Source organism: Streptococcus sp. FSL K6-1323, from assembly GCF_038630745.1.
Classification (GTDB): domain Bacteria; phylum Bacillota; class Bacilli; order Lactobacillales; family Streptococcaceae; genus Streptococcus; species Streptococcus salivarius_D.
The window spans coordinates 358,357-473,699 of record NZ_CP152039.1; the positions used below are offsets into that span (position 1 = coordinate 358,357).

Consider the following 115,343-nt stretch of genomic DNA (forward strand, 5'->3'; position numbering starts at 1 on the left):
TTATTTTCCTTCAAAAACATCAGAAATTGAATTTCCTGTTTTGAAGTGGTTAGGAGAACTGACTCCCTATCAAGCTGAGGTCTCAGAGAAGCTTTTAGAAACATATCAAAAACAGAAAGACAGCCTCGTACATGCTGTGACTGGTGCTGGGAAGACCGAGATGATTTATAAAATCGTTGCCTATGTTCTTGGAAATAAAGGTCGTGTAGCTATCGCAAGTCCTCGCGTTGATGTTTGTCGAGAGTTATTTCTACGTATGCAGAGGGATTTTACTTGTAGTATTTCTCTGCTTCATGCTGAGAGTGAACCATATGATGGTAGTCCGCTTGTAATAGCTACCACCCATCAATTACTAAAGTTTTACCAGAACTTTGACCTAGTAATCGTTGATGAGGTTGATGCATTCCCTTTTGTAGGAAATGTCATGTTAAATCATGCTGTGGAGCAGGCAAAGAAGGAAACCGGTCGCTATATTTACTTAACAGCGACTTCTACAATATCTTTGGAAGAGCAAGTTCGACTTGGAACTTTAGAAAAGCATCACCTTGCCAGACGTTTCCATGGAAATCCTTTAGTACTTCCTAAATTCTGTTGGCAGGGAAGATTACAAAAATCTCTAATGAGAGGCAAGCTTCCAAGACCCCTTCTTTATCAGATAAAAAAGCAACGTAAATCCAAATTCCCTTTACTAATCTTTTTTCCAAATATAGCGATAGGTGAAAAGTTTACCAATATTCTACAAAAATATCTTCCAGATGAAAAAATGGCCTTTGTTTCTTCAAAAAGCGAGGAGCGTTCAACTATTGTAGAGAAGTTCCGAGAAAAAGAACTATCCATCTTAGTGACAACAACTATCCTCGAACGTGGTGTGACCTTTCCACAAGTAGATGTTTTTGTTTGCATGGCAAATCATCACTTATACACTAGTTCGAGTCTTATTCAGATTGGGGGTCGAGTTGGAAGATCCCCAGATAGACCGACAGGAAAGCTTTATTTCTTTCATGAAGGGCTATCCAAATCAATGCTTCGTTGTCGAGAAGAAATAAAGGTTATGAATAAAAAAGGAGGATTTAACAATGAAGTGTCTACTATGTAATGACTGGATTGAATCAGTGCCAAAATTAAGAGACCTGATTACGTTTAACCAGAGAGAAGAGTACTCCTGCGTATCTTGTAAAAATCAGTTTAAAAAACTTTCAAAAGAAAGATGTCAAAATTGTAATAAGGAGTTACATAGAGATACCTGTATTGATTGTAAACTTTGGATGAAAAAAGGCTATATTCCTAAGCACCTTGCCATTTATCGCTATGAAGAAAACATGAAAGATTATTTTAGCCGCTATAAATTTATGGGAGACTATTGTCTTAGAAAAACATTTCAAAAAGATATAAAAAATAATTTAAAACCATTTTTTAAAAAAGGTTATACCATAGTGCCGGTCCCATTGTCGGAAGAACGCTTGGTAGAAAGAGGATTCAACCAAGTTGAGGGATTAATAGAGGGAATTCCCTATCAGGATATCTTTGAGAAAAGAGATATTGAGAAGCAATCATCGAAAACACGCGAGGAGCGTCTAAGTCAAGATAATGCCTTCTGTCTCAAGAAAGGTATAGATGTACCAGATAAGATTATTATAGTGGATGATATCTATACAACAGGATCCACTTTATATCAGATGGTCCAACTATTAGAAGGTATAGGTATTAAAGAAGTTTTGACCTTTTCACTAGCTAGATAATAAAAATCCTTGCAAATTTTCATGAAAAGGATATAATAAAGATAAAGAAAACGCTAACAAGCGAGAAAGAGGTCTTTTATGATTAAATATAGTATCCGTGGCGAAAACATCGAAGTAACTGAAGCACTTCGTGACTATGTTGAAAGTAAACTTAGCAAAGTTGAAAAATACTTCAACGAAGACCAAGAATTGAATGCACGTGTAAATCTTAAGGTTTATCGCGAAAAGACAGCTAAAGTAGAGGTTACTATTCCAACAGGTTCTGTAACACTAAGAGCAGAAGATGTTTCGCAAGATATGTATGGTTCTATTGACCTAGTGGTTGATAAGATTGAAAGACAAATCCGTAAAAACAAAACAAAAATTGCACGTAAGCATCGTGAAAAAGTTCCAACAGGAGAAGTATTCTCAGCTGATTTTAATAACGAACAAGTTGAAGAAGCACCAGCTGTTGAAGTTGTAAGAACTAAAAACATTGAGTTGAAACCAATGGATGTTGAAGAAGCCATCCTTCAAATGGAGTTGTTGGGTCATGACTTCTTTATCTATACAGATAGTGAAGATCATACAACTAATGTTCTCTATAAACGAGAAGACGGAAACTACGGTTTGATTGAAGCTAAATAATTAAAAAATAAAGGAAGTAGGTTGAGAGACGTGCTTCCTTTATTTTTTTCAAAAACCCTATTGACAAGAATTTGTTTGGGTGATAAGATATAAAAGTTGTCTTAATTGCCTTGCCACAAACTTGAAAAGGTTCCAAAACTTTAAAAAAGTTATTGACAAGACAAGCTAGAGATGATATTATAAATAAGCTGTTTCGCGAGAGACAGCGGACACGAGAAGTGAAAAAACTTCAAAAAAAGTGTTGACAAGACATTCTAGATTTGCTAGAATACAGAAGTTGTCTTAAGAGAGACAAAGACCTTTGAGAACTGAATAAGAAACCAAGTGCAGGGTTATAGAAGAAATTATAACCTGTCAATTTACAAGAATAAATCGTCAGACGACGGTAATGAGTTAACGCTCGAACAATTATTAAATTTTTTAATGAGAGTTTGATCCTGGCTCAGGACGAACGCTGGCGGCGTGCCTAATACATGCAAGTAGAACGCTGAAGAGAGGAGCTTGCTCTTCTTGGATGAGTTGCGAACGGGTGAGTAACGCGTAGGTAACCTGCCTTGTAGCGGGGGATAACTATTGGAAACGATAGCTAATACCGCATAACAATGGATGACCCATGTCATTTATTTGAAAGGGGCAAATGCTCCACTACAAGATGGACCTGCGTTGTATTAGCTAGTAGGTGAGGTAACGGCTCACCTAGGCGACGATACATAGCCGACCTGAGAGGGTGATCGGCCACACTGGGACTGAGACACGGCCCAGACTCCTACGGGAGGCAGCAGTAGGGAATCTTCGGCAATGGGGGCAACCCTGACCGAGCAACGCCGCGTGAGTGAAGAAGGTTTTCGGATCGTAAAGCTCTGTTGTAAGTCAAGAACGAGTGTGAGAGTGGAAAGTTCACACTGTGACGGTAGCTTACCAGAAAGGGACGGCTAACTACGTGCCAGCAGCCGCGGTAATACGTAGGTCCCGAGCGTTGTCCGGATTTATTGGGCGTAAAGCGAGCGCAGGCGGTTTGATAAGTCTGAAGTTAAAGGCTGTGGCTCAACCATAGTTCGCTTTGGAAACTGTCAAACTTGAGTGCAGAAGGGGAGAGTGGAATTCCATGTGTAGCGGTGAAATGCGTAGATATATGGAGGAACACCGGTGGCGAAAGCGGCTCTCTGGTCTGTAACTGACGCTGAGGCTCGAAAGCGTGGGGAGCGAACAGGATTAGATACCCTGGTAGTCCACGCCGTAAACGATGAGTGCTAGGTGTTGGATCCTTTCCGGGATTCAGTGCCGCAGCTAACGCATTAAGCACTCCGCCTGGGGAGTACGACCGCAAGGTTGAAACTCAAAGGAATTGACGGGGGCCCGCACAAGCGGTGGAGCATGTGGTTTAATTCGAAGCAACGCGAAGAACCTTACCAGGTCTTGACATCCCGATGCTATTTCTAGAGATAGAAAGTTACTTCGGTACATCGGTGACAGGTGGTGCATGGTTGTCGTCAGCTCGTGTCGTGAGATGTTGGGTTAAGTCCCGCAACGAGCGCAACCCCTATTGTTAGTTGCCATCATTCAGTTGGGCACTCTAGCGAGACTGCCGGTAATAAACCGGAGGAAGGTGGGGATGACGTCAAATCATCATGCCCCTTATGACCTGGGCTACACACGTGCTACAATGGTTGGTACAACGAGTTGCGAGTCGGTGACGGCAAGCTAATCTCTTAAAGCCAATCTCAGTTCGGATTGTAGGCTGCAACTCGCCTACATGAAGTCGGAATCGCTAGTAATCGCGGATCAGCACGCCGCGGTGAATACGTTCCCGGGCCTTGTACACACCGCCCGTCACACCACGAGAGTTTGTAACACCCGAAGTCGGTGAGGTAACCTTTTGGAGCCAGCCGCCTAAGGTGGGATAGATGATTGGGGTGAAGTCGTAACAAGGTAGCCGTATCGGAAGGTGCGGCTGGATCACCTCCTTTCTAAGGAAAAACGGAATGTACTTGAGTTTCTTATTTAGTTTTGAGAGGTCTTGTGGGGCCTTAGCTCAGCTGGGAGAGCGCCTGCTTTGCACGCAGGAGGTCAGCGGTTCGATCCCGCTAGGCTCCATTGAATCGCAAGATTCAAGTATTGTCCATTGAAAATTGAATATCTATATCAAATTCCATATGTAATTAATTACATATAGATAGTAACAAGAAAATAAACCGAAACGCTGTGAATATTTAATGAGTTAGGTCGAAAGACCAAAATAAGGTTAAGTTAATAAGGGCGCACGGTGGATGCCTTGGCACTAGAAGCCGATGAAGGACGTGACTAACGACGAAATGCTTTGGGGAGCTGTAAGTGAGCAATGATCCAGAGATGTCCGAATGGGGGAACCCGGCAGGTTATGCCTGTCACTCATTACTGTTAAGGTAATGTAGAGGAAGACGCAGTGAACTGAAACATCTAAGTAGCTGCAGGAAGAGAAAGCAAAAGCGATTGCCTTAGTAGCGGCGAGCGAAACGGCAAGAGGGCAAACCGAAGAGTTTACTCTTCGGGGTTGTAGGACTGCAACGTGGACTTAAAGATTATAGAAGAACTACCTGGGAAGGTAGGCCAAAGAGAGTAATAGCCTCGTATTCGAAATAGTCTTTATACCTAGCAGTATCCTGAGTACGGCGAGACACGAGAAATCTCGTCGGAATCTGGGAGGACCATCTCCCAACCCTAAATACTCTCTAGTGACCGATAGTGAACCAGTACCGTGAGGGAAAGGTGAAAAGCACCCCGGGAGGGGAGTGAAATAGAACCTGAAACCGTGTGCCTACAACAAGTTCGAGCCCGTTAATGGGTGAGAGCGTGCCTTTTGTAGAATGAACCGGCGAGTTACGATATGATGCGAGGTTAAGTTGAAGAGACGGAGCCGTAGGGAAACCGAGTCTTAATAGGGCGTATTAGTATCATGTCGTAGACCCGAAACCATGTGACCTACCCATGAGCAGGTTGAAGGTGAGGTAAAACTCACTGGAGGACCGAACCAGGGCACGTTGAAAAGTGCTTGGATGACTTGTGGGTAGCGGAGAAATTCCAAACGAACTTGGAGATAGCTGGTTCTCTCCGAAATAGCTTTAGGGCTAGCGTCGATGTTAAGTCTCTTGGAGGTAGAGCACTGTTTGGGTGAGGGGTCCATCCCGGATTACCAATCTCAGATAAACTCCGAATGCCAACGAGATATAATCGGCAGTCAGACTGCGAGTGCTAAGATCCGTAGTCGAAAGGGAAACAGCCCAGACCACCAGCTAAGGTCCCAAAATATATGTTAAGTGGAAAAGGATGTGGGGTTGCACAGACAACTAGGATGTTAGCTTAGAAGCAGCTATTCATTCAAAGAGTGCGTAATAGCTCACTAGTCGAGTGACCCTGCGCCGAAAATGTACCGGGGCTAAAACATATTACCGAAGCTGTGGATACCTTTATAGGTATGGTAGGAGAGCGTTCTATGTGCGAAGAAGGTGTACCGTGAGGAGTGCTGGAGCGCATAGAAGTGAGAATGCCGGTATGAGTAGCGAAAGACAGGTGAGAATCCTGTCCACCGTAAGACTAAGGTTTCCAGGGGAAGGCTCGTCCGCCCTGGGTTAGTCGGGACCTAAGGAGAGACCGAAAGGTGTATCCGATGGACAACAGGTTGATATTCCTGTACTAGAGTATATAGTGATGGAGGGACGCAGTAGGCTAACTAAACCAGACGATTGGAAGTGTCTGGCCAAGCAGTGAGGTGTGATATGAGTCAAATGCTTATATCTATAACATTGAGCTGTGATGGGGAGCGAAGTTTAGTAGCGAAGTTAGTGATGTCACACTGCCGAGAAAAGCTTCTAGCGTTAATTATACTCTACCCGTACCGCAAACCGACACAGGTAGTCGAGGCGAGTAGCCTCAGGTGAGCGAGAGAACTCTCGTTAAGGAACTCGGCAAAATGGCCCCGTAACTTCGGGAGAAGGGGCGCTGACTTATGGTCAGCCGCAGTGAATAGGCCCAAGCAACTGTTTATCAAAAACACAGCTCTCTGCTAAATCGTAAGATGATGTATAGGGGGTGACGCCTGCCCGGTGCTGGAAGGTTAAGAGGAGTGCTTAGCAATAGCGAAGGTATGAATTGAAGCCCCAGTAAACGGCGGCCGTAACTATAACGGTCCTAAGGTAGCGAAATTCCTTGTCGGGTAAGTTCCGACCCGCACGAAAGGCGTAATGATTTGGGCACTGTCTCAACGAGAGACTCGGTGAAATTTTAGTACCTGTGAAGATGCAGGTTACCCGCGACAGGACGGAAAGACCCCATGGAGCTTTACTGCAGTTTGATATTGAGTATCTGTACCACATGTACAGGATAGGTAGGAGCCTATGACCTCGGGACGCCAGTTTCGAGTGAGGCGTTGTTGGGATACTACCCTTGTGTTATGGCTACTCTAACCCAGATAGGTTATCCCTATCGGAGACAGTGTCTGACGGGCAGTTTGACTGGGGCGGTCGCCTCCTAAAAGGTAACGGAGGCGCCCAAAGGTTCCCTCAGAATGGTTGGAAATCATTCGCAGAGTGTAAAGGTATAAGGGAGCTTGACTGCGAGAGTTACAACTCGAGCAGGGACGAAAGTCGGGCTTAGTGATCCGGTGGTTCCGCATGGAAGGGCCATCGCTCAACGGATAAAAGCTACCCTGGGGATAACAGGCTTATCTCCCCCAAGAGTTCACATCGACGGGGAGGTTTGGCACCTCGATGTCGGCTCGTCGCATCCTGGGGCTGTAGTCGGTCCCAAGGGTTGGGCTGTTCGCCCATTAAAGCGGCACGCGAGCTGGGTTCAGAACGTCGTGAGACAGTTCGGTCCCTATCCGTCGCGGGCGTAGGAAATTTGAGAGGATCTGCTCCTAGTACGAGAGGACCAGAGTGGACTTACCGCTGGTGTACCAGTTGTTCTGCCAAGAGCATCGCTGGGTAGCTATGTAGGGAAGGGATAAACGCTGAAAGCATCTAAGTGTGAAGCCCACCTCAAGATGAGATTTCCCATGATTTTATATCAGTAAGAGCCCTGAGAGATGATCAGGTTGATAGGTTAGAAGTGGAAGTGTGGTGACACATGTAGCGGACTAATACTAATAGCTCGAGGACTTATCCAAAGAAAGTAACTGAGACATATTGACAACGATTTGGTTTCTTGATACAGTATAGATATTCAATTTTGAGTTGAGAATACTCAGAGTTAAGTGACGATAGCCTAGGAGATACACCTGTTCCCATGCCGAACACAGAAGTTAAGCCCTAGTACGCCTGATGTAGTTGGGGGTTGCCCCCTGTTAGATACGGTAGTCGCTTAGCGCAAAGGGAGTTTAGCTCAGCTGGGAGAGCATCTGCCTTACAAGCAGAGGGTCAGCGGTTCGATCCCGTTAACTCCCATAGGTCCCGTGGTGTAGCGGTTATCACGTCGCCCTGTCACGGCGAAGATCGCGGGTTCGATTCCCGTCGGGACCGTTCAAATAGAAATATTTGAGACTCGTTAGCTCAGTTGGTAGAGCAATTGACTTTTAATCAATGGGTCACTGGTTCGAGCCCAGTACGGGTCATATATGCGGGTGTGGCGGAATTGGCAGACGCACCAGATTTAGGATCTGGCGCTTAACGGCGTGGGGGTTCAAGTCCCTTCACCCGCATTAGAAAAGTTAGCCGGCTTAGCTCAGTTGGTAGAGCATCTGATTTGTAATCAGAGGGTCGCGTGTTCAAGTCATGTAGCCGGCATAAAATGCGAACGTAGTTCAGTGGTAGAACACCACCTTGCCAAGGTGGGGGTCGCGGGTTCGAATCCCGTACGGACTATATTTTGAGTAACTTAGGTTACTCTTTTTATTTTGTTTCTTTTTTTTATATGTTATAATAATTTATAATACTATTTTGAGGTGAATTTATGTCTAAAGTTTTTGTTTTTGGTCATCAAAACCCTGATTCTGATGCAATCGGGTCTTCTTATGGATACGCTTATTTGAAACGTCAACTTGGTGTTGATGCTGAAGCTGTTGCTTTGGGTACTCCTAACGAGGAAACTGCTTTTGTTCTTGATTATTTTGGTGTTGAAGCACCACGAGTGGTTGAATCAGCTCAGTCTGAGGGTGTTAATCAAGTTATTCTTACAGACCATAATGAGTTTCAACAATCTATTTCAGATATTAAGGACGTTGAAGTTATTGAGGTAGTCGACCATCACCGTGTAGCTAACTTTGAAACTGCTAATCCATTAATGATGCGATTAGAACCTGTTGGATCTGCATCTTCAATTGTTTATCGTATGTTTAAAGAAAACAATGTTGAGGTTCCTAAGGAAGTAGCTGGTTTGCTTCTTTCAGGTTTGATTTCAGATACTCTTCTTCTTAAATCTCCAACTACACATGCTTCAGATCCTGCAGTTGCAGCTGAACTTGCAGAAATTGCTGGTGTTAATCTTGAAGAATATGGTCTTGCTATGCTTAAAGCTGGTACTAATCTTTCTTCAAAATCTGCTGAAGAACTCATTGACATTGATGCAAAGACATTTGAATTGAATGGTAATCAAGTTCGTGTTGCACAAGTTAATACAGTTGATATTTCTGATGTTCTTTCTCGTCAAGCGGAAATTGAAGAAGCTATTAATAACTCAATTAAAAACAATGGTTACTCTGACTTTGTCTTAATGATTACTGATATTCTTAATTCTAATTCAGAAATTCTTGCACTTGGTTCAAATACTGATAAGGTTGAAGCTGCTTTCAATTTTGTTTTAGATAATAATCATGCTTTCCTTGAAGGAGCTGTTTCTCGTAAGAAACAGGTAGTTCCTCAGTTGACTGAAAGCTTTAATGCGTAAAATTAGGCCAGTAGGCCTTTTTTTAGTACTCTGATTAATGGTATAATAGTTTTTATGATAATACAATTTAACCCAACTAAACTATGTAAGCAACCTTTTTTTATGAAAATAGTGAATTATCTATATCTTAATCAGCCTGTGACCCTGAGAGCAATAAAAAGGCAGTTTCCTTTTCAAAAGAATATCGATAAATTAATTGAGGAGTTTGTAAAAGCAGGCTATATTGAACGATTCGAGAAACGTTATCGTTTATTAATTAGTCTTGTGTCAGATTCTTCTAAAATTGATTTAGAACAGCATTTTTTTATTGATGATGATTCTACTTGTTATTTTGAACTATTAAATCGTAGATTTGTTACTGAGATAAGTAATTCTACTAATGAAGTTGTTATTGTTGAACAAACGAGTATAACGAGAGACGATCTTACGATTTCAAATTATTTCTATAAATTAAGTGAAAATCTACCATTATCGGAAGAGCAGAATAGATTATATGACATATTAGGGGATGTTAATCCTGAATATTTTTTGAAACATGTTACGACTTTTCTTTTAAAATACGTTAGGAAGGAATATGCACTTCAAAAAAGGAGGAATATTTTTGTTGATGCTTTAGAATTATTAGGGTACCTTGTTCAAGTAGAAGAAGGGCGTTATCTTTTGAATATGGATTTAGATTCCGAAGCATTAGTTTTTAGTGCAAAAAAAGACTAGTTTTATTACTAGTCTTTTTTATGACAACTTTAACGATTCCTTAGTTCAAGATAACGTTTGTACCAGATGTTAACATAAGATTGTGAAAATGGCCCCTTACCATTGTTAATCCAATCTACCAAGATTTTAACATGTTCCTTTAAGATATAGTCAATATCAGGAGAGTAATGCATTTCTTTTTTATGTGTTTCATACTCATCTACATCTAGCAATTTTTTTTCACCATCAGCGAAGACTTTGACATCTAGGTCATAGTCTATATATTTTAGTGCTTCTTGGTCCAAAATATATGGACTAGCTAAATTGCAGTAGTAGGAAATGCCGTTATCCCTAATCATGGCTATAATATTAAACCAGTATTTTTTGTGGAAATAAACAATAGCAGGTTCACGTGTTACCCATCGTCTTCCGTCTGCTTCAGTAACGAGGGTGTGGTCGTTAACGCCAATAACAGCATTCTCAGTTGTCTTTAGTACCATAGTATCGCGCCAAGTACGGTGCAAACTACCATCATGCTTATAACTTTGAATTGTGATAAAGTCGCCTTCTTTTGGTAATTTCATGGCGTCCTCTTTCTACAATAAGGGTTATCCCCTTTATTGTATCATAATTTTTTGAAAAGAGGGGGAATACCTATAAATATTCTCTTAGAGCGGATGCTATCGCATCAAAGTCATAACCTTTTCGGGCTAAAGATTGTGTCAAGCGTTGTTTAAGCTCATAACCATCGTATTTTTTACTAAATTTTTGATATTGCTTATCAATTTCTTTATAAAGGAGGGCTTGTTCATTTTCTTCATCTGCTTCAAGTTCTAGATAATCGATTGCTAGTTTACTTTCTTGGAATGAAAAACCTTTATTGATAAGGCTTTGAGTTAATTTGTCTTTTAGGGTTTTAGATGGTAGTTTTCCCTGATATTTTCGTAACAGTTTTGAAGCTACTCTAATGGCTATTTCTGAGAAATCAAATTGGCTTAAAACATCGTCAATGATTTGTTTGTTACAACCTTTTTGAAGCCATTTTTGCTTCAGCACATAGGCCCCTTTATCACCTGAATTCAGATTTTGTTGAGCTAGACTCTCTAGGAGTTTGTAATCATCAATCCAATGATCTTTTTTTAGATTATCAATAATTTTGGGAATTATATGAGGGTTTATTTCATGTTTAAAAAGGTAATCTTTTACTTCTTTCTCACTACGTTGTTTAAATGAAATAAAATAGAGAGCTAAGTTTTTACCATGCGAGAACTGAGCAAAGGATTTAATATCCTCTAGTTGATCTTTGTCCAGTATCATTTCTTTAGTCAACATGTATTTAACGATGGTATCTTCTGTAACGTAGAGACTCTCTTTTTTGTCTATCTCAAGGAGATAAAGTCTCTTTTTCTTTTCGATTTTTGTGATTTTCATAGTTATTATTATATCAAAATGTTAGAATGGTAGTATGAATTTACAAGTGAAACAGCGTATCCCGCTTAAGATAAAACGCATGGGAATCAATGGCGAAGGCATTGGTTTTTATAAGAAAACTCTAGTTTTTGTACCAGGGGCTTTGAAGGGTGAAGAGGTGTTCTGTCAGATTGTTTCTGTTAAGAGAAACTTTGTTCAGGCGAAATTATTAAAGATCAATAAACCTTCTAAGTTTCGTGTCGAACCTGCATGTAGTATTTATGAAGATTGTGGTGGTTGCCAGTTAATGCATCTTCGTTATGATAAGCAATTAGAGTTTAAAACTGACTTGTTAGGACAAGCCTTGAAGAAGTTTAAACCGGCTAATTTTGAGTCATATGACATTCGTCCAACAATAGGGATGGAGCAACCACAACATTACCGAGCTAAACTACAATTTCAAACCCGTTCTTTTGGTGGCTCAGTTAAATCTGGCTTATTTGCGGAAGGGAGTCATCGCCTCATTAATATTGATGATTGCCTAGTTCAGGATGAGCTAACTCAAGCCATTATGAATAAGGTGACAAATTTGTTAGATAAATACAAGTTACCAATTTATAATGAGCGCAAAATTGCTGGAATTCGGACAGTTATGATACGACGTGCTTTGGGTTCAAATCAGGTTCAGTTGATTTTTGTAACCTCTAAATCAGTTTCTTTCACAAAATTAGTTAAGGAATTGACGGAAAATTTTCCAGAAATCGTAACAATTGCTGTCAATTATAATTATTCGAAATCCAGTGAGATTTATGGTCAAGAGACGGAAATTCTTTGGGGACAAGACACTATTCAAGAAGAGGTATTGGACTATAACTTCGCGCTCTCTCCTCGTGCATTTTACCAGTTGAATCCTCAACAAACAGAGGTACTCTATGGTCAGGCCGTTGAAGCTTTAGATGTGGATAAGGCTGAACATCTTATTGATGCTTACTGTGGGGTTGGTACTATTGGACTTGCTTTTGCAAATAAGGTAAAGAGTATTCGAGGTATGGATATTATTCCTGAGGCTATTGAGGATGCTAGGAAGAATGCCAAATCACTTGGACTGGAAAATGCTCACTATGAGGTGGGTAAAGCAGAAGATATCATTCCACGTTGGTACAAGGAAGGTTATCGAGCAGATGCTCTTATTGTGGATCCACCTAGAACTGGTTTAGATGATAAGCTACTTAAAACGATACTGGACTACACTCCTGAAAAAATGGTATATGTTTCATGTAATGTATCTACTTTGGCTAGAGACCTAGTTTCTTTGGCTAAAGTTTATGATGTTAATTATATCCAGTCAGTAGATATGTTTCCTCATACGGCTCGAACAGAAGCAGTTGTGAAGCTAACTAAGAAAATGTGATAAAACCTAACATAAAAAACAAGAAATTTTCAAAATTGTTGGAAAATTTCTTTATTTTTCTGAAAAATAGGAGTATAATAGGCTTATCGATTTTTTAAAGGAGGAGCGTATGAAAAAGAGCTTCATTCATCAACAAGAGGAAATTTCTTTTGTGAAGAATACTTTTACACAGTATTTGATTGATAAACTTGACGTCGTTGAAGTGCAAGGGCCTATTTTGAGTAAGGTCGGGGATGGTATGCAGGATAATTTGAGCGGTATTGAGAATCCTGTAACTGTTAATGTGCTTCAGATTCCTGACGCAACATACGAAGTTGTTCACTCATTAGCAAAATGGAAACGCCATACTTTGGCTCGTTTTGGTTTCAATGAAGGTGAAGGGCTCGTGGTTAATATGAAGGCTCTTCGTCCAGATGAAGATTCATTGGATGCAACGCACTCTGTTTACGTTGACCAATGGGACTGGGAAAAAGTTATTCCTGACGGACATCGTAATATCGCTTATTTGAAAGAAACTGTTGAAACCATTTATAAGGTTATTCGTTTGACTGAGCTAGCAGTTGAAGCACGTTACGATATTGAAGCAATTTTACCTAAGAAAATTACCTTCATCCATTCAGAAGAGCTTGTTGAGAAGTACCCTGATTTGACACCAAAAGAGCGTGAAGATGCTATTACCAAGGAATATGGTGCTGTATTCTTGATTGGTATCGGTGGTGTTCTTCCTGATGGAAAACCACATGATGGCCGTGCACCTGACTATGATGACTGGACAACTGAGTCTGAGAATGGTTACCATGGTTTGAATGGAGATATCTTGGTTTGGAACGAACAATTAGGACATGCTTTTGAATTGTCATCAATGGGTATTCGTGTTGATGAAGATGCCCTTAAACGTCAGGTTGAAATTACTGGCGACCAAGATCGTTTGAAATTGGATTGGCACCAAGCCTTGTTACATGGCCTTTTCCCACTAACAATTGGTGGAGGTATTGGTCAATCACGTATGGCTATGTTCTTGCTTCGTAAGAAACATATTGGTGAGGTTCAAACTTCAGTTTGGCCAGATGCCGTTCGTGAAACTTACGAAAACATCTTGTAAAAAAAAGCACTAACGAAAGTTAGTGTTTTTTGATTTGCAATAGCTATGCATAATTGATCTATGAATTGGCTATTGGAGTAGATATCATAAGAGCTGGCTTAGTTTTTCTCATAAAGAAAAAACCTATCCCTTGAAAGGGAGAGGTTTTTAGATTAGTCGCCACTACGGAAAAAGGCATCGTAAAGAGCTCTGACGGCTGCTTTTTCTTGCTCAGTTTCAATTACAAACATAACAGAAACCTCACTAGAACCTTGAGAAATCATTTCTAGGTTAATATGTTTTTCAGAGAGAGCTTTAGCTGCTGTCGCTGTAACACCGATGTGGTCTTTCATATTTTCACCAACAATCATGAGAATTGAAAGGCCATGTTCAATTTCGACTTCATCAACACCGAGTTCACGAGTCAAGTAAGAAAGGATTTCTTGTTCTTTGATTGGGGTAAGTTCACGTTCTCGAATAATGATTGAAAGATCATCGATTCCAGAAGGCATGTGTTCCCAACGGATGTTTAAATCTTCCAAGATTTGGAGAACCTTACGTCCGAAACCAACTTCACGGTTCATAAGGTATTTGGTCATATTGATACTGACGAATTTATCATCGCTCGCGATACCAACGACAGGAACAGTTGCACCCTTATGTTCAAGAATAATACGTGTGCCTGGATGGTCTGGATTATTAGTGTTTTTAATAACCAACGGAATTTTACCACGATAGGCAGGCAGTAGAGCCTCATCATGAAGAACCGAGAATCCAGCATAAGCCAATTCACGCATTTCTTTATAAGTTAACTCAGGAATAGAATGTGGTTCATGAACGACACCAGGATGGGCTGCGAAAATACCATCTACATCTGTGAAGTTTTCATATAAGTCTGCCTTAACTCCAGCTGCAACGATAGAACCTGTGATATCAGAGCCTCCACGTGAGAAAGTACAAATTTGATTATCAGGGGTAACACCAAAGAAACCAGGGATAACAAGAACCTCATCTGATTCACGAAGCTCTTCCAATTTGTCATAAGCTCCTGGAAGGATACGAGCATTTCCAGGTTCGCTTGAGACAAAAATACCAGCTTGGCGAGGGTGAACGTAACGTGCTTCAATACCATTATTACGGAAATATTCAGCGATTAATTTTGCGTTATTATCTTCCCCTGCAGCTAGGAAAGTATCATAAAGGAAATCATTATCTTCAATCGGAAGAGTGGCAAGATCGTTGATAGATTTAGCAATCTTTGCCATTTCTGTTGATTTGAAGCCTAGCTCATCTACCATAGCTTGGTAGCGGTTAATAATCCATTCTTGGTCAGCTTTGACATCAGCACCTTTTGTGTAGTGTTTATAGTATTTAATCAAGGCGTCTGTGACTTTGGTATCTTCATCGTTACGTTTACCTGGGGCAGAGACAACGACAAAGCGACGTTCAGGGTCAGATTTTACAATGTTTAAGACTTTTTCTAACTGTGTGGCTGAAGCAAGTGAGCTTCCACCGAATTTGATGACTTTCATAGTTACTCCAAAAATTTTAAATTACTCTACAATTATAGCAAAATTCTGACAATTTGTCACATTGTTTTTAAAAGCGAGTAAGATTTAGTCTGATTATGGTACAATAAGGAAAGAAAAGGAGGATATCCCGTGGTAGAGGCAATTATTTTTGATATGGATGGTGTCCTTTTTGACACTGAAAAATATTATTATGATCGACGTGCAAGTTTCTTAGCTCAAAAGGGAATTTCAATCGACCATTTACCCCCGTCTTTCTTTATAGGTGGAAATACCAAGCAAGTTTGGGAAAATATTCTCAGAGATGACTATGATAACTGGGATGTGCCAACTTTACAAGAAGAGTATAATGCCTATAAACAAGACAACCCCTTACCCTACAAAGAATTAATCTTTCCTGATGTTTTGAAAGTCTTGAATGAAGTGAAATCTCGAGGGCTGAAAATAGGTTTGGCTTCTAGCTCAGTGAAGGCAGATATCCTTAGAGCTTTGGAGGAAAATCATTTGGATGGTTTCTTTGATGTGGTTCTTTCAGGAGAAGAATTTAAAGAGAGTAAACCCAATCCAGAGATTTATCTGACAGCATTGAAGCATTTGAATGTGGAAGCAAATCAGGCTTTGATTATCGAAGATAGCGAAAAGGGGATTGCTGCTGGAGTCGCTGCAGGTGTTGAGGTTTGGGCCATTAAAGATAATCGTTTTGGCATGGATCAAGGTGCAGCCAAAGGCTTGTTGGATAACCTTGTAGGTGTTTTAGATTTATTAAAATAGAAGTGACACCGAGTTGTAGAACTCGGTGTTTTGATGTATCAAATTAAAAAACTCTAAGTTTCTGTTGACCTTTAGATGGACTATGGTATACTAGAAAATAACGATGAATGATTTGATAATCAAATTATCTATTCATCAAATAAAATTGTGATAAAAATATAAAGAACATACGGTTTTCATATAGGAACTAGTTATCGGAGGAATGCAAAAAATGGCTTACGAAACAATTCTTTATAGTGTTGAAGATGGAGTAGCAACTTTAACACTTAATCGTCCAGAAGTGCAAAATGGGTTTAATATTCCAGTTTGTGATGAGATTATGGCTGCAATTGAGGAAGCTAAACAAGATGCGTCAGTAAAATTCTTGGTAATCAATGCTAATGGGAAAGTCTTTTCTGTTGGTGGTGACCTTGATCAAATGCAAAAAGCGGTTGCTGTAGATGATGTACAGTCTTTGGTTCGTATTGCTGAGCAGGTAAATGAAATTTCTTTTGCTCTTAAAAAATTGCCTAAGCCAGTCATCATGGTAGTTGATGGCCCATGTGCAGGTGCTGCGGCTAACTTAGCTGTTGCAGCTGACTTTACGATTGCATCTGATAAAGCTAAATTCATCCAAGCTTTTGTAGGTGTTGGTTTGGCACCTGACGCTGGAGGTCTCTACCTTTTGACACGTTCAATCGGTATTAACCGTGCGACTCAAATTACCATGACAGGAGAACCAGTATCAGCTGAAAAAGCCTTGGCCTGGGGAATTGCCTACAAAGTTGTTGAGTCAGAAAAACTTGAAAAAACTGTGAGTCAATTGATTAAAAAATTGAACCGTTCTTCAGTGAATTCCTTTAAAGCCATTAAAGAAATGGTTTGGGAATCTGAATTTGCAGGATGGGAAAATTACGCTAAGTTGGAACTTGATTTGCAAAAATCTCTTGCCTTCACTGAGGACTTCAAAGAAGGGGTACGTGCTTATAGTGAGCGTCGTCGACCTAAATTCCAAGGGAAATAACCACATTTTCTAAAAGAAAAACTAAAGTTTTTTAATCGGGCTTGCGAATTTAGTTTGAGTCTGATATAATTTGAAAGTCAAAGTTTTATTGAAAGGAGTCTGGTGTGAATTACGACAAAATTGATGGCTATCTTGTTGATATTTTTAATAACGTAGTTATTATCGAAGAAGCAAGTTTAAAGAATTCAAAATTTAACGATGTTTCCCTCAAGGAAATGCATACCATTGATGTGATCGGTACACATCCAGATACGACACCAAGTGCAGTAGCTAAAGAACTCATGTTAACTCTTGGTACTGTAACAACTTCTCTCAATAAACTTGAAAAGAAAGGTTATATTGTCCGTACGCGTTCATCAGTTGACCGTCGTGTGGTCCATCTATCGCTTTCTAAAAAGGGTCGTTTGGTATATCGTCTTCACCGTCGTTTTCATAAATCAATGGTGATGAGGATTACAGAAGGCTTTAACGACGAGGAATTGAAGGTTATGAGCAAGGGATTGGAAAATCTCCACGCCTTTCTTGAGGAGTTGAAATAATGGCATTTGCAAAAATTAGTCAGGTTGCCCATTATGCACCTGCTCAGGTCGTGACTAATGATGACCTATCAAAAATCATGGATACTAGCGACGAGTGGATTCGCTCACGCACAGGTATTCAGGAACGTCGCATCTCATTGAATGAGAACACGAGTGATTTAGCTACCAATGTTGCCCATCAGCTATTAGAAAAATCAGGATTATCGCCTGAGGAGCTAGACTTTGTTTTAGTTGCAACGATTTCTCCGGATAGCTCTATGCCGTCAGTAGCGGCTCGAGTTCAAGGAGCGATCGGTGCAGTCAATGCTTTTGCTTTTGATATTACTGCAGCATGTAGTGGTTTCGTCTTTGCCTTGGCAACAGCAGAAAAATTGATTAAGTCAGGTGTCTACAAAAAAGGTCTAGTTATTGGTGCTGAAGTCCTTTCTAAAACTTTAGACTGGTCTGACCGTACAACAGCTGTCCTCTTTGGAGATGGTGCTGGTGGAGTTCTCTTGGAAGAAACTGAAGAAGAACATTTCTTCGGAGAATCTTTGAATACCGATGGTAGCAAGGGTGGTCTTGAGTCAGGAGCCTCTGCAGTTATCTCGCCTTATTCAGATGAGTCTGATCAGCCTAATCCCTATATGCAAATGGATGGGAAAGCGATCTTTGATTTTGCCGTTAAGACAGTTTCAAAGAGCATTAAGGCCTTGGTTGAAGAAAAAGGTGAACCTGATTACTTCCTTCTTCACCAAGCTAATATTCGTATTTTGGATATTATGGCTAAGAAAATCGATGTCAGTCGTGATAAATTCTTGGCAAACATGATGTCTTATGGTAATACCAGTGCGGCAAGTATCCCAATTTTGCTTTCTGAAAACGTGGCAAATGGGACCTTAAAATTAGACAGCGGTCAAACAATTCTTTTATCAGGTTTTGGTGGGGGTTTGACATGGGGCAGTCTTATTGTTAAAATCTAGTTATATAAATTATGCACCAGCATAGATTATAAGAAATATATTTATCTTAAAGGAGAAATTAAAATGGCAGTATTTGAAAAAGTACAAGAAATCATCGTTGAAGAACTTGGGAAAGATGCAGAAGAAGTAAAAGTAGAAACTACTTTTGACGAACTTGACGCTGACTCACTTGACGTGTTCCAAGTTATCTCAGAAATCGAAGATGAATTCGATATCCAAATCGAAACTGAAGAAGGTCTTAACACTGTTGGTGACCTTGTTGCTTACGTAGAAGAAAAAACTAAATAAGCAGGGCATAGAGAATATTCTTATTGGGGATATTCTCCTTTGTTTATACAATTACTTTGATTATTAAACTATTTATTTGATTAGAAAATCGAAAAAAAGGTGAAAAATGAAATCTCGTATTACAGAACTGTTAGGAATTAAATATCCAATCTTCCAAGGTGGTATGGCCTGGGTTGCTGATGGAGACTTGGCTGGAGCCGTTTCAAATGCTGGTGGACTCGGAATTATTGGTGGTGGTAATGCCCCTAAAGAAGTGGTAAAAGCTAATATTGATAGAGTAAAACAAATCACTGACAAACCATTCGGTGTTAATATCATGCTTTTGTCACCATTTGCAGATGACATCGTCGACCTCGTTATTGAAGAGGGCGTTAAGGTTGTTACAACAGGTGCCGGAAATCCAGGTAAATATATGGAGCGTTTCCACGAAGCTGGAATTACAGTAATCCCAGTTATTCCATCGGTAGCACTTGCTAAACGTATGGAAAAACTTGGAGCAGATGCTGTTGTCGCAGAAGGTATGGAAGCTGGTGGTCACATCGGTAAATTGACAACTATGGCTCTTGTTCGCCAGGTTGCGGATGCGGTATCTATCCCAGTTATTGGTGCTGGTGGTGTTGCTGATGGACGTGGTATGGCTGCTGTTCTTATGCTTGGAGCAGAAGCTGTTCAGGTTGGTACGCGTTTCGCTGTTGCTAAGGAATCTAATGCACACCAAAACTTCAAAGATAAGATTTTGAAGGCTAAAGATATTGATACTGTTATTTCAGCCTCAGTTGTTGGACACCCAGTTCGTGCGATTAAGAATAAATTGGCTACAGAATATAACCAAGCTGAAAAAGATTTCTTGGCTGGTAAAAAGACTCAAGAGGAAATTGAAGAGCTTGGTGCGGGTGCCCTTCGTAACGCTGTTGTTGATGGAGATGTGGAATATGGTTCAGTTATGGCTGGACAAATTGCAGGTCTTGTTCGTAAAGAAGAAACATGTGCAGAAATCTTGGAAGACCTTTACACTGGTGCTGCCAAGGTGATTAAAGAAGAAGCTGCTCGTTGGGCAGATGTAAACGTCTAAAAACGTCGAAAGGATTAGGATAGTGACAAAACGTGCGTTCTTATTTGCTGGTCAAGGGGCTCAGAAATTGGGCATGGCGAGCGATTTGTATGCGACTTATCCCGTTGTCAAAGAGACATTTGATACGGCTAGTCGTATTCTAGGTTATGATTTGCGTGAATTGATTGATTCTAACGAAGAAAAACTTAATCAGACACGCTATACTCAACCAGCTATTTTGACAACGTCAGTAGCCATTTATCGCCTTTTGGCAGAAAATGGTATCACTCCTGATATTGTTGCCGGTCTCTCTTTGGGTGAATATTCTGCCCTAGTTGCGGCTGGAGCACTCTCATTTGAGGATGTGGTAGCCTTGGTTGCTAAACGTGGAGAATTCATGGAAACAGCGGCTCCTGCTGGAAGTGGGAAAATGGTTGCAGTCATGAATACAGATCCAAGTTTGATTGAAGAAATCTGTCAAAAAGCATCTGAAAAGGGTGTAGTAACGCCTGCTAACTATAATACTCCTGCACAAATTGTTATTGGTGGTGAAGTTGAGGCTGTTGATTATGCTGTGGAATTGCTAAAAGAAGCTGGTGCTAAACGTCTGATTCCTCTTAATGTTTCAGGGCCGTTCCATACAGCTTTACTTGAATCAGCTAGTCAAAAATTGGCAGCAGAACTTGAGAAAGTGTCATTCAATGACTTTACGCTTCCTTTAGTAGGTAATACTGAGGCTCAAATCATGAAGTCAGAAGACGTCAAGGCACTTTTGGCTCGTCAGGTGATGGAACCTGTACGTTTTTATGATTCGATTGCCACTATCCAAGAATTTGGTGTAGATGAAGTGATTGAGATTGGTCCAGGAAAAGTCTTGTCAGGTTTCTTGAAGAAAATTGATAAAACCCTACCAACTCAAAATGTTGAAGATCAAGCTAGTCTTGATGCCCTTCTTAATGCTTAAAACGAGGTAAACATGGAACTTAAGAATAAAAATGTTTTTGTAACAGGTTCAACACGTGGAATTGGATTAGCTGTGGCACACAAATTTGCTAGTCTTGGTGCCAACGTTGTCCTAAATGGACGTTCTGAGATTTCTGAGGACTTGCTTGCACAGTTTGCAGATTATGGTGTAACTGTTGTTGGTATCTCAGGTGATATTTCTAATGGCGAAGATGCTAAACGTATGGTTGCTGAAGCTATTGAAAAGCTTGGTAGTGTTGACGTGCTAGTTAATAATGCTGGTATCACTAACGATAAGTTGATGTTGAAGATGACTGAAGAAGATTTTGAACGTGTCTTGAAAATCAACTTGACTGGTGCCTTCAATATGACACAAGCTGTCTTGAAACCAATGTCTAAGGCGCGTCAAGGTGCCATCATCAATATGTCATCTGTTGTAGGTCTCATGGGGAATATTGGTCAAGCTAACTATGCGGCTTCAAAAGCTGGTTTGATTGGCTTCACTAAATCAGTAGCGCGTGAAGTTGCAGCCCGTGGTGTCCGTGTCAATGCTATCGCTCCTGGTTTCATTGAATCAGATATGACTGACGCTATTCCAGAGAAAATGAAAGATGCTATGATTGCTCAAGTACCAATGAAACGTATTGGTCAAGCAGAAGAAGTGGCTGAAGTTGCAGCATTCTTGGCTAGTCAAGAATATCTCACAGGTCAAACCATCGCTATTGATGGTGGTATGACCATGCAATAATTGATTTTCAATATCAAAAAATCATTTATAAGAATATCCATCCGACAAAAGGAGAATATATATGTCTACAAATCGTGTTGTTGTTACAGGTTACGGCGTAACCTCACCAATCGGTAATACACCAGAAGAATTTTGGAACAGTCTTCATGACGGTAAAATCGGTATTAAACCAATTACTAAGTTCGATGCTTCTGAAATTCCTGTCTTTAACGCTGGTGAAATCCAAGATTTCCCGTTCGATAAATACTTTGTGAAAAAAGATACTAACCGTATGGACACTTACTCACTTTATGCGATTTATGCTGCTATGGAAGCTCTTGAAAATTCAGGACTTAACATGGAAGAAGAAGATCGTGATCGTGTAGGTGTTATCGTGTCATCTGGTATCGGTGGTCTCCAAGAACTTGAAGATCAAATCATCCGTATGCACGAACGTGGTATGAAACGTATCAAACCAATGTTTATCCCTAAAGCACTCTCAAACATGGGTGCTGGTAACATTGCTCTTAAAATTGGTGCTCAAGGGGTGTGTAAATCAGTGACGACTGCTTGTGCGTCTGCCAATGATGCAATCGGTGAGGCCTTCCGTGAAATTAAATTCGGTTTGCATGATGTTGTCTTGGCTGGTGGTGCTGAAGCTTCAATCACTAAGATTGGTATCGGTGGTTTTAATGCTCTTACAGCACTTTCAACAACAGAGGATCCAGAGCGTTCATCAATTCCATTTGATAAAGACCGTAATGGTTTTGTTATGGGTGAAGGTGCAGGGGTTCTCGTTATCGAAAGCTTGGAACATGCTCAAAAACGTGGTGCTAACATCTTGGCTGAGATTGTTGGTTACGGATCAAACTGTGATGCCTACCACATGACAACACCAACTCCAGACGGTTCTGGTGCTGCTAAAGCAATTAAATTGGCTATCAATGAAGCTGGTATCAAACCTGAAGATGTTGATTATGTTAATGCTCACGGGACATCCACACCTGCCAATGAAAAAGGTGAAAGTGGTGCCATTGTTTCTGTACTTGGTAAAGATGTTCCAGTTTCATCTACTAAATCATTTACAGGTCACTTGCTAGGTGCTGCTGGTGCAGTTGAAGCTATTGCAACAATCGAAGCTATTCGTCATAGCTATGTACCGAAAACTGCTGGTACAAAAGAATTGTCTGACTACATCGAAGCTAATGTTGTTTATGGTGAAGGTCAAGAAGCTGATATTGAGTACGCAATTTCAAATACTTTCGGTTTTGGTGGACACAATGCTGTTCTTGCCTTTAAACGTTGGGAGGCTTAATTCATGAATATTTCTGAAATCAAAGATTTGTTGGCCCAATTTGATGCATCAACTTTACGTGAATTTTCATACAAAAACAATGGTGAAGAATTGAACTTGAGCAAAAATCAAACAAGTTCAGTAACAGCTGCCCCAGTAGCTCCTACAGTTGAAGTAGTTGCGCCAGCTCCTCAGGCTCCGGTTGCTCCAGTAGCAGCACCTGCTGCTGTTGAAACTCCAGCAACACCAGTTGAAGAAGCTTCTGCACCAGCTCAAGCTGCTGAAGGAGAAGTGGTTGAAAGTCCACTTGTCGGTGTGGCTTACTTGTCTCCATCACCTGAAAAACCAGCCTTTGTTTCTGTTGGCGACACTGTTAAGAAAGGTCAAACTCTTCTTATCGTTGAAGCGATGAAGGTTATGAATGAAGTGCCAGCACCTAAAGATGGTGTTATTACTGAGATCTTGGTAGCGAATGAAGAAGTTGTTGACTACGGAAAAGGATTGGTACGCATCAAATGACAATTGATATTAATGCTATTCGTGAAGCTTTACCACACCGTTATCCAATGCTTTTGGTTGACCGTGTGCTAGAAGTTTCAGAAGACGAAATCACAGCTATTAAAAATGTAACGATCAATGAACCTTTCTTTAATGGACATTTTCCTCAATACCCAGTTATGCCTGGTGTTCTTATCATGGAAGCTCTTGCGCAAACAGCTGGTGTTCTTGAATTGTCTAAACCTGAAAACAAAGGCAAATTAGTCTTTTACGCAGGTATGGATAAGGTTAAATTTAAAAAACAAGTGGTTCCTGGTGACCAACTTGTTATGACAGCTAAGTTTGTTAAACGTCGTGGAACAATTGCTGTTGTTGAAGCTAAGGCTGAAGTCGATGGGAAACTTGCTGCATCAGGTACTTTGACTTTTGCTATTGGAAGCTAATGTTTTGTGAAGATCCTTCTGGCGACAGTCGGAAAGGATTTTTCTTTAGACATTGGTCTATCACATAGAAAGGAAATCAACACAGACTATCAAAAAATGTCTGATGTTATCTTGTTTTATGTTTAAAAAATTATTGATTGCCAATCGTGGTGAAATTGCAGTGCGTATTATCCGTGCAGCGCGTGAATTGGGTATCCAAACGGTTGCTATTTATTCTGAAGCGGATAAGGATTCTCTCCATACTATGCTCGCTGATGAAGCTATTTGTATCGGGCCTGCAAAATCAACGGATTCTTATTTGAATATGAATCGTGTCCTATCAGCTGCTATTGTGACTGAGGCTCAAGCTATTCACCCAGGGTTTGGTTTCTTGAGTGAAAACTCTAAATTTGCCACTCTCTGTGAAGAAATGAACATCAAGTTTATTGGTCCTTCAGGCGAAGTCATGGACAAGATGGGTGACAAAATCAATGCCCGTGCTGAAATGATTAAGGCTAATGTCCCTGTAATTCCTGGTTCAGATGGTGAAGTCTTTACAGCTGAGGAGGCTTTGGAAGTTGCCAACCATCTTGGTTATCCAGTCATGCTTAAGGCTTCTGCTGGTGGTGGCGGTAAGGGGATTCGTAAAGTTAACACTGAAGAAGAGTTAGCTCCCGCTTTCGAATCTGCGTCACAAGAAGCTAAAGCAGCCTTTGGTAATGGGGCGATGTATATTGAAAAAGTTATTTACCCAGCTCGTCATATCGAGGTTCAAATTTTGGGAGATAGCTATGGTAATATTGTTCACCTAGGTGAGCGTGATTGTTCTCTTCAACGTAATAATCAAAAGGTCTTGGAAGAATCACCTTCAGTTGCTATTGGTAAGACACTTCGTCACGAAATTGGTTCTGCGGCTGTCCGTGCCGCTAAGGCTGTTAATTATGAAAATGCGGGTACTATCGAGTTCCTTCTTGATGAAAAAACAGGTCAGTTCTACTTCATGGAAATGAATACCCGTGTTCAGGTTGAGCACCCAGTTACAGAATTTGTAAGTGGTGTGGATATTGTTAAAGAACAAATCCGTATTGCTGCAGGTGAAAAGCTCTCTGTGACCCAAGATGATATTGAAATCAAGGGACATGCTATTGAGTGTCGTATCAATGCAGAAAATCCTAAGTTCAACTTTGCACCTAGTCCAGGGAAAATTAGCAATCTCTACCTACCTAGTGGTGGTGTTGGTCTTCGTGTAGACAGTGCAGTTTATCCTGGCTATACTATTCCACCTTACTATGATTCAATGATTGCCAAAATCATTGTTCATGGAGAGAATCGATTTGAGGCACTCATGAAGATGCAACGTGCCCTTTACGAGCTCGAAATCGATGGTGTTGTGACTAATGCTGACTTCCAGTTGGATTTGATTTCAGATCGTAGCGTTATCGCTGGGGATTATGATACTTCCTTCTTGATGGAGACTTTCCTACCAGATTATCAGAATCGTGAGGAATAAAGTTTATGGGATTATTTGATCGAAAAGAAAAGTATATCCGTATCAATCCTAACCGTTCTGTACGTAATGGGATTGATCACCAAGTGCCAGAAGTTCCAGATGAACTTTTTGCCAAATGTCCTGGTTGTAAACAAGCTATTTATCAAAAGGACTTGGGACAAGCTAAAATCTGTCCAAATTGTTCTTATACCTTCCGTATTTCCGCTAAAGAACGTCTCGATTTAACGGTTGATGAGGGATCATTCCAAGAACTTTTTACAGGTATTAAAACTGAAAATCCATTGAATTTCCCAGGTTATATGGAGAAATTAGCAGCGACTAAGGAAAAAACAGGTCTTGATGAAGCTGTTGTAACTGGCGTTGCAACTATCAAGGGACAAAGAACAGCCTTGGCTATTATGGATTCTAACTTTATCATGGCTTCAATGGGAACTGTTGTTGGTGAAAAAATCACCCAGCTCTTTGAACATGCGATTGAAGAAAAACTTCCAGTTGTTATTTTTACAGCATCTGGTGGTGCTCGTATGCAAGAAGGTATTATGAGTTTGATGCAAATGGCTAAGATTTCAGCAGCCGTAAAACGTCATTCTAATGCTGGCTTGTTGTATCTGACTGTCTTGACAGATCCAACCACTGGTGGGGTTACAGCAAGTTTCGCTATGGAAGGTGACATTATCTTGGCTGAGCCACAAACCTTGATTGGTTTCGCAGGTCGTCGTGTCATTGAAAACACAGTTCGCGAAACTTTGCCAGATGATTTCCAAAAGGCTGAGTTCCTTCAAGAACATGGTTTTGTTGATGCCATTGTTAAACGTACAGAGTTGGCTGATACCATTGCCACACTCTTATCATTCCATGGAGGTGTTCAATGAGCGACGTAGCACGTATTTTAAAAGAAGCGCGTGACCAAGGCCGTTTAACTGCTTTGGACTTTGCCCAAGGAATCTTCGATGATTTTATCGAACTTCATGGCGACCGTAATTTCCGTGACGATGGTGCCATTATTGGTGGTATTGGTCGTTTAAATGGCCAAGCGGTTACTGTAGTGGGTATCCAAAAAGGTAGAAACCTACAAGATAATCTTAACCGTAACTTTGGGCAACCTCATCCAGAGGGCTATCGTAAGGCTCTTCGCCTCATGAAACAGGCTGAAAAGTTTGGTCGTCCAGTCGTTACCTTTATCAATACTGCAGGTGCTTATCCTGGTGTTGGGGCAGAGGAACGTGGCCAAGGCGAGGCAATTGCGCGTAACCTTATGGAAATGAGTGATCTTAAGGTGCCAATTATTGCCATCATCATTGGTGAAGGTGGTTCGGGAGGAGCTCTTGCCTTGGCAGTAGCCGATAAGGTTTGGATGCTTGAAAATACCATCTACTCTATCTTGAGTCCAGAAGGATTTGCGACTATTCTCTGGAAAGATGGCTCACGTTCAGAAGAGGCAGCAGAGTTGATGAAGATTACATCAGGCGAGTTGCTTAATATGGGAATCGTTGATAAGGTGATCCCAGAACGTGGTTACTTTACAAGTGAAATTATAGAAGCAATTAAGACAGCAATCGTAGATGAGTTGGCAGAATTAAGCCAATTATCAACAGAGAACTTGCTTGAAGCGCGTTATCAACGTTTTAGAAAATACTAAAAAAACATTGGGATATATCCCAATGTTTTTTAAACGGTATGGCGTTCGAAGGCTTGGTCTGAGATACCTTGTTCAAGGATAAGTTTAGCCCATTCCTTAGCTGAATGAAGACTGTGATCCTTGTAGTTACCACATGATTCAATGGTAGTTCCTGGAACATCTTCCCATGTAATCTCGTTAGCAATAGCTTCAAGACTAGATTTGATAACTTTAGCAATTTCTGTTGGATCTTGTTTACCCCACATAATCATATGGAAGCCTGTACGGCAACCAAATGGTGAGCAATCAATAAGTCCATCGATACGTTGACGGATCAATTTAGCGAGTAGGTGTTCGATAGTGTGAAGACCACCTGTGTCAATACTATTTTCATTAGGTTGAATCAAACGGATATCAAAGTTTGTGATGATATCTCCTTTAGGTCCAACTTCCTCTGAAATAAGGCGCACATACGGTGCTTTTACAATGGTATGATCAAGTTCAAAACTTTCAACAGTAACGTCTTTTGGCATGGTAATACCTCCCTATTCTAATAGAGTTATGATACCACAAAATCAGTTTAAAGTTCTAGTATTTATTTGAGAATTCGCTATAATTATGATACACTAGAAGACGGTTTTCTTTAGGGAAACCTTAGAAAAGTTGAGGTAAAGACATGATAAACATGATAATTTTAGTTGTCTTTGCACTCATTGGTTTAGTCGTTGGATATTTAGCAATTTCTATTAAACTTAGCAAAGCTAAGGAACAAGCAGAAACTACCTTGCTAAAGGCAGAACAAGACGCTGTGAACCTTCGTAGCCAGGCGGAACATGATGCAGATCATCTGCGTGTGACTGCTGAACGCGAAAGTAAGGCTCAACGTAAAGAGTTCTTGTTAGAAGCAAAAGAGGAAGCTAGAAAATATCGAGAAGATATTGAAAAAGAATTCAAATCTGAGCGTCAAGAGCTTAAACAAATGGAAAATCGTTTAACAGAACGTGCCACTAGCCTTGATCGTAAGGATGAAAATCTATCAAGTAAAGAACTTGCCCTCGAGAAGAAAGAGCAGAGTCTTGCTGACAAATCTAAACATCTTAATGAGCGTGAAGAGAATGTGACTCAGTTGGAGGCTGAGAAGCAAGCTGAACTTGAACGTGTTGGTCAGATGACCATTGCAGAAGCGCGTGAGGTAATCTTAACGGAGACTGAGAATAATCTGACTCATGAGATTGCAACACGTATCAAAGATGCAGAAGCACAGGTTAAAGATACTGTTGATAAGAAGGCCAAAAACGTGTTGGCGCAAGCTATGCAACGCTTGGCTGGAGATTATGTTACTGAACAAACAGTAACTACTGTTCACCTTCCAGATGACAATATGAAAGGTCGTATCATTGGACGTGAGGGGCGTAACATCCGTACGCTTGAAAGTCTAACAGGTATTGACGTTATTATTGACGATACTCCAGAAGTAGTTGTCCTTTCTGGTTTCGATCCCGTTCGTCGTGAAATTGCACGTATGACTCTCGAAGCCTTGATTAAGGATGGACGCATCCATCCAGCTCGTATTGAAGAGTTGGTTGAGAAGAGCCGTCAGGAAATGGATAACCGTATCCGTGAGTATGGTGAGGAAGCAGCCTACGAAATTGGCGCTATGAATCTTCACCCTGACTTGATCAAGATTATGGGACGCTTGCAGTTCCGTACGTCGTATGGTCAAAACGTACTTCGTCACTCAGTTGAAGTTGGTAAACTAGCAGGTATCATGGCTGGTGAATTGGGTGAGAATGTTGCCCTCGCTCGTCGTGCTGGTTTCCTTCACGATATGGGGAAAGCCATTGACAAAGAAGTCGAAGGTAGCCACGTAGAGATTGGTGCTGAGTTTGCACGTAAGTACAAAGAACATCCAGTTGTGGTTAACGCTATTGCCAGCCACCATGGCGATGTAGAACCTGAGAGTGTCATTGCAGTTATTGTAGCTGCAGCAGATGCTTTGAGTTCGGCTCGTCCAGGGGCTCGTAATGAATCTGTTGAGAATTACGTCAAACGCCTCCGAGATTTGGAAGAAATTGCATCAAGCTTTGACGGTGTTCAAACAAGCTTCGCCCTTCAAGCTGGTCGTGAGATTCGTATTATGGTTCATCCAAACAAAATCTCAGATGATGAAGTTACGATCTTGTCTCACAAGGTACGTGAACAAATTGAGAAGAATTTGGATTACCCAGGAAATATTAAGGTTACAGTCATTCGTGAATTCCGTGCGGTTGACTATGCCAAATAAGATAAGAGAGCCGAAAGGCTTTTTTATTTTGCACTTGATAATGAAAGTTTTTTTTGAAAATGTAAGAACTTTCTTATCAAATTGCGTCATTTTGGCAGATTAGTGTTTTATAATGAAATATTTTGATTTTTTTTGACTGTTTTTAGTTGACAGTTATTAAAAATTTAGTATAATAGACTTTGTAAACGATTACAGAAGGAGAGATTATGCTAAAGTCTGAACGTAAGCAGATTATCTTGTCTCAGTTGAAACAAGATGGTTTTGTCACTTTGGAAAACCTAACTGTTTTGTTAAGTGATACTTCCGAGTCGACGATTCGTCGCGACTTGGACGAGTTAGCGGCAGATGGCCAACTTAAGCGTGTTCATGGTGGTGCTGAAAGCATTCATGGTCTAAAGGAAGAAATTGCCAATAGTCAAAAAGCTATTAGAAACGTTAAAGAAAAGGCTCAGTTAGCTGGTTATGCTGCCGATTTGATTAAGGAAGGTGATGTCGTCTTTCTTGAGGCTAGTACAACAAATGAACTTTTGATTCCACATTTGGCCAATCGTCAGGTAACGGTTGTGACTAATTCTATCCATCATGCGGTTAAGTTGGTAGATCTTGGTGTTAGCACTAGGATTGTTGGAGGAAAGGTTAAACATTCAACGGATGCCTCTATTGGAAGTACTGCTCAAGAGCAAATCAGACAACTGAATTTTGATTGTGCTTTCATTGGTGCTAATGGCGTTGATGCTAATTATTTCACCACACCAGACATGGAAGAGGCAGTTATTAAACGGACGGTTATAGCTAATGCGCAAAAAGCCTATGTTCTAGCTGATGCCTCTAAACTTGGTCAGATTACCTATGCTAAGGTAGCTGAGGTTGAAAAAGTAACCATAATTACAAATGCTTCGGAAGAAGAGCTCCTAAAAGAATTAAAAGAGAAAACGAGGGTTATTGAAGTATGATTTATACTGTAACGCTGAATCCATCAATCGACTTCATTGTTCGTATCGATAAAGTAGAGATTGGTGAAGTTAACCGTATGGAGAGTGATGATAAGTTCGCTGGCGGTAAGGGTATTAATGTTAGTCGTATTTTGCAACGCTTAGGTGTTGATAATACTGCAACGGGCTTCATCGGTGGTTTTACAGGACGTTTTGTGACAGATGGTTTGGATGCAGAGGGCATTAAAACCAAGTTTGTAGCAGTGGATCAAGACACACGTATTAATGTTAAAATCAAGGCTGACCAAGAAACTGAAATTAATGGTGCAGGACCTGTCATTAATGAGAATCAATTGGCTGAATTGGAAGCAGTTCTTTCAAGTGTAAGTGCCGATGATGTGGTTGTTTTTGCTGGATCAGCACCAAGCAATCTTGGAAATAAGGTCTATAACAAATTGATTCCACTAGTGCGTGAAACGGGTGCACAGGTTGTCTGTGACTTTGAAGGTCAAACCTTGCTTGATTCCTTGGCTTACCAACCACTCTTGGTTAAACCGAATAACCATGAGTTAGAAGCTATTTTCAATGTCAAACTTAATGGTTTGGCTGATGTTGAAAAATATGCGCGTGAAATCCTTGCTAAGGGTGCACAGAACGTTATCATCTCAATGGCAGGCGATGGAGCTCTGCTGGTCACACCAGAGGCTGCTTACTTTGCTAAACCAATCAAGGGAACAGTTAAAAACTCTGTTGGTGCGGGTGACTCGATGGTTGCTGGTTTCACTGGTGAGTTTGTTAAATCGGGTGATCCGATTGAGGCTCTCAAGTGGGGGGTAGCGTGTGGAACATCTACAGCTTTCTCAGATGACTTAGCGACAATTGAATTTATTAAAGAAACATACAATAAAGTAGAGGTAGAAAAACTATGAAAATTCAGGATTTACTGAACAAAAAAGTAATGTTGCTTGACCTTCAAGCAACTACAAAAGAAGCTGCTATCGATGAAATGATTAACAGCTTGGTTGACAATGGTGTTGTGACTGACTTTGATGTTTTCAAAGCAGGTATTATGGCTCGTGAAGCACAAACATCAACTGGTTTGGGTGATGGAATTGCTATGCCACACAGCAAAAATGCTGCAGTAAAAGAAGCAACTGTACTTTTTGCTAAATCTAATAAAGGTGTAGATTACGAATCACTTGATGGTCAACCTACAGACCTCTTCTTTATGATTGCTGCTCCAGAAGGAGCAAATGACACTCACTTGGCAGCACTTGCTGAGTTGTCAAAATACCTTATGCAAGATGGTTTTGCAGATCGTTTGCGTAAGGTGACTTCTCCAGATGAAGTGATTGCTGCTTTCAATACGGGTGAAGAAGAAGCACAAGCTGAGGAAGCTAAGAAAGCACAAGCTGTTAAAGAAGCAGCTTCAAGCGATAAACCACTTATCGTAGCTGTAACAGCTTGTACAACTGGTATTGCTCACACTTACATGGCTGAAGAATCACTAATTAAAACAGGTGAAGAAATGGGTGTCAATGTTCGTGTTGAAACTAACGGTGCTTCAGGTGTCGGAACACCTTTGACTGCTGAAGAAATCAGTAAGGCTGTAGGTGTTATCGTAGCAGCAGACAAGGCAGTTGAAACAGCACGTTTCGATGGTAAAAAATTGCTTTCTAAACCAGTCGCTGCAGGTATTCGTCAACCTCAAGAATTAATCCAAAACATCTTGGATGGAAAAGCTGAAGTCTTCCACGCTGAAAATGCTGGAGCTGTTCAAGAATCAAGTGAGAAATTGAGCCTTGGTGGTGCCTTCTATAAACACTTGATGAGTGGGGTATCACAAATGCTTCCATTCGTTATCGGTGGTGGTATCATGATTGCGCTTGCCTTCTTGCTTGACCAAATCATGGGTGTTCCTAAAGATCAATTGTCACAACTTGGTTCTTACCATGAAATTGCTGCTCAATTCAAAGCAATTGGTGGCGCTGCTTTTGGCTTCATGCTTCCAGTACTTGCAGGTTACATTGCTTACTCTATCGCTGAAAAACCAGGTTTGGTATCAGGTTTCGTAGCTGGTGCTATTGCTTCAAGTGGTGCAGCCTTTGGTGGTGTTCCATTTGCTTCAGGTGGTAAAGCAACCCTTGCCCTTGCTGGCGTATCTTCAGGTTTCCTTGGAGCTCTTGTTGGTGGTTTCCTTGCAGGTGGTGTTATCCTCGTTCTTCGTAAACTCTTGGCAGGTATTCCACGTGCCCTTGAAGGAATCCGTTCTATCTTGCTCTTGCCACTTCTAGGTGTATTTGCTACTGGTTTCTTGATGTTGGCAGTAAATATCCCAATGGCAGCAATTAATACTGGTCTTAATAACTTCTTGTCAAGCTTGTCAGGAAGCTCAGCCGTACTACTTGGTCTCCTTGTTGGTGGTATGATGGCAGTGGATATGGGTGGACCAGTCAACAAAGCAGCTTATGTCTTTGGTACAGGTACTCTCGCAGCAACAGTAACTTCAGGTGGTTCAGTTGTTATGGCAGCAGTTATGGCGGCTGGTATGGTTCCTCCGTTGGCAGTATTTGTAGCAACACTCTTGTTTAAAGATAAATTCACTGAAGAAGAACGCAACTCTGGTTTGACAAACATTGTTATGGGACTTTCATTCATCACTGAAGGTGCGATCCCATTTGGTGCAGCTGACCCAGCACGCGCTATCCCAAGCTTTATCGTCGGTTCAGCTCTTACAGGTGCTCTTGTAGGTATGGCAGGAATCAAATTGATGGCACCACACGGAGGTATCTTCGTTATTGCCCTCACATCAAATGCCCTTCTCTACCTTCTCTTCATCTTGATTGGTGCTGTGGTATCAGGTATCCTCTTCGGATTCCTCCGCAAACCACTTGATAAATAAGATATGACAAAACAATCTCGTTGTGACGGGGTTGTTTTTTGTGTCGTAGCAGATTTTTGTCAGGGTACCTATTTTGTGATAAAGTATAGGCAGAAATGGCTTATCTAGTAGCTAATACGCTGTATAAAGAAACATAAGAGGTAAAATATGGTAAAAGAATACGATTATATTGTCATTGGTGGTGGTTCTGGTGGTATTGCCAGTGCCAATCGTGCTGCCATGCATGGTGCTAAGGTTATTCTCTTTGAAGGAAAAGAGGTCGGAGGTACCTGTGTCAATGTAGGTTGTGTGCCTAAAAAGGTCATGTGGTATGGTGCTCAGGTTGCTGAAACCCTTCACCGTTATGCAGGTGAGTACGGTTTTGATGTGACGATTAATAAGTTTGATTTTGCAACACTTAAGGCCAATCGTCAGGCTTATATCGACCGTATCCATGGTTCTTATGAGCGTGGTTTTGATAGCAATGGCGTTGAACGTGTATACGAGTATGCAAGATTTGTTGACCCTCATACGGTTGAAGTAGCGGGTGAGCGTTATACAGCACCCCATATCCTTATTGCGACTGGTGGTCACGCCCTTTATCCAAACATTCCAGGTAGTGAATATGGGATTACCTCCGATGGTTTCTTTGAGCTAGATGAGGTGCCAAAACGTACAGCTGTCATTGGTGCTGGCTACATCGCTGTTGAGGTTGCTGGTGTTCTCAACGCTCTTGGAAGTGACACACACCTCTTTGTGCGTAAAGATCGTCCATTGCGTACCTTTGATAAGGATATCGTTGATGTTTTAGTTGATGAAATGGCTAAATCTGGTCCAACCCTCCATACGCATGCTAATGCGACAGAGGTAGTGAAGAATGCAGATGATTCCTTAACCATTAGTTTTGATAATGGAGAGACGATTACAGTTGATTGCTTAATCTGGGCTATTGGACGCGCAGCCAACACTTCTGGTTTTGGTCTTGAAAAGACAGGTGTTAAATTGACTGAAAAAGGAACAATCTATTCGGATGAGTTTGAAAATACATCTGTTCCTGGAATCTATGCCCTTGGCGATGTGACTGGTAAACTTGATTTGACACCAGTTGCAGTCAAGGCTGGACGTCAATTGTCAGAGCGACTCTTCAACAATAAAGCTGATGCTAAGCTTGATTACACTGATGTAGCCACCGTGGTCTTTAGCCATCCAGTTATTGGTTCTGTTGGCTTGACTGAAGAAAAAGCAATCGCTAAGTATGGTGCAGAGAATATTAAGGTTTATAAATCTAGTTTCACACCAATGTATACGACCCTTGGAGACAATCGTCAGCCTTCAACCATGAAATTAGTAACGCTTGGTGAGGATGAAAAAATCATCGGTCTTCACGGTATTGGCTATGGTGTTGATGAGATGATTCAAGGTTTCTCTGTGGCTATTAAGATGGGAGCAACTAAGGCTGATTTTGATAATACGGTTGCCATTCATCCAACAGGCTCAGAGGAATTTGTAACGATGCGATAGAAAAGTGAAGTCTGTTAACTGCGAGTTTCAGACTTTTCTTTGTGTCTGAATGGCTTCAATTGAAAGTAATCGCAAGGGATTCCCTTGCGAATTTCCATAGCCTTTTTGGCCATGGAAACCATTCATTCAACAGGTTCAGAAGAATTTGTGACGATGCGGTAGAAAAGTGAAGGCTGTTAACCGAGAGTTTCAGACTTTTCTTTGTGTTCAAATAGCAGCCTACACTTTGTGTAAAACTATAGATTGTCTAAATAAAAAAGGCCTTCAGGCCTTATTTTATTTAATTAAGTAGTTTCTTACTGCTGAGATAAAGTAAAGAGATCCAGTGACAACAAATAGGTCATCAGAATTTGCTGATTCAGCTTGTGCTAGCCAGTCTCTATAGTCGGCTGCACGTTTGAAGTCTTGGGGATAGTCATCCAAGGGCAGTGCCTCAAAAAAGTCAAAGCTGGTTACCGTTATATCATAATCTCTCAATTCCTCCAGTAAGTCTGCCAATGGCTTTCGTCTAAGTCCTGCAAAGAGGATATGTACCCTACGATTAGCGAAGTTATCTTTTAGTACCTGTTTTAAGCTGGCAATTCCTTGAGGATTATGAGCACCATCTAGATAAATGTTATTTCCTATCCACTCACTACGACCAGGCCAATGCGTCTCTTCAATCCCCTCTTGGATGCTCTTATCGGTAATCTTAGAAAATGTTTGAGCTAGGAGATGGGCAGCAGTGACAGCTAGCCCAGCATTGTTTTCTTGATGCTGCCCTAACATTGGAAGTTTAAGATTTGGACTTTCCCAATGGTCATAAGAAATTTGGATCGTTCGATTGTCTTTCGGAAGCAGCTGAATTTCCCTATCAATGATGGCTAAAGGAGCTTGTAGGTCATGTGATTTTTGGTTGAAGAAATGTTCAACTTCTGCAGAGACACGACCAAGTAAGATAGGTGTGTTTTCTCGCATGACGCCTGCCTTATGATTGGCAATGTCCAAAAGTCTATCGCCCAAGGTCTCAGTGTGATCAAAGCCAATCGAAGTACAGATGACAAGCTCTGGCGAAAGAACATTGGTCGAATCAAGGCGTCCACCAATTCCAGCTTCAATGATAGCCATATCAACCTGTTTAAGGTCAAAGTAGAGGAACATGAGTAAGGTGACCAATTCAAATTCCGTTGGTCGCTCAAAAGCAGTGTGCTCTTCTAAATCATCGAGTAGAACCTGAGCTTTCGCAACAAGGCTAATCAAATATTTATCAGGGATTTCTGTGCCGTTAATGCTAATACGTTCGTTGAAGCGAGTGATATAAGGGGAGGTGAAAGTCCCGACCTGATAGCCTGACTTTGTTAGGATATTTTGTAGGTAGCTAGTTGTTGATCCCTTACCGTTGGTCCCGACTATATGCACCGTTGGAAAGTGAGTCTGAGGATTTCCGACTTGTTTCAAGAGCCAACGCATACGTTCGAGTTGAGGGCGACGGCCATTGCCCTTGAAAGAATGGATAAAATTTAGAGTTTCTGTATAGTTCATAGGATTATAGAAAAAAGGCAGGGTTTCCTAGCCTTTTATATGTTTTAGTTAGAAGCGGCATCACCAGTTGTTGCGCCACCAGTAGTCGCATTGCCAGATGTTGTATCTGCAGTAGCTACTGATGAAGAGGTAGTCGTATTGCCACCCGTTGTTGTATCTGCAGATGACGAATAGGTGTTAGTTCCTGCTTGGCTACTTGTTTCTGTTTCTGAATCAGTCGCATTGCCATAACTAGATGAGGTAGCACTTGATTCTTGAGTCTTATTATTGCCTTCTTTGATGACTACAGTTGATTGATTGGCTGATGAATCAGAAGTGTCCTTATTTTTAGAGGCTGTGAAATTCATGATGGTGATTGAAGCCACGATGATTGACAAAATTGTCCCGACGGCAGTAAGGACTTTTTGGAAGGCAGTGAAGCCTTTTGTAACGTGTTCAGTCACATTTGGGGCAGATTTTTTTTCTTCTTTTGATGAATGATTACGGCGTGAGTAATTTTCAGACATGATGCTCTCCTTAAAAATATTTCGTACTTTCTATTATATGATTTTCTCGCAAAAATTGCTAAAAAAATTATGCTATAATAAATAGTAAATAAAAATCGAGGAAAAATCATGATTTATTTTGATAATTCAGCCACGACGGTGCCTTATCCAGAGGCACTTAGAACCTATCAAGAAGTGGCTACTAAAATTTTTGGGAACCCATCCAGCCTACACCAATTAGGAACATCTGCGACACGTATTTTGGAGGCTTCTCGTAAGCAAGTTGCGGAACTCATTGGAAAATCAGCCGATGAGATTTTCTTTACGTCTGGAGGAACCGAAGGTGATAACTGGGTCATCAAAGGTGTAGCTTTCGAAAAAGAGCCTTACGGCAAACACATCATTGTTTCTGATATTGAACACCCTGCGGTAAAAGAATCTGCCAAATGGCTTTCAGAGCATGGTTTCGAGGTGTCTTATGCACCAGTAAATGAGCAAGGGTTTGTGGATGTTGAAGCTCTTGCTGAATTATTACGCCCTGACACGATCTTGGTTTCGGTTATGGCTGTTAATAATGAAATCGGATCAATCCAACCTATTCAAGCCATCTCAGATCTCTTGGCTAATGAGCCTACCATATCTTTCCATGTGGATGCTGTTCAGGCTATTGGGAAGATTCCAGTATCGTCCTATTTAACTGACCGTGTAGATTTTGCGACATTTTCTGGTCACAAGTTTCATGCTGTTCGTGGTGTCGGTTTTGTCTACAAAAAAGCAGGGAAAAAGATTACTCCGCTCTTAACCGGTGGTGGTCAAGAAAAAGATTTCCGTTCAACGACTGAAAATGTTGCCGGCATTGCGAGTATGGCCAAGGCCTTGCGCTTGGTAACTGACAAAGAGGAATTTTCTCTTCCTAAAATTGCCAAGATGAAAAAGATTATCTTTGACGAATTGGCTAAGTACGAGGATATTACTATTTTCTCAGGTGAGGGTGAAGACTTTGCTCCCAATATTTTGACCTTTGGAATCAAGGGTGTTCGTGGTGAAGTTATTGTCCATGCTTTTGAAGAGCATCAAATCTATATTTCAACGACATCAGCATGTTCATCTAAGGCGGGGAAACCAGCGGGAACCCTTATTTCTATGGGTGTACCGACTAAGTTAGCTCAAACAGCTGTTCGTATCAGTCTTGATGATGACAATGATATGGGACAGGTGGAACAGTTCCTCACGATTTTCAAGCAGGTCTACGCCAAGACACAAAAAGTGAGATAGCAAGATTTAATCGACTAAACAATAAAACTAAATTCGAATTTAAAAGGAAAAGGAATGACACTAACATATTCAGAAATTATGGTTCGCTATGGTGAATTGTCTACTAAGGGCAAGAACCGTATGCGCTTTATCAATAAACTTAGAAATAATATTAAAGATGTCCTATCCATCTATCCAGAAGTTAAAGTGACTTTTGATCGAGACCGTGGACATATCTACCTCAATGATACAGACTACGAGCCAGTAGCAGAGTCTTTGAAGCAAATTTTTGGTATTCAAGCCTTTAGTCCTGTTTACAAGTTTGAAAAAGATGTCGAGGTTTTGAAAAAAGCTGTTCAAGACATTATGACTGGACTCTATCGTGATGGTCTTACTTTTAAAGTAACTGCTAAACGTAGTGACCATGACTTTGTTCTCGACAGTCGTGAGCTCAATCTTACTTTAGGAAATGCAGTTTTTGATGTATTGCCTGACATTAAGGCTCAGATGAAGGGACCAGATGTCAATCTTAAGGTAGAAATTCGTGCCGAGGCGGCTTATATTTCTCACGAGGAAATCAAAGGAGCAGGCGGTCTACCTGTAGGTACTGCTGGTAAAGGAATGCTCATGCTTTCAGGTGGGATTGATTCGCCAGTGGCAGGTTATCTTGCCCTTAAACGTGGTGTGGATATTGAAGCTGTCCACTTTGCAAGTCCTCCTTACACTAGCCCTGGAGCTCTTAAAAAGGCTCAAGATTTGACCCGTAAGTTGACTAAATTTGGTGGTAATATTCAGTTCATCGAAGTACCATTTACTGAAATTCAAGAGGAAATCAAAGAAAAAGCACCAGAAGCTTATTTGATGACCTTGACACGTCGCTTTATGATGCGTATTACGGACCGTATCCGTGAAGAACGCCGAGGTCTTGTGATTATCAATGGTGAAAGTCTTGGTCAGGTTGCTAGTCAGACTATGGAGTCTATGCAGGCGATTAATGCTGTTACATGTACGCCAGTGATTCGCCCGGTTGTCACTATGGACAAGTTGGAAATCATTGATTTGGCACAAAAAATTGATACCTTTGACATTTCCATCCAACCTTTTGAGGATTGCTGTACCATCTTTGCACCTGACCGTCCAAAGACTAATCCAAAAATCAAAAACGTTGAACAATATGAACGTCGTATGGATGTTGACGCCTTGGTTGAACGTGCGGTTGCAGGAATCATGGTGACTGAAATCACACCTATTGAAGAGGCGCAAGACGAAGTGGATACACTTATCGAAGACTTGCTCTAGTCTAGGAGGCTATAGTACTAACATAGTAGTGCTTAGCTGCTACTAGACTTAGGTATGTCGAAAAAGAAATGTCGATGTTGAACTTTTACCCAGAAAGGAAAATACATGACTGTTTATAACATCAATTTAGGAATCGGTTGGGCATCAAGTGGTGTTGAGTACGCCCAGGCCTATCGTTCTACAATTTTCAAAAACACAGGTATTAAGGCCAAATTTGTCTTTATGGATATGTTCTTGCAGGACAATCTTTCTGATTTGACCCGTAACATGGGGTTTGAGGATGAAGACATCATCTGGCTCTACAGCTATTTTACAGACCTAAAAATTGCTCCAACGACCTATACTGTCAAGGATTTGGAAAAGGAAATTCCTTATGACATCACGCGTCGTGAGATTAATGGTAAAGTGGTTAAGCTCTTTTGTGCCAAGGAAGATATCTTCTATGCAGCCTACTTGCGTAAAGAGGGTGAAGATATCGTTCACCGTGTGGAAAAAGTATCGCGTGGTTGCTTAATCCGTAAAGATTTTTACTCTTACACTAAGATGTTCACAGAGTACTACACACCGGTAGACAATAAGGCTCACCTCTATCAACGTCGTTTCTTCAATGAGGATGGTAGTGTTGCCTATGATGAAATTGTTGATGGAAAGGATAGTGTCTTCCGTTTCCCAGATAAGATTTTGTCTTCTAAGCATGAGTTTATTGCCTACTTTATGTCGCAACTTGGCCTAACTGACCAGGATATCGTCATCTTGGACCGTGCAACTGGTACCGGACAGGCTGTTTTCCGTAACACCAAACCTGCTAAGCTTGGGGTTGTGGTTCATGCAGAGCACTTTAGTGAAAATGCTGTGACAGACAAGACTATTTTATGGAATAACTTCTACGAGTACCAATTCAGCAATGCAGATAAGGTTGATTTCTTTATCACAGCGACAGAACGTCAACGTAGCATTATGCTAGATCAGTTCAATAAATACACACCGTTTACGCCTCATATCGTAACCATCCCTGTGGGAAGTGTGGATAAACTGAGAAAGCCTGAAGGAGAGCGTAAACCATTCTCTATCATCACAGCCTCACGTTTGGCCAATGAAAAACACGTGGACTGGTTGGCCAAGGCTGTCGTTAAGGCTAAAGAAAGTCTGCCACAAGTAAACTTTGATATCTATGGAACAGGTGCTGAAGAAACCAAACTTAAGGCCATTATCGAGGAAAATCAAGCTCAGGATTATATCCACCTTAAAGGTCACCAAGACTTGACAGAAGTCTACAAGGACTACGAACTTTACCTATCAGGTTCTAAGAGTGAAGGGTTTGGCTTGACACTTCTAGAAGCTGTGGGATCTGGTCTAGGTATGATTGGTTTTGATGTTCGTTATGGGAACCAAACCTTTATCAAGGATAATGAGAATGGGTACCTCATTCCTCGTTTTGAAAAAGATGATGAGCCTGCTATCGTAGCTGCCTTGGCAGAGAAAATTGTAGCCTTCTTCAATCGCTCAGATTTGGAGCATGTTCATCAAGTTTCTTATGATATCGCCAAAGGCTTTTTGACAGAGGAAATCGAGCAGAAGTGGCTTAACTTAGTAAAGGAGATGACTAGTCATGATTAATTTATTTGAAAACTATAGTCAGGGTAGTTGGGATCTCCATTACTCACTGATTGTCGCTGGCTATGTAAATACAACAGTTTGTCTTTCAGATGATGGCTTTCTGCCTAGTGATGTGACCTCACCCTACCTTTATTTCACTGGTTTTGACAAGGTTCAAGGTTCTGCGCTTTACTTTAATCAGGTACCTGCGCCTGACTACTGGGAAATTATAGGAACGAATAGCAATGCGGAAATCTTCCGTTTTGATAAGAAACGTGGTCATATTCATTATGCGCATCCTGCTCACCAACGTCTGGTTAAAGCCGTGGACTGGTATGATGAGTCAGGACGCTTGCGCGTGACTGATCGCTACAATAACAAGGGTTACCGTTTCTCACAAACAACCTATAACGTTAAGCAAGAAGCGACCATTACCAGCTATTTCACTCCAGACAACAAGGAAGTTATCGTCATCAACCATTTGACTAAAGACGTTATCTTGAATTGGAAAGACAAGGTCTACATTTTCAAAAACAAATCTGAATTTGTCGTCTTCTATCTTAAAGAAGCTGGTTATGATTTGAGTCGTATTCTATACAACTCATTGGCGACACCTTTCTTGACAACTATGAATCTTCCAAATTCTGGTCAAGACGTTCTCTTCTGGCAAGAACCTATCACTGATTCAGTTCCTGGGAATATGCGTCTGCTTCTTGAGAGCAACCATCGTCAGACTAAGATTGTTGTACAAGATTACACAGCTTATACGAATCTTCTAAAGTTGGTTAGTCCAGAGCAGGCTTCTCGCGTGGCCTTCCTTGGATTCATGTATCCATTTGCCCGTCAGAACAACTTCCAAAATCAAGCGCTTATCTTGACCAACTCAGACCAGATTGAACATTTGGAAAGCATTGTCAGTGAAGTGCCTACCATGCATTATCATGTTGGGGCCATTACAGAAATGTCAAGTCGCTTGATGGATTTGGCTAAATATAGTAATGTTAGCCTTTACCCTAATATTACGACAGAGCAGGTTAAGCGCCTTTATAAGGAAGCTGATTTCTACTTGGATATTAACCATCAAAATGAAATCTTGTCAGCGACACGTGCTGCCTTTGAAAATAACTTGCTTATCCTTGCCTTTACGAACACTAGCCATGGTCCTGAGTATACCGCGTCAAGTAATATCTTCTCACCAATGAATGCTGGTCAATTTAAGCAAACGCTTAAAGAAGCCTTGGGTAACCGTGACTTCCTTAATCACTTGCTTGATCGCCAACGTGAGCATGCTCATGTAGCAACACCAGAAGATTATAAGAAGATTATTGGTTAGGGAAATGACATTAGAGGTTCGTAACATTTATCCTCTGACACCAACATTTAAGAAGGTCGCTTCGCTTTATGAAGTGGCTTTTCCTGTGGAAGAGCGTCTCCCACTCTGGCAATTGTCTTGGAACGGCTTGAAAAGAGGACAATCTTTCTTGGCCTACTTTGATCAGGAAGTCTTCGTTGGCTTGACCTATACCATTTATACTGACAACCTGGTCTACCTACTTTTTCTTGCAGTTGAGGAAAGTAAACAATCTCAGGGATATGGCAGTCAGATTTTGGCACAAGTTAAGAAAGAAGCAGGGGTACGACCGTGTGTGCTTACGATTGAACCCATGGATGAGGAGGATGCTTCTAACCGTAATCAGCGCTTAAAACGTTTAGCATTTTATGAGCGAAATGGCTATCAGCTATTGAATCACTTCTATTTCGAAGGGACTGAACGCTATCAAATTTTGACAACGGATAGGAGCCTTTGTTTAGCTGATTTAGAGCAGGATCTAGCTAAGACCTTCTTAGGAAAATATGGTATAAGGGTTGAGTAGGGGAATCATTACTTGGCTAAATATCAATGAGCAGAATAAGAATAATCAAAATAACTTTTTCTCTTGTCATTAGAGGGAAAAAATGATAGAATTGTAACGTTGACTAAATGCACGTCCTGTGCAACCGCACGACTACTGTTTGCAAGTGGGTTCGTCCCCGCAGTACTAGGCGAGTCTTCACAGAGGGAAACCTCAGACACATTAAAAATCTTAATAGGAGGTGCATCATGAGCACATACGCAATCATCAAAACTGGTGGAAAACAAGTTAAAGTTGAAGTAGGTCAAGCGATCTACGTTGAAAAAATCAACGCTGAAGCTGGATCAGAAGTAACTTTTAACGAAGTTGTTCTTGTCGGTGGTGATAAAACTGTAGTAGGTACTCCAGTTGTTGAGGGAGCTACTGTTGTCGGAACTATCGAAAAACAAGGTAAACAAAAGAAAGTTGTTACTTTCAAATACAAACCTAAAAAAGGTAGCCACCGTAAACAAGGTCACCGTCAACCTTATACAAAAGTTGTTATCAACGCTATCAACGCGTAAGTTAGCGACTAATCACTAAGAAAGGACACAATCTTATGTTGAAAACTCTTGAAAACTTGCAACTTTTCGCCCACAAAAAAGGTGGGGGTTCTACTTCCAATGGTCGTGATTCACAAGCTAAACGTCTTGGTGCTAAAGCAGCTGATGGACAAACTGTATCAGGTGGATCAATCCTTTACCGTCAACGCGGTACACACATCTACCCAGGTGTAAACGTAGGCCGTGGTGGTGATGATACACTCTTCGCTAAAGTTGAAGGTGTTGTACGTTTCGAACGTAAAGGTCGCGACAAAAAACAAGTATCTGTATACCCAGTTGCTAAATAATTAAGCTAAAGTCTGCACTTTTGTGTAGGCTTTTCTTTATGAAAAAAGGAGAATCCTATGCCTTTAAATCACTACCAACAAGAAGTAGGGCCAAGTCTAGCAGATGCCAGTCCAGGTAAAATGCCAGATGTTGCTCTATTAGAAGGTCGTTATTGTAGCGTTGAACATTTGACAGTGGCAGAGCATTATGAGGACATTTTAGACTTTTACTTTACTAATCAGATTCTTTCGGATTGGACCTATATGTATGCGGACCCTTTTGAATCTGAAGAAGCTGTACGTCAGTGTTTAGAGGATTATGAGCAATCCCAGAATCCTTATTTCTTTGCCATTAGGGATAAGGCTTCAGGTAAAGTTCTAGGAACCTTTTCACTCATGGCTATTACACCCAAAAATCGCAGTGTTGAGATGGGGCGAGTGATTTTGGCACCTGCCTTACAAAAGACTCGAGCAGCCACAGAAGCTCAATACCTGCTTATGGAATATGTCTTTGAAGATCTTAACTATCGTCGTTATGAGTGGAAATGTGATAGTCTCAACCGCCCTTCTGCCAATGCAGCCATGCGTTTAGGGTTCACCTATGAGGGGCGTTTTCGTAACCATGCTATCTATAAGGGACGTAGCCGTGATACGGACTGGTTCTCGATTATTGACAGTGAGTGGCCAGTACTTAAGAAACGATTTGAGAATTGGTTGTCTCCTGAGAATTTTGATGAACAGGGACAGCAGAAACGTTCTTTGAGGGACTGTTAGCTATCAATGTAAGGCTCTTTTCTGATGAAGGAGCCTTATTTTAGTGTTCTTAGACCTAAATCAAAGCTCCTACTTTTCTAGTGATTATTATTGCTGTCAAAATCAGTCTAAATACTCATTTTTCTGTCAATAATATTCCCATAATAAAGCATATTTATGCTATAATAAAGAGTAATTGTATCAAGGAGAATATGACTAATGGATTTAATTCGCGAAAAAGTATTTGTTAACCGTTACCACTATGATGTTCGTAACCATGAGTGGGAAAAAGAGAATGGTGTGCCTAAAACAAATGTTGAAGTAACTTTCCAGTTGCACAATAAAGATGAAGAAGCTAACAATACGTCTGTTGTAGCTGTTTTGCAATTTATGATTGTCCGTGATGAGTTTGTTATCTCAGGGATTGTTTCTCAAATGGACCATATTCAAAACCGTATCGTCAATGAACCAAAAGACTTCTCACAAGAAGAAGCAGAAGCCTTGGCTGCACCGCTCTTGGATACGCTTCAACGTTTGACTTATGAAGTAACTGAAATTGCCTTGGATCGCCCAGGTATCAACTTGGAGTTCTAAGATGTCTCTTGCAGTTATTACGGATTCATCGGTTAATCTCCCTGCTGAAATTCAGGGCCATGCTGATGTTTATGTTTTAGATATTCCGGTCATCATTGAGGGGCAGCCTTTTGTTGAAGGAAAAAACTTGGATGTCAATCAGTTTTATGAGCAAATGGCAAACTCTGAGGAACTGCTCAAGACGTCGCAACCTAATCTAGCTGACTTGGATAACTTGCTTATGGAGTTTGAGGAGAAAGGTTATACCCATGTCGTTGGGCTTTTCCTTTCTTCAGGAATCTCTGGTTTTTGGGCCAATAGTCAGTTTTTGATTGAGGACCATGCCAAGTTGAAGATTGCTTTTCCTGATACAAAAATCACAGCAGCTCCTATGGGAACCATGGTGAGAAACGTTTTGCATTGGTCAGCTCAAGGGATGTCTTTTGAGAACATTTTGAAGAAGCTTGAGGAGCAAGTTGACCAAACGACGGCTTATATTCTTGTGGATGATCTTAATCATCTGGTTAAGGGTGGCCGTTTGTCGAATGGTTCGGCGATTTTAGGAAATCTTTTGTCTATCAAACCTATTTTGAATTTTAATGACGAAGGAAAAATCGTTGTTTTTGAAAAGGTGCGTACAGAGAAGAAAGCTGTGAAACGTTTGGTTGCCCTAGCTGAGGAAAATCGTGAAATGGAACTTAGTATCCTTCACACCAATGCTCCTGAAAAAGCTGAAGATTTTAAAAAGCAGCTAGAAGCACAGGGAATTAGCGTTTCAACAGTGGTATCCTTATGTGCTGTAATTGCGACACACTTGGGTGAAGGAGCACTAGTACTAGGTATAACACCTAAATTTACCAAATAAGTACTATCCATCTGGAATGGGGTTTGTCTATGATTAAAATCAATAGAGAGGAAAAATGACATGTCTATTAAAGTTATTGTTGCTGGATTTAAAGGAAGAATGGGTTCAACTGCGGTTGAAATGGTCAAGGGAGATGACGAATTGACTTTGGCTGCCTTGCTTGACCCATTTGCGACAGAAAAAGAAGTGGACGGTGTTCCTGTCTTCACAGATAAAGCGGATTTGGTTGGCTTTGACGCAGATGTCTGGGTGGATTTCACTATGCCAGCTGTTGCCTATGAAAATACTCGTTTTGCTTTGGAGAATGGTTTTGCACCAGTTGTGGGTACCACAGGATTTACTGAAGCACAAATTCAGGAATTGACAGACCTTTCTAAAGACAAGTCTATTGGTGGTTTGATTGCCCCTAACTTTGCTATTGGTGCTATCCTTCTTATGAAGTTTGCGGCAGAAGCTAGCAAATATTTCCCAGATCTTGAAATCATTGAGCTTCACCATGACAAGAAAAAAGATGCGCCTTCAGGTACAGCAGTGAAAACAGCTGAACTTATTCGTGAGGTTCGCGAAACGAAACATCAAGGTGCTGAGGATGAGGTGGAAACACTTGCTGGAGCACGTGGTGCTGAGTTTGATGGTTTCCGTATTCACAGTGTACGTTTGCCAGGACTTGTGGCTCACCAAGAGGTTATCTTTGGTGCCCAAGGAGAAGGCTTGACCTTGCGTCATGATTCTTATGACCGTATTTCCTTTATGGGTGGGGTTAACCTTGGTATTAAAGAAGTGGTTAAACGTGATCAGCTTGTTTATGGTTTGGAACATTTACTATGAGATTAAGTTATTTGCCTTCTGAGTTTCAGAAGGCTTTACCAATATTAGAGAAGATTAAGTCAGCGGGTTTTGAGGCTTACTTTGTTGGTGGTTCGGTACGAGATGCCCTTCTTAACCGTCCCATTCATGATGTAGACATTGCTTCGTCTTCATATCCTGAGGAGACCAAGCAGATCTTCGAGCGTACGGTGGATATCGGTATTGAGCATGGGACCATTTTGGTCTTGGAAAATGGCGGTGAGTATGAGGTGACGACCTTCCGAACAGAGGACGTCTATGTAGATTATCGTCGTCCGTCTAGCGTGTCCTTTGTGCGTTCATTGGAAGAAGACCTTAAGCGTCGTGATTTTACAGTCAATGCTTTTGCTCTTAATGAAAATGCTGAGATTATCGACAAGTTTGATGGTCTTACTGATTTGGACAATCATGTTTTGAGGGCTGTTGGTAAGGCTGAGGAACGCTTTAACGAGGATGCCCTTCGTATCATGCGAGGACTACGTTTTGCAGCGAGTTTAGACTTTGATATCGAAGAAAAGACTTTTCAGGCTATGACCAGCCATGCCCCACTTCTGGAAAAGATTTCGATTGAGCGAAGTTTCATCGAGTTCGATAAGTTGCTTTTGGCCCCACATTGGAAAAAGGGAATCAAGGCACTTCTAGCGACTAAGGCTTATCAGTACCTTCCGGATTTTCAAGAAACTGCTGAAGAATGGCAGTCTTTTGTGGCAGACTATGTGGAGGACTTTAGATTTACAAGTTCTGAACAGGCTTGGGCGGCAACTCTTTTGGCTCTCAAGCATGATAATCCACGCTCTTTCCTTAAAAAATGGAAGACGTCTGTTAATTTCCAAAAGACAGTTCAGTCCTTGATTGAGATTTTCAATTTCCGTTTGGAGAGAGCCGTGACTAAACAAGATGTTTATCAGTATGGTAAGGAGCTCTTAGAGGCGGCTGAAACTTTGAGACAGGCTCAGGGCTTGGACGTCGATTATGAGCGTATTGCCGATTTGGATGGTCAGTTGCTCATCCATGATAAGCACGAAATCGTTGTGAATGGTGGCACACTGATGAAGGAGCTAGGATTCAAACCTGGTCCGGACCTTGGACGTACACTTAAAGCCATTGAAAATGCCATCGTTGATGGGAAACTAGCTAATGACAAGGAAGCTATTATGGCCTTTGTTCAAGCGATGAAATAAGTCTACGGACGTTATAAAAATGACACACCGCTACAGAGCATGCGTAGGATCCGTAGCGGTGTTATTTGTAAAAAGGAAGTAAGATGTCAGATTTTATTGTTGAAAAATTAACCAAGTCCGTTGGAGACAAGACGATTTTTAAAGAGATTTCATTTATTATACATGATTTGGATCGTATTGGGATTATTGGTGTCAATGGGACAGGTAAGACAACCTTGCTAGATGTTGTCTCTGAGTGTATTGGTTTTGATGGTGATGTGTCACCTTTCACTAAGTCTAATGGCTATAAGATTGCTTATTTGACTCAAGAGCCAGAATTTGATGATAACAAGACAGTGCTTGATACGGTCTTGTCATCAGACCTTCGTGAGATGGCTTTGATTCGTGAATATGAAACCCTTATGGCAGATTATTCTGAGGAGAATCAGGCTCGCTTGGAGAAGGTTATGGCTGAGATGGATAGTCTAGATGCTTGGTCCATTGAGAGCGAGGTCAAGACAGTCTTGTCTAAGTTGGGATTGTCAGACCTCTCGCAAAAGGTCGGGGACCTCTCAGGTGGTCTTCGTCGTCGTGTGCAGTTGGCTCAGGTTCTCTTGAATGATGCAGACCTCCTGCTCTTGGATGAGCCAACCAACCATTTGGATATTGATACTATTGCTTGGTTGACGAATTTTCTCAAGTCGTCTAAAAAGACGGTACTCTTTATTACCCACGACCGTTATTTCTTGGACAATGTAGCCACACGCATCTTTGAGCTAGACCAGGCTAATCTGATTGAATACCAGGGGAATTATCAAGACTATGTGCGTCTAAAGGCCGAACAAGATGAACGAGATGCAGCAGCCCTTCACAAGAAAAAGCAACTCTATAAGCAGGAGTTGGCATGGATGCGAACGCAACCGCAGGCACGTGCAACCAAACAACAAGCTCGTATCAATCGCTTTAAGGATCTTAAGGGTGAGGTTCACCAAACGGTTAATAATGACGATCTTGAAATTAACTTTGAGACCAGCCGTATTGGTAAGAAGGTGGTTAACTTCGAGCATGTCGATTTTGCTTATGAAGATGGCAAGCAAATTCTCAGTGATTTCAATCTTATCATGCAAAATCGTGATCGTATCGGTATTGTTGGGGATAATGGTGTCGGGAAATCGACCTTGCTCAATCTGATTAATGGTGACCTTGTGCCTACAGCTGGTGTCCTAGATATTGGTGAGACGGTACGTATTGGTTATTTCTCACAGCAAATTAAAGATATGGATGAGAGCAAGCGTGTCATTAACTACTTGCAAGAAGTTGCAGATGAAGTTAAGACAACGGTTGGGACAACCAGTATCACAGAGCTCTTGGAGCAATTCCTTTTCCCTCGTTCTACCCATGGGACACAGATTGCCAAGCTCTCTGGTGGGGAAAAGAAACGTCTTTATCTACTTAAGATTCTGATTGAAAAGCCCAACGTTCTGCTCTTGGATGAGCCGACAAATGATTTGGACATTGCAACTTTGACGGTTTTGGAAAACTTCCTTAATGGTTTTGGCGGCCCTGTCGTTACCGTAAGTCACGACCGCTATTTCTTGGACAAGGTAGCTAACAAGATTCTAGCCTTTGAAGAGGGTGGTGTTCGAGAGTTCTTTGGTAACTACACAGACTACCTTGATGAAAAAGCCTTCTTACAAGAGCAATCAGCCCTCCTCGAGAAGGAAAAAGAGCAAGCTAGCGTTAAAGTTGAGAAAGTTAAAGAAGACAAAAAACGCATGAGCTACTTTGAAAAACAAGAGTGGGCGACCATCGAGGACGAGATTGCTGACCTTGAAGCCAAAATCGAAGAGATTGAAGCAGCTATGCTTGAAAATGCTAGCGATTATGGACAGTTAGCTACCCTTCAACGTGATTTGGATGCTGCTAACGAAACCTTACTTGAAAAGTATGAACGCTATGAGTATTTGAGTGAGCTAGAGGGATAAGCTCTTTAGTAATCAAAGTATGACAAAAGCCCTGCATTTGCAAGGCTTTTTTATGTTTATGTAGTGTCTGGTTTCTTCTTACCACAAGCGGAATGAAAAGGAAAGGACTGAAACACCTGTAAAGATAATTAAGGAAGCTACCAAGCGCCCAATAAGAAAGGCTGAGAAAAACGGAGCACTAAAGAGCAAGAGCCCAAATACCAGACAAATCAAGGTGATTGACAGGGCAGGTTGTCCTGAGAAGCCGAATTGACGTTGGCGATAAGCTTGAAAGCCTTGTGTAAAGGCTGAGACAAGGAGCCACCAAGCGATAATGGTTACAGCTACACCTGAGAGCACCCATGCTGATGTTGATAGCAAAATAATTCCAAAAACAATGGAAATGATACTCTGAAGTAGTTGGAAGAAGGAGCGGTTTTCGTTATCTCGTTTAAAATAAACCATGAGACTTGAAACACCAGATACCAGCATCACTAGGGCAAACAGCCAACCAACGATGGCAAGAAGGTTTGTAGGATTAGCGAAGAAAAAGACACCCAAGAGTGTAATGAGAATGCCACTAATCAATGTAAAACTTTTCATAGGATACCTCTTATTAATTTTTCTTAATACTACTATGTAAGTATCAAATTGTCAAACAAAGACCTACTTTAGAGTGGCTTGATGTGATAAGTGTAGGTGGCAGCCTTTCTGGTTCTCGTAGCTACCTGACGACCTGTTTTTTGGAAGAGGTGTTTAAAGCGGCGCAAGAAATTTGTGGAATCCATCTTGAGGTAGTCTTCATTAAAGGTACCAAAAAGTTGACGGTAGGTGGTCAAGGTGTTTTCCTCGGGCATAATGGAAAGGATAGTTGGATAGTATTCGAGTCGTCCCTTGATACGTTCCATAGCTGTTAAGAGAATTTCCCAATGATCAAAGGCGAGGTCATCATGTGACAGTGTCTTATTGCCATCAACAAGTTGCAGTCGACCGTCTACCATGGCGATGTCTAACCAATGCGTAGATGCTGCATCGTCGGCCGCCTTTTCTACTTGAATATCATTAAAAGTCATGAAGCAGAGATAAGCCACTGTGATAGTCCACATCCGAGGATCCCGATAAGGTGTTCCCACTGTAATGAGTTGCTCAATATGATCAGGGTCGAGTTTAACAGATGTTTCCTCCTGTACTTCGCGACAGACAGCTAGATTGAGATCTTCTTGCTCCTGAACGAAGCCACCACTGAGAGCATATTTCCCCATGAAGGGATGGTTTTTTCGCTTGATAAGTAAGGTTTGGACTCTTCCTTCATAATAGCGGAAGATGACTGAGTCAACGGTCACTGAGGGCTTAACGTACTTATCTATCTCTTCTCGCCGATAGATGTCCAAAAATTCCTTTTCACTACCAGAGTTTTCGAAGGTTTTAGTCATAGGTTTCCTCCATGTTTGTATTGTAAGTTATAAGTAATGATTATGTTGGATTACTCTTTTAAATCTCGATGTGTAAACGTTCCTTGATTGCCTTCTTGGCATTGTGGTAGTTGTCCGCAAAGAAGCTGTCGCTATTACTATTTTCCCCTAAAATAACGATTTTATCCTTGAATGGTGATAGGAGGTCTAGGAGGTGCCGGGTAAACCAGTCACGTGTTTGATTATCAGCCATAGTCATGTCACGGAAACCATCATCTACATAGTTTGATTTTGGCAGGATCACAAAAATCAAATCCCACTTTTCACGGGCCTGAGTTACCTGATAGAGGCGATCCAACAAGTCGAACTCTTCTTGGGAGATATTTTCTTTCAAATAGTAGTCTATATAGACCTTAGTGACTGTTGAATTGGTATCGGCAAAGATAAGTCCTGAGTGTTGCCCTTTGTCAATGATATCAGAGGTCTGGGCGTATTGATCTGTTAGGAGGTGAATATAGTCGTTGGTATCTAACTCGTCATCTCGTACATTATACTTTTCTTGATATTCCCTAGCATATTCCAGAGAGCAGGGAGCATTGTAAGTGCGAGCCAGATCCTTAACAAGAGTAGTCTTTCCACCGCTAGCAGAGCCAACAACAAGGACCTTGCGAGTAAAGTGGCGACGGAAAGGCTTGGTGATAAAACGCCAATTTTCCATCGGATTGTCGCGAATCTCAGTAGCAGAGATATTGATAATAGAACGTTCGATGAGTTCTACCTGAGCTTGAGGGTAATAGCGATTGAGCTCAGTCACATACTCTGGCTCTCCAACATAGAAGGTAATCTTTTCAGGATCATCCGTATTCTTAGCGATAAGCTCTTTGACACGATTAACCCAAGGCACCCAGCCTTCAGGATAGGCTGGCATCCCAGCTTCGTCTAGTTTATCCACAACTACTAATTCATCATCATAGAACACTTCTCGAACATAACGGAAACGTCGATTGAGTGATAGGCCTGCGCGTGTCCCACGATCTTCTTGTGTGTTGCTGCCACTTACGATGACGAGCACATTGTCATTAGCACGTTTTGCCTTGGTAATGAGGTCAACGTGTCCAACGTGCATTGGAGCGAAAGTTCCAAAAACAATGCCGATGCGCTTTCCTGATAATTGTTTTCTTTTCATAAAAAATGATCCTTTTTGAGATTTAGTAAAATTACTAAATTAATGATAACATAGTTGGGAATCTTTGTAAATGTAAAAATAGTAAATTTACTAAATTGTTTTTTTACCCATTTTAGCCTTAAAGTTCAAAAAAAGTTTAAAAAATTTTGGAGAAAAACCAGAAAAATAGAATCCGCTTACATTGTTGAATTGATAACATTTTAGGATTAACTAAAAAAAGAGAGGTCACTTGCTATGTCACAAAACCTAACATAAAAATCAAAAAAATAGCAGAAAATACTTGACAAGAAGATTCTGAAAATTTATACTATTCATGTAATTAAATTACTAAGGTAATTATTTGAAAGGAAACATTGATATGACAACAGGTAAAGAGTACGTTGCTAGCGTTTTTGAAAAAGTGAAAGCTCAAAATGGCCATGAGGCTGAGTTCCTTCAAGCAGTTGAAGAAGTTTTCGATTCACTTGTTCCTGTCTTCGATAAATATCCTAAATATATTGAAGAAAACCTTTTGGAACGTTTGGTTGAACCAGAACGTATCGTTTCATTCCGTGTGCCATGGGTTGACGATAAAGGACAAGTACAAGTAAACCGTGGTTTCCGTGTACAATTCTCATCAGCTATTGGTCCTTACAAAGGTGGTCTTCGTTTCCACCCATCAGTAAACCAATCAATCATCAAATTCCTTGGTTTCGAACAAATCTTTAAAAACTCATTGACTGGTCAACCAATCGGTGGTGGTAAAGGTGGATCAAACTTCGATCCTAAAGGTAAATCAGATAACGAAATCATGCGTTTCTGCCAAAGCTTCATGACTGAATTGAGCAAACACATTGGTGCAGATACAGACGTACCTGCAGGTGATATCGGTGTTGGTGGACGTGAAATTGGTTACCTCTATGGCCAATACAAACGCCTTCGTAACGAGTATACAGGTGTTCTTACTGGTAAAGGTTTGAACTGGGGTGGATCACTTGCTCGTACAGAAGCAACTGGTTACGGTGCTGTTTACTTTGCAGAACAAATGCTTAATGCACGTGGTGAAAACTTTAACGGTAAAACAGCAGTTGTTTCAGGTGCTGGTAACGTTGCCATCTACGCTATCGAAAAATTGCAAAGCCTTGGTGCTAAAGCGGTAACATGTTCTGATTCATCTGGTTTTGTTTATGATCCAGACGGAATCGACGTTGACTTGTTGAAAGAAATCAAAGAAGTTAAACGTGAACGTATCGTTAAATATGCGGAAGCTCGTCCAAATGCAACCTTCACACCTGCTGGTGGTGAAAAGACAGTTTGGTCAGTTAAAGCTGACTTGGCATTCCCATGTGCAACTCAAAATGAATTGGATGAAACAGATGCAGAAACACTTGTAGCAAATGGTGTATTGGCTGTTTCAGAAGGTGCTAACATGCCATCAACTTTGGGAGCTATTGATGTCTTCCTTAAAGCTGGTGTATCATTTGGTCCTGCCAAAGCTGCTAACGCTGGTGGTGTTGCTGTATCAGCTCTTGAAATGGCACAAAATAGCCAACGTACACAATGGACATTCGAAGAAGTTGATGCTAAACTCTACGATATCATGAAAGGTATCTACGAAAATGCTGCAGCAGCTGCTAAAGAATTTGGTCATGAAGGTAACCTTGTTGTAGGTGCCAACATCGCTGGATTCCTTAAAGTTGCAGATGCTATGTCAGCACAAGGTATCGTTTAATTGATAGACTATTACCAATAGCCTCTCGATAAAATAAGAAAAGAAGCCTGCGGGTTTCTTTTTTTGTTTAGACAGACTTAGGAGGAAGAGGAGATTTGTCCTTTTTTGGTATAATGAGCTAGTAAGAAATCTCTTTCTAGAGTAGATTTTGATGAATTAGAATATGAGAGGAATAATCGTGAGTCTTGGAAAGGATCCCTGTGGGGCAAAAGAAAAGAAGTATACTAATCAGACAGTCATTCTAATAAGTTTCTTGATCAGCATAGTGTCGATACTGCCTATGTTCTTTTTTAGGGACAAGCTTTATGGTGATGATATTGTCTTTCACATTAACCGACTGTTATCCTTGGATACTGTCTGGAAGAGTCCTATCAATTTTACAACTAACGGAGGGACCGGACAATTAATCAATACCTTTTATCCCTGGTTAACCTATTATCCTATTTTCATAATCTATAAGCTGACTCAGTCAGTCTTTGTAGCCTGGATGAGTTTTCAATTTCTTGTTCGCTTTGTAACTTGTTTGCTTAGTTTTTACGGATTATGTTTATTGAACTATTCTGATAAACAGGTGATGATATTTGTTACCTTTTATCTTTTTTCGGGTTATTTCTTGCACAATTCTTATTACCGGACAGCTGTTGGCGAAACGCTGGCTATGATTTTTTTACCTCTAGTTTTCGTTGGCGTTCGTTTGATAACATTTGGAGATTATAAGAAATGGTGGGTCTTGACCCTTGGCATGCTTGGTTTAGTCTATTCCCATGTCTTATCTGTCCTTTTGGCTTCTCTTATGATTTTCATAGCAGTGGTAGCTAGTTTTGGGATTTGGGATAATAAAAAAGAACGTATTCTAGGATTTCTTAAGGCCACTCTTGTCACTCTTAGTATGTCTCTAGCTTTCTTTGTTCCTATGATAGAGCAATTCAAGTATGTCACGCTACGAACGACTTTTAAACCGCTCCTATCCAAGACTGCCTTGAGTCTGGCAGACAACTGGGAGTTGATTCTAAAAAGCGATTTAAGGACTCCATCAGTTAATCTTCTCTATCTCCTGGGTCTAGTGCTAAGCCTAATCTTTGCGAAGCGTTTTGTGAAGGAAAAGGAAGCTAGAATTTACCTTTTTATTTCTCTTGTTTTGGCTTTTTTAACTTTGAATAGTTTTCCTTGGCAGTTATTACAGGAGAGTCCAGTGTCCAATCTACAATTTCCTTGGAGATTGTGGAGTTTTGCCTTGCTTTTCTTCAGTTTAGCCTTGGCTAATATCTTGGAAAATATGTCTATGAAGGCAACGACGATGCTTGTCTTGTTTGGTCTTTGTCTGAATATGTTTCAGATTGCTACTGTCCAAGATAAGATGACTAAAGCCAAGAATATATTGCCAAGCAATACAAAAGTCACGAGAGAAATGCTAGCTAAGGGAACTTATAAAAATATAAATGGCGATTACACCAATAAAAAAGTGCCCTTTGGCTTTGTCTTTGACAAACATCTTTTCTTGGATAATCAGGAAATTAAGTCAACCATCAGACGTTCTCCAAAGGAGCTAGCACTTACAGTAGATAACGAGTCAAAAGAAGCTAAAGTCTTGTCGCTACCAGTTTTCTACTATAAAGGACAAGAAGCGAGGATTGATGGAAAAAGAGTAACTACTTACTTAGCTAAGGAAAAGAATCCAACTAATCTAATCCTACCACCAGGTAACCATGGTGTCGTTTTGACCTATAGCTATACCCCAGTTGCCAAATTGGCAATGGGTGTTTCAACTATTAGTCTTTTGGCGTTTATTGGTTATTTGTATAGAGTGAAGAAAGATGACTAAAAAGAAGCCTGCGGGTTTCTTTTTTTGACTGTTTTACTAGAGGGTAGGCCTTTTGATATAATAGGTCAAGGTGATTAATATGAAATTGAAAACCTTCGTCTCTGATAAAAAAGGAGATATGATTTCATATTTTAGATAAGAAAAGGGAGTAAATAGATGATAAAACCTATCGTAAAGGATGTCTTTTTCCTTGGACAAAAATCGACAGAAGCGACTAAAGAAGACCTCTATTTGGCTAAAGATTTACGTGATACACTGGAGTTTCATAAGGATGCCTGTTTGGGTATGGCTGCCAATATGATTGGCGTTAAAAAGCGTGTTATTATCGTCAATATCGGTTTTGTTAATCTAGTCATGTTTAATCCTGTTTTAATCAGCAAGTCCTCACCTTTTCAAACAGAGGAGTCTTGTTTGTCTTTAGAAGGAAGTCGTCCAACCAAACGTTATGAGTCGATTGAGGTTGCTTATTTAGATGAACAATGGATGCCCAAACAGTTAAGTTTTTCTGGTATGCCAGCCCAAATTATTCAACATGAATTGGATCATTTGGAGGGGATTATTATTTAGATAGCCTAGCTCAAGCGTTGTTAGATTTTAGATTTCAAAGCCTTAATAATCACAGTTACAGGAGTGAGAGTGGAAAGAAATTTTCTTTCTCACTCTTTTTTAGTTCTCATAAGAACTTTTTTCTTGACATTAGTTCTCATAAGAACTAAAATAGTTTCCATGAGAATTATTCAAGGAGGGACTTGCGATGCATGGAAAAGATACTTTTAGTGAATTCAGAGAATTCATCAATACTATGGAATCTCGCGTGCAAGAGTTAGGAAAGGTCCATGGGGTTGAGCATTTAGCTGGCCCGCAAGGATTTGCTGTCAAGTATTTGTCTGACAATCAAGATAAAGAAATCTTTATCAAAGACATTGAAAAAAGACTATGTATTTCTAAATCAGTGGCTAGTAATTTGGTCAAACGAATGGAAAAAAATGGTTTTGTTGAGTTGGTGACATCGGACAAGGATAAACGCTACAAGTATGTTCATCTGACAGACTTAGGTAAAAAGAAAGCTCGAGATGTCAAACATTTTCGAGAGGCCATCCATGAACAGCTGTTAGAAGGTATTTCCAAAGAAGATGCTGAAACAGCCTTTCGTGTCTTTCACCAAATTCGTATGAATTTAGAAAAAAATAAGGAGTAACTTATGTTTAAAATTTTTAAACGTTTGACGACAAAAGAGTTAATCATGATTGTCTTAGTGGTGATTTTTGTTTGCTTGAACGTCTATTTAAACTTGAAAATTCCAGACTATATGTCTGATATTACGACACTCTTATCAACTAAGGGAACTAAAGCGTCGGATATTTTTGCCTGGAATACAGATGCCCCAGGGATGCGAATGCTTTTAATGTCATTTGCAGGCTTTATGGCCTCTGTAGTTGTTGGTTTCTTAGCTGCCAGAACAGCGGCAAGTTTTACCACCCGTCTTCGTGATGATATCTTCCATCAGGTTCTAGATTTTTCAGATGCAGAGATTAAGAAATTCTCAATTCCTAGTCTTTTGACCCGTACGACAAATGATATTACCCAATTGCAGCTGGTACTTACCATGGGGTTACAGGTTATTACACAGGGGCCTATCATGGCCATTTGGGCGATTACAAAGATTGCCGATAAAAATGGGAACTGGCTCCTTGCCTTGCTTGTCGCTGTGGCAGTGATTGCCATTCTCATGCTCTTCCTCTTGATTATGGTTATGCCTAAGCAACGCTTGATTCAAACTCTGACCGATAAACTGAATAGCGTAACGCGTGAATCTCTTACTGGAATTCGTGTGGTGCGTGCCTATAACGCCGAAAGTTATCAAGAGGATAAATTTGAAAAGGCCAATACTGATTTGACCCAAAACAATCTCTTTATCGGTCGTTCTTTGGCCTTACTGACACCGGTAATGACTGCTGTATCAAGTGGTTTGACACTGGCTATTTATTGGATTGGTGCACATTTGATTGAAGATGTTAAGATTCCAACAGATCCAACTAAGATTGCTGGTGCCATGGAAAATAAGATCCATCTTTTCTCAGACATGGTGGTTTATTCATCTTATGCCATGCAGGTTGTTATGGGATTCATGATGATGATTGTTGTTTTCTTCCTTCTTCCACGTGCAGTTGTAGCAGCTGGTCGTATCAATGAAGTTCTAGATACCCAATCTTCAGTCTCTTATCCTGAAAATAGTTCTAAAAAACCTAAAGAAGTGGGTACTGTCGAATTTGATGATGTTTCCTTCCGTTATTCTGAAACTTCAGAGCCTGTTTTGGAGCATGTTAGCTTCAAAGCTAAAAAAGGTGACACGGTTGCCTTTATTGGTTCGACTGGATCTGGTAAATCAACGCTTGTCAACCTTATCCCACGTTTTTATGATGCCACGCAAGGAACAATCAAGGTTGACGGTGTCGATGTGCGACATTATGACCATGAAACCTTGCACAATATAGTCGGTTATATTCCTCAGAAGGCTGTGCTTTTTTCAGGTGATATCACGTCAAATATGACGATGGGAACGAGCAATAACAGTCCTCTTGATGATGCTAAGATTTGGGAAGCCCTTGAATTGGCTCAAGGAAAAGACTTTGTTGAAAATAAAGAAGGTCAACTTAAAGCAGAAGTTGCCCAAGCTGGGTCTAACTTCTCAGGTGGACAGAAGCAACGTTTAGCTATTGCGCGTGCTTTGGCACGTAAGCCTGAAATCTTGATTTTCGATGATTCCTTCTCAGCCTTGGACTATAAGACCGATCGTAAGTTACGTCAAGAACTGGCTGAAAAAACGCAAGAGATGACCAAGTTGATTGTTGCTCAACGTATCTCTACTATTATGGATGCGGACCAAATCTTGGTACTTGACCAAGGTAAGGTCGTTGGTCAAGGAACTCACAAGGAACTCTTGGCAAATAATGAGGTTTACCAAGAAATTGCCTATTCACAATTGTCTAAGGAGGAGTTAGAAAATGGAAAATAAGCCAAAAACATCATCCTATAAACGCTTAAAACCCTATATTAAAGGTTTCCAAATTCCGTTTGTCCTTGCGATTTTTGGAGCAATTATTTCAGCGGTCATTACAGTTATTGGACCAGATAAGCTTAAAGAAATTACCAATACTATTACTGAAGGGATCACACCTACAAAAATGGGGACGATTCCAGGTATTGATTTGGACAAGGTAGCAAGTATTGCTATGACCTTGGCTGTTTTATATGCGATTTCAGCCATTGTTGGTTACTTACAAAGTTTTACGGTTGCGACAGTTACACAACGCTTTTCACAACGTTTCCGTACAGCTATCCAAAAGAAAATCAACAGTGTCCCTCTTAATTATTTCGATAGTCACTCTCAAGGGGATACCCTCTCTCGTGTGACCAATGACGTTGACCTTTTGGGACAATCGCTTAGCCAAGGCTTAGGTACATTGATTACTTCAAGTGTTCTCTTGGTGGCAGCCATTATTATGATGTTCTACTCAAATGTCACTATGGCTTTCACTGCGATTGGTTCTGTCTTGATAGGTTTTGTTCTGGTAGCCTTCATCATGGGCTTCTCGCAACCCCTTTTCAAACGCCAACAAGAAAATTTGGCTAATATTAATGGTTATATTGAAGAAATCTACACGGGTCAAGTAGTCGTAACGAGTTACAATGCTGCTCAAGAAAGCAGTCAAGCTTTCAAGGGGCTTAATGATAAACTTTATAAATCGATGTGGCAATCACAGTTTATCTCAGGTATTATGATGCCACTTATGATTTTCATTGGGAACTTTGGTTATGTCATGGTCTGTCTTGTGGGTGCCATCAAAGTTATTGATGGTAGCTTGACGATTGGTGATGTGGTAGCCTTCATGACCTATGTTCGTATCTTCTCACAACCTCTTTCTCAAATTGCACAAGGAATCACACAACTCCAGTCAGCTACTGCAGCCATTGGTCGTATCTTTGAATTTTTGGAAGAAAAAGATATGGACGACGAGTCAGCTAAGACAGCTGAGTTGACAGATACTAAAGGTCAAGTAGTCTTTGACCATGTTTCCTTTGGTTATACTCCTGAAAAGACTATTATTCATGACTTTTCAGCTCTTGCTAAGCCAGGTCAAAAGATTGCAATCGTTGGTCCAACGGGTGCTGGTAAGACGACTATTGTTAACCTGCTTATGAAGTTCTATAACATCGACCAAGGTCGTATCACCATTGACGGTGTGGATACTAACGACATGAAACGTGAAACTGTTCATGATCAATTCTCTATGGTGCTTCAAGACACTTGGCTCTTTGAAGGTACTATTCGTGATAATTTGATTTACAACCAAGAGAATATTTCTGATGAGCAAGTTATTGCTGCAGCTAAGGCTGTCGGTGTTCACCACTTCATCACCACACTTCCAAAGGGGTATGATACTTATTTGGATGATTCTGTGACCTTATCAGTTGGTCAGAAACAGCTCTTGACCATTGCGCGTGCGCTTCTTAAGGACGCCCCTCTTCTTATCTTGGATGAAGCGACATCATCAGTTGACACCCGAACAGAAGAATTGATTCAAAAAGCCATGGACAAGCTTATGGAAGGTCGGACTTCCTTTGTCATTGCTCACCGCTTATCAACCATTCGAAATGCTGACCTTATCCTTGTGATGAAAGATGGTAACATTATTGAACAGGGCAATCATGATGAGCTCATGGCAGCAGATGGTTTCTATGCTGATCTTTATAATAGTCAATTTACAGAAGAAGTTGCCTAAACTTTTCTTATAAAATTATAAGATTTTACAAAAATCTATAGCACGTATGACTGTCAGTCATGCGTTTTGTGTTATACTGAAAAAAACAGACAGATTAGGAGATTATGATGCAATATCGCAAAGCAAGACTAGACGAAGTTCAGGAAGTTGCACAAGTATGTGCAGATGCCTTTGAAGATTACCCCTATCTTTCAATGATTGCCAGTAATTTAAAGAATCCTGAACAGTATAAGGAATTTGTCTTAGCCTTGCAGGAAGTGTTGGTGCGTTTGGCGATTAAACAGGACTCATGTTTGGTGGCTGAAAAGGACGGTCGCATTGTTGCGGCAGCTATTTTACAGCATCAGACGATTTCTATGCTTAATTATCTTCAAAATGGGGCGACCAAGCTTTTCAGTTTTATAAGCATCACTAAGTTGTTCAAGTATTTTAACTTTGTTGAAGAGTCCGAAAGACATCTGGAAGATTCTGCAGAATACGACTGGTACCTGATGATGTTGGCGGTGACTCCAGATTATCAAAGAAAAGGGATAGGAAGTCTCTTTTTGCTTGAAGGGGTTGAACCTTTTGTACGTAGTACAGGAGGTCACAGCCTTGGCTTGATTACCAATCGTGATTACAATGTACCTTTCTACGAAAAAAATGGCTACAAACAATGTGGTTATAAGGTTTTGACCTACGAAACACACAAACTAGGCAACTGGCCTTTTGTCAAATCACTTGATGCATAGCCTTGTGCTATTTAACTTAGATAAGCAAAATGAATCTGGCTTCGGCTGGATTTTTTTCTTAGCTTTAGAGTCCTTCTTGTCTGGCTCATTCCTTATTTTTAAGTCTAACTATGCTATAATTAGGAAACGCTATTAGAGGAGGTTTATATGTCAACTCCAAGTATTTATGGGGAATATGCTCAGTATCTCCCCAAGATTTTACAAGAAATAACAGACCCGATTATTGCGGCTAATATTATTAGCAAAAAAGAAACAGGCTTTAAACTCTATGAACATTTTATTTCACGAATCAAAGAAAGCGATTCTATGCGTGAAAAGTGTCGTAGGAAAAATTTGCCTGAAACCAGCCAATCTGCTCTCAAGGAAATTCGTGACAGTATTGGGATTCGAATCGTTTGTGGCTTTGTCGATGATATTTACAAAACTATTGATGTCATCAAGGCTATCCCTGGCGTTTCTATCTATAACGAGAAAGATTACATTTTAAATGCTAAGCCCAATGGCTATCGTTCTTACCATCTCATTTTAGAAGTAGAAACCGAGTTTCCAGATGTGCTAGGAAATGAGAGAGGAACCTATTTTGTTGAGGTCCAGCTTCGGACCATCGCTCAGGATTCCTGGGCCAGTTTGGAGCATCAGATGAAGTACAAGCACGATATCAAGAATCTAGAAATGATTACTCGTGAGCTTAAGCGCTGTGCAGATGAATTAGCTTCATGTGATTTGACCATGCAGACCATCCGTAACTTAATTCAAGAAGGAGGGGACTAGAATGGCTTTGAAAATTCTACTAGCTGAGGATGAAGAGGCTCTTTCTCGAGTTTACAAGGCAGCCCTAGAGCATCAGGGTTATGAGGTGGATCAAGCATTCAATGGGCAAGAGGCAGTAGACCTAGCTGCACAGAATGCCTATCAAGTAATGATTATGGATATTATGATGCCCATTAAAACAGGTATTGAGGCCTTGAAAGAGATTCGCTCCTCTGGGGATAGGACGCATGTCATTATGTTGACAGCTATGGCTGAAATTGATGATCGCGTGACCGGGCTTGATGCTGGGGCAGACGATTACTTGACCAAGCCTATTTCCCTTAAGGAGCTTTTGGCGCGTCTGCGCTCATTAGAGCGTCGTGTGAGTGAGAGCTTCACTGCCAAAATTTTGACTCTTGGTTCTGTTCGTTTGGACCAAGAAGAGCAGGAGTTGGTAGCTGGGAACGCCATTCGACTTTCAAGCAGAGAGACCAAGTTAATGGCCCACTTCATGCTCAATCCTGCCAAGAAATTAACGACTGAGCACCTTTTTAAGACTATCTGGGAGGATGAGGAAGATGTGGACGAGTCGATTGTCTGGGTCTATATTTCCTATCTGCGTCAGAAATTGCAAGCCATCCAGGCTGACATCAGCATTCTTGGTGAAAAAGGTGGCGACTTTTGCCTTCTCGCCAATTAGAGAGGAGTAGCTCATGTTTAGACGTTTACGACTTCAATTTATTACGATTGCTTCCTTGGCTATCCTCTTTATCTTGGTCTTTACGGTGGGAATCATCAATACTGTGAGGGCCTTTCAGACGGAGCAGGAAATTAGTAAGGTTCTCAATACACTCACAGAAAATAATGGTAGTTTTGGAAAAACTAAAAAAATTGAGACCAATCAAGGGCGTGAAATTCCATCAGATAGTTTTCGTTTTTTCAGCGTGACCTTGTCTGGTGATGAAGTGGTCAGTCAGGATACCAGTCATACTTCCTTGATAAATGATGAAGAGGCCACTACTTATGCCCGTGCAGCTAGCCGAATGACGAGTACTCTTGGAACCATTAGAGAAAAAAATATTAATCTCAGTTATCAGGTTAGTAAAGTCAGCAAAAATAAGATCCTTGTGGTCTTTCTGGACACAACCTCTTATTATAATTCTTCCCAAGCCTTGTTAAGTCTTTCTATCCTTTTATCAATGTTTGGCTTTATCTTTTTTGTCATCATTGTCAGTGCCCTATCAGGAATTGTCATTCGTCCCTTCATTCGAAACTACGAAAAGCAGCGACGTTTTATTACCAATGCTGGTCATGAATTAAAGACACCATTGGCCATTATTTCTGCTAATACGGAGCTACAAGAACTCATGACTGGAGAGAATGAGTGGACCAAGTCGACGAATGACCAGGTGGCACGTTTGACCACTTTAATCAATTCTCTGGTAGCCCTATCTCGTCTGGAGGAGCAGCCGGATATCGTTCTTCAAGATGTAGATTTTTCCTATATTACTGAGGATGCAGCAGAGGACTTTAAGGGGCCTGTCGTTCGAGATGGTAAATCTTTCGTTATGGACATCACACCGGATATTCATGTGAAAGCAGAGGAGAAGTCTCTCTTTGAACTTGTAACCCTCCTTGTGGATAATGCTAACAAGTATTGTGATCCAGAAGGGACAGTAACCGTAAGGCTCCGTCAGATTGGAAGGACACGAAAACGGGCTCGTCTAGAAGTGTCAAACACCTATAAAGATGGTAAGGATGTTGACTATAGTAAGTTTTTTGAGCGTTTTTATCGTATCGAAGAATCCCATAATAACAAGGAACACAAGGGTTTTGGTATTGGCCTCTCCATGGCTCAAAGCATGGTCAAATTATTTAAGGGGCGTATCTTTGCCTCTTATAAAAATGACACCATCACTTTTACGGTTATCTTGTAAGGATATTTTTTAAATATTTGACTAGGTGAAAACCCTAATTTATGATAAAATAGTAAGGATGAAGATTTAGTGTTTTCTTTGCAAAAAAGAAACCATTTTCCTATCCTAATCATAAAAAGGAGATGCTCGAATGGGCCCTCCTTAACCACCTTAAAAGGCTGGTAATGGACGACTTAGGAAAGATAAATCTCAGCTAAGAATCAAATCATAAAACAAAATAGTTAATAGGGAGAAATCATGGCAGAACCAAAATACAAACGTGTCCTCATTAAGCTTTCAGGTGAAGCTCTAGCTGGTGAACGAGGTGTTGGGATTGATCTTCCAACTGTCCAAGCTATGGCTAAAGAAATTGCTGAGGTAGCGGATTCAGGTATTCAAATTGCTCTAGTTATCGGTGGTGGTAACCTTTGGCGTGGAGAACCTGCAGCTGAAGCAGGAATGGATCGTGTTCAAGCGGACTATACTGGAATGCTTGGAACAACTATGAATGCCCTTGTTATGGCAGATAGTTTGAAACAACTCGGTGTTGATACACGTGTTCAAACAGCGATTGATATGAAATCTGTGGCAGAGCCTTATATTCGTGGTCGTGCCCTTCGTCACCTTGAAAAAGGTCGTATTGTTATCTTTGCAGCAGGTATTGGTTCACCATACTTCTCAACAGACACAACAGCGGCTCTTCGTGCAGCTGAAATCGAAGCTGATGCTATTCTTATGGCTAAAAACGGTGTTGATGGTGTCTACAATGACGACCCTCGTAAAAACGCTGATGCTGTTAAATTTGATGAGTTGACACACGTGGAAGTTATTAAACGTGGTTTGAAAATTATGGATGCCACAGCTTCTACCCTTTCAATGGATAATGACATTGACCTTGTTGTCTTCAACATGAACGAACCAGGAAACATCAAACGTGTTATCTTTGGTGAACAAATTGGAACAACTGTATCTAACAAAGCAGAATCACACAAATAAGAAAGAGAGAATTTATGACAAACGCAATTATTGAAAAAGCAAAAGAACGTTTCACCCACTCACACGAGTCATTGGCCCGTGAATTTGGATCTATCCGTGCAGGCCGTGCCAATGCATCACTTCTTGACCGTATCACTGTAGAATACTATGGTGCTCCAACACCACTTAACCAATTGGCTTCAATCACTGTTCCTGAAGCACGTGTTCTTTTGATTTCACCATTTGATAAAGGTTCAATTGCTGATATCGAACGTGCAATCAACGAATCTGATCTTGGTATTAACCCAGCTAACGATGGTTCTGTTGTGCGCTTGGTTATCCCAGCACTTACAGAAGAAACACGTAAAGAGTTAGCTAAAGAAGTGAAAAAAGTCGGTGAAAATGCTAAAATCGCTATCCGTAACATCCGCCGTGATGCAATGGATGAAGCTAAGAAGCAAGAAAAAGACAAAGAAATCACAGAAGATCAATTGAAAGCTTTGGAAAAAGATATCCAAAAAGCAACTGATGACGCTGTTAAGAAGATTGACAGCATGACAGCAGAAAAGGAAAAAGAACTCCTTACTGTTTAATCAATAGAAAAATAAGGAGAGTGGGACAGAAGCAAAAGAGCATGGACTATGTTAGCTTCCTTGTCCGACTCTCTTTTTAGAGGAAAAAGATGAATACATTACTTGGAACAATTATTACTGCCCTAGTAACAGATGAAAATGACAAATTTTATTTTGTTCAAAAGGACGGTGTGACCTTTGCCTTGTCTAAAGAAGAAGGGGAACACGCCATTGGTGACATGGTGACAGGTTTCGCCTATACAGATGGCAAGCAAAAATCACGTCTGACTCAAAAGGAAATCAAAGCAACTCGTGATTCTTACGATTGGGGAGAGGTCACTGAAGTTCGTAAGGATTTGGGTGTCTTTGTAGATGTGGGAATTCCAGATAAGGAGATTGTTGTCTCTCTTGATGTTTTACCGGAACTCAAAGAGCTTTGGCCTAAGAAAGGTGACAAGCTCTATATCAAACTCGATGTGGATAAAAAAGACCGTATTTGGGGGCTTCCTGCTGAACCTGAGGTCTTTCAACGTATGGCTGGTCCCGCTTACGATAATATGCAAAACCAAAAATGGCCAGCCATTGCCTACCGTCTCAAACTCTCAGGAACCTTTGTTTATCTACCAGAGAATAACATGCTTGGTTTCATCCATCCCTCAGAACGTTATGCTGAGCCACGCTTAGGTCAGGTCCTTGAAGCGCGTGTGATTGGGTTCAGAGAAGTTGACCGTACCCTCAATCTTTCTCTTAAACCACGTTCTTTTGAAATGCTTGAAAATGATGCTCAGATGATTTTGACTTATTTAGAGAGCAATGGTGGCTTTATGACGCTTAATGACAAGTCATCACCAGCAGATATCAAGGCAACCTTCGGTATTTCTAAGGGACAATTTAAGAAAGCTTTAGGTGGTCTGATGAAGGCTAAAAAAGTCAAACAAGACCAGTTTGGAACAGAATTAATCGGTTAGGAGAAGGCATGAGAAAATCCTTTTATACTTGGTTGATGGCCCAGCGTAATCCAAAATCCAATGAACCAGTAGCAATCTTGGCTGACTTGGCTTTTGAAGATTCAACCTTCCCGAAGCATACTGATGACTTCGAAGAAGTTAGTCGTTACTTGGAAGATCAAGCTAGCTTTTCCTTTAATCTGGGGCAGTTTGACCAGATTTGGGAAGATTATCTGGCTCATTAATAGCGACTAAGTCTACGATAAGCATAATGACTTTTAGCATTTTCTTTAAAAAGTAATTACCATTTGAATTGGTATGAATTGTTACAATTTTTTACAAATATCTCAGCTGTTTTTCAATAAATTAGGCTTGTTACAACTAGTTAGTAATTGCTTTAAAGTGCAGTAAATCACCCCTTTTTTGACAAAAAGTGTGGTATTATTGTAGATGTTAAAATTGTTAAAAAAGGAATGAATTATACATGTTATCAAAATCTAAAACAACAAAGGCACTTCTTTACTCGACCGCAGCACTTTCACTTTTTGCTGCAAGTCACGTACATGCCGATGAAACTTCAAACTGGGCAGCGCGTTCAGTAGATCAAATCAAAGCAGATATCGCTGTAAGTGATAACCAACAAACTTATACAGTTCAATACGGTGATACTTTGGGAAGTATCGCTGAAGCAATGGGTATCGATGTGAATGTTTTGGCTAACATCAATCAAATCACAAACATTGATTTGATTTACCCTGGAACAGTCTTGACAGCAACTTACAATGCTGATAATCAAGCTGTCTCTGTTAAAGTTGAAGCTCCAGCTTCAGAAACATCAACTACACCTGTAGTTGCAGAAGCTAATTTGACAACTAACGAAGTGACTGTCAATGGTCAATCTGTAGTTGCAGCGGATTTGACAGCTCCAGTTGAAACAGTAAGCACAACAGCTACTCAAGCACCTGCTACAGAAGAATCAACTCAAGCTGTTTCAGAAGTAACAGAAGCTATCGCATCAGCATCAGAAGCACCAGCATACGCAGAAACTGAACAACCAGTTGCTGATGCTATTGATCATGTCACTGCGTCAGCAGAAGCTACACCTGAAGCTACACCTGAAGCAGAAACTACTCCAGCTGCTGAAACACCAGCACAGCCTGAAGTAAAAGAAGAAGCTCCAGCAGCAACATCAGAAGCGTCTTCAGAAGCACCAGCGACTTCAGAAGCACCAGCAGAACAGCCAGCGGTAGAACCAGCAGCAACATCAGAAACTGTTTCAGAGGCACCAGCTGCTTCAGAAGCGCCAGCAGAACAACCAGCGGTAGAACCAGCAGCAACATCAGAAGTGGCATCAGAAGCACCAGTAGCTTCAGAGGCACCAGCAGCACAACCTGCATCAACGAATACACTTCCAACGGATCCACACCTTCAACCACAAGCTGAAGCTTTCCGTCAAGATGTAGCGGCACAATTTGGTCTTACTGATATCGGTGGTTACCGTGAAGGTGATCCACAAGACCATGGTAAAGGACTTGCCGTTGACGTTATGGTACCAGTTGGTTCAGAAGTTGGTAATCAAGTCGCTCAATATGCTGTAGACAATATCTCAAATGCAGGTATCTCATATGTCATCTACAGACAACAATTCTACGCACCAGTAGATAATATCTACGGACCAGCTAACACATGGAACCAAATGCCAGACCGTGGTAGCGTTACTGAAAACCACTATGACCACGTTCACGTGTCATTTAATGAATAAGTCAGAATAATAAAAAGTCACGCTTGGCGTGATTTTTTTGATATAATGGAGAAAAAGACGAAAGAAAGAGGAACTCTATTTGCAAGAGTATTCTGTTGAAATTACCCTAAATCACCCAGATGATGTCTTGTCACTTTTTGGGACCAATGAGCGCCATCTAAAACTTATCGAGGAAAACCTAAATGTTATTATTCATGCTCGAACAGAGCGTGTGCAGATCCTTGGAGATGACGAGGAAAGTGTTGAATTGGCCCGTTTGACCATTCAAGCTCTCCTTGTTTTAGTGGAGCGCGGAATGTTAGTCAACACTTCAGATGTTGTCGCAGCCTTAACCATGGCTCAAGATGGTTCGATTGACAAGTTTGTTGCTTTATATGAAGAAGAGATTATCAAGGACAACAGTGGTAAGCCTATCCGAGTGAAGACTTTAGGACAAAAGGTTTATGTTGATAGCATTAAAAACCATGATGTGGTCTTTGGGATTGGTCCAGCTGGTACAGGGAAGACTTTTTTGGCGGTTACCCTTGCGGTTACAGCTCTTAAACGTGGTCAAGTTAAACGTATAGTTTTGACACGTCCAGCAGTTGAGGCGGGTGAGAGCCTTGGTTTCTTGCCTGGTGATCTCAAGGAAAAGGTGGATCCTTACCTTCGGCCTGTTTATGATGCCCTTTATCAAATTCTCGGCAAGGAGCAGACGACCCGACTTATGGAACGTGAAATTATTGAGATTGCCCCCCTCGCTTATATGCGTGGTCGTACCCTAGAGGATGCCTTTGTTATCCTTGATGAAGCACAAAATACAACCATCATGCAAATGAAAATGTTCTTGACTCGTCTTGGTTTTAATTCTAAGATGATTGTCAATGGGGACATGAGTCAGATTGACTTACCACGTCGTGTTAAATCAGGCCTGATTGATGCCATGGAGAAATTAAAGGGAATCAAGGCTATTGATTTTGTTCACTTCTCTGCTAGTGATGTCGTACGTCACCCAGTAGTAGCTGATATCATTAATGCTTATGAAAAAGATGCACCTAAGTTTGATCTTGAGAAAAAATCAGAAGAATCAGACCAGGCTAAAGAAGTAGTATCAGGATTGACCGAATACCCAGTCATTGGTGCTGAGGATCTTAAAAAGTAAATAGCTGAAAAGAGGTTTGAGAGTGGTATTCTCAGCCTCTTTTTCCTTTACAGTCATGTCATTAGCTTTTCCCCTAGTTTTGGTAAAATAGTATTGAATAACAGGCCAGTAAGGGGGGAGAGGTATGACTAAAGCAAAAAAATGGAAGATTGCTATCATTGTATTGCTTGGATTTGTTGCGACAGTCTTGATAGCCATAGGAGAGGGAAGATTTTGGAAGTATCAAGAGAACTATATTCCAGACGGTACTTATTAGATGATAAAATACGAGACTAAATCGGCATATTCCAATGAATTGATAAATCGGACTAAGCGGGGAGAGAATAATGATAGCTTATATGAGGATTTTATAGTAGTTGAGAATATGAAATCTCAATTTTATTATGTTTTTTATGGGGATGGGGAACCTTCTGTCTCATCATTTGAGCACGATGAAAAGCTCCCACAGACTTTTGACCCACGTACAGGGACTTTAAAACAGGATTTAACAGTCTCTGAATATAAAGCTCTAGTGATGTCTCATATTGATAAGATTTCTAAAAAGGGAGAGGAGTATTCAAGAGTAAAAGAAGTATCTGTCCAAAGGTGTATAGACGATTATAAAAAAATGTTGAAGCAAAAAAGAACTTATGAAAAGCTCCCTAATGGTCTCGTTCTGACTGTTTATGCTAATGATGGACATATTGAGTCGCGTAGAACTTTTAAACGATTGAGCTCAGAGGAAGCCAAAGAGGTCAAAAGTGGTTATGATTGGGATTATGAGTATGCCTTGAAGCATTATAAATACAGGGAGCATTATGGGGATTATGCCATCTGGCGTTGAACCACTTACCGATCAAGCACCTCTTTACTATCGGGAATCATAACCTAATGTTTTATTAAAAAACCTTACAGTCTTTATGATAATTGTCAAATACTATTTCACCATTTATTTTGGTACAATAGAACGGTAGACCAATAAAAAAGGAGATTATTATGAACCAGCAAGAGTGGATTGAGTACTTTGAATTAGTCAACGGTCGCAAACCAACTCCCGCAGAGTTAGCTCAAGCTCAGGCAGCAGGCGAGTTTATCCTTGAACGACCTAATGTCTTTGGCTCAAATGGACAGGTGACGGAGCAAAGACCGATTAAGCCAGCTGAACCTGTGATAACGATGACGCAGCAGCCTCAGTTTGCCCAAACAACAGCAACCTTCCAACAAGTCGTACCTGCTAAAAAAGGTATGTCTAAGAAAACTAAGATTATTTTGGCATCAGTCTTTGGTTCCTTAGCAGCGATTTTACTTATTGTTGGGGGCTACTCACTATGGCGCTACCAATCAGGTAAGATTGCGGATGGAACATATGAGGTAGTAAGTTTTTCTTATTACAATGAAGATAAGAATAGAATGGTCGACGGCATTAAAGAATACAAGGATGAAGACACAAAATTGTTAGATTTTTTAGTTGTAAAGAAAAATCAATCTAATCATTACAATTATTTAGAAAGCGATGGGAAATCTTCAATTAGTCTAATTCAAAATGAGAAATCGATTCCTCAGAAATTTGATCCTTGGAACAGAACTCAAAGTCAAGTACTTAGTGCAGATGATGTTAAAGATATTGTCACTGATTATATGAAAAAAATGTCTAAAGAGTATTCTTTCTACTCAAAAGATGATGTTAAGAAAACTGTAAAAACAGCAGTTAGTGAATATAAAGATACTCTTAAAGAAACACGCACTTACGTAAAACATGGCGATGAATTTACGCTTAATATTTATGATAAAAAGGGTAAGTTAAAAATGACTACTACCTATAAGCTAATGAGCCGGGAAGATGGTGAAGAACGTAAGGATGATTATGATGATGCCGTTAAGGATTACAAGAAAGACCTAAAAGAGATTAGTGACAAGTATGACGAATATAGTGACTACGGTTATGGTTATGGCTACGATTACGGCTATGGTTATGGTAATGACTATGGTGACACCTATGGCGGATATAATGACGGTAAGAATAGTGGATCAAAATCAGATTCAAGTGATAGTAGTAAAAAATCTAGTGATAAAATTTAATCAGCCAATGATGTAAATGAGTAAAGTGGTACAAGAAGAAGAGCTAAAACTCCATTCTGGTATCGCTTTTCTTTATATGAAAATAGTCAAATAGCTTTGGAGTCTTTTTTCTGGTAGAATGGAAATATCAATGAAAAAGGGGACTTTTATGAACGAAAAAGAGTGGTTAGATTATTTCGAAACGATCAATAATCGTAAGCCGACAGAGGAAGAAATCCAACAAGCAAAAGCTAATGGGGAATTTATTTTTCAAGAGTCTAGGGACGAGGATGTTAATCCACAGCAAGCTCAGTTGAGTGACCAAGTAACACAACCCGTTTCACAAGTTGCTCCTGCTAAGACAGGCTTGTCTAAGAAAGCTAAAATTATTATTGCTTCTGTACTGGGGGCGATTGTCCTAGTGGCGCTTTCATTTGGTGGCTATGCGTTTATGCACCTGCAAGGTGGTAAAATACCTGAAGGAACCTATCTGCTTGAAACTTATCGCTTTTACCATAAAGATAAGAAGAAAATGGTTGATGGTATGGAATCTTTCAAGAAAAGTGGTCTAGAGGCTCATGATTTTGTTAAAGTCAAAGGTAATAATGTTAAATTTTATTTTTATACCTTAGCTGGCGGGAACAATCTGGTTGACTTTACAGACTATGATACTGACGAATCATACCGTCCAGATGCTTGGTCTGGAACGCTTAAACCAACCATGTCACTATCTGAATACACTAAAGTCATTGACCAAGCGGTAGATAATCAATACAAAATAAGTGAATACCGAACTAAGGCTGATAACGATGAAAGTAAAAAGATTTACGTTAAATCCTACAAAGAGTCTCTTGAAGAAACCGTTCGATACAAGGTTAAGGGTGATAAATTGATCGTCACAACTTATAATAAGAAAGGCAAACTTACAGAAGAAAGAAGCTTTAAACGTCTTTCAAAGGATGACGTGAAAAAATTAGACTATGACTATGAACGTGATGTCAGAGCTGATAAAAAGCGCTTCCAAAACTAGTAATGTTTAAAACCAGCTTAGCTGGTTTTTTTAGTGTCCAAAACGTGCTATAATAAGATGTTATATCATCAGTGTTAGCCCATTTGTTAACACATGAAAGGAAATTAAAATGACAAAAACATTCTACATCACAACACCTATCTACTACCCATCTGGTAAATTGCATATTGGTTCTGCCTATACAACCATTGCTTGTGACGTCTTGGCACGTTACAAACGTATGATGAACTATGATGTCTTCTACCTTACTGGGCTTGATGAACACGGCCAAAAGATTCAACAAAAGGCTGAAGAAGCAGGAATCACACCACAAGAGTATGTGGACGGTATGGCTGTTGGTGTTAAGGACCTCTGGCAACTTTTGGATATCTCATACGATAAATTCATCCGTACGACTGATGATTACCATGAAAAAGTAGTGGCACAAGTTTTTGAGCGCTTACTTGCTCAAGATGATATTTACTTGGGTGAATACTCTGGTTGGTACTCAGTCTCAGATGAGGAATTCTTTACAGAAAGTCAGCTGTCGGAAGTTTTCCGTGATGAAGATGGAAATGTAACGGGAGGTATTGCTCCATCAGGACACCAAGTAGAATGGGTATCTGAAGAATCTTACTTCCTTCGTCTCAGTAAATACCAAGACCGCTTGGTAGAATTTTTCAAATCGCATCCTGATTTCATCACTCCGGATGGTCGCCTTAATGAAATGCTTAAAAACTTCATCGAGCCAGGTTTGGAAGACTTAGCCGTGTCACGCACAACCTTCACTTGGGGGGTTAAAGTCCCATCCAATCCTAAACACGTGGTCTACGTCTGGATGGATGCTCTTCTCAACTATGTGACTGCTCTTGGTTATGGTCAGGATGAGCATGCTAACTTTGACAAGTTCTGGAACGGAACTGTCTTCCACATGGTCGGAAAAGACATCCTTCGCTTCCACTCCATCTACTGGCCAATCCTCCTCATGATGTTGAACATTAAATTGCCAGAACGTTTGATTGCCCACGGTTGGTTTGTCATGAAAGACGGTAAGATGTCTAAGTCTAAAGGAAATGTGATCTATCCAGAAATGTTGGTAGAACGTTTTGGTCTTGATCCACTCCGTTACTACCTCATGCGTAGTCTTCCTGTCGGTTCAGATGGTACCTTCACACCAGAAGACTATGTGGCTCGTATTAACTACGAGTTGGCTAATGACCTTGGAAACCTCCTCAACCGAACAGTTGCCATGATTAACAAGTATTTCGGTGGTCAAGTGCCTGCCTATGTTGAGAACGTTACAGACTTTGATGCTGATTTGGCTAAGGTTGTGGCTGAAAATATCGAAGAGTTCCACAAACAAATGAACGCTGTAGATTTCCCACGTGCCTTGGACGCCGTTTGGAACATCATTTCACGTACCAATAAGTATATTGATGAAACAGCTCCATGGGTTCTCGCCAAAGAAGATGGTGACAAGGAACAATTGGCAGCAGTTATGGCTCACTTGGCTGCTAGTCTTCGTGTCGTTGCCCACCTCATTCAACCATTCATGATGACCACTTCAAATGCCATTATGGAACAGCTCGGATTGTCAGGAGCGTTTGACCTTGAAAATCTTGAACTTTCAGGATTCCCAGAAAATGTGACAGTCATTTCAAAAGGAACTCCAATCTTCCCACGTCTGGATATGGACGAGGAAATTGCCTACATCCAATCTCAAATGAACGCAGGCAAACCTCAAGAGAAGGAATGGAACCCAGAAGAGGTTGAACTTAAGTCTGAAAAAGACCAAATCAAATTTGATGACTTTGACAAGGTTGAAATCCGTGTCGCTGAAGTTAAAGAAGTAGAAAAAGTCGAAGGTTCAGACAAATTGCTTCGCTTCCGTCTTGACGCTGGTGACGGTGAAGATCGTCAAATCCTCTCAGGTATTGCTAAATTCTATCCAAACGAACAAGAATTGGTCGGCAAGAAACTTCAAGTCGTGGCTAATCTCAAACCACGTAAGATGATGAAGAAATATGTCAGCCAAGGTATGATTCTTTCCGCAGAACATGACGGCAAACTCACTGTCTTGACAGTAGATTCATCGGTTCCAAACGGAAGTGTGATTGGGTAAAATATCATAAAAAATAGTTTATCAATTTTTTGAATTGGGAAACTGTTTTTTACTAATTTTCGGTTGTGAGTAAAGCGCTTGAAACACATCTTTGTTGAGTGCTTGGAAGTTTTGCTTCCTTAAAACCGGAAATCATCTACTCTTAAGGGAAGTCTTAAGAGGACCTAGTGTATAAGAAAACGAGTTCAGTCGAACTCGTTTTTTTATACACTATATTTCAATAAATGCTTAATGCGTTCCACACTTTCATCAGGACCATAGGCATCAGGGTATCGGTCTAGTTTACTGATAGCGTCAAGGTCTGCTTGGTCTAGGTGGAAGTCGAAGCTATTAAAGTTTTCTTTCATCCGTTCGATATGGGTACTTTTAGGAATGGTCAAAATCCCTTGTTGGGTTTGCCATCTGAGGATGACCTGGGCAACTGTCTTGCCATGTTTTTCAGCAATAGCAGTCAGAGTTGGGTCCTGAAAAATACCATCCTCTCCTCTATGAAAAGGAGCCCAGGCTTGCGTTAGGGTGCCGAATTCCTTATCAGCTTTCTGAATCAGTTTGTGTTGTTTATAGGGATGCAACTCGATTTGATTGACTGCTGGAATGACCGGTGTCTGCAAGGCAAAATCCGTCAAACGCCCTGTTGAGAAGTTAGAAACACCAATGGCTCTAATAAGTTCTTCATGCTTAAGCTCAATCATAGCACGCCAGGCACCATGTAAGTCGCCAAAAGGTTGATGAATCAAATATAAATCAAGATAGTCAGTATCTAGTTTGCGAAGTGTTTCTTTTAGGGCTAATTTGGTATCTTCGTAGCCAAGCTGGCTAATCCAGGCTTTACTAGTCAGGAAAATATCCTCGCGAGGGATACCAGATGCCTTAATAGCACGTCCCACGGCTTCCTCATTTCGATAAAGACTAGCAGTATCAATCAATCGAAAGCCTACAGAAAGAGCATCTTCAACGGCTTTTTGACATTCTTTTTGATCGAAAATTTGCCAGACACCAAAACCAAGCACAGGTATTTTGATGCCATTATTAAGTGTTTGAAATTCCATTTTCTTCTCCTTAGTGGTGGGGTAGTAAGCTATCCTGAATTTCCTCGATAAATGCTTGAATAATTGCGGATTGTTTCTGTTTATTATTGGTCACAAAACCCAAGGTGTGCTTTGGACTGTTCTTCAGTGGAAGTAAAACAATTTGGTCCTTAATGAAACTATTAACAATACCGAGGCCAGAAGCGTAACTATCTGAGGCACAGAGTAAATTCATGACACTGCCTCGGTCATTACTGTAAATCACTTGTTGGTCAGGCAGAACCTCGAGAGGATCTTCGTCAAAATGGATTCCAGAGCTTTCTTGACGAAAGCGGACCTGTGGGTATCCCTCTAAATCTTTGAGGTTGAGGGATTTTTTGTGAGCTAGGGGATGTTGGCGACCTAAGAAAATCTTAGTTTCAAACTCTCCGAGTGGGGTGAAAGTCAGATCCATGTGTTGGAAACTGCGTTCTAGGATATGGTCGTTGTCTTCATCTAGATAAATAATCCCCAGGTCACTTTCGAAGCTTTCAACGCTTTTGAGAATCTTCCTAGTCGTTGTTTCAATCAGTTGAAATTCTTGATAATCACTACGAAAACGTTGGGCAATGTGAGCCATAGGAAGTGATAAGAAATCGTAGTGGTGACTGGCAACAGTGAATGATTTCTTGAATGATTTACGGTAGCGTCCCTCTAGGAGATCTAACTCTCCAAGAATACGTTTGGCGTATTTGAGAAAATCATGACCGTCATCAGTTAGTTTGGCTCCTGTATTGGAACGCTCAAAGAGTTGGACGCCAAGTTCTTCCTCTAAGTCACGGATGGATGCTGAGAGATTAGGCTGAGTCAAAAAGAGTTTTTTAGCAGCCTTACTAAAAGACCCTGTTTCAGCGATAGTCTGAACATAGCGACATTGTTGAAAATTCATAAGCATCCCCTTTGAAAAAATATGATTGTAGGTCATATTATAACAAAATGAGAAGTCTAAAATCAGCAAAATTCTGATAGGAATAGATGAAGACCTGATATGAAATTTCTATGATTAAATCGTTTTAGGAGTAATTATGGAAATTGAGATAAGTCGTAAGAAAGCAGTTCTGATAAATGAAAAACTGCATCCACAGGTTAGACACTGAAAATCTAACTTATGGGATGCAGTTTGAAATATTAATCATTAAGATATCTAATGGCTTTCAATTTTTTAGGACGAATAAGGAAGAGTCCTAGGGCAATTAAAGGTAGCCAGAAAATGAAATTCCAGATACTTGTAGCTGGTGCAGCCTGTGTTGATTGCGAGAGAAGAACACTGGCAAAATCAACCAAACAGTGCAGAATAATAGTCCACCAGAGGCTACCAGTACGTAGGTAAATAGCAGCAAAGAATATTCCTATAGCTGTCGCATAATAAACTTGGAACAGGGTAGCATTCAAGGGTTGATGAGTGAGATTCCCGAGATGGGCCAAACCAAAAGATAAGGCAGACAAGAGAACGACTCCTAAAACCTGTTTTGAAGATCTAATACCATCTTGGAAGGCGAGTTTAAGGAAAAGTCCACGAAAAAAATATTCCTCAAAAAACCCGGCTCCTAAGGCAATAACCAAGGCAGTTCCTATCATATGAGGTGCTTTACTGATCCCCAAAGCAACCGCAGAAACATAGAAGAAATCTGCCAAAAGAAGAAACCAACAAACCCCTAAGGTTTCAGACCAACGTATCTTTTTAGTCGATTTGATCTTTAATCCAAGGCGTCTCTGTACGAGGAAATAGTATAGACACATAAGGCCAAGCGTTTTAATGAGATAACCAATATTCTCAGGCAGAGGCCTAAGAATCAAACGCAGTACAAGGTTCGCTAAAATAATACTAATCCCAAGAAGGATCAGCAATCTCATTTCTTTTTTTGTCATTGAAAAGTCCCCCAACTTTCTTAACATTTTTTTCAAGCATACGACGAAAAACATTTAAAGTCAAGGTCTTGAAGGTGTTTTTTTATGTGTTTTTAGTTATGAAGAGGCCAGTTCTTGATGACCTGTTTCTAATAGGAAGCCTATTCTATCGTTGAAACGGTTTATTATGAGAAATAAATGAACAGCTATAAGAAAGTATTAAGTAAAAACTCTTTAAAAGCCTTACGAATTACACTAAATTGTAAAGAAATGATTAAAATATAACAAAAGTGTGTCAAATTTTAAAAACGTGTAGCAAATATATAATATTTTTTTCAGAAAACTATTGCTAAATTTAAAAAATCACGGTAGTATATTAGGCGGTGAAGAATTAGGTTAAAAATGTTAACCAAGAAGGAGAAAGTGTAAATGAAAGTCAATCCATTTAAAACAACATTGTATTCAAGCGTATTGCTTGCAGGACTCGCGGCTACAAGTGTAGCAGCTGCAGATGAAGCTAAAGATGTAACAGCAACTACTGATGCTGATGCAACCGTATCAAATACGGCTGCAGAATCAAGTGCTAATCTTGTTAAGACAACAGGTGATGCAGCAGTTGTTACTACAGTACCTGGAACAGAAGAAAAAACTACTACTGAAACAGATACTACTGTAAAAACAACAACTAAAGCTATTGCTGAAGTTTCAAATCCTGACTTCGATAACGCTGTTAAAGCTGCAACAATGACTGCAGCAGCATCAAAAGATTCTGCTGATGTTAAAGCTGTCCAAGATCAAGCAGCTAGAGATGCTCAAGAAGCTTCAAATACAGTTGTTTCTGAAAATAAATTGACTCGTGAAGAAGCTGATGCAGCTCTTACATCTGCTAAAGCAAATGTTGTTGCAACAGGGGGATTCACAGCTACAGAAGAAGCAGGTGTTAAACACACTAGCGTTGAAGCTGCTAACAATGACAACAAAGTTCAAACAACAGCTTTGACAACTGCGGTTTCAGAATATAAACAAAAACTTGCAGATTACAAGACACAATTGGATAAATACTACCAAGACGTTCTTGCTTATGCTGCTTGGGAAAAATCATACAAAGAGTACACTGGTGGAACAACAGCTCGTCTTTTGACAAAAGGCTTGGCTGAAAATGCTACTGGCTTGATTTATAAAACAGAATCTGATGCTACTATGACTGTTGAAAACTCAGCAGGTTCTGTTGACTACTTGGATAAAACAATCCAATCAGGTCATTCAGTAGATGAAATCCTTGAACAATTCAACACATCTCGTTACATTCCAAGTGACTTCAGTGCAGCTAACGGTACACAATACACTATCAATGCTGACGGTGAATACACTGAAGATGTATGGTTGAAGATGGCTACGGGTCAAACATTGACTGTAACATACAACAACATAAACGGAACATCATTCAATGGTACTCCAGTTAAGAAAATTGTTGCAACTTACACTTTGGTAGAAACACCAAGTACAGATGGTTCAGCCATTGTTAAGTTGTACCACGATCCAACTAAGACACTTTTCATTGGTTCACAAACTGACGACACTAATAAAAAACTTCACGTTAAGATGAACTTGAACTTCTTTGATTCTGAGTCATCTGTGACACCACTTGATTTGTCTAAGAACGGTTCAGTTTTGAGTATCTCTTCACTTAACCACTGGAACACTGAGCTTGGAAACCACATTGAAAAAGTTGGTTTGAATGGTAATGAATACGTTCAAATTTCTGGTTCATCTATCACTTTGCATGAGGATGGTTATGCTTATGCAACAAACGATAACGAATTTGTTGCTAACGGTTCACGCTTTAACAGTGATCCAACAGTGGATCCAACAACTGGTGAAGTCACAGATGAAGGTTGGGATGCGATTAACTCAGACGGAACGCCTCGTACGAAGAATGCCTACTATGGTGCTGCTGCAACAATCTTCAAGGGTGAACCAATGGACTTTATCGCAGGTGGAAATAACCTTAATGTTCCAATCGCTTATTGGTTTGCGACAGATTCATCTGTAATTGTTCCTGAATTGCCAGAAGAACCAAACAAACCAGTTCTTCCAAATACTGTTTCAGCAAAAGTTACTTACCACAAAAACTTTGTATCTGTTGAAGAAACAACTGAGAAACCAAAACCTCAAGTACCAACAACTCCAGCAGAACCAACTCCAGGTAAACCTGTAACATCAACATCAGTACCTGTAATACCAACATCAGTACCTGTAAAAGAAGAAGCTCCAACTCTTCCAGCTACTGGTGAAAAATCAACAGCAGCTTCTGTAGCAGCAGGTGCAGCTATGGTGACATCAGCTTTGGCTTTGTTCGGTATCTCAACTTACAAACGTAAACACTAAGATAATACCTCAAAAGCTAGGAAATTTTCCTGGCTTTTTTGTGCACTTATATTGTATATTCAAGGCATATAAAAGGCGGCCACTTGGATCGCTTCTTGGGAGATTATGAAAATGAAAAAAGTTATTTAGGATTGATGATAGTATAGCCTGAACAGCTTAAGAGGAGCTTAAACGCAAAAATTACCTCCATTTTCCAGAAAAACTGCGAATAGATAGGTGGAGGTAAAAATGAAGAAAAAATTACTAAATTGTCTTTTACCGCTAGCCTGTCTAGCGACTGTTTCGGTTTCGTGTGGCAGCTCTGCTCAGGCGGCTGTTCTCGGAGATGACTATCCATCCTCTTGGAAATATGGGGGCTTTGGTGTTGACCCTTGGACCATGTACTGGCGTCAGTGTACGTCCTTTGCAGCCTATCGCCTCAGTAACACTAATGGTTTCAACCTACCTGTAGGCTATGGGAATGCCATTACATGGGGAAGCATTGCACGTGCCAATGGTTACCGTGTCGACATGAATCCAGCCGTAGGGAGTATCGCCTGGTTCTCAGCTGGTGTCAATGGAGCAGGTCACATGGGACATGTCGCTTGGGTTGCGGAAGTTCGTGGTGATCAGGTGACCATTGAGGAGTACAACTACGATGCAGGTCAAGGGCCTGAGAAATATCACAAACGTAGTTTCCACAAGAGTCAAGTGTCTGGTTATATCCATTTTAAAGACCTCGAACCAGGGGCTCAAAATGGAAATCCTACTAACTCTTCTATCAAAGTTGGTGATACGGTTCGCTTCACAGGAACTTTCCGTGTAACATCTATAGTAGGAAATAACATCACTAGTCAAGATTTAGCTGGAGGCACACCAACCAAACACAATATCGTTGATCCTGGACCTGTTCTTGAAGTTGATGGACAAGGCAATCCTACTTCAGACCAGTACCTCAATCCTGGTGAGACCTTTACTATTCCAGGTAACTTCAAAGTGTTAGCCATTGACCCACCAAGTGATGGTGTCCTTGTCCAAATCGGAAATCGCAAAACTTGGGTAATCCAGTCTGTCCTTGAAAAGGTTTAAATCTATTGAACAATCGTGAGAATGGTTGCTATTTTGAGGGTATTAAATCATAATGTACTGACCCCAAAAGTTAGACAATTAATTTAAGCAAAGGATTTAGTTCTGTATCGCACAGGACTAAGTCCTTTTCTATCATTTGTCAAGTATATCAAGGTATTTGCCGAAAAATAGTTTGACTTTCATAGTCAAACTAAGGAAATTGTCTTTTTTTGAACTAAAGTTTAGTGTAAAAAGTGTACACTAAACCAACACCTTATCTGGTGATTTTTTTGATAAGGCGTTACAATAATATGGCATAAACAATTTTACTGATTTTGGGTAGCAGTATAACCATAAAACATCTCAGACTTCAGAATGCCAAAGAAGGATTCCATCATGCCGTTATCTGGACTATTGCCTTTACGTGACATGGACGGTTGGATTCTCTTGTCCTCTAAAAAATGATGATAGAAATCATGTTGATATTGCCATCCTAATCACTATGCAGAATAGTGTTCTCATAGCACTTCTCTGTGAAGGCTTGTTCCAACATCATTTTTACTTGTGCTAAGTTCGGTGACGTTGAAAGATTATAAGCAATAATTTCACTGTTGAAACCATCTAAAACTGGTGATAAATAAAGCTTTTGAGTGCTTGCTGGAATGGCAAACCCTGTCACATCTGTGTAGCACTTTTCCATTGGCTTTGATGCTTCAAACTGGCGTTGAATGAGATTCTCTGCTTTCATACCAACCTCTCCTTGGTATGAATAATACTTACGTTTACGACGAATTCGAGCACTTAAACCAAGAGCCTTCATCAGACGTTGCACTTTCTTATGATTTACCATAAAGCCACGTTTTCTCAATGCGAGAGTGATGTGACGATAGCCATAATTCCCTTGTATTCAGTAAAAATAGCTTGAATTTCAGCTTTGATAGTTTGGCTCTTATCCGTTTGATCCAGCTGTTTTAAGTGGTAATAATAGGTCGAATGAGCAAGCTTAATAATCTTTAGAAGAATCTCTAAAGTAAACTCTGTTACCAATCCTCGAACAATTTCCGTTTTTCTCTTTGCTCTTTTTCGTCCCTCAATCGGAGTTCTCTCATTTTTTAGAACCGCATTTTCTGCTTGAAGACGTTCTAGTTCCGTCATTTCTTCTAGCTTTTTCTTGTATTGTGCGAGCCAGTTAGGAAGCATCCCTTGATTTGGGAGAGAATATTCGAGAGAAACTCTATCTTGAGAACAGTATTCATGTAGGATTTTATCAATCATTTCTTCCTTTCTAAGTTCATAGATAAGGACTTTATCCTCATAAGTCAATTTCATAATAAAAACACCCTAGAAGTTAGATTTTTTCTGTCTAACTTTTGGGGTGTAGATCATTTCACGGTTGGTTTTGACTAGTTAAGTAAAATCAAGTTAGTCGAAAATAATAAAAATAAAATTTTCTGATAGCTAACATATTCTATTGACCTTGACTAAAAAACAAAGGATGTTTTCTAATTTTTCAACAGTAACACAAATGCCTATATTATAGTGTTTTTGAACTGTTTTAACTATCTAAAAAGAGTGTTTAAAAATATTTTCAAAAAATATGAAATAAATTAATTGACAAAAAATTATAATAAAGTATAATAGATTGTGTTAGGAAGAGTTTGTTTTTTGGAAGGGTGACTCCCTGATCAAAAAAGACTAGCTTAGAATCTGGAATTCTAAGTTATCAAATTCCAATGTTTCATTGTGATGATTTAAAAAGAGAAGATTTAAACAGCAAAAAAATTAGATTAATCGATTTAAAACATCAGCATCATCGTAGCGGGAGCTAGCGGTATTTTTAATCCGTGTAGAGCTAACGACAGATTCAAAAACAGCAGAATCGGTAGAGACTAATCTTCAAAAGCGAAGAGGGAGAGAAAATAAAGCAGTAACTGCTAATATACCTATCAGAAGGTGGACTAAACCTAATGACTGATAGGTGGTATGTTTTGAGAGTGGCGTTTTTAGCAATACTCTTCTAGGAAATAGTATCTTGTAAGCAGTATGACGTTCTGTGTAAAGAAGCTAGAGGGAAAGCTTCTCAGATTGACTGACTATCAATCACAAGATACTCTTGACCAGAAACCATTTTGAGCCAACACAATTTTGAGTTTGTTGGTACTGAACTGCACCTAGGAAATTGGTGGTTCAATGTTAGTAAATAGAGACTTTAACTTGTAAAAGTCTAAAAATTGTTTTATCTCATTATCAACTCAAGGATTAAGTTTTTAGTGGGATTGAGGAATAAAAGGGTGAAAAGCATATTGGGATGATGCTTCAGTGACGGAATTTGATCAGATGTTTGTGAGAGCATCTGTCTATGCTACATTGACTATTTTTAATGGTTATGTTGGATAGAAACTGTTTTCAAGATCCTGATACCAAGGAAAGTTGGGGGATTTTCCTTTAGGTATCGAGATTGTTGAAAAGAGATCGAATGGACTGAGTGGCACTTGTATCCTAGGTTAAGCTATACACCTATAAACCTAAGTTTCCATACAGCAGGGAGCAAGTTTCAGTTTGAATGGGGGATGCATCTAGAGTAATCTAGATGTTTTTTTATTTTGTGAATTCTTTTACGAATAAGTAAGAGAGTGCACGAAGGAGAGAGTCATGTTAATTGCAAAAAATCAGGAGGGAAACCTCGTTTTAGCTCTAGAAACCTGTTTGAAACGTAAGGAATCCTATAGCTGTCCTGGATGCCAGGGAGTTGTCCTATTGAGGCATGGCCAGGTAATGTGCCCACATTTTGCTCATAAATCTTTGCAAGATTGTCAGTTCTTCTCGGAGAATGAATCGGCTCAACATTTATCGCTTAAGGCAGCCTTATATAAATCTTTGGTTAATCATGGTGAAAAAGTAAGTATTGAAAAGGTTTTGTCCGAGTTGGGGCAAATTGCAGATTTATTTGTTGGCGATTCCCTGGCTCTAGAAGTTCAGTGTTCTCGTTTATCCCAGCAACGTTTGAGAGAGAGGACATGTGCCTATCACCAAGCAGGTTACGAAGTGCGTTGGCTTTTGGGTGAGGAACTCTGGTTGAATGGACGTTTAACAGACCTACAGCGGGACTTTCTCTATTTTACGGCTAAGATAGGATTTCACCTATGGGAGCTTGATTGGAAGCGAGAGGAAATTAGACTTAAGTATCTCATCTATGAGGATATTTTTGGGAAAGTCTATTATTTAACTAAGGCCTGGCCACTAACCGAAAATCTCATGACAGTTTTACGTTTTCCTTATCAAGCAGAGAAGGTTGAGACTTATAAAGTAACTCAGCGAAAGAGGGTCTCACATGTGATTCAACGAGAATTAATGGGGAAAAATCCAAGGTGGATGAGAAGGCAGGAAGAAGCCTATCTTAATGGAATGAATTTATTATGCCTGTCTGATCAGGATTTTTCCCCACAAGTAAGATTTCCTGAATCTAAGCAGGGCTTTGTACAAATTAGACAGTCACTTGAAGGTTTTGAAAAGCTTTTTATGCAATATTATCGAAAAAGGCATTTTTCTTATCGACAAACTCTCTACCCTCCCACCTTTTATGCTAAAATAGTAAAGAATAGATACAATTAAGGAGAATATTATGTCAGACAATCGTGCTCATTTAGAAGAGAAATACACATGGGATTTGACGACCATTTTTGCGACAGATGCAGATTGGGAGACTGAATATGAAAGCACTGTTCAGGATTTGAAGAAGGCTAGTGCTTATGCAGGTCATCTCTTAGATTCTGCTAAGAACTTGCTTGAGGCAACTGAACTTTATATGAGTCTTATGCGTCGCTTGGAGAAAATCTATGTCTATGCGTCAATGAAAAATGACCAAGACACAACAGTAGGTCTTTACCAAGAGTACCAAGCTAAGGCCTCAAACCTTTACTCACAGTTGAGTGAAGCCTTTGCTTACTTTGAGCCTGAATTTATGGCCTTGGATGATAAGAAATTAGCTGAATTTAAAGAACAAGAGCCAGGTCTTGGACTTTATGATCACTATTTCGAACGTCTTTTGGCAAACAAGGACCACGTTCTTTCTCAAGAAGCTGAAGAGCTCTTGGCAGCAGCCGGTGATATTTTCAACGGCCCAACGGATACCTTCAATGTCTTGGATAATGCTGATATCCTCTTCCCATGGGTATCAGATGGTCAAGGGGATGTGGTTGAGTTGACACATGGTAACTTTATCACTCTCATGGAATCTAAGGACCGTGACATTCGTAAGGGAGCTTATGAAGCGATGTACGGTACTTATGAGCAGTTCCAACATACTTATGCACAAACACTCCAAGGCGTTGTCAAGGTTCACAATTACCAAGCCAAAGTTCGTCACTATAATTCAGCACGTCATGCAGCACTTGCGGCTAACTTTATTCCAGAGAGTGTTTATGACTCACTCTTGGAATCAGTGAACAAGCATTTGCCACTTTTGCATCGTTACCTTGATTTGCGTAAGAAGGTCTTGGGGCTTGACGAGCTTAAGATGTATGACGTCTATACACCACTTTCTGAGACTGAAACTGCTCTTACTTATGAAGAATCCCTCAAGAAAGCAGAAGAAGTCTTGGCAATCTTTGGTGAAGAGTATAGTAAAGGGGTTCATGCAGCCTTTACGGAACGTTGGATTGACGTTCACCCTAACAAAGGAAAACGTTCAGGTGCCTACTCAGGTGGTGCTTATGATACCAATGCCTTCATGCTTTTGAACTGGCAAGATACTTTGGACAATCTCTTTACCTTGGTTCACGAGACTGGCCACAGTTTGCATTCAACGTTCACACGGCAGACTCAACCATATGTTTACGGAGATTACCCAATCTTCTTGGCGGAAATTGCGTCTACAACCAATGAAAATATCTTGACAGAAACGCTTCTTAAAGAGGTCAAAGATGACAAGACACGTTTTGCTATTCTTAACCACTATCTGGATGGTTTCAAGGGAACTGTCTTCCGTCAAACACAATTTGCCGAGTTTGAACATGCTATTCATGAGGCAGATGCATCTGGTCAAATCTTGACAGCGGACTTCATGAATAAGCTTTACGCAGACCTCAATGAGAAATACTATAACCTTAAAGCTGAAGATAACTACGAAATTCAGTTTGAGTGGGAACGTATTCCGCATTTCTACATGAACTACTATGTCTACCAATACGCTACAGGATTTGCTGCGGCAAGCTACTTGGCTGAAAAAATTGTTCACGGTACTGAAGAAGATAAAGAAGCTTACCTTACTTACCTTAAGGCAGGAAGCTCAGACTATCCTTTGGAAGTCATCAAGAAAGCTGGTGTTGATATGACCAATACCGACTACTTAGATGCTGCCTTCAAAGTTTTTGAAGACCGTCTCGTTGAATTGGAAGTCTTGGTTGAAAAAGGTGTTCACCTTTCGTAAAAAGAAGTTACCATATGAGAGAATCATTCTGAATCAGGATGATTCTTTTTATGTCTAAAAAACGAACGTTTACTAAAATAAAAGCTCTAATTGATTTGGAAATGAGTTAATGAGCATATTTATAGCCCCTAGTTTATATTCATGATAGACTAAAAACCTAACGTTTTATGTTTTATAAGTGAACAATGTTCAGAAATAGAAAGTAGTTTTTTGTGAAAACAACCAATCGTTATCTTGTAGCAACGTGTGGTGTCTTACTCCATCTCATGTTGGGGTCTACCTATGCTTGGAGTATCTATCGTAATCCTATTATGGCCCAGACTGGCTGGGATCAATCTTCAGTTTCTTTTGCTTTTTCATTGGCTATCTTTTGTCTAGGGCTTTCTGCAGCTTTCATGGGACGTCTGGTTGAAAAATTTGGTCCTAGAGTGACTGGAAGTATGTCGACCGTTCTCTATGCTGGGGGTAACATTCTGACAGGAGTTGCCATTGCTCATGGAGAGCTGTGGATGCTTTATCTTGGTTATGGTATTCTTGGTGGTCTAGGACTGGGTGTGGGTTATATTACGCCTGTTTCAACTATTATTAAGTGGTTTCCCGATAAGCGTGGACTTGCGACTGGCCTTGCCATTATGGGCTTTGGCTTTGCCTCGCTGTTAACCAGTCCCATTGCTCAATATCTGATTCAGGTACGTGGTGTTGAGCAGACCTTTTATATCTTGGGAGTCGTTTATTTTGTTGTTATGCTTTTTGTCTCACAATTCATTAAACGACCAAGTGTAGAGGAAGCACAACTGTTGGCTGACAAGAGTCCGAACCGTCAGGTTGCTAATTTGAGCAAGGGAGTTACGGCTAATGAGGCTCTGAAATCATCAACTTTCTACTGGTTATGGCTTATTCTGTTTATCAATATTTCATGTGGCTTAGCCCTTGTCTCTGCTATTTCTCCAATGGCTCAAGATATGGTTGGGATGTCAGCGGAATCAGCGTCAGTTGTTGTAGGTGTTATGGGAATCTTTAATGGTTTTGGTCGCCTTCTGTGGGCAGGCTTGTCGGATTATATTGGACGTCCGAAGACTTTTATTCTCCTTTTTGTGGTTAATATTGTCATGGCCATCCTCCTAATTGTCCTGCAAGTGCCACTTGTCTTTGTGGTTGCGATGGCTGTTCTGATGACTTGCTACGGGGCAGGATTCTCCTTGATTCCTCCATACCTTAGCGATATCTTTGGGGCAAAGGAGTTGGCTACCCTTCATGGTTATATTTTGACTGCCTGGGCGATGGCGGCCTTAGTGGGGCCAATGCTCTTATCCGTAACCTACGAATTGACAAAATCATACCAGATGACCTTGCTTGTTTTCATAGCTCTTTACGTGGTGGCTTTGGTCATTTCCTACCTCTTGAAAAAGAGGGGGTTACGTCAAGTAGCTTAATGATGACGTTTTGATTTATAGATAAGAAAAATCTCTAGCACTCGCTAGGGATTTTTTATATAATAAAACACATGGTTAAATCATATAGTAAAAATGCAAATCACAACATGCGACGTCCTGTAGTCAACAAGGATATCGTGGACTACATGCGAACGCATCTTCAGGAAAATAAAGGGCATTTGGCTGAACTGGAGGCCTTTGCTCGTAAGGAAAATATTCCAATTATCCAGCACGAAGTAGTTGCTTATTTCCGATTTTTGTTGCAGACCTTGCAGCCTAAGAAAATCCTTGAGGTAGGAACAGCTATTGGTTTTTCAGCCCTTCTTATGGCTGAGTATGCACCTGATGCTCAGATTACGACGGTTGATCGTAATGAAGAAATGATTAGCTTTGCCAAGGAAAATCTAGCCAAGTATGACAGTCGCAAACAAATTACCTTGGTCGAAGGAGATGCAGCAGAAGTTTTGCAAGATTTGGACACTGACTATGATTTTGTCTTTATGGACTCAGCCAAGTCTAAATATATCGTCTTTCTGCCTGAAATCCTAAAACGTCTCAAGGTAGGTGGTGTCATCGTCTTTGATGATATCTTCCAAGGGGGCGATATTGCCAAAGACATCATGGAGGTTCGTCGTGGTCAGCGTACGATTTATCGTGGCTTGCATCGTCTTTTTGATGCGACCTTAGATAACCCTGGATTGACTGCTAGTTTGGTCCCTATGAGTGACGGACTTCTTATGCTTCGGAAAAATTCTGAAAATATTATCTTACCAGATTAAGCATTATTTAAGTAAGTGTGGTATAATAACAGGGATATTGACAATTTAAGGAGTAGATAGAATGGCTAAAGAAAATGAAAACCTTGAGTCAACAGAAGAAACTGTTGAAGAGGTTGTAGCAGACAAAGACGCAGAACAAGAGCATCTTGATCGCCAAAAAGAAGAAGAGGAAAGCATCGCCCTCGCCAGTGAAAAAGCGAAAGAAAAAGCAAAACGTGCTAAAACTAAAAAGACACGTGATGCTGGTAAACCAAGCTCAGGTGGTCGCTTCCTTGGAGGTCTTGCCCTTGTAGCTGTTTCAGCTCTCGTTGGTGCAGGTGCTATGTATGTTTCTCTAGGTAACAAAACAACTGAAGAAACAACTTTGGTATCTATGAAAGGTGATACTGTTACTGTCGGTGATGTTTTTGATTCACTTAAAGGTAGCAGCCAAACACAACAAAGTGTTTTGAGTGCAACTTTGCAAAAGGCTCTTGAAAAAGAATATGGTAGCAAGGTCAGCAAAGAAGACGTTGACAAAGCTTATAAGCAAGCTTCAGAACAATACGGAGATCAATTCTCACAAGTACTTGCAGCCTATGGTCAAACAGAAGAGTCATACCGTACTCAAATCCGTACACAAAAATTGGTTGAGTACGCTGTTAACCAAGCCGCACAGAAAGATTTGACGGAAGCAAATTACAAGGCTGCCTATGATAACTACACACCGAATACAGAGGTGCAAGTGGTTTCAACTACTGATAAAGCAGTGGCAGATAAAGTAGACTCTGAAGCTAAGGCAGAAGGAGCAGATTTCTCACAAGTAGCTAAAGATAACAGCTTGGAAGTGACTTCTAAGACAGTTAACTCAGCTTCTCAAGACTTTCCAGCAGATGTTTTGACAGCAGCCTTTAAACAAGATGCTAATGCCGTTTCTGACGTAGTGACTGTTTCAAACAGCTCAACTGGTGCTGCAACTTACTACATCGTCAAAACTGTTTCAAAATCTGAGAAAAATGCAGATTGGAAAAACTATAAGGATGATTTGACTAAGGTTATCATCAATGGTAAGAAATCTGATACTAACTTCACTAACTCAGTGATTGCTAAGGTCCTTAAGAAATATAATGTTAAAGTTGTAGACAAGGCCTTTAGCGCAATTCTTGACCAGTATGTGACTGGTTCTGGAGCTTCATCAAGTTCATCATCAAGCTCTAGCAAATAAATCACATGATAGAGTTGATAATGCTATTATCAGCTTGACCTAAGACCTAAAACACGTTAAAATGGAGAGTGGCTGAAAGTTCTAATATCATGACATTTTTAGCCTTCCCTTTGAGATTGGTAATCATCGCTTCTGATACAGAAAAATGGCGGTCGCTGCGAGCCATGGACGAATCTGGTTACTTGCTACTCAAAGTTCACAATTAAAGACAAATAAGAATGACAAGTTCATTGAATGAAGGTGGTACCGCGGTTCACGTCGCCCTTCGTTTAGTGGACTTGTCTTTTATTCTTTGGGTATTTTCTGAATGCAATGTGTGGCAATGTTGGAGGTGGCGTATGAAAACCTATTTTGTCAAACAGAAGTTTCGATTGGGTGGCGAACGCTTTGATATCAAGGATGATCAAGGTAGAGTTGCCTATCAGGTTGAAGGGTCCTTTTTTAAGATTCCAAAGACCTTTACGATTTTTGGTGTGGATGGTCGTGAGATTAGTCATATCACCAAGGAGCCGCTTAGTCTCTTGCCTAAGTTTACAGTAGACTTGCGGGATGGTTCGAGTTTTTACATTCGAAAAAAATTAAGTTTTCTTCGTGATAAGTATGATGTCGATAATCTTGGCTTGCGAATAGAAGGTAATATTTGGGACTTGGATTTTCAACTGCTTAATAGTCAAAATCAGGTAGTTGCTAGGATTCAAAAGGAGCTCTTCCATCTGACATCGACCTATACTGTTACTGTTTATGAAAATACTTACGCCGATTTGGCCATTTCCCTGTGTGTTGCTATTGACTATGTGGAAATGCTCGAGAATAGCTCAAAATAAAAAACAATTAATTAAGGAGAAACAATGAAACAACTTACTTCAGCACAAATTCGTCAAATGTGGCTTGATTTTTGGAAATCAAAAGGTCACGCTGTTGAACCATCAGCTAACTTGGTTCCAGTTAACGATCCAACCCTTCTTTGGATTAACTCAGGGGTTGCCACTTTGAAGAAATACTTTGATGGCTCTGTGATTCCTGAAAATCCACGTATCACCAACTCACAAAAGGCTATCCGTACCAACGATATCGAAAACGTTGGTAAGACAGCTCGTCACCACACAATGTTTGAAATGCTTGGTAACTTCTCAGTTGGTGACTACTTCCGTGATGAAGCTATCGAATGGGGTTATGAGCTTTTGACAAGCCCAGAGTGGTTTGATTTTCCAAAAGACAAACTTTACATGACTTACTATCCAGATGATAAAGATTCATACAACCGCTGGATTGCTTGCGGTGTTAAACCAAGTCATTTGATTCCAATTGAAGATAACTTCTGGGAAATCGGTGCTGGACCTTCAGGACCAGATACTGAAATCTTCTTTGACCGTGGCGAAGACTTTGACCCTGACAATATTGGTATTCGATTGCTTGAAGAAGATATTGAAAACGACCGTTACATTGAAATTTGGAACATCGTTTTGTCACAGTTCAATGCTGATCCAGCTGTTCCACGTTCAGAATACAAGGAACTTCCTAATAAAAACATTGATACGGGCGCAGGTCTTGAACGTCTTGTAGCCGTAATGCAAGGGGCTAAAACAAACTTTGAAACAGACCTCTTCATGCCTATCATTCGTGAAATCGAAAAAATGTCTGGTAAAACTTACGATCCAGATGGTGACACAATGAGCTTCAAGGTCATCGCTGACCACATCCGTTCATTGGCATTTGCCATTGGTGATGGTGCCCTTCCAGGTAATGAAGGTCGTGGTTACGTCCTTCGTCGTCTTCTCCGTCGTGCCGTAATGCACGGCCGTCGTCTCGGCATTTCTGATGCTTTCTTGTACAAACTTGTTCCAACTGTTGGTCAAATTATGGAAAGTTATTATCCAGAAGTTCTTGAGAAGAAAGACTTTATCGAGAAGATTGTTAAACGTGAAGAAGAAACCTTTGCACGTACTATCGATGCAGGTTCAAGCATGCTTGACGAACTTCTTGCTAACCTTAAGAAATCTGGTAAAGATACGCTTGAAGGTAAAGACATCTTCAAACTTTATGATACTTACGGATTCCCAGTGGAATTGACAGAAGAGTTGGCTGAAGATGAAGGCTTCAAGATTGACCATGAAGGTTTTAAAGCAGCCATGAAAGAACAACAAGAACGTGCGCGTGCTAGCGTAGTTAAAGGTGGTTCTATGGGTATGCAAAATGAAACCCTCGCCAACATCACTGAACCATCTGAGTTCTTGTATGAAGCAGAGACTGCAGAAAGCCGTTTGAGCGTAATCGTTGCTGACGATGCTCGTCATGATAGTGTAAATTCTGGTAAAGCACTCCTTGTCTTTGAACAAACACCATTCTACGCTGAAATGGGTGGACAAGTAGCAGACCACGGTACAATCTCAGATGCAACTGGTACAGTCGTTGCGCGTGTTGTTGACGTTCAACGTGCACCAAATGGACAAGCGCTTCACACTGTTGAGGTTGAAGGTGAACTTGTTGTAGGTGCTAACTACAAACTTGAAATTGACCACACACGTCGTCACCGTGTTATGAAAAACCACACAGCGACTCACCTCTTGCATGCTGCCCTTCATAATATTGTTGGTGATCATGCTGTCCAAGCGGGTTCTCTTAATGAACAAGAATTCTTGCGTTTCGACTTCACTCACTTTGAGGCTGTAACTCCAGAAGAATTGCGTGCTATTGAAGAACAAGTCAACGAAGAAATCTGGAAAGCCACTCCAGTAACAACTATTGAAACAGACATTGACACTGCTAAATCAATGGGAGCTATGGCCCTCTTTGGTGAAAAATATGGTAAGAATGTTCGTGTCGTTTCAATCGGTGATTACTCTGTTGAGCTTTGTGGTGGTACACACGTTGCCAACACTGCTGAAATCGGTATGTTCAAGATTGTCAAAGAAGAAGGTATCGGTTCAGGAACACGTCGTATCTTGGCAGTGACATCACGTGAAGCTTACCTTGCTTACCGTGAAGAAGAAGATGCCCTCAAAGCAATCGCAGCAACACTTAAGGCACCACAATTGAAAGAAGTACCTAACAAGGTTGCTAGCCTTCAAGAGCAGTTGCATGCCCTTCAAAAAGAAAATGCTGCTCTTAAAGAAAAAGCAGCAGCAGCAGCAGCTGGTGATGTCTTCAAAGACGTTAAAGAAGCTAATGGTGTTCGTTACATCGCTAGCCAAGTGGAAGTATCTGACGCAGGTGCCCTTCGTACATTTGCTGACCAATGGAAACAAGCAGACTACTCTGACGTCCTTGTCCTTGCAGCTCACATTGGCGAAAAAGTTAATGTCCTTGTAGCAAGCAAGTCTAAGGATGTTCACGCAGGTAATGTCATCAAGGTTCTTGCACCAATCGTATCAGGTCGTGGTGGTGGTAAACCAGATATGGCCATGGCCGGTGGTAGCGATGCCAATGGTATCCAAGATCTTCTTTCAGCAGTAGCAGAACAGCTTTAAGATGTGATACAATAAAAGAAACTTGAAAAGGTAGGATGAAAATCCTATCTTTTTTTCTTGTCTCACGAAAACCACTAGCTGTGCTAGTGGTTCCGAAAAGCTTTTAGCGATGTATCAAAAAAGTCCCCCTAAAGTGTTATATTAGATAAGGTTTCCCGACCACTAACTAATATACAAAAGGAGGCCCCCTGATGAGACAGGATAATAATAGTTTAGCACATACTACATGGAATTGTAAGTATCATATTGTTTTCGCCCCAAAATATAGACGTCAGATAATCTATGGGAAATACAAAGCAAGTATTGGTCAAATCTTACGGTTATTATGTGAAAGAAAAGGCGTTGAAATTCATGAAGCAGAAGCTTGCCCAGATCATATTCACATGTTAGTGAGTGAACCACCGAAACTAAGTATTTCTTCATTTATGGGATATTTAAAGGCTTGAATATACAATATAAGTGCACAATAAAAACTCATAAGATTTTCTAGTAAAATAGAATTGAACGAACTAGTTACGAAAGGAAATCTTATGAGCTACCATCATTTTACCATAGACGAGCGTGAAAGTATTCTCATTTACCGTACGCAAGGCCTAAATTTTTCTCAAATTGCTAAGTTACTTCATCGTCATCCATCTAGTATTAGTCGTGAGTGGAAGCGCCATACAAAATCAGGAGCTTATTCTCCAAATCATGCACAGGAATCGTACCATAATGCCAAATCACACTGTGGGCGGAAACGGATGCTTGAAATAGATCACAATTTAAGCAATACCATCAAACATCTATTTCTCGATTACCAATGGTCTCCTGAAGAAATAGAAGGTCGGTTGCGCTTAGAGTATGGGAAAACTGTTGTTAGTTATCAAACAATCTATAGAGCCATTTATCGAGGACATTTTGAGGATAACTCATTATCTCATGGTGCTCGTGGTGTCATTCGTAAACTTCGTCATCGTGGGAAAACACGTCATACTAAAGGTCATGTTGAAAATAGAGGGAAAATATCCATTTCTCATACAATTCACGAAAGACCAGAAGAGGCTAATAATCGAACTAGAATAGGAGATTGGGAAGCCGATACTGTTGCAGGTAAAACTGGAAAAGCTTGTTTAGTTACTCTAACAGACCGTTATTCTCGTTTTCTAAAAATCAAAAAGGTAGCTGTTAAGAAAAGCAAGTTGGTAATAGAAGCTATGGTAAAACTGTTAGAACCCTTGACGAAGTATACAGTAACTCCTGATAGAGGGAAAGAATTCACGTATCATCAGAAATTGAGTGATCAATTGAACATTGAAGTCTATTTTCCTGACCCTCATGCTCCATGGCAACGAGGAACCAATGAGAACACGAATGGATTACTTAGAGAATATTTTCCAAAGGGTAGTGATCTAACATTGGTTGATGATCAGACTATTCAGCTATGGGAGAACAAACTTAATAATAGGCCACGAAAATGTCTTAACTGGAAAACACCTTATGAAGTATTCTATGGGGAAAGTATGCACTTAATTTGACAATTCAAGGATCTAAATGAACTACGTTCCTCTAGTAACACAGAAGACTTAGAAGATAGTGCTTTATTGGACAGACGGAAACTCTCAGAGAAGAAACGTTGTCTAAAGACTCTGGACCGTATGCTTACCAATTAAAGTCAAGATAATACCTTGGGTGCTTTTAAGTTAATCTCTATTTTGGGAGAAGTAGCTTCTCAATTTACTGATGCTGAAAATGAGGTAAGTGAATGTTAGGCTATGTCATTATGTTTGTAGTTATGTTTGCCATCAAGTGTGTAACTCTTACTTTTGTGAAGAATAAAGAGTCTACAGTAGTCAGTACTTTTCTGAGTGGCACGAATCAGATTTTTCTTAATACGATTGTCTGGTTTCTACGACTAACAGCCATGTTCCAGTTTTATCTTTTGGTGGTGGACAATAATCTAACTGTTATCCCTATAATTGTTGGTTTTATTCTACCTAATGTCTTGTTGTGGTTTAAGGGAATCAAAGCTTCTTTATCGAATTTGCTAGTCCATTGGTTAAAATCAGTTATTGGTCATAAGTATAGAACATGCCCATTTTGTCATGAATCACATTTATTCTTTCGATACACAGAAGACCGCACAGCTACATATTACTATCTCTTGACTGAAGATGATAGTCTTGTGGCCATTGGAGATTTTGATAATAGTGACCATCCTGCACGTTTCTTTTTAAGTAACGACGAATCACATTTTGATGAGCTGGTTGATGCCATGCTACCTTATATGTTGCTTGGAATGGAAGAGGTGGTCTATGTAGGTGGGCGACAACAGCGATTGGCTAGAGAATTGTATTGTGTCGATTGTCAGGAACGAGTCAGTGAAGATAGTGGAGTACAATTTGGTGAAGTACTTTTAAGTGAGCATAGGCATGAAGATCATAAAGCTCTTGTTTAGTTTTCGGTATTGAAGTTATTCTTGGATGTAGGAAAAGCAAACGCACTATTTTTAATTGGTGCTTTTTTGTTGGTAATAAACTTTTAAAAGAAATAATTGGAATAATATAAATATAGTGATACTTAATATATCCATAAAGATATGTCATAATTCATTTTTTTCAAATTAATTTAGTAGCCCTTAGATCGGAATTTTTTGAAGTAGAGTCAGAAAATACTGTTAATGATAAATTAAGTACCGTTTCTGACAAGAACTCCTATTGTGTAGCAGTCTGACATATAATGAGTTCGTAAACAAAATTAATAAATGGAGGCCCATATGTTTAAAGTAGAAGAGGTTAAGAAGTCCTTTAAAAATAAAGAAGTTTTAAAAGGTGTTTCTTTTTCTATCGGTGAGGGTGATAAAGTCGCCTTACTTGGAAATAATGGTGCAGGAAAGAGCACATTATTGAAAATTATTGCAGGACAGTTGGCTGCGAACTCAGGTAAAATCAGTACTTCTCTAAATTACCAAACGGAAATCGGTATGATGCCGCAAGGTGATATCTTAATAGATGATTTGACGGTTTCTGATTTAGTTTATCTAAAAAGTAAGATGAACCAAATTGATAGTATTAATGTTGATGAATTCTTGGATATGGTGGAATTACGAGATTTTAAAAACCATTATGTTTCAGGACTATCAGGTGGTCAAAAGAGACGACTTTCGTTATTGCTAACTATCTTAAGTTCTCCTAAGCTTATTTTTTTAGATGAACCGACAACGGGAATGGACTTAGAATCTGTTGATAATTTTTGGAAACTTTTGGAGAAACAAAATTTTACTTCAGTTGTTGTAACACATGATTTTAATCAGATTGACCACTTTTTTACAAAAGTGTTGATTTTGAAAAATGGTCGTATTGCTGCTCATGAATCAGTTGAAGAAATTCATAAAGCTGGTAAGACAATCGAACAGTTTTATCGCGAGAAAGTATAAATGGAGAAATAATGATGATTAATATGATTCAACTTAAACAAGTATTGAGAAATAAACGATTCTTGTTATTTACGATTTTTATCCCTGTAACATGGTACATTTTCTTATACAACATTCAACAGGGAATTGTTCCTAATATTATGCTCGGCATCGCAGTATTTATCGGTATTATTGGTAATAGTCTAGCAACGTTTAGTAAACGAATTTCCTCAAATATTGGTTTTTACTCTTTTGAATCAAAGTTCACAAAATATAGTGTAAAAAAGTACCTCTTAGATCAGACATTTGTTCAAATCATTCTTAATAGTCTTATTTTTATAGTTGTGCTTGGTATAGCAGTAGCATTTTTTAAATTTCCTATCACCGGAAATCTAGCTATTCAGTTTTTGTTGCTAACTATGATGGGAATTTATTTTAGTATCATTGGCTTTGTCTTAGGTGTAAGATTAGATTCACAAATCCTTGATACTGTGAGCTTTCCGATTATTATTTTAGCATCAATGACAATTATTCCTTTTGCTACCCTAGGAGCAAAAGAAGGATTTATGGGACTTGTAAGTAAACTACAAATGATTTTTCCGGGATATTATTATACAAATATTATCAATTCAATTTCATCAGGAAAGGAAATCAATCTAACAGATTTTATTTTATTTGTAACAGTATTTATTTTGAATATTCTTCCATTATATTTCTTAGTTCCAAAGGTAAAATTTGTAAAAGCAAAATAATTATTGATGAACTAATATAAGATTATTCTCAGGCTTAAGATAAAGTCCCTTGAAGTACAACTTCAAGGGACTTTTCCTGTTAAAAGACATATCAATGGGTTTATCCACTGTGGATGTGGGAGAGCAGTACTTTTCTCTTCTATAGCTTGATTAATAGTTAACATTCACATTGTGGATTTAAAACTCATTACAACCATAAGAAGCCTTAAGAAGTTCTTCGTGAACGTTCAAAGTTCTTGCATAAGAGAATTAACCAATATTTAGAAGAGATTTCAGGCAACACCATATTTTTAAGAAAAGACATTGCTACAAGCTATATACCAAAAAAGTATAATTTAAATACAGACATGAAGGCATAAGGTTATTACCATATGGAGTTATAAGCAGTAACGACTAAATTCGTAGTTAATTGAAGAAAATTTTAACTTTAATAAATCCAAAATATGTAAACAAAAAAGCCTCTATAATCTCTCCAGTGGTTTTACCGCTACAGTTGACAAAGAAACTACAAAAGGAGGAATCCATCTCATATAAGGGTAGATTCCTCCTCTTTTATGTTATTTAAACTATAGAGATTACTTTCTCATTGTGACCTTAACCGGTCCTCACTTAATACCTATTAAGATAGTTTTCAAAATCTACAGTCGTTAATTATTTACAAAATCTGATAGTTTGAGAAAAGAGGTGATTTGCACTACGAGTGGTAATCGTAGATTTAGGGTATTTTTCCAATATACTATTTACATTATATAAGCCAATACCTCTACCCTCCCCTTTACTAGAGTGACCTCTAACAAAAATGCGACTAACCTCGACCTTTTCTGATTTTATACTATTTTCGACGATAAGCACCAACGAATCATCATTATTTATGAAAACGACAGTCATTTTCGGACTAATAGTTTCAATGGCGGCTTCGATAGCATTGTCACAAAGGACAGATAGAACAGTGATAAAATCTAGTAATTCTATCCTAAAATTGCTAATAGGTTCTTCAACCTCGACAGAAATTGAAATACCTCTATTTTGTGCCTCAAGTAATTTAGCGGAAAGAATACTTTTGATAGCATCATTCTTAATATTACTAAGTTTAGCAATATCAAACTTACTATCATAGAATTGGTTTCCACTATCTCTTAGGACACCACTGTATACAGTTTTAATAGCTTCGATATCTTGATTATCAATTCCTAATTTTAGACTGGTCAAAATATTAATGTAGTCATGACGGAAACTTCTAATTTCCTCATAAAGTGATTCAACATGATGGCTGTAAATAGATAGTTCATTTAATTGAGTATCTTTTTGATCAATTATTTCCTTTTCTAGTTTTTCTTTTGAAATTGCATTGAGATAGAGTAGCATTACAAAAAACAGAACAATATAAAAGTTATTAATATGTCCTCTCCAGTTATCTGCATCAGCTAATTTGTCTCTATAAATAACAAGTATAGAAACTAAGAGCATATATACAAACATAGAGATGTTGATCAGTAATAAGAAAAACCTGAAATAGTGACGCTTGAAACCTTCTTTTATTTCGTTAAAATCTAACCTAAGAGATTTTACTATGAGTAAATGAAGAGGGAAAACCAGTAATTCAATTAAGATATCAAACCAACTTATTTTGACTTCATTGAAAACGTAGACTCCTAGTAAAGGGAAAACGTAGAATCCTAACATTCTACCTAGTAAGCTATCGACAATAATGGGGTACAAGCCATAAAAAATATCAAGTGTTTTACTACCATACTTATTCTGATATATGTTATAAGCGATAAAGATAAAAAAGAAAGCAAAGTACCCAACAGGAGGACATATGATGAGGAGTAGAACATACAAAAATGGACCAATAATACACCACAAAGGTTTAATTGGTTGGTTACTAACCTGTTGAAACAGTAAAAATACTGCTAATGTCTTAGAATATAACAGCAATAAATTTATAACTATATCCATAGAAACACCTTAGCTTTTCAAAGATTTAACTTTTTCTAGGAGGGCCTTATATTTCGTACGCGAAATGGGACATTCATTATTATTTTCAAACATGACCATTTTATCTTCTTTATTGATCCTAACGATATTTTCAGGATTAACGATAAATGAACGATGGCATCGAAATAGGCGGTCATCAGCTCGTTCAACTTCTGAAATACTGGCGTAGAACTCCATGCGTTCTTCTTTAGTATGCAAAATAACTTTATGTATTGTTGGAGACGTTTCAAAAAATAAGATATTGTTAAAAGGAACTTGAACTTGAGCCGTAGCTGTTTCAAAAGTAAATGAATCTTGAGCGATAGTAGCACCCATTTTATTCATGGTATATTCAATTGCTAAATGAACACGTTCATAAAAATCTTCATCATCCAAAGCTTTATCAATAAAATCTAGTGCAGCAACTCTATATTTAAAAGTGACTGGCATAAATTCTGAATGTGTTGTTACAAAAACAATTGTTGCATTAGGGTCTTTTTTTCGGATTTCTTTCGCAATGTCTAGCCCCTTTTTTTCTTCTCCTTTAATTTCAATATCTAAAAAGAAAAGTTGATGAGAACCTCTTTCGGTAATCGCATCAAGTAGCTGGCTAGGTTTTCCAAAAATCTCAGGTCCTTTACATTTTAGAGATTTTTTTGCAATAACATCCTTAATAACGGTCTCTATTCGTGTTTGTTGTAAAAATTCGTCTTCTAAAATAAAAATATTTAACAATTAGTGTACTCTCCATTCGATAAAATATTTAGTAACTGTGTTTCCTTTTTCCTAGAGCAAAAGCATTGAAGTATTTTTCAGTATTAAAAATTATATGATTTGTTGTTTTAGATAAGAATGATACTCTTTTTAAGGTTAATTAATTCATTTCTATGACGTCTAAACAAAAATCCATATTTCTCTGCAAATACAGATAATTTTCCCTAACATGCAATACACAAATAAGTATGGAAACTTTTAAGTAAAGATTTTTTTCTTATCTATAACTATGCAATATAGGTCGTCATAATTTGATTCCATAACTGAATCTTTTGTATTAAAACATACACTCACAATAGGTGACTCCAATCCAAGATAATATTTGTATATCGTAACAAGTCTAGAAACTATTACATCGGTATATTTCTTCAGTAGATGACAATAAATGAACCGTTTATGATATATGACTAATCAAACGGTATAACCAAGCTATAATAAAAATAGGAATTGGAGGTGAAGTATGTTCAATATTGTGAAGCACTTTTGGCTTTTGATAACTATTAAAAAGTATATAAAAAAATACAAGTTAAAAGTTAAAGTTAGAAATTATTTCAATTCTATAAGAATTACTACAAACACTAACAGTCTAAATTTTATCACACTTACAGAGAAAAGTAACTATGAAAAAAAAGTTAAAGAGATTAGGAGGAGTAACGTAAATGCACAAATTATTTTATTGATACCAAATGTTGATTATAGAAAAATATTCAATGAGCATCTCGAACTATTAGGAGTCATTGATGTCAAAAATTCATTAGCGAATATTGCTAGTGAAATTAGTGATTATCTAGATTATTTTTTTAATATCGAATAGACGTACTAATATCCCTATACATGTAATCCGTACCGAAGGTTATTATTTTGTTTTTCGAAAACTAGTAGCAGTGTTAGTGGTTCCGAAAGGATTTTAGTGATGTATAAAAGCTATATAATCACTACAGTGGTTTTACTCTTAACAGGAATTATAGAGCTTTTTGAATGTACACAAAAAGTACAAAAGTATCAATGGGAATAACCTATGAGTCTTATAAAGAATATCACAGAATTAACCGGAATTAAAATAACAAATATCATTATTTCACTCATTGTTGAAAGTATGTTTGTCAACTGTGGAGGGTGAAGAAATGTTAACCAGAAAAAAGACAAAAAAACTAGGGCAATGGCCCTAGTTGTAAAGAAGGTTTGTTCACATCTGGATTTATAGCAGTTTAAGGGGAAGGACACAATAGACTTAGGGGGTGTCACACTCCCTATTATTGTCTCACGAAAACCACTAGCTGTGCTAGTGGTTCCGAAAAGCTTTTAGCGATGTATCAAAAAAGTCCCCCTAAAGTGTTATATTAGATAAGGTTTCCCGACCACTAACTAATATACAAAAGGAGGCCCCCTGATGAGACAGGATAATAATAGTTTAGCACATACTACATGGAATTGTAAGTATCATATTGTTTTCGCCCCAAAATATAGACGTCAGATAATCTATGGGAAATACAAAGCAAGTATTGGTCAAATCTTACGGTTATTATGTGAAAGAAAAGGCGTTGAAATTCATGAAGCAGAAGCTTGCCCAGATCATATTCACATGTTAGTGAGTATACCACCGAAACTAAGTATTTCTTCATTTATGGGATATTTAAAGGGTAAAAGTAGCTTAATGATATTCGACCGACACGCAAATTTAAAGTATAAATATGGGAATCGCAAATTTTGGTGTCGAGGGTTTTATGTTGATACGGTTGGGCGAAATCAGAAGCGAATTGAAGAATATATTCGTAATCAATTACAAGAAGACGTGATAGCAGATTAGCTCAGTCTTTTTGAGGAGTATGATCCGTTTACAGGTGAGAATAATAAAAGAAAGTAATCTTAAAGAGACCCGCTAGACGGGTCAGCTAGCAAAGGTGGTGCTGAAGGGAAACCATTCGGTAGGCCTTTAGTCCTCGTCCGGTAGCAGAGGCTTTCAGCCGAAGAGCAAGCCACCTGTTCTCACGGGTGGTTTTGACTTGTAAGTGGTATTGAAAGTAATAATTATTTTTCATTTCACAATTGAAATAGTGAATATTGGGTGGTATACTATTACAAATCATAAAAATTATAATAGTTTCAAGTAATAGGGAGCTAGCGATGTTTGGACAAGACTTTGGTCATCGGTTAAGAGAGTTGAGATTAGCACAAGGACTCACTAAAGAAAAATTTTGTGAAGGGGATGAGGTTTTATCAGTACGGCAATTGACACGTATAGAAACAGGGAAGTCTCAACCTAAACTAGAAACCTTAGAGCACTTGGCAAGACATCTGAATATATCTTTATCGGAATTGCTTGGAGAGAGGACTGTAGTCTTAAAGCTACCGGTAGAATACCTCAATCTCAAATACCAATTGATGCATGCGACTAGTCTAGATAAGCCAAATAACCTAATGAAACTAGACGAAAAGCTGGGTAAAATTATTGATAGCTATTATGATGATTTGCCAGCTGATGAACAGAGGGTTGTTGATATCTTACAGTCAAAACTTTACTCTTATACTTTAAAGACACATCAAAAATTTGGCATGAGCATATTGGAGAAGAGTTTACCATCATTATGTGAGAAAAGGGTGTACGGTATCAATGATCTACTACTTATAGAACTATATCAAATCTTGTTAGGAGATGGTGATAGTATGAGGTCAGATGGGTTTAGTGAAGGGACTTTTTATACTATTTGTAGAAATCTAATAAATAGTTATGATAATATTCCCACGGAGTATCTATTTTTACTTAGGGATGCCTTATTAATGGTTCCAATAGTTGAATATGAACGAAAAAAGTTTCATTTATCGGAGATAGCATTCATTCAACTGCATCACATTATGGAGGAAACTCAAGATTATCAGAAAAAACCAATTTTGAGAATGCTAGAGGGACAGTATCTATATGTTGTAAAGAATGATATTTTTGAGGCTAAAAAAGCCTATCAAGAAGGGATAATCTTGGCTAGATTGCTAGGAGATACCTCTTTAGCTGACATCATATCAGAGAAAATGAGAGATGCTATGAAAGAATAGAGCAGGACATACGTGTCCTGTTCTTTTTTTCTAATATGCAGTATATTATATTCATAAGAAGAACTAAAGAATATAACTTATTTCATCGAGATTTTTGAAAATGACACAGTCTAAAATAGAGTATTAAGGAGAATTATTATGAAACCTGCTACAAAACGTTTCACAACTTTAACCGCACTCGCTTTAACTTCCGTTCTATTACTTGGTGCATGTGGTAATAACAAGAAGGAAGCCACATTAACATCGAGCTCTAGTAAGGTTAGTCAGAAAGTGAAATCGACAAAACCATCTTCAAAAGAAAAAGCGAAGAAGTCTGAGAAAAAGACAAAATCTTCTAGTTCAGAAGAAGTCTCAAAAGAAACCTCTGGAGAAAAGAATTCACAACCATCAGCCGGAAATGTTGCTGGATCTACTCAACAAGAAGTTGCCCCAACAAATCCTAGTGAAGAAACAGCCGGAGTAAATCAAGGAACGACGACAGAACAACCAGCCGCTTCAGCGGAACAAACACCAGCTACCACAGCAGTGGATGTTACAGCAATGGCTAATGGTGATTTCTCTAGTGTTGCTGGTACCTATCAAAATGACTTAGGGGACACAATTACAGTATCCCCATCCGGTAGTGTAACCCGTGTTGGTGCTGAAAGTGGTTATAGTGATACAAGTAGTCAGCTCTTTAATGGTTTTGCTCAAGATGGCGGTTATGTAGCAGGTTTTGCTCATAATGATGGACCAACCAGTGACCCAATTTTCTTTGATAGTAATGGACAGATTCGTTTCGGTTCTGATGCGATATATGGTCGGATGCATGTTTACAATAAATTAGATTAATGGTATTGTCCCTCGGTACTTAAGAAAAGGAAATTACAAGTAGTAGAAGGAGTACGCTTTAAAAATGTCTCAAAAAGAACATGGAGAAGTGAGAAGTACTAGTGGTACCTTAAAGGGGACCTATCACTATTTGGATTCTCCCAGTCCTCATTTGTTTCCGTTTGTCTTTATTAGTAACGTAACAGATAGCCTTCAGATGTTTCGCGTGTGTAAGAATGGTAAGCCAATTGCCTTTCCATTACTTCTACCAAATCAGTATAAAATTGTTTACATTAAGGACTTTCAAAATGTTAGCTCCTGCGATGAGATTACAGTGACTGAACATTTAGAAGAATACATCTATGATGAATCATAGTTAGACTAGATTGATACCTATAGTCAAATCAACCCAGAATGAATTAATTAATCTATTCAGATTTGCTTAATGTGTCAAGGAATTAGATGTAGCAAAAGCCCTCAGGTAGCCCCTTTGGGCTTTTCTTAATCATAGTTATCTGAAAGAATTAGCTATCAATTTTCTACAAAATAAAGTTTAGTAATAATATTGAAATAATTGTAAAAAATATTTCAAAGAGGTATAATAGAAATGTGAAAACGGTTCCAATTTTTATCAAACAGCCTAGAAAGTGAGAGTGATCAAAATGAGAAAGGCATATGTTTTTAAGGAACGTCAACGTTACTCAATACGTAAATATTCTTTTGGAGCTGCATCAGTCTTAATTGGTGCGAGCTTGATGCTTGGTGGGCATGCTTTGGCTCAGGAACAAGCCAATAGCACAGGTTCTATCACAGACTATGAAGTTACTGTAAATAATTCTGAAGCACCCCAAATTGACCAGGCAACTTCAGAAGCTGTTACCGATGTCCTCAATGAACCTGCGTCAAGATCAGAAGCACCAAGACCTAAGCTTGCTAGCAGTGAAGTTGCTTCTTCTGAAGCTAGTAGTGTAGTGTCCAGCGAGGTTGCTTCTTTGGAAGTACCAGCAGAGGTTGCTCATTCTGCATCTGCTGTCGCTTCTGTTTCTAGATCAGAAGTGGCTACTCCACGTTCTGAAGTGTCATCAGTAGCTAGCTCTGAAGTAGTTAGTGAGATTAACCGTTCAGCAACTTCAGAAGTAGCAGAAGTTAGAGGTACTGACCGTGAAGCTGTCGATACTAGTCTTCGTACTGTCTTAACTAATGCTAGTCAGCCAGGTGTAGATGGTCCTGTGACTGCTGATGGCTCTCTTGACATCCCATCGAACGGTACCTATTATTTCCGTCGCACAACTGAAATTCGTACAGCTCCAATCATGGATATCAAACCTACTTTCGTCTTTAGTGCAGGCGACCATGTTATCTATGATAAGGTCTTGAAGAAAGATAATCACCAATGGATTTCTTACATTGGTTACGATTATGAACGCTACTACGCTGATATCGCAGCTTTGAAGGCCGAAAACACTAGTAGCACTACTGAAGCGACTAGAGATGAAACTATCCCTGAACGTGGTACTTATTACTTCACTAAACCTGCAGATGTGAAGAACCAACCTAGCTTGACTGCCAAGACTGAGTTCAATTTTGATCCAGGCATGTCAGTCAACTACGATAGATCTTTGCTTGCGGACAACCACCGTTGGATTTCTTATACTTCGTACAGTGGTACTCGTCGTTATGTCGACCTAGGTGCTGTTGCAGAGGCTGTAGCTAAACCAAGAGGCGATATCGCTATTGAAAGTCATGACAATGGTGACTTTAGTGTAGTTATCAGTAATGTTTCAGACCAAAACGGTGTCCTCGGGGTATCTGTTCCAATCTGGTCTGAAAAGAATGGCCAAGATGATATCATTTGGTACAATGCAACTCGTCTTAACAATGGCAACTACAAGGTTAACGTCAGCCTAACTGACCACAAGAATGAACGTGGTCTCTACAATGTTCATCTTTACTATGTTGAAACTAATGGTAAATTAGTTGGTGTGGGTGGCACAGCTTACACAGTTCCTGCCAAGGTTGAAGAAACGCATACAACTACTAGCTATAGCCTTCCTGACTCAGGAACTTACACCTTCAAAGCACGCACTGGCATTAAGGCAGAACCTCGTGTGGCAAGTCCAGAGTTAGCCTACTATGATGCTGGTATGTCAGTCAACTACGACAAGATTGTCAGTGGTGATGGTTACCAATGGCTTTCTTACCTCAGCTACAATGGCAACCGCCGTTATGTAGCCGTGGCTAAACTTGCTCAACAAGAAAGCAAACCAAGCGGTACTATCAATATTGAAAACCTCTCTAACCTCGGTTTTGACGTTCATATCACTAATGTTTCTGGTGGTGACAAGGCTATTCAAGGCGTAAGTGTTCCAGTTTGGACAGCTAAAGACGGCCAAGACGACCTTGTATGGCACCAAGCTAGCAGACAAAGTGATGGTAGCTACAAGGTTCGTATCAATGTTAGTGACCATAAGGCTGAAGCAGGTGAATACATTGTCCATCTCTACTATGTCCAAGATGGTAAAATGGTAGGTATCGGAGGCACTAGTACAACTGTTCCAGTTCAAAATGCAACTCGCCACAATCTTCCAGCTTCAGGTTCATATACCTTTACCGCTCGTACTGGCATCAAGACTCAACCTTTGGTAGCCAACCCAGATGTTAGCTACTACGATGCTGGTATGTCAGTCAACTATGACAAGGTTGTCAATAATGATGGCTATACATGGCTTTCTTATCTCAGCTATTCAGGACATCGTTTCTATGTGGCTATCGCACCAACGAGTGTGACTAAACCTGTAGAACAACCTGTTCAACCAAGTACACCATCATCTGGTACCTATACTTTCAAAGAACGCTCTAGCATTAAAGCAGAACCAAGTGTAGCGAGTCCAGAGTTGGCTTACTATGATACTGGTATGTCCGTTAACTATGACAGATTGGTGACTGCAGATGGTCACACATGGCTCTCTTATGTTAGCCATGGAGGCAACCGTCGTTACATTGCTATTGATGGTAAGGCAACAGCAGTTGCTCAACCAGCAAGTCCAAGCCTAGCTGCAACTGGTACTTATACCTTTACCAAACCTAGCTCTATCAAGGCTCAACCAAGTGTTGCTAGTCCAGAGTTAGCCTACTATGATAAAGGCATGTCCGTTCGCTATGACAAGGTCCTTACAGCCGATGGACACACATGGTTATCTTATACGACTTATAGTGGTGCAAGACGCTATGTGGATATTTCTTAAGAGTTGTAACATCACTCTCTTTTGAGGGTGGTGTTTTTTTAGTTTCAAGAGTTGAATCAATATATTGTTCAATATGCTTTAGAAACATTTGCTGTAAATTAGCGAAAGTTATAAAATCAAGGTGAAAGTATAGGATTCGTTCTATGAGTAACTAGCATCTTAAGTTATAGAATAAGGATGTTGTAATTAGAGGTGTTCAATTATGTTAGATATTTTTGTTTTAGAAGAAGATTATTTTCAACAAGCTCGTCTTGAGGATGCTATCCACAAGTCTAAACAAATATATATTTTAAGAATTGGGAAGGTTGATTTATACGATAAACCCAATCAATTATTAGAGCGTATTACGGAAAGGGGCTCGCATTTACTGTTTTTTCTAGATATTGGATCTGACAGTGATGTCGAAGGGGGAATATTGGTTGCTCAACAGATTCGTGAGCGAGATCCGTATGCAAGTATTGTTTTCATCACAGCACATCCCGAACTCCTACCTTCAACCTTTCAGTATCGCTTAGCTGCACTTGATTTTATTGACAAGAATTTGCCTGATATTGAATATGAAGATAGGATTATTTCTGATATTGGATTAGCACTTTCTAAAAATGGTCTGAGCCAAATAGAGTGTGCTTTTACTATAGATACAAAGAATGCAACTATACAAGTTCCTTTTCATAAGATTCTCTATTTTGAAACATCTCCAACGGTTCATAAGGTAATTCTTCATACAACAGAAGAGCAAATTGAGTTCTATGGTCAATTATCAAAAGTTGTAAAACAAGATTGCAGACTATATAAATGCCATAAATCATTTGTTGTAAATCCCGAAAACATTGTGAGATTGGACAAAGAATTAGGTGTTATTTATTTTGAAAACGGAGAGTCATGCTTGGTTTCGAAAGCTAAACAAAAAGAGATTGTTGCTAAGAGGCTTGTTCCAAAATCCATGGCAGTTTGATGTATATAGTATTTTTATTTTAAATGTTATTTTCTGATTATGACGAAAAAACGACTGTTTATGACTTCAATGAAAAATTTAGCTTTCTATATATTATAATAATCTCGTAAATTATCAGAAAAGGAATCTCACTCATGAAAAATACAAGTAAACTCATTGGTATCGTGTCAGCTCTAATTGTAGTTATCCTTGCTGTCTTCTTGGTGACTAAGTTTAATAGTCATGAGTCAGCGCGTGTTAGCACAAGTAGTAGCCCAGCTAAAACGGTTAAGAAATCATCTTCAAGCTCAAGCAAAGCTGTTAAGAAGGATAAGAAATCAGCTCAATCATCAACTTCAGCAGTTTCAAATGAAGAAAATGACAATCAGGCTTCAGCAGTAGCACCTAAAGCTTCTTCTCAAGAACAAGCTCAAGCAGGAACTGCAGATGGCGGACAAGTGGCTGAAGCAGCAGCTGGATCAGACAAGGTTAAATCTGAAAAGAATACAAATAATAGTCAATCATCGCTTGACTTTGGTGCCCTTGATAATGGTGATATTAGCTCTCTTGTGGGAACTTGGACTAATGCGAATGGTGAATCAGTTACAATTAACGCTGATGGTACAATTATTAAAAACTCAACAGGTTATACTGCTCAATTGAAGCCTCAAAGAGTTTCAGATAATATTTTTTATGCAGGAGTATTCTCAGATACAAGCTCAGCTGCATTGAGAGCGATTTCTGGAGGTAGTAACGGCTCTGATTACCTTGTTATTGGTCAAGACCAAACTGCTGAAGGTTTCCCTTATTATCGTAACTAGTACGAAAAAAGATTGCTATTTATGAACTGCACCCCAAAAGTTAGACAGATAAAATCTAACTTTGTGGGGTGTTTTTTAATTGATTGAAGTGAAAAAATGTTACAAACTATTGTCTTTTTTGTAACAAAAATGTAAAATAAGTAAAGAGAACAATAAATCTCATTTTGAATAAATAAGAGAGGTTCATTTATTAAAGAAATGCTCTAACTTAGAATTTCTCTTAAGATTATGCCAAAGGAAGTTATGCCATGCTTAACATCTATGTTTTAGAGGATCATTTTATCCAACAAAATCGTATTGAAGAGGTTATTCATACGATTCTTAAGAAAAATAACATTAAAGTGGGCGACTTTGAGGTTTTTGACAAACCCAATCAACTGTTAGACTTTATTACCGAGCGAGGGTCTCATCAGCTCTTTTTCCTAGACATTCAGATTAAAGACGATACTAAAAAAGGCTTGGAAGTTGCAAAGCAGATTCGCAAGAGTGACCCCTATGCCAATATTGTTTTCTTCACGACTCATTCAGAGTATCTTCCCTTAACTTTTCAATACCAATTGGCAGCTCTAGACTTTATTGATAAGTCTTTGGAGGGTGAGGACTTTCAAAAGCGTCTGGAAAGTATTATCTTATTAACCTGCAAAAAGATACAGAGTCAGAATCCAGAAGACGCTTTTCGGATTGAGAATGTTAAGACCGTTATTCAGGTTCCCTTTCATGATATCTTGTACTTTGAGACCTCGGATATCGTCCACAAGGTTATCCTTTATACTAAAGAGGAGCAGATTGAGTTTTATGGCAGTCTCTCTCAAATTGAAAAGAGTGACCCTAGACTGTTTAAATGTCATAAGTCCTTCCTAGTTAATCCAGAAAATATCATCAAATTAGATAAAAGTACGGGGACGGTCTATTTTGAAAATGGTGGCGTTTGCTATGTTTCAAAGTTGAAACTAAAGAAATTACTTGAGAGAATTAGCCTATGACAGCGATTAATTTTGTGTTGGATAATCTAGACTTTTTAGCGGAGATTATCCTCTTTATTCTCATTTATCAATACATTACCTCCGAGAAGATAAAGCTAAGATGGTATATCATCATCCCCTTGATTATCCGATTTTTGTTTGTGCTTTCTCCAGTCCTATCCTATGTTTTAGGGCATGCCTTCTTGGTTGTTTATTCCCTCTACAGAAATCGTTATGGTAATAGGTTATTAGATATTTTCTATGGCTTGTTTCCAATCGTCATAGAAAGTCTTGTTCACAATCTTATTATTTATGGGATTGCCTTAGTCATCAATCGACATTATCTGATTGTGCTGAATCATTTTCATTTAAACCTTGTCACTGAGTTGCTAGTCTTTCCTGTGTTTTGGTTAATCATTAAGACCTTAAAAGTAGATTTCAAAGCGCTGAACTATGGTTTTAGAAAGTCATTTTCAAAGTACTTTTTATTGCTTATAGATATATCAATGTTATCTTATGCCCTCCTTCTCCAATATATTACCTTTTTTGTGCAACAGATCCCTGGAGGAAGAGATTGGCATGTTTATCTCGTGGTGACCTATGCTTTACTCTTTCTTGCGACCCTTGTTTACATTAATGCGACTTTCAGCGAAAGACTAAAAGAAGAAGTCCTACTCCAAAAAGATAGGCAAATGAGTGATTTGGCTCATTATAGTCAACAAATCGAGCAACTCTATACTGATCTTCGTCGATTTAGGCATGATTACTTAAATATCTTGTCTAGTATCAAATATGGCATTGACTCCAAAGATATAGCTATCATTTCCGATATCTACGATAACATCCTTGAAAAAACAAAGACTCGGATTGAGGGGAAACAGTACGAAATTGCCAACTTGATTAATATTAAAGATGAAGCCGTTAAAGGTGTCTTGGCTAGTAAAATCTTGGAAGCACAAGACCAGTCTATTACCGTTCACCTTGAGGTCAGCGACGTCTTTGAAGTATCGAGGATGGAATTGTTGGATTTCATAACAGTGCTATCCATTTTTTTGGATAATGCTATTGAGGCTAGTTTGGATAGCATTACTAAAGAAGTAACCATTGCTCTTATCAGTAGCGATACAAAGGTAGTAATAGTAGAGAATACCATTGCTCAAGAATCTATCAATACAGTCGGCATCTTTAAACTTGGTCGCTCAAGTAAAGGAGAAGGACGTGGTATAGGTTTGTCCACTGTTCGAGAGATTTTAGGGAAGTATCCTAATTGTTCTTTGTCAACACAATCTAAAGACTATCGTTTTAAACAGACACTAAAAATAGAAGATGTGGTCTGATTATGACGGAAAAAACACCGTTTATGACTTCAATGAAAAATTTAACTGTCTATATATTATAATAACCTAGTAAATTATCAGAAAAGGAATATCACTCATGAAAAATACAAGTAAACTCATTGGTATCCTATCAGCTCTAATTGTAGTTATCCTTGCTGTCTTCTTAGTGACTATGTTTAATAGTCATGAGTCGGCGCGTGTTAACACAAGTAGTAGCCCAGCCAAGACGGTCAAGAAATCATCTTCAAGCTCAAGTAAAGCTGTTAAGAAGGATAAGAAAACAGCTAAATCATCATCTTCAGCAGTTTCAAATGAAGAAAATGACAATCAGGCTTCAGCAGTAGCACCTAAAGCTTCTTCTCAAAAACAAGCCCAAGCAGGAACTACAGATGGTGGACAAGTGGTTGAATCTACAACACCAGCTTCTCAAGTTGGAGGAGTTGAAGGTGGTCGAGGTGCATGGACAGCAACTTCTGGAACATTGACACTTGATGAGGAAACACCTGTTTATGCTGCTCCAGATAAAGATAGCGGAGCAGTTTCTACACTTCCTGCCGGAGATGTTGACTGGGATAAATATGAAATTTTACCTGATGGAAACTGGTATAGTTTTGTTAAGAATGGCCAACGTTATTATATTTCATATTCAGATGTAGGACATTGATAAATGATTTAAAAAGCAAACATGATAACTCGTATAAAGTTATCATGTTTTTTATGTTTCCCTCTACTTTTCCTAACAAAATTACGAATAAATAAGTATGGCTTGCTTCGGCTTTCGATTATGACAAAAATCGGACAGTTTATGATTTAAGTGGGAACAAGCCAAATAAATTTGGTATACTAATGGGTAAGTGAGAAATATTTAGTAATATTCTGTAAAGTACTTGTAATATTTGTCGCCGAGTGTTACAATCAACCTGTAACATCAATTCGATAGAGAGAATAATTGATATGAAACGAGAAAAATTTTTACACGAACAACAACGTTTTTCCATTCGTAAATATTCATTTGGAGCAGCATCAGTTCTTTTAGGAGCTAGTTTGGTCTTTGCGGGGCAAGCTTTGGCTGATGAGCATCATGAGGTTTCAACACCTTCAGATGCTTCTTTGCGTGCTATCTCAGATAGTGATGCTGTGACAGCAGCTGATATTTTCAGTGGTGTAGCAACAGATGGGGCAGCGTCAAGTGAGAAAGCTAGCCAAGTCTCAACAACTAGTCAAACCGCCAGTGAAACTGCCACTAGCGAGGCTACGAGTGAAGTGAGTGCTAGTACCTCACAAGTAGCAGATAAAACTTCTGAATCAACAGTTGCCAGCTCAGAAGCCACAAGTGGTACAAATACTTCGTCTGAAACAGCTACTAACTTTGATGTATCTGCCTTAACGAGAGCAGCTGTCAATACTAGTTTGGTGAGCCAACCGGCTACAACTACAGCAAGCGACCTCCCAAGCCAAGGAACTTATGTCTACAAGGAACGTACAGAGGTTAAGAATCAACCTAAGGTTTCTGCCAAGGCTGAATTTTATGTAAATCCAGGGGATAGCGTCTTTTACGATCAAGTCGTGACAGCTGATGGTTACCAATGGATTAGCTACAAATCATACTCTGGTGTGCGTCGTTATGCTCCAGTGAAACCAGTGGCAGCTGGTAGTGGTAACGGTAATAGTGGTAATGGGGATGGCAAACCTTCTAATGGCGCTCAAGCCACAACAGGTGCTTTGAATATCCCAGCGACAGGAACTTACTACTTTACACGTGACACAAATATTAAGAAGGAACCAAAAGCAGATCTCAAACCTACTTTTGTTTTCGGCAAGGGTGACCATGTCATCTATGATAAAGTTTTGACAGCTGATAATCACCAATGGATTTCTTACCTTGGTTATGACTATGTTCGCTATTATGCCGATATTGCGACTTTGACACCAGCCAAAGCTGAAACACCAACTGTTAAACCAACAGAAACTAATCAAGCAAAACCAGAAACTACTGGTGCTGAAAAGCTTCCAGCAAGTGGTACTTATAATGTGACACGTAGCTTGAATGTTAAAAACGAACCTAAGGCTTCTGCAGATACACTTTACACCTTGGAAAAAGGCTACAAAGTGAACTATGACAAGGTATTGACTGCGGATAACCACCAATGGATTTCTTACATTAGTTACAGTGGTACACGTCGTTATGTGGATATTGCGGCTTTGAAAACGACTGAGTCTAAACCGGTGGCTCCTAAAGATGGGGTTAAACCTGCTCCAAAACCTGAACTTACGCCAGAGAAAACTACTGATAATTCAGAAGTGACAGAAGTACTTGAAATCCCAGACAAAGGGACTTATCACTTTAAGAAAACTGCTAATGTGAAATCTGAACCTAAAGTTTCCTCTAAAACTGAATTTACTTTCGAAGATGGTGATTCCTTGTCATATGATAAGGTTATGTTGGCAGATGGTCACCAATGGATTTCTTACAAGAGTTTTAGTGGTGCTCGTCGCTATGTTGATATTGCTAAAGTAGAGGTTAGTCAAGACAAAGCTGGTACTACAACAAGCGAGTCAGATCTTAAACCAAACCAACCGGTTGCTTCAGAGAATGTTAAACCAGTAGATAATAAGCCTATGGAAACCAAACCAGTCGATAAACCGGCTGAAAAACCAGCAGTGACAGGAGCTGATAAACTTCCTTCAAGTGGGCGTTACAACTTTACTAAGACTGTAGATGTTAAGGACGAACCAAAGGTGTCAGCCAAGACTGAGTTTGTTTTTATGAATGGCGATTCTGTCTTTTATGATAAGGTTTTGACAGCGGACAATCATCAATGGATTTCTTATGTCAGCTACAGTGGTAAACGTCGTTATGTTGATGTTGCGACTGTGAAAGTAACAACAAACAAGCCAGTTGAGTCTAAACCGACTGAAAATAAACTTACCGGTAAGCTTAACATTGAAAATATGACTGAAAATGGCTTTGATGTGGTTATTACTGAGGTTTCAGGTGCAGGTAAGGCTATCCAGGAAGTACTTGTTCCTGTCTGGTCTGATAAAGACGGTCAAGACGACCTCAAATGGCCATCTGCAAGTAAACAAGCAGATGGTAGCTACAAGACACATGTATCTATCAGCGATCACAAGAATAATCGTGGTGACTACACTGTTCACCTCTACTATAAGATTGAAGGTAAACTTCAAGGTGTTGGTGGCACTCATACCAGTGTTCCAGTTCTTCAAGATCTTAGCCACCAATTGACCAATAACGGTTCTTACTACAGTGTTCGTGGTAAATACGATGATATTATCATTGTCAATAAAAAACATGGTCTTTCTAAGGACTATAACCCAGGTGAGAATCCTACAGCTAAGGCGGCTTTTGTTCGTCTTCGTGACGATATGATTAACCAAGGTTTGAATGTTGGACGTTCATACAGTGGTTTCCGTTCTTATGACTATCAAAAGACTCTTTACGATAACTATGTTAGCCGTGATGGTCAGGCAGCTGCGGACCGTTACTCAGCTCGTCCTGGATATAGTGAACATCAAACTGGTTTGGTCTTTGATTTGACCGATAAATCTGGTAATTTGCTTGAAGATTCACGTGCTAGCCAATGGCTTAAAGACAATGCACATAACTATGGCTTTATCGTGCGTTTCCAAGCAGGTAAGGAAGCTTCAACTGGCTACATGCCAGAAGCATGGCACATCCGCTATGTGGGTAAAGAAGCTAAAGACATCCACGATTCAGGTTTGAGTTTGGAAGAATACTTCGGTATCGAAGGTGGCGATTATGCTGCTAGCAGCAAACCTGCTGAAAGTAAATCAGCCACTACAGGTGCTATCAACCTTCCAGCGACAGGAACTTATACCTTTACAGGTCGTGCGTCAATCAAGGCGGAAGCTAAGGTTTCAAGCCCAGAGTTGGCCTACTATGACAAAGGTATGAGTGTAAACTATGATAAGGTTGTCACAGCTGATGGTCGTCAATGGCTTTCATATGTAACAGCAAGTGGTAACCGTCGTTATGTTGATATTGCAGCGGCCAAGGCAGAAGCTAAGCCAGAAACAAAACCAGTTGCGAAACCAGCGAATAACCCAAGTCTCCCAGAATCAG

Annotated in this window: 99 protein-coding genes, 7 tRNA genes, 3 rRNA genes, 2 pseudogenes and 1 other annotated feature (2 of these 112 only partly in view); of the genes and pseudogenes, 96 read left to right on the forward strand and 15 right to left on the reverse strand. The window is 39.7% G+C overall.

The genetic code is table 11. The features are described from left to right. The 15 genes from NST80_RS01900 to NST80_RS01970 all read left to right on the forward strand — a co-directional run. Positions 1–1,096 carry the 3' portion of a DEAD/DEAH box helicase gene (locus tag NST80_RS01900; protein WP_002886638.1) on the forward strand. Its footprint begins 224 nt before the window's first position, so 1,096 of the gene's 1,320 nt are visible here — the last part of the coding sequence; its start codon lies off the left edge, out of view; its stop codon occupies positions 1,094–1,096. Beyond that, positions 1,077–1,739: a ComF family protein gene (locus tag NST80_RS01905; protein WP_002886639.1), complete on the forward strand. Its 663-nt coding sequence runs from the start codon at positions 1,077–1,079 to the stop codon at positions 1,737–1,739. The genes NST80_RS01900 and NST80_RS01905 overlap by 20 nt, the downstream gene beginning before the upstream one ends. Before the next feature lie 78 nt (positions 1,740–1,817). Next, the gene (gene raiA / locus NST80_RS01910) at positions 1,818–2,366 is read left to right on the forward strand and encodes a ribosome-associated translation inhibitor RaiA (protein ID WP_002883786.1); all 549 of its coding nucleotides are present in this window, start codon (positions 1,818–1,820) and stop codon (positions 2,364–2,366) included. Positions 2,367–2,785: 419 nt separating this feature from the next. Continuing rightward, positions 2,786–4,333 (forward strand): 16S ribosomal RNA (locus tag NST80_RS01915). A gap of 54 nt (positions 4,334–4,387) precedes the next feature. Further along, positions 4,388–4,460 (forward strand) — tRNA-Ala (locus NST80_RS01920). 146 nt (positions 4,461–4,606) lie between these two features. Then, positions 4,607–7,506, forward strand: a 23S ribosomal RNA gene (locus tag NST80_RS01925). 83 nt (positions 7,507–7,589) lie between these two features. Further along, positions 7,590–7,705 (forward strand): 5S ribosomal RNA (gene rrf, locus NST80_RS01930). The 16S, 23S and 5S rRNA genes sit together here with 7 tRNA genes alongside, the layout of an rRNA operon. A gap of 5 nt (positions 7,706–7,710) precedes the next feature. Continuing rightward, positions 7,711–7,783 (forward strand) — tRNA-Val (locus NST80_RS01935). A 2-nt stretch (positions 7,784–7,785) separates the two neighbouring features. After that, positions 7,786–7,858: transfer RNA gene (locus tag NST80_RS01940), tRNA-Asp, on the forward strand. A 19-nt stretch (positions 7,859–7,877) separates the two neighbouring features. Further along, positions 7,878–7,950, forward strand: a tRNA-Lys gene (locus tag NST80_RS01945). Between the two features lie 5 nt (positions 7,951–7,955). After that, positions 7,956–8,037: transfer RNA gene (locus NST80_RS01950), tRNA-Leu, on the forward strand. 12 nt (positions 8,038–8,049) lie between these two features. After that, positions 8,050–8,122: transfer RNA gene (locus NST80_RS01955), tRNA-Thr, on the forward strand. Between the two features lie 14 nt (positions 8,123–8,136). Continuing rightward, a tRNA-Gly gene (locus tag NST80_RS01960) sits at positions 8,137–8,197 on the forward strand. Positions 8,198–8,288: 91 nt separating this feature from the next. Next, positions 8,289–9,221: a manganese-dependent inorganic pyrophosphatase gene (locus NST80_RS01965; protein ID WP_002886641.1), complete on the forward strand. Its 933-nt coding sequence runs from the start codon at positions 8,289–8,291 to the stop codon at positions 9,219–9,221. Between the two features lie 54 nt (positions 9,222–9,275). Next, on the forward strand, positions 9,276–9,935 hold the full coding sequence (locus tag NST80_RS01970; protein WP_002886642.1) for a DUF1803 domain-containing protein: 660 nt from the start codon (positions 9,276–9,278) through the stop codon (positions 9,933–9,935). A 29-nt stretch (positions 9,936–9,964) separates the two neighbouring features. Here NST80_RS01970 and NST80_RS01975 read toward each other — a convergent pair whose 3' ends face one another. Together NST80_RS01975 and recX are read right to left on the reverse strand one after the other, a co-directional pair. Further along, positions 9,965–10,498 (reverse strand): DUF402 domain-containing protein, encoded by a 534-nt coding sequence (locus NST80_RS01975; protein ID WP_002886644.1) that lies wholly within the window; start codon positions 10,496–10,498, stop codon positions 9,965–9,967. Positions 10,499–10,568: 70 nt separating this feature from the next. After that, positions 10,569–11,345, reverse strand: a complete 777-nt coding sequence (gene recX, locus NST80_RS01980; protein WP_183138102.1) for a recombination regulator RecX — start codon at positions 11,343–11,345, stop codon at positions 10,569–10,571. A 34-nt stretch (positions 11,346–11,379) separates the two neighbouring features. On the opposite strand from recX, the gene rlmD reads away from it, so the two are divergent. Next, a complete protein-coding gene (gene rlmD / locus NST80_RS01985; RefSeq protein WP_002886646.1) occupies positions 11,380–12,735 on the forward strand; it encodes a 23S rRNA (uracil(1939)-C(5))-methyltransferase RlmD in 1,356 nt (451 codons plus the stop codon). 109 nt (positions 12,736–12,844) lie between these two features. After that, entirely contained in the window at positions 12,845–13,837 is a 993-nt protein-coding gene (gene asnA, locus NST80_RS01990; protein ID WP_013990097.1) for an aspartate--ammonia ligase, read from the forward strand. Positions 13,838–13,989: 152 nt separating this feature from the next. Here the strand turns inward: asnA and NST80_RS01995 are convergent, their stop codons facing one another. Next, positions 13,990–15,348 (reverse strand): aspartate kinase, encoded by a 1,359-nt coding sequence (locus NST80_RS01995; protein ID WP_002890033.1) that lies wholly within the window; start codon positions 15,346–15,348, stop codon positions 13,990–13,992. A gap of 129 nt (positions 15,349–15,477) precedes the next feature. On the opposite strand from NST80_RS01995, the gene NST80_RS02000 reads away from it, so the two are divergent. The 14 genes from NST80_RS02000 (at position 15,478) to NST80_RS02065 (ending at position 27,012) form a co-directional block, all read left to right on the forward strand. Continuing rightward, positions 15,478–16,116, forward strand: coding sequence for an HAD family phosphatase (locus NST80_RS02000; protein ID WP_084871143.1), 639 nt, complete (start codon positions 15,478–15,480; stop codon positions 16,114–16,116). 211 nt (positions 16,117–16,327) lie between these two features. Then, the gene (locus NST80_RS02005; RefSeq protein ID WP_084871144.1) at positions 16,328–17,119 is read left to right on the forward strand and encodes an enoyl-CoA hydratase; all 792 of its coding nucleotides are present in this window, start codon (positions 16,328–16,330) and stop codon (positions 17,117–17,119) included. A gap of 104 nt (positions 17,120–17,223) precedes the next feature. After that, positions 17,224–17,658 (forward strand): MarR family transcriptional regulator, encoded by a 435-nt coding sequence (locus tag NST80_RS02010; RefSeq protein WP_002885562.1) that lies wholly within the window; start codon positions 17,224–17,226, stop codon positions 17,656–17,658. After that, a complete protein-coding gene (locus tag NST80_RS02015; RefSeq protein WP_037612035.1) occupies positions 17,658–18,620 on the forward strand; it encodes a beta-ketoacyl-ACP synthase III in 963 nt (320 codons plus the stop codon). Before NST80_RS02010 ends, NST80_RS02015 begins: the two co-directional genes overlap by 1 nt. 63 nt (positions 18,621–18,683) lie before the next feature. Further along, the gene (locus NST80_RS02020) at positions 18,684–18,908 is read left to right on the forward strand and encodes an acyl carrier protein (RefSeq protein ID WP_002885495.1); all 225 of its coding nucleotides are present in this window, start codon (positions 18,684–18,686) and stop codon (positions 18,906–18,908) included. Positions 18,909–19,014: 106 nt separating this feature from the next. Then, on the forward strand, positions 19,015–19,980 hold the full coding sequence (fabK, locus tag NST80_RS02025; RefSeq protein ID WP_002886654.1) for an enoyl-[acyl-carrier-protein] reductase FabK: 966 nt from the start codon (positions 19,015–19,017) through the stop codon (positions 19,978–19,980). Positions 19,981–20,002: 22 nt separating this feature from the next. Next, positions 20,003–20,923, forward strand: coding sequence for an ACP S-malonyltransferase (gene fabD / locus NST80_RS02030; protein ID WP_084871146.1), 921 nt, complete (start codon positions 20,003–20,005; stop codon positions 20,921–20,923). Positions 20,924–20,935: 12 nt separating this feature from the next. Beyond that, a complete protein-coding gene (gene fabG / locus NST80_RS02035) occupies positions 20,936–21,670 on the forward strand; it encodes a 3-oxoacyl-[acyl-carrier-protein] reductase (RefSeq protein WP_002885572.1) in 735 nt (244 codons plus the stop codon). Between the two features lie 61 nt (positions 21,671–21,731). Continuing rightward, complete coding sequence (fabF, locus tag NST80_RS02040) at positions 21,732–22,964, forward strand: beta-ketoacyl-ACP synthase II (protein ID WP_002885574.1); 1,233 nt, start codon at positions 21,732–21,734, stop codon at positions 22,962–22,964. 3 nt (positions 22,965–22,967) lie between these two features. Continuing rightward, positions 22,968–23,462 (forward strand): acetyl-CoA carboxylase biotin carboxyl carrier protein, encoded by a 495-nt coding sequence (accB, locus tag NST80_RS02045; RefSeq protein ID WP_002885548.1) that lies wholly within the window; start codon positions 22,968–22,970, stop codon positions 23,460–23,462. Beyond that, on the forward strand, positions 23,459–23,884 hold the full coding sequence (gene fabZ, locus NST80_RS02050; RefSeq protein ID WP_002885470.1) for a 3-hydroxyacyl-ACP dehydratase FabZ: 426 nt from the start codon (positions 23,459–23,461) through the stop codon (positions 23,882–23,884). The genes accB and fabZ overlap by 4 nt, the downstream gene beginning before the upstream one ends. A gap of 118 nt (positions 23,885–24,002) precedes the next feature. After that, positions 24,003–25,373: an acetyl-CoA carboxylase biotin carboxylase subunit gene (locus NST80_RS02055; protein WP_041817333.1), complete on the forward strand. Its 1,371-nt coding sequence runs from the start codon at positions 24,003–24,005 to the stop codon at positions 25,371–25,373. Between the two features lie 5 nt (positions 25,374–25,378). Next, complete coding sequence (gene accD / locus NST80_RS02060; RefSeq protein ID WP_013990104.1) at positions 25,379–26,245, forward strand: acetyl-CoA carboxylase, carboxyltransferase subunit beta; 867 nt, start codon at positions 25,379–25,381, stop codon at positions 26,243–26,245. Further along, on the forward strand, positions 26,242–27,012 hold the full coding sequence (locus tag NST80_RS02065; protein ID WP_013990105.1) for an acetyl-CoA carboxylase carboxyl transferase subunit alpha: 771 nt from the start codon (positions 26,242–26,244) through the stop codon (positions 27,010–27,012). The genes accD and NST80_RS02065 overlap by 4 nt, the downstream gene beginning before the upstream one ends. A gap of 29 nt (positions 27,013–27,041) precedes the next feature. Here NST80_RS02065 and NST80_RS02070 read toward each other — a convergent pair whose 3' ends face one another. Next, complete coding sequence (locus NST80_RS02070; RefSeq protein ID WP_002885585.1) at positions 27,042–27,524, reverse strand: S-ribosylhomocysteine lyase; 483 nt, start codon at positions 27,522–27,524, stop codon at positions 27,042–27,044. 143 nt (positions 27,525–27,667) lie between these two features. Between NST80_RS02070 and NST80_RS02075 the strand changes: the two genes are divergently transcribed. From NST80_RS02075 to gorA, 5 genes are all read left to right on the forward strand, one after another. After that, positions 27,668–29,275 (forward strand): ribonuclease Y, encoded by a 1,608-nt coding sequence (locus NST80_RS02075; protein ID WP_002885478.1) that lies wholly within the window; start codon positions 27,668–27,670, stop codon positions 29,273–29,275. Between the two features lie 206 nt (positions 29,276–29,481). Next, positions 29,482–30,228 (forward strand): DeoR/GlpR family DNA-binding transcription regulator, encoded by a 747-nt coding sequence (locus NST80_RS02080; protein WP_013990106.1) that lies wholly within the window; start codon positions 29,482–29,484, stop codon positions 30,226–30,228. Next, positions 30,225–31,136 carry a 1-phosphofructokinase gene (gene pfkB, locus NST80_RS02085; RefSeq protein WP_118172249.1) on the forward strand — a complete coding sequence of 304 codons (912 nt, stop codon included), beginning with the start codon at positions 30,225–30,227 and terminating at the stop codon, positions 31,134–31,136. The genes NST80_RS02080 and pfkB overlap by 4 nt, the downstream gene beginning before the upstream one ends. After that, on the forward strand, positions 31,133–33,109 hold the full coding sequence (locus NST80_RS02090; protein WP_045769282.1) for a fructose-specific PTS transporter subunit EIIC: 1,977 nt from the start codon (positions 31,133–31,135) through the stop codon (positions 33,107–33,109). Before pfkB ends, NST80_RS02090 begins: the two co-directional genes overlap by 4 nt. Before the next feature lie 147 nt (positions 33,110–33,256). After that, complete coding sequence (gorA, locus tag NST80_RS02095; protein WP_342504624.1) at positions 33,257–34,609, forward strand: glutathione-disulfide reductase; 1,353 nt, start codon at positions 33,257–33,259, stop codon at positions 34,607–34,609. Between the two features lie 276 nt (positions 34,610–34,885). Here gorA and NST80_RS02100 read toward each other — a convergent pair whose 3' ends face one another. Continuing rightward, entirely contained in the window at positions 34,886–36,130 is a 1,245-nt protein-coding gene (locus tag NST80_RS02100; protein ID WP_118172247.1) for a folylpolyglutamate synthase/dihydrofolate synthase family protein, read from the reverse strand. A 44-nt stretch (positions 36,131–36,174) separates the two neighbouring features. Continuing rightward, a complete protein-coding gene (locus NST80_RS02105) occupies positions 36,175–36,636 on the reverse strand; it encodes a DUF6556 family protein (RefSeq protein ID WP_073686703.1) in 462 nt (153 codons plus the stop codon). 108 nt (positions 36,637–36,744) lie between these two features. Here NST80_RS02105 and NST80_RS02110 point away from each other — a divergent pair, with 108 nt between their 5' ends. The 13 genes from NST80_RS02110 (at position 36,745) to NST80_RS02170 (ending at position 49,667) form a co-directional block, all read left to right on the forward strand. Further along, on the forward strand, positions 36,745–37,890 hold the full coding sequence (locus NST80_RS02110) for a cysteine desulfurase family protein (RefSeq protein WP_013990112.1): 1,146 nt from the start codon (positions 36,745–36,747) through the stop codon (positions 37,888–37,890). Between the two features lie 54 nt (positions 37,891–37,944). Continuing rightward, on the forward strand, positions 37,945–39,168 hold the full coding sequence (gene thiI / locus NST80_RS02115; RefSeq protein ID WP_013990113.1) for a tRNA uracil 4-sulfurtransferase ThiI: 1,224 nt from the start codon (positions 37,945–37,947) through the stop codon (positions 39,166–39,168). 105 nt (positions 39,169–39,273) lie between these two features. Further along, complete coding sequence (gtfA, locus tag NST80_RS02120; protein WP_045769278.1) at positions 39,274–40,785, forward strand: accessory Sec system glycosyltransferase GtfA; 1,512 nt, start codon at positions 39,274–39,276, stop codon at positions 40,783–40,785. Further along, positions 40,778–42,097: an accessory Sec system glycosylation chaperone GtfB gene (gene gtfB, locus NST80_RS02125; protein WP_049529167.1), complete on the forward strand. Its 1,320-nt coding sequence runs from the start codon at positions 40,778–40,780 to the stop codon at positions 42,095–42,097. Before gtfA ends, gtfB begins: the two co-directional genes overlap by 8 nt. Before the next feature lie 4 nt (positions 42,098–42,101). Next, on the forward strand, positions 42,102–42,638 hold the full coding sequence (locus NST80_RS02130) for a GNAT family N-acetyltransferase (protein ID WP_014633553.1): 537 nt from the start codon (positions 42,102–42,104) through the stop codon (positions 42,636–42,638). Positions 42,639–42,750: 112 nt separating this feature from the next. Continuing rightward, positions 42,751–42,825 (forward strand) — a sequence feature (ribosomal protein L21 leader region). Positions 42,826–42,865: 40 nt separating this feature from the next. Further along, positions 42,866–43,180 carry a 50S ribosomal protein L21 gene (rplU, locus tag NST80_RS02135; protein WP_002885597.1) on the forward strand — a complete coding sequence of 105 codons (315 nt, stop codon included), beginning with the start codon at positions 42,866–42,868 and terminating at the stop codon, positions 43,178–43,180. 35 nt (positions 43,181–43,215) lie between these two features. Beyond that, entirely contained in the window at positions 43,216–43,506 is a 291-nt protein-coding gene (gene rpmA, locus NST80_RS02140) for a 50S ribosomal protein L27 (RefSeq protein ID WP_002885483.1), read from the forward strand. Positions 43,507–43,563: 57 nt separating this feature from the next. Further along, a complete protein-coding gene (locus NST80_RS02145) occupies positions 43,564–44,259 on the forward strand; it encodes a GNAT family protein (protein WP_064523725.1) in 696 nt (231 codons plus the stop codon). Between the two features lie 198 nt (positions 44,260–44,457). After that, complete coding sequence (locus NST80_RS02150) at positions 44,458–44,832, forward strand: DUF1149 family protein (RefSeq protein WP_002885550.1); 375 nt, start codon at positions 44,458–44,460, stop codon at positions 44,830–44,832. Position 44,833: 1 nt separating this feature from the next. Further along, on the forward strand, positions 44,834–45,676 hold the full coding sequence (locus tag NST80_RS02155; protein ID WP_014633954.1) for a DegV family protein: 843 nt from the start codon (positions 44,834–44,836) through the stop codon (positions 45,674–45,676). 60 nt (positions 45,677–45,736) lie between these two features. Then, positions 45,737–46,504, forward strand: coding sequence for a 4-hydroxy-tetrahydrodipicolinate reductase (dapB, locus tag NST80_RS02160; RefSeq protein WP_014633955.1), 768 nt, complete (start codon positions 45,737–45,739; stop codon positions 46,502–46,504). Beyond that, positions 46,501–47,703, forward strand: coding sequence for a CCA tRNA nucleotidyltransferase (locus NST80_RS02165; protein WP_084871155.1), 1,203 nt, complete (start codon positions 46,501–46,503; stop codon positions 47,701–47,703). The genes dapB and NST80_RS02165 overlap by 4 nt, the downstream gene beginning before the upstream one ends. Positions 47,704–47,786: 83 nt before the next feature. Continuing rightward, complete coding sequence (locus tag NST80_RS02170) at positions 47,787–49,667, forward strand: ABC-F family ATP-binding cassette domain-containing protein (RefSeq protein WP_084871156.1); 1,881 nt, start codon at positions 47,787–47,789, stop codon at positions 49,665–49,667. Between the two features lie 78 nt (positions 49,668–49,745). Here NST80_RS02170 and NST80_RS02175 read toward each other — a convergent pair whose 3' ends face one another. From NST80_RS02175 to NST80_RS02185, 3 genes are all read right to left on the reverse strand, one after another. Then, positions 49,746–50,249, reverse strand: coding sequence for a DUF308 domain-containing protein (locus NST80_RS02175; RefSeq protein ID WP_084871157.1), 504 nt, complete (start codon positions 50,247–50,249; stop codon positions 49,746–49,748). Between the two features lie 68 nt (positions 50,250–50,317). Further along, on the reverse strand, positions 50,318–51,079 hold the full coding sequence (locus tag NST80_RS02180) for an NUDIX hydrolase (RefSeq protein ID WP_084871158.1): 762 nt from the start codon (positions 51,077–51,079) through the stop codon (positions 50,318–50,320). Between the two features lie 58 nt (positions 51,080–51,137). Further along, the gene (locus tag NST80_RS02185) at positions 51,138–52,244 is read right to left on the reverse strand and encodes an AAA family ATPase (RefSeq protein ID WP_183138103.1); all 1,107 of its coding nucleotides are present in this window, start codon (positions 52,242–52,244) and stop codon (positions 51,138–51,140) included. A gap of 358 nt (positions 52,245–52,602) precedes the next feature. Between NST80_RS02185 and gdhA the strand changes: the two genes are divergently transcribed. The 21 genes from gdhA (at position 52,603) to metG (ending at position 74,523) form a co-directional block, all read left to right on the forward strand. Further along, positions 52,603–53,955, forward strand: coding sequence for an NADP-specific glutamate dehydrogenase (gdhA, locus tag NST80_RS02190; protein WP_022496250.1), 1,353 nt, complete (start codon positions 52,603–52,605; stop codon positions 53,953–53,955). Positions 53,956–54,613: 658 nt separating this feature from the next. Continuing rightward, positions 54,614–55,777, forward strand: a complete 1,164-nt coding sequence (locus NST80_RS02195) for a hypothetical protein (protein WP_259666647.1) — start codon at positions 54,614–54,616, stop codon at positions 55,775–55,777. 156 nt (positions 55,778–55,933) lie between these two features. After that, entirely contained in the window at positions 55,934–56,344 is a 411-nt protein-coding gene (locus tag NST80_RS02200; RefSeq protein WP_183138105.1) for a peptide deformylase, read from the forward strand. A gap of 187 nt (positions 56,345–56,531) precedes the next feature. After that, positions 56,532–56,975, forward strand: a complete 444-nt coding sequence (locus tag NST80_RS02205; RefSeq protein ID WP_002885568.1) for a MarR family transcriptional regulator — start codon at positions 56,532–56,534, stop codon at positions 56,973–56,975. A 3-nt stretch (positions 56,976–56,978) separates the two neighbouring features. After that, positions 56,979–58,793, forward strand: a complete 1,815-nt coding sequence (locus NST80_RS02210; protein WP_183138106.1) for an ABC transporter ATP-binding protein — start codon at positions 56,979–56,981, stop codon at positions 58,791–58,793. Then, on the forward strand, positions 58,783–60,561 hold the full coding sequence (locus NST80_RS02215) for an ABC transporter ATP-binding protein (RefSeq protein ID WP_096833214.1): 1,779 nt from the start codon (positions 58,783–58,785) through the stop codon (positions 60,559–60,561). Before NST80_RS02210 ends, NST80_RS02215 begins: the two co-directional genes overlap by 11 nt. A 107-nt stretch (positions 60,562–60,668) precedes the next feature. After that, positions 60,669–61,292 (forward strand): GNAT family N-acetyltransferase, encoded by a 624-nt coding sequence (locus NST80_RS02220; RefSeq protein ID WP_002886697.1) that lies wholly within the window; start codon positions 60,669–60,671, stop codon positions 61,290–61,292. A gap of 147 nt (positions 61,293–61,439) precedes the next feature. After that, positions 61,440–62,063 carry a GTP pyrophosphokinase family protein gene (locus NST80_RS02225; protein WP_096833213.1) on the forward strand — a complete coding sequence of 208 codons (624 nt, stop codon included), beginning with the start codon at positions 61,440–61,442 and terminating at the stop codon, positions 62,061–62,063. Between the two features lies 1 nt (position 62,064). Next, positions 62,065–62,742: a response regulator transcription factor gene (locus NST80_RS02230; RefSeq protein ID WP_038675394.1), complete on the forward strand. Its 678-nt coding sequence runs from the start codon at positions 62,065–62,067 to the stop codon at positions 62,740–62,742. 13 nt (positions 62,743–62,755) lie between these two features. Beyond that, entirely contained in the window at positions 62,756–63,979 is a 1,224-nt protein-coding gene (locus NST80_RS02235; RefSeq protein WP_183138108.1) for a HAMP domain-containing sensor histidine kinase, read from the forward strand. A 237-nt stretch (positions 63,980–64,216) separates the two neighbouring features. Then, the gene (gene pyrH / locus NST80_RS02240; RefSeq protein ID WP_002885551.1) at positions 64,217–64,954 is read left to right on the forward strand and encodes a UMP kinase; all 738 of its coding nucleotides are present in this window, start codon (positions 64,217–64,219) and stop codon (positions 64,952–64,954) included. Positions 64,955–64,968: 14 nt separating this feature from the next. Continuing rightward, positions 64,969–65,526, forward strand: coding sequence for a ribosome recycling factor (frr, locus tag NST80_RS02245; RefSeq protein ID WP_002886708.1), 558 nt, complete (start codon positions 64,969–64,971; stop codon positions 65,524–65,526). An 89-nt stretch (positions 65,527–65,615) separates the two neighbouring features. Then, positions 65,616–66,473 (forward strand): RNA-binding virulence regulatory protein CvfB, encoded by an 858-nt coding sequence (gene cvfB, locus NST80_RS02250; protein ID WP_118172244.1) that lies wholly within the window; start codon positions 65,616–65,618, stop codon positions 66,471–66,473. Positions 66,474–66,481: 8 nt separating this feature from the next. Next, complete coding sequence (locus NST80_RS02255) at positions 66,482–66,697, forward strand: YozE family protein (RefSeq protein WP_002885591.1); 216 nt, start codon at positions 66,482–66,484, stop codon at positions 66,695–66,697. Positions 66,698–66,936: 239 nt separating this feature from the next. After that, positions 66,937–68,214, forward strand: a complete 1,278-nt coding sequence (locus tag NST80_RS02260) for a LysM domain-containing protein (protein WP_064520593.1) — start codon at positions 66,937–66,939, stop codon at positions 68,212–68,214. 79 nt (positions 68,215–68,293) lie between these two features. Continuing rightward, positions 68,294–69,355 carry a PhoH family protein gene (locus NST80_RS02265; protein ID WP_064520594.1) on the forward strand — a complete coding sequence of 354 codons (1,062 nt, stop codon included), beginning with the start codon at positions 68,294–68,296 and terminating at the stop codon, positions 69,353–69,355. Between the two features lie 124 nt (positions 69,356–69,479). Then, positions 69,480–69,611, forward strand: coding sequence for a hypothetical protein (locus NST80_RS02270; RefSeq protein ID WP_002886713.1), 132 nt, complete (start codon positions 69,480–69,482; stop codon positions 69,609–69,611). 108 nt (positions 69,612–69,719) lie between these two features. Then, positions 69,720–70,178 carry a hypothetical protein gene (locus NST80_RS02275; protein ID WP_014633531.1) on the forward strand — a complete coding sequence of 153 codons (459 nt, stop codon included), beginning with the start codon at positions 69,720–69,722 and terminating at the stop codon, positions 70,176–70,178. 152 nt (positions 70,179–70,330) lie between these two features. Further along, on the forward strand, positions 70,331–71,413 hold the full coding sequence (locus NST80_RS02280) for a hypothetical protein (RefSeq protein ID WP_002886715.1): 1,083 nt from the start codon (positions 70,331–70,333) through the stop codon (positions 71,411–71,413). A 130-nt stretch (positions 71,414–71,543) separates the two neighbouring features. Next, positions 71,544–72,422, forward strand: coding sequence for a hypothetical protein (locus NST80_RS02285; RefSeq protein WP_014633530.1), 879 nt, complete (start codon positions 71,544–71,546; stop codon positions 72,420–72,422). 109 nt (positions 72,423–72,531) lie between these two features. Continuing rightward, positions 72,532–74,523 carry a methionine--tRNA ligase gene (gene metG, locus NST80_RS02290; RefSeq protein ID WP_002886717.1) on the forward strand — a complete coding sequence of 664 codons (1,992 nt, stop codon included), beginning with the start codon at positions 72,532–72,534 and terminating at the stop codon, positions 74,521–74,523. Between the two features lie 203 nt (positions 74,524–74,726). On the opposite strand, the gene NST80_RS02295 is transcribed toward metG, so the two are convergent. The 3 genes from NST80_RS02295 to NST80_RS02305 form a co-directional block, all read right to left on the reverse strand. After that, positions 74,727–75,572, reverse strand: coding sequence for an aldo/keto reductase (locus NST80_RS02295; protein WP_002886720.1), 846 nt, complete (start codon positions 75,570–75,572; stop codon positions 74,727–74,729). A 10-nt stretch (positions 75,573–75,582) separates the two neighbouring features. Beyond that, positions 75,583–76,479: a LysR family transcriptional regulator gene (locus NST80_RS02300; RefSeq protein ID WP_002885507.1), complete on the reverse strand. Its 897-nt coding sequence runs from the start codon at positions 76,477–76,479 to the stop codon at positions 75,583–75,585. A gap of 239 nt (positions 76,480–76,718) precedes the next feature. Continuing rightward, positions 76,719–77,459, reverse strand: coding sequence for a CPBP family intramembrane glutamic endopeptidase (locus NST80_RS02305; RefSeq protein ID WP_002886723.1), 741 nt, complete (start codon positions 77,457–77,459; stop codon positions 76,719–76,721). Between the two features lie 408 nt (positions 77,460–77,867). Here NST80_RS02305 and NST80_RS02310 point away from each other — a divergent pair, with 408 nt between their 5' ends. Together NST80_RS02310 and NST80_RS02315 are read left to right on the forward strand one after the other, a co-directional pair. Then, entirely contained in the window at positions 77,868–79,826 is a 1,959-nt protein-coding gene (locus NST80_RS02310) for a GbpC/Spa domain-containing protein (RefSeq protein ID WP_118172243.1), read from the forward strand. Between the two features lie 228 nt (positions 79,827–80,054). Further along, positions 80,055–80,894, forward strand: a complete 840-nt coding sequence (locus NST80_RS02315; RefSeq protein WP_002886729.1) for a CHAP domain-containing protein — start codon at positions 80,055–80,057, stop codon at positions 80,892–80,894. 326 nt (positions 80,895–81,220) lie between these two features. On the opposite strand, the pseudogene NST80_RS02320 reads toward NST80_RS02315, so the two are convergent. Next, positions 81,221–82,202: pseudogene (locus NST80_RS02320) on the reverse strand (IS3 family transposase); the annotation flags it as partial. Positions 82,203–83,525: 1,323 nt separating this feature from the next. Here NST80_RS02320 and NST80_RS02325 point away from each other — a divergent pair. The 12 genes and pseudogenes from NST80_RS02325 (at position 83,526) to NST80_RS02380 (ending at position 97,330) form a co-directional block, all read left to right on the forward strand. After that, entirely contained in the window at positions 83,526–84,485 is a 960-nt protein-coding gene (locus tag NST80_RS02325; protein ID WP_014633524.1) for a competence protein CoiA family protein, read from the forward strand. A 10-nt stretch (positions 84,486–84,495) separates the two neighbouring features. Continuing rightward, positions 84,496–86,301, forward strand: a complete 1,806-nt coding sequence (gene pepF / locus NST80_RS02330) for an oligoendopeptidase F (RefSeq protein ID WP_014633523.1) — start codon at positions 84,496–84,498, stop codon at positions 86,299–86,301. Between the two features lie 212 nt (positions 86,302–86,513). Beyond that, positions 86,514–87,734 carry an OFA family MFS transporter gene (locus NST80_RS02335; protein WP_014633522.1) on the forward strand — a complete coding sequence of 407 codons (1,221 nt, stop codon included), beginning with the start codon at positions 86,514–86,516 and terminating at the stop codon, positions 87,732–87,734. Between the two features lie 71 nt (positions 87,735–87,805). Continuing rightward, complete coding sequence (locus tag NST80_RS02340) at positions 87,806–88,513, forward strand: O-methyltransferase (protein ID WP_002886734.1); 708 nt, start codon at positions 87,806–87,808, stop codon at positions 88,511–88,513. A gap of 61 nt (positions 88,514–88,574) precedes the next feature. Beyond that, the gene (locus NST80_RS02345) at positions 88,575–89,717 is read left to right on the forward strand and encodes a peptidyl-prolyl cis-trans isomerase (RefSeq protein WP_002886735.1); all 1,143 of its coding nucleotides are present in this window, start codon (positions 88,575–88,577) and stop codon (positions 89,715–89,717) included. Between the two features lie 338 nt (positions 89,718–90,055). Further along, positions 90,056–90,541 carry an LURP-one-related family protein gene (locus NST80_RS02350; RefSeq protein WP_045772177.1) on the forward strand — a complete coding sequence of 162 codons (486 nt, stop codon included), beginning with the start codon at positions 90,056–90,058 and terminating at the stop codon, positions 90,539–90,541. A gap of 24 nt (positions 90,542–90,565) precedes the next feature. Then, positions 90,566–93,184 (forward strand): alanine--tRNA ligase, encoded by a 2,619-nt coding sequence (gene alaS, locus NST80_RS02355; protein ID WP_118172242.1) that lies wholly within the window; start codon positions 90,566–90,568, stop codon positions 93,182–93,184. Between the two features lie 191 nt (positions 93,185–93,375). Then, positions 93,376–93,624, forward strand: a pseudogene (gene tnpA, locus NST80_RS02360) (IS200/IS605 family transposase); the annotation flags it as partial. A gap of 90 nt (positions 93,625–93,714) precedes the next feature. Continuing rightward, a complete protein-coding gene (locus NST80_RS02365; RefSeq protein ID WP_013990693.1) occupies positions 93,715–94,701 on the forward strand; it encodes an IS30 family transposase in 987 nt (328 codons plus the stop codon). 227 nt (positions 94,702–94,928) lie between these two features. Beyond that, positions 94,929–95,621: a hypothetical protein gene (locus tag NST80_RS02370; RefSeq protein WP_002886745.1), complete on the forward strand. Its 693-nt coding sequence runs from the start codon at positions 94,929–94,931 to the stop codon at positions 95,619–95,621. A 318-nt stretch (positions 95,622–95,939) separates the two neighbouring features. After that, on the forward strand, positions 95,940–96,599 hold the full coding sequence (locus tag NST80_RS02375) for an ABC transporter ATP-binding protein (RefSeq protein ID WP_118172469.1): 660 nt from the start codon (positions 95,940–95,942) through the stop codon (positions 96,597–96,599). Positions 96,600–96,613: 14 nt separating this feature from the next. After that, the gene (locus tag NST80_RS02380; RefSeq protein ID WP_049529172.1) at positions 96,614–97,330 is read left to right on the forward strand and encodes a hypothetical protein; all 717 of its coding nucleotides are present in this window, start codon (positions 96,614–96,616) and stop codon (positions 97,328–97,330) included. A 651-nt stretch (positions 97,331–97,981) separates the two neighbouring features. Here the strand turns inward: NST80_RS02380 and NST80_RS02385 are convergent. Then, positions 97,982–99,289, reverse strand: a complete 1,308-nt coding sequence (locus tag NST80_RS02385; RefSeq protein ID WP_342504625.1) for a GHKL domain-containing protein — start codon at positions 99,287–99,289, stop codon at positions 97,982–97,984. Between the two features lie 9 nt (positions 99,290–99,298). Then, positions 99,299–100,042 carry a response regulator transcription factor gene (locus NST80_RS02390; RefSeq protein WP_014634051.1) on the reverse strand — a complete coding sequence of 248 codons (744 nt, stop codon included), beginning with the start codon at positions 100,040–100,042 and terminating at the stop codon, positions 99,299–99,301. A 499-nt stretch (positions 100,043–100,541) separates the two neighbouring features. On the opposite strand from NST80_RS02390, the gene NST80_RS02395 reads away from it, so the two are divergent. The 12 genes from NST80_RS02395 to ldcB form a co-directional block, all read left to right on the forward strand. Then, the gene (locus NST80_RS02395; RefSeq protein WP_013990160.1) at positions 100,542–100,895 is read left to right on the forward strand and encodes a hypothetical protein; all 354 of its coding nucleotides are present in this window, start codon (positions 100,542–100,544) and stop codon (positions 100,893–100,895) included. 576 nt (positions 100,896–101,471) lie between these two features. After that, complete coding sequence (tnpA, locus tag NST80_RS02400) at positions 101,472–101,888, forward strand: IS200/IS605 family transposase (protein WP_002886752.1); 417 nt, start codon at positions 101,472–101,474, stop codon at positions 101,886–101,888. Between the two features lie 317 nt (positions 101,889–102,205). Continuing rightward, a complete protein-coding gene (locus NST80_RS02405; RefSeq protein WP_183138109.1) occupies positions 102,206–103,129 on the forward strand; it encodes an XRE family transcriptional regulator in 924 nt (307 codons plus the stop codon). A gap of 138 nt (positions 103,130–103,267) precedes the next feature. After that, positions 103,268–103,960: a DUF6287 domain-containing protein gene (locus NST80_RS02410; RefSeq protein WP_013990164.1), complete on the forward strand. Its 693-nt coding sequence runs from the start codon at positions 103,268–103,270 to the stop codon at positions 103,958–103,960. A gap of 64 nt (positions 103,961–104,024) precedes the next feature. Further along, positions 104,025–104,315: a hypothetical protein gene (locus NST80_RS02415; RefSeq protein ID WP_002885564.1), complete on the forward strand. Its 291-nt coding sequence runs from the start codon at positions 104,025–104,027 to the stop codon at positions 104,313–104,315. 286 nt (positions 104,316–104,601) lie between these two features. Beyond that, entirely contained in the window at positions 104,602–107,184 is a 2,583-nt protein-coding gene (locus NST80_RS02420) for an SH3 domain-containing protein (protein ID WP_183138110.1), read from the forward strand. A 202-nt stretch (positions 107,185–107,386) separates the two neighbouring features. Beyond that, positions 107,387–108,139, forward strand: coding sequence for a response regulator transcription factor (locus NST80_RS02425; protein WP_183138111.1), 753 nt, complete (start codon positions 107,387–107,389; stop codon positions 108,137–108,139). Positions 108,140–108,273: 134 nt separating this feature from the next. Then, a complete protein-coding gene (locus NST80_RS02430; protein ID WP_183138112.1) occupies positions 108,274–108,939 on the forward strand; it encodes a DUF6287 domain-containing protein in 666 nt (221 codons plus the stop codon). A gap of 248 nt (positions 108,940–109,187) precedes the next feature. Next, a complete protein-coding gene (locus NST80_RS02435) occupies positions 109,188–109,922 on the forward strand; it encodes a response regulator transcription factor (RefSeq protein WP_002886762.1) in 735 nt (244 codons plus the stop codon). Continuing rightward, positions 109,919–111,238: a GHKL domain-containing protein gene (locus tag NST80_RS02440; protein ID WP_183138113.1), complete on the forward strand. Its 1,320-nt coding sequence runs from the start codon at positions 109,919–109,921 to the stop codon at positions 111,236–111,238. The genes NST80_RS02435 and NST80_RS02440 overlap by 4 nt, the downstream gene beginning before the upstream one ends. A gap of 97 nt (positions 111,239–111,335) precedes the next feature. Further along, the gene (locus tag NST80_RS02445) at positions 111,336–111,902 is read left to right on the forward strand and encodes a transcriptional regulator (RefSeq protein WP_002886764.1); all 567 of its coding nucleotides are present in this window, start codon (positions 111,336–111,338) and stop codon (positions 111,900–111,902) included. A 290-nt stretch (positions 111,903–112,192) separates the two neighbouring features. Continuing rightward, positions 112,193–115,343, forward strand: partial view of an LD-carboxypeptidase LdcB/DacB gene (gene ldcB / locus NST80_RS02450; RefSeq protein ID WP_149561462.1) — the 5' portion only. It continues 416 nt past the right edge of the window; the window shows 3,151 of its 3,567 coding nt (coding positions 1–3,151); its start codon is at positions 112,193–112,195; its stop codon lies off the right edge, out of view.

Coding starts and splice junctions, on each gene's coding strand:
- fabK (WP_002886654.1), top strand. CDS start 19,015: ATGAAATCTCGTATTACAGAACTGTTAGGAATTAAATATCCAATCTTC.
- alaS (WP_118172242.1), top strand. CDS start 90,566: ATGAAACAACTTACTTCAGCACAAATTCGTCAAATGTGGCTTGATTTT.
- NST80_RS02345 (WP_002886735.1), top strand. CDS start 88,575: ATGGCTAAAGAAAATGAAAACCTTGAGTCAACAGAAGAAACTGTTGAA.
- NST80_RS02130 (WP_014633553.1), top strand. CDS start 42,102: ATGACATTAGAGGTTCGTAACATTTATCCTCTGACACCAACATTTAAG.
- NST80_RS02415 (WP_002885564.1), top strand. CDS start 104,025: ATGTCTCAAAAAGAACATGGAGAAGTGAGAAGTACTAGTGGTACCTTA.
- NST80_RS02340 (WP_002886734.1), top strand. CDS start 87,806: ATGGTTAAATCATATAGTAAAAATGCAAATCACAACATGCGACGTCCT.
- NST80_RS02425 (WP_183138111.1), top strand. CDS start 107,387: ATGTTAGATATTTTTGTTTTAGAAGAAGATTATTTTCAACAAGCTCGT.
- NST80_RS02090 (WP_045769282.1), top strand. CDS start 31,133: ATGAAAATTCAGGATTTACTGAACAAAAAAGTAATGTTGCTTGACCTT.
- thiI (WP_013990113.1), top strand. CDS start 37,945: ATGACACTAACATATTCAGAAATTATGGTTCGCTATGGTGAATTGTCT.
- NST80_RS02155 (WP_014633954.1), top strand. CDS start 44,834: ATGTCTCTTGCAGTTATTACGGATTCATCGGTTAATCTCCCTGCTGAA.
- NST80_RS02260 (WP_064520593.1), top strand. CDS start 66,937: ATGTTATCAAAATCTAAAACAACAAAGGCACTTCTTTACTCGACCGCA.
- tnpA (WP_002886752.1), top strand. CDS start 101,472: ATGAGACAGGATAATAATAGTTTAGCACATACTACATGGAATTGTAAG.
- NST80_RS02220 (WP_002886697.1), top strand. CDS start 60,669: ATGCAATATCGCAAAGCAAGACTAGACGAAGTTCAGGAAGTTGCACAA.
- NST80_RS02230 (WP_038675394.1), top strand. CDS start 62,065: ATGGCTTTGAAAATTCTACTAGCTGAGGATGAAGAGGCTCTTTCTCGA.
- pepF (WP_014633523.1), top strand. CDS start 84,496: ATGTCAGACAATCGTGCTCATTTAGAAGAGAAATACACATGGGATTTG.
- NST80_RS01905 (WP_002886639.1), top strand. CDS start 1,077: ATGAAGTGTCTACTATGTAATGACTGGATTGAATCAGTGCCAAAATTA.
- NST80_RS02075 (WP_002885478.1), top strand. CDS start 27,668: ATGATAAACATGATAATTTTAGTTGTCTTTGCACTCATTGGTTTAGTC.
- NST80_RS02055 (WP_041817333.1), top strand. CDS start 24,003: ATGTTTAAAAAATTATTGATTGCCAATCGTGGTGAAATTGCAGTGCGT.
- NST80_RS02170 (WP_084871156.1), top strand. CDS start 47,787: ATGTCAGATTTTATTGTTGAAAAATTAACCAAGTCCGTTGGAGACAAG.
- NST80_RS02165 (WP_084871155.1), top strand. CDS start 46,501: ATGAGATTAAGTTATTTGCCTTCTGAGTTTCAGAAGGCTTTACCAATA.
- NST80_RS02270 (WP_002886713.1), top strand. CDS start 69,480: ATGACTAAAGCAAAAAAATGGAAGATTGCTATCATTGTATTGCTTGGA.
- NST80_RS02180 (WP_084871158.1), bottom strand. CDS start 51,079: ATGACTAAAACCTTCGAAAACTCTGGTAGTGAAAAGGAATTTTTGGAC.
- NST80_RS02070 (WP_002885585.1), bottom strand. CDS start 27,524: ATGCCAAAAGACGTTACTGTTGAAAGTTTTGAACTTGATCATACCATT.
- NST80_RS02020 (WP_002885495.1), top strand. CDS start 18,684: ATGGCAGTATTTGAAAAAGTACAAGAAATCATCGTTGAAGAACTTGGG.
- rpmA (WP_002885483.1), top strand. CDS start 43,216: ATGTTGAAAACTCTTGAAAACTTGCAACTTTTCGCCCACAAAAAAGGT.
- NST80_RS02005 (WP_084871144.1), top strand. CDS start 16,328: ATGGCTTACGAAACAATTCTTTATAGTGTTGAAGATGGAGTAGCAACT.
- NST80_RS02150 (WP_002885550.1), top strand. CDS start 44,458: ATGGATTTAATTCGCGAAAAAGTATTTGTTAACCGTTACCACTATGAT.
- cvfB (WP_118172244.1), top strand. CDS start 65,616: ATGAATACATTACTTGGAACAATTATTACTGCCCTAGTAACAGATGAA.
- NST80_RS02410 (WP_013990164.1), top strand. CDS start 103,268: ATGAAACCTGCTACAAAACGTTTCACAACTTTAACCGCACTCGCTTTA.
- NST80_RS02440 (WP_183138113.1), top strand. CDS start 109,919: ATGACAGCGATTAATTTTGTGTTGGATAATCTAGACTTTTTAGCGGAG.
- NST80_RS02225 (WP_096833213.1), top strand. CDS start 61,440: ATGTCAACTCCAAGTATTTATGGGGAATATGCTCAGTATCTCCCCAAG.
- NST80_RS02375 (WP_118172469.1), top strand. CDS start 95,940: ATGTTTAAAGTAGAAGAGGTTAAGAAGTCCTTTAAAAATAAAGAAGTT.
- NST80_RS02015 (WP_037612035.1), top strand. CDS start 17,658: ATGGCATTTGCAAAAATTAGTCAGGTTGCCCATTATGCACCTGCTCAG.
- fabZ (WP_002885470.1), top strand. CDS start 23,459: ATGACAATTGATATTAATGCTATTCGTGAAGCTTTACCACACCGTTAT.
- NST80_RS02315 (WP_002886729.1), top strand. CDS start 80,055: ATGAAGAAAAAATTACTAAATTGTCTTTTACCGCTAGCCTGTCTAGCG.
- NST80_RS02065 (WP_013990105.1), top strand. CDS start 26,242: ATGAGCGACGTAGCACGTATTTTAAAAGAAGCGCGTGACCAAGGCCGT.
- rplU (WP_002885597.1), top strand. CDS start 42,866: ATGAGCACATACGCAATCATCAAAACTGGTGGAAAACAAGTTAAAGTT.
- NST80_RS02205 (WP_002885568.1), top strand. CDS start 56,532: ATGCATGGAAAAGATACTTTTAGTGAATTCAGAGAATTCATCAATACT.
- fabF (WP_002885574.1), top strand. CDS start 21,732: ATGTCTACAAATCGTGTTGTTGTTACAGGTTACGGCGTAACCTCACCA.
- NST80_RS02395 (WP_013990160.1), top strand. CDS start 100,542: ATGTTCAATATTGTGAAGCACTTTTGGCTTTTGATAACTATTAAAAAG.
- accB (WP_002885548.1), top strand. CDS start 22,968: ATGAATATTTCTGAAATCAAAGATTTGTTGGCCCAATTTGATGCATCA.
- NST80_RS02195 (WP_259666647.1), top strand. CDS start 54,614: ATGATTTTTTTACCTCTAGTTTTCGTTGGCGTTCGTTTGATAACATTT.
- fabG (WP_002885572.1), top strand. CDS start 20,936: ATGGAACTTAAGAATAAAAATGTTTTTGTAACAGGTTCAACACGTGGA.
- asnA (WP_013990097.1), top strand. CDS start 12,845: ATGAAAAAGAGCTTCATTCATCAACAAGAGGAAATTTCTTTTGTGAAG.
- NST80_RS02370 (WP_002886745.1), top strand. CDS start 94,929: ATGTTAGGCTATGTCATTATGTTTGTAGTTATGTTTGCCATCAAGTGT.
- gtfA (WP_045769278.1), top strand. CDS start 39,274: ATGACTGTTTATAACATCAATTTAGGAATCGGTTGGGCATCAAGTGGT.
- NST80_RS01995 (WP_002890033.1), bottom strand. CDS start 15,348: ATGAAAGTCATCAAATTCGGTGGAAGCTCACTTGCTTCAGCCACACAG.
- gdhA (WP_022496250.1), top strand. CDS start 52,603: ATGACAACAGGTAAAGAGTACGTTGCTAGCGTTTTTGAAAAAGTGAAA.
- NST80_RS02235 (WP_183138108.1), top strand. CDS start 62,756: ATGTTTAGACGTTTACGACTTCAATTTATTACGATTGCTTCCTTGGCT.
- NST80_RS01975 (WP_002886644.1), bottom strand. CDS start 10,498: ATGAAATTACCAAAAGAAGGCGACTTTATCACAATTCAAAGTTATAAG.
- NST80_RS02110 (WP_013990112.1), top strand. CDS start 36,745: ATGATTTATTTTGATAATTCAGCCACGACGGTGCCTTATCCAGAGGCA.
- NST80_RS02105 (WP_073686703.1), bottom strand. CDS start 36,636: ATGTCTGAAAATTACTCACGCCGTAATCATTCATCAAAAGAAGAAAAA.
- pfkB (WP_118172249.1), top strand. CDS start 30,225: ATGATTTATACTGTAACGCTGAATCCATCAATCGACTTCATTGTTCGT.
- NST80_RS01970 (WP_002886642.1), top strand. CDS start 9,276: ATGATAATACAATTTAACCCAACTAAACTATGTAAGCAACCTTTTTTT.
- accD (WP_013990104.1), top strand. CDS start 25,379: ATGGGATTATTTGATCGAAAAGAAAAGTATATCCGTATCAATCCTAAC.
- NST80_RS02365 (WP_013990693.1), top strand. CDS start 93,715: ATGAGCTACCATCATTTTACCATAGACGAGCGTGAAAGTATTCTCATT.
- NST80_RS02255 (WP_002885591.1), top strand. CDS start 66,482: ATGAGAAAATCCTTTTATACTTGGTTGATGGCCCAGCGTAATCCAAAA.
- NST80_RS02350 (WP_045772177.1), top strand. CDS start 90,056: ATGAAAACCTATTTTGTCAAACAGAAGTTTCGATTGGGTGGCGAACGC.
- NST80_RS02300 (WP_002885507.1), bottom strand. CDS start 76,479: ATGAATTTTCAACAATGTCGCTATGTTCAGACTATCGCTGAAACAGGG.
- rlmD (WP_002886646.1), top strand. CDS start 11,380: ATGAATTTACAAGTGAAACAGCGTATCCCGCTTAAGATAAAACGCATG.
- NST80_RS02310 (WP_118172243.1), top strand. CDS start 77,868: ATGAAAGTCAATCCATTTAAAACAACATTGTATTCAAGCGTATTGCTT.
- NST80_RS02100 (WP_118172247.1), bottom strand. CDS start 36,130: ATGAACTATACAGAAACTCTAAATTTTATCCATTCTTTCAAGGGCAAT.
- NST80_RS02380 (WP_049529172.1), top strand. CDS start 96,614: ATGATTAATATGATTCAACTTAAACAAGTATTGAGAAATAAACGATTC.
- NST80_RS02215 (WP_096833214.1), top strand. CDS start 58,783: ATGGAAAATAAGCCAAAAACATCATCCTATAAACGCTTAAAACCCTAT.
- NST80_RS02325 (WP_014633524.1), top strand. CDS start 83,526: ATGTTAATTGCAAAAAATCAGGAGGGAAACCTCGTTTTAGCTCTAGAA.
- NST80_RS02210 (WP_183138106.1), top strand. CDS start 56,979: ATGTTTAAAATTTTTAAACGTTTGACGACAAAAGAGTTAATCATGATT.
- NST80_RS02080 (WP_013990106.1), top strand. CDS start 29,482: ATGCTAAAGTCTGAACGTAAGCAGATTATCTTGTCTCAGTTGAAACAA.
- NST80_RS02280 (WP_002886715.1), top strand. CDS start 70,331: ATGAACCAGCAAGAGTGGATTGAGTACTTTGAATTAGTCAACGGTCGC.
- NST80_RS02405 (WP_183138109.1), top strand. CDS start 102,206: ATGTTTGGACAAGACTTTGGTCATCGGTTAAGAGAGTTGAGATTAGCA.
- NST80_RS02285 (WP_014633530.1), top strand. CDS start 71,544: ATGAAAAAGGGGACTTTTATGAACGAAAAAGAGTGGTTAGATTATTTC.
- gtfB (WP_049529167.1), top strand. CDS start 40,778: ATGATTAATTTATTTGAAAACTATAGTCAGGGTAGTTGGGATCTCCAT.
- NST80_RS02145 (WP_064523725.1), top strand. CDS start 43,564: ATGCCTTTAAATCACTACCAACAAGAAGTAGGGCCAAGTCTAGCAGAT.
- NST80_RS02295 (WP_002886720.1), bottom strand. CDS start 75,572: ATGGAATTTCAAACACTTAATAATGGCATCAAAATACCTGTGCTTGGT.
- NST80_RS02430 (WP_183138112.1), top strand. CDS start 108,274: ATGAAAAATACAAGTAAACTCATTGGTATCGTGTCAGCTCTAATTGTA.
- gorA (WP_342504624.1), top strand. CDS start 33,257: ATGGTAAAAGAATACGATTATATTGTCATTGGTGGTGGTTCTGGTGGT.
- NST80_RS02275 (WP_014633531.1), top strand. CDS start 69,720: ATGAAATCTCAATTTTATTATGTTTTTTATGGGGATGGGGAACCTTCT.
- frr (WP_002886708.1), top strand. CDS start 64,969: ATGACAAACGCAATTATTGAAAAAGCAAAAGAACGTTTCACCCACTCA.
- NST80_RS02200 (WP_183138105.1), top strand. CDS start 55,934: ATGATAAAACCTATCGTAAAGGATGTCTTTTTCCTTGGACAAAAATCG.
- NST80_RS02445 (WP_002886764.1), top strand. CDS start 111,336: ATGAAAAATACAAGTAAACTCATTGGTATCCTATCAGCTCTAATTGTA.
- NST80_RS02435 (WP_002886762.1), top strand. CDS start 109,188: ATGCTTAACATCTATGTTTTAGAGGATCATTTTATCCAACAAAATCGT.
- NST80_RS02385 (WP_342504625.1), bottom strand. CDS start 99,289: ATGGATATAGTTATAAATTTATTGCTGTTATATTCTAAGACATTAGCA.
- NST80_RS02185 (WP_183138103.1), bottom strand. CDS start 52,244: ATGAAAAGAAAACAATTATCAGGAAAGCGCATCGGCATTGTTTTTGGA.
- raiA (WP_002883786.1), top strand. CDS start 1,818: ATGATTAAATATAGTATCCGTGGCGAAAACATCGAAGTAACTGAAGCA.
- NST80_RS01965 (WP_002886641.1), top strand. CDS start 8,289: ATGTCTAAAGTTTTTGTTTTTGGTCATCAAAACCCTGATTCTGATGCA.
- NST80_RS02305 (WP_002886723.1), bottom strand. CDS start 77,459: ATGACAAAAAAAGAAATGAGATTGCTGATCCTTCTTGGGATTAGTATT.
- NST80_RS02420 (WP_183138110.1), top strand. CDS start 104,602: ATGAGAAAGGCATATGTTTTTAAGGAACGTCAACGTTACTCAATACGT.
- recX (WP_183138102.1), bottom strand. CDS start 11,345: ATGAAAATCACAAAAATCGAAAAGAAAAAGAGACTTTATCTCCTTGAG.
- pyrH (WP_002885551.1), top strand. CDS start 64,217: ATGGCAGAACCAAAATACAAACGTGTCCTCATTAAGCTTTCAGGTGAA.
- NST80_RS02175 (WP_084871157.1), bottom strand. CDS start 50,249: ATGAAAAGTTTTACATTGATTAGTGGCATTCTCATTACACTCTTGGGT.
- metG (WP_002886717.1), top strand. CDS start 72,532: ATGACAAAAACATTCTACATCACAACACCTATCTACTACCCATCTGGT.
- dapB (WP_014633955.1), top strand. CDS start 45,737: ATGTCTATTAAAGTTATTGTTGCTGGATTTAAAGGAAGAATGGGTTCA.